General features: G+C 65.4%; 113 protein-coding genes, 3 tRNA genes and 2 pseudogenes (2 of these 118 running past the window's edge). 57 read left to right on the top strand and 61 right to left on the bottom strand.

All coding sequences use genetic code 11. From position 1 onward, the window contains the following. The 3 genes in view from leuS to holA are tightly spaced (each overlapping or abutting the next) and all read left to right on the top strand, a layout consistent with a single transcriptional unit that may run on beyond the window. On the top strand, positions 1-216 hold the 3' portion of the coding sequence (gene leuS, locus BSL82_RS12925; protein WP_072597879.1) for a leucine--tRNA ligase. The gene continues 2,301 nt to the left of window position 1, outside the view; the window shows 216 of its 2,517 coding nt (coding positions 2,302-2,517); the start codon falls outside the window, past its left edge; its stop codon occupies positions 214-216. Beyond that, positions 213-707, top strand: a complete 495-nt coding sequence (gene lptE, locus BSL82_RS12920; protein ID WP_072597878.1) for an LPS assembly lipoprotein LptE — start codon at positions 213-215, stop codon at positions 705-707. The genes leuS and lptE overlap by 4 nt, the downstream gene beginning before the upstream one ends. Next, on the top strand, positions 704-1,729 hold the full coding sequence (gene holA, locus BSL82_RS12915; protein WP_072597877.1) for a DNA polymerase III subunit delta: 1,026 nt from the start codon (positions 704-706) through the stop codon (positions 1,727-1,729). The genes lptE and holA overlap by 4 nt, the downstream gene beginning before the upstream one ends. Positions 1,730-1,735: 6 nt before the next feature. Here the strand turns inward: holA and BSL82_RS12910 are convergent, their stop codons facing one another. The 7 genes from BSL82_RS12910 to BSL82_RS12880 all read right to left on the bottom strand — a co-directional run bounded on the left by BSL82_RS12910 (position 1,736) and on the right by BSL82_RS12880 (position 8,365). Next, positions 1,736-2,614, bottom strand: coding sequence for a ParB/RepB/Spo0J family partition protein (locus BSL82_RS12910; protein WP_226998461.1), 879 nt, complete (start codon positions 2,612-2,614; stop codon positions 1,736-1,738). Positions 2,615-2,643: 29 nt separating this feature from the next. Next, positions 2,644-3,426: a ParA family protein gene (locus BSL82_RS12905; protein WP_072597875.1), complete on the bottom strand. Its 783-nt coding sequence runs from the start codon at positions 3,424-3,426 to the stop codon at positions 2,644-2,646. Then, a complete protein-coding gene (gene rsmG, locus BSL82_RS12900) occupies positions 3,423-4,091 on the bottom strand; it encodes a 16S rRNA (guanine(527)-N(7))-methyltransferase RsmG (protein WP_226998460.1) in 669 nt (222 codons plus the stop codon). Before rsmG ends, BSL82_RS12905 begins: the two co-directional genes overlap by 4 nt. Further along, entirely contained in the window at positions 4,081-5,940 is a 1,860-nt protein-coding gene (mnmG, locus tag BSL82_RS12895) for a tRNA uridine-5-carboxymethylaminomethyl(34) synthesis enzyme MnmG (protein WP_072597874.1), read from the bottom strand. Before mnmG ends, rsmG begins: the two co-directional genes overlap by 11 nt. A gap of 93 nt (positions 5,941-6,033) precedes the next feature. Beyond that, positions 6,034-6,693: a hypothetical protein gene (locus BSL82_RS12890; RefSeq protein WP_158010891.1), complete on the bottom strand. Its 660-nt coding sequence runs from the start codon at positions 6,691-6,693 to the stop codon at positions 6,034-6,036. Positions 6,694-6,773: 80 nt separating this feature from the next. Further along, positions 6,774-8,090 carry a tRNA uridine-5-carboxymethylaminomethyl(34) synthesis GTPase MnmE gene (mnmE, locus tag BSL82_RS12885; protein WP_072597872.1) on the bottom strand — a complete coding sequence of 439 codons (1,317 nt, stop codon included), beginning with the start codon at positions 8,088-8,090 and terminating at the stop codon, positions 6,774-6,776. Positions 8,091-8,107: 17 nt separating this feature from the next. Further along, positions 8,108-8,365: a DUF6489 family protein gene (locus BSL82_RS12880; protein ID WP_072597871.1), complete on the bottom strand. Its 258-nt coding sequence runs from the start codon at positions 8,363-8,365 to the stop codon at positions 8,108-8,110. Positions 8,366-8,428: 63 nt separating this feature from the next. Here BSL82_RS12880 and BSL82_RS12875 point away from each other — a divergent pair, with 63 nt between their 5' ends. From BSL82_RS12875 to BSL82_RS12865, 3 genes are read left to right on the top strand one after another with little or no spacing between them, the layout of a single operon-like run. Next, on the top strand, positions 8,429-8,908 hold the full coding sequence (locus BSL82_RS12875) for a methylated-DNA--[protein]-cysteine S-methyltransferase (protein ID WP_072597870.1): 480 nt from the start codon (positions 8,429-8,431) through the stop codon (positions 8,906-8,908). Between the two features lie 15 nt (positions 8,909-8,923). Next, a complete protein-coding gene (locus tag BSL82_RS12870; protein ID WP_072597869.1) occupies positions 8,924-9,619 on the top strand; it encodes a dienelactone hydrolase family protein in 696 nt (231 codons plus the stop codon). Position 9,620: 1 nt separating this feature from the next. Then, positions 9,621-10,601, top strand: coding sequence for a quinone oxidoreductase family protein (locus BSL82_RS12865; RefSeq protein ID WP_072598783.1), 981 nt, complete (start codon positions 9,621-9,623; stop codon positions 10,599-10,601). Between the two features lie 6 nt (positions 10,602-10,607). Here BSL82_RS12865 and BSL82_RS12860 read toward each other — a convergent pair whose 3' ends face one another. Both BSL82_RS12860 and rho read right to left on the bottom strand, forming a co-directional pair. Then, entirely contained in the window at positions 10,608-11,321 is a 714-nt protein-coding gene (locus BSL82_RS12860; RefSeq protein ID WP_072597868.1) for a YjbE family putative metal transport protein, read from the bottom strand. Between the two features lie 15 nt (positions 11,322-11,336). Next, positions 11,337-12,593, bottom strand: a complete 1,257-nt coding sequence (gene rho / locus BSL82_RS12855; RefSeq protein WP_072597867.1) for a transcription termination factor Rho — start codon at positions 12,591-12,593, stop codon at positions 11,337-11,339. A gap of 213 nt (positions 12,594-12,806) precedes the next feature. Here rho and BSL82_RS21820 point away from each other — a divergent pair. After that, positions 12,807-13,564, top strand: a pseudogene (locus BSL82_RS21820) (IS5 family transposase). Positions 13,565-13,577: 13 nt separating this feature from the next. Here the strand turns inward: BSL82_RS21820 and BSL82_RS12840 are convergent. Next, a complete protein-coding gene (locus BSL82_RS12840) occupies positions 13,578-14,015 on the bottom strand; it encodes a CopD family protein (RefSeq protein WP_072598782.1) in 438 nt (145 codons plus the stop codon). After that, entirely contained in the window at positions 14,015-15,049 is a 1,035-nt protein-coding gene (hemE, locus tag BSL82_RS12835; protein ID WP_418361256.1) for a uroporphyrinogen decarboxylase, read from the bottom strand. The genes BSL82_RS12840 and hemE overlap by 1 nt, the downstream gene beginning before the upstream one ends. Before the next feature lie 312 nt (positions 15,050-15,361). On the opposite strand from hemE, the gene BSL82_RS12830 reads away from it, so the two are divergent. The 12 genes from BSL82_RS12830 (at position 15,362) to BSL82_RS12775 (ending at position 22,665) form a co-directional block, all read left to right on the top strand. After that, the gene (locus BSL82_RS12830) at positions 15,362-16,189 is read left to right on the top strand and encodes a pyruvate, water dikinase regulatory protein (protein ID WP_072597865.1); all 828 of its coding nucleotides are present in this window, start codon (positions 15,362-15,364) and stop codon (positions 16,187-16,189) included. Further along, positions 16,189-16,782 carry a Maf family protein gene (locus tag BSL82_RS12825; RefSeq protein WP_072597864.1) on the top strand — a complete coding sequence of 198 codons (594 nt, stop codon included), beginning with the start codon at positions 16,189-16,191 and terminating at the stop codon, positions 16,780-16,782. The genes BSL82_RS12830 and BSL82_RS12825 overlap by 1 nt, the downstream gene beginning before the upstream one ends. After that, the gene (locus tag BSL82_RS12820; protein WP_072597863.1) at positions 16,779-17,636 is read left to right on the top strand and encodes a shikimate dehydrogenase family protein; all 858 of its coding nucleotides are present in this window, start codon (positions 16,779-16,781) and stop codon (positions 17,634-17,636) included. Before BSL82_RS12825 ends, BSL82_RS12820 begins: the two co-directional genes overlap by 4 nt. Then, on the top strand, positions 17,633-18,214 hold the full coding sequence (gene coaE, locus BSL82_RS12815) for a dephospho-CoA kinase (protein WP_072597862.1): 582 nt from the start codon (positions 17,633-17,635) through the stop codon (positions 18,212-18,214). The genes BSL82_RS12820 and coaE overlap by 4 nt, the downstream gene beginning before the upstream one ends. A 76-nt stretch (positions 18,215-18,290) precedes the next feature. Continuing rightward, positions 18,291-19,016: a DNA polymerase III subunit epsilon gene (dnaQ, locus tag BSL82_RS12810; protein ID WP_072597861.1), complete on the top strand. Its 726-nt coding sequence runs from the start codon at positions 18,291-18,293 to the stop codon at positions 19,014-19,016. Between the two features lie 48 nt (positions 19,017-19,064). Next, positions 19,065-19,646: a ribosome hibernation-promoting factor, HPF/YfiA family gene (hpf, locus tag BSL82_RS12805; RefSeq protein ID WP_072597860.1), complete on the top strand. Its 582-nt coding sequence runs from the start codon at positions 19,065-19,067 to the stop codon at positions 19,644-19,646. Between the two features lie 86 nt (positions 19,647-19,732). Continuing rightward, positions 19,733-20,203, top strand: a complete 471-nt coding sequence (locus BSL82_RS12800) for a PTS sugar transporter subunit IIA (protein ID WP_072597859.1) — start codon at positions 19,733-19,735, stop codon at positions 20,201-20,203. Further along, on the top strand, positions 20,193-20,534 hold the full coding sequence (locus BSL82_RS12795; RefSeq protein WP_072597858.1) for a PilZ domain-containing protein: 342 nt from the start codon (positions 20,193-20,195) through the stop codon (positions 20,532-20,534). The genes BSL82_RS12800 and BSL82_RS12795 overlap by 11 nt, the downstream gene beginning before the upstream one ends. Then, on the top strand, positions 20,524-20,982 hold the full coding sequence (locus tag BSL82_RS12790) for a PaaI family thioesterase (RefSeq protein ID WP_072597857.1): 459 nt from the start codon (positions 20,524-20,526) through the stop codon (positions 20,980-20,982). Before BSL82_RS12795 ends, BSL82_RS12790 begins: the two co-directional genes overlap by 11 nt. Further along, positions 20,979-21,323, top strand: coding sequence for a DUF1491 family protein (locus tag BSL82_RS12785; protein ID WP_072597856.1), 345 nt, complete (start codon positions 20,979-20,981; stop codon positions 21,321-21,323). Before BSL82_RS12790 ends, BSL82_RS12785 begins: the two co-directional genes overlap by 4 nt. Before the next feature lie 155 nt (positions 21,324-21,478). Further along, entirely contained in the window at positions 21,479-22,132 is a 654-nt protein-coding gene (locus BSL82_RS12780) for a cell wall hydrolase (RefSeq protein WP_072597855.1), read from the top strand. Between the two features lie 47 nt (positions 22,133-22,179). Next, a complete protein-coding gene (locus BSL82_RS12775) occupies positions 22,180-22,665 on the top strand; it encodes an MmcB family DNA repair protein (RefSeq protein WP_072597854.1) in 486 nt (161 codons plus the stop codon). Here BSL82_RS12775 and BSL82_RS12770 read toward each other — a convergent pair. Together BSL82_RS12770 and BSL82_RS12765 are read right to left on the bottom strand one after the other, a co-directional pair. Next, the gene (locus tag BSL82_RS12770; protein ID WP_072597853.1) at positions 22,662-22,886 is read right to left on the bottom strand and encodes a hypothetical protein; all 225 of its coding nucleotides are present in this window, start codon (positions 22,884-22,886) and stop codon (positions 22,662-22,664) included. The genes BSL82_RS12775 and BSL82_RS12770 overlap by 4 nt on opposite strands. A 169-nt stretch (positions 22,887-23,055) precedes the next feature. Then, positions 23,056-23,871, bottom strand: coding sequence for a patatin-like phospholipase family protein (locus BSL82_RS12765; RefSeq protein WP_072597852.1), 816 nt, complete (start codon positions 23,869-23,871; stop codon positions 23,056-23,058). A 107-nt stretch (positions 23,872-23,978) separates the two neighbouring features. Here BSL82_RS12765 and BSL82_RS12760 point away from each other — a divergent pair, with 107 nt between their 5' ends. Continuing rightward, positions 23,979-24,281: a hypothetical protein gene (locus BSL82_RS12760; protein WP_072597851.1), complete on the top strand. Its 303-nt coding sequence runs from the start codon at positions 23,979-23,981 to the stop codon at positions 24,279-24,281. Positions 24,282-24,289: 8 nt separating this feature from the next. Here the strand turns inward: BSL82_RS12760 and tldD are convergent, their stop codons facing one another. Then, the gene (gene tldD, locus BSL82_RS12755; protein WP_072597850.1) at positions 24,290-25,720 is read right to left on the bottom strand and encodes a metalloprotease TldD; all 1,431 of its coding nucleotides are present in this window, start codon (positions 25,718-25,720) and stop codon (positions 24,290-24,292) included. A gap of 50 nt (positions 25,721-25,770) precedes the next feature. After that, entirely contained in the window at positions 25,771-27,084 is a 1,314-nt protein-coding gene (gene purB, locus BSL82_RS12750) for an adenylosuccinate lyase (protein ID WP_072597849.1), read from the bottom strand. 191 nt (positions 27,085-27,275) lie between these two features. Between purB and BSL82_RS12745 the strand changes: the two genes are divergently transcribed. Then, complete coding sequence (locus tag BSL82_RS12745; RefSeq protein WP_072597848.1) at positions 27,276-27,887, top strand: EF-hand domain-containing protein; 612 nt, start codon at positions 27,276-27,278, stop codon at positions 27,885-27,887. Positions 27,888-27,894: 7 nt separating this feature from the next. On the opposite strand, the gene radC is transcribed toward BSL82_RS12745, so the two are convergent. Continuing rightward, positions 27,895-28,578: a RadC family protein gene (gene radC / locus BSL82_RS12740; protein WP_072597847.1), complete on the bottom strand. Its 684-nt coding sequence runs from the start codon at positions 28,576-28,578 to the stop codon at positions 27,895-27,897. Between the two features lie 115 nt (positions 28,579-28,693). Between radC and BSL82_RS12735 the strand changes: the two genes are divergently transcribed. Then, positions 28,694-31,714, top strand: a complete 3,021-nt coding sequence (locus BSL82_RS12735) for an intermembrane phospholipid transport YdbH family protein (RefSeq protein ID WP_072597846.1) — start codon at positions 28,694-28,696, stop codon at positions 31,712-31,714. On the opposite strand, the gene BSL82_RS12730 is transcribed toward BSL82_RS12735, so the two are convergent. Then, a complete protein-coding gene (locus tag BSL82_RS12730) occupies positions 31,667-32,689 on the bottom strand; it encodes an IS1595 family transposase (protein ID WP_048575010.1) in 1,023 nt (340 codons plus the stop codon). The two genes, BSL82_RS12735 and BSL82_RS12730, sit on opposite strands and share 48 nt — an antisense overlap. A gap of 257 nt (positions 32,690-32,946) precedes the next feature. Here BSL82_RS12730 and BSL82_RS12725 point away from each other — a divergent pair, with 257 nt between their 5' ends. Next, positions 32,947-33,129 (top strand): YnbE family lipoprotein, encoded by a 183-nt coding sequence (locus tag BSL82_RS12725; protein ID WP_072597845.1) that lies wholly within the window; start codon positions 32,947-32,949, stop codon positions 33,127-33,129. Beyond that, positions 33,129-33,512, top strand: a complete 384-nt coding sequence (locus BSL82_RS12720) for a YdbL family probable chaperone protein (RefSeq protein ID WP_072597844.1) — start codon at positions 33,129-33,131, stop codon at positions 33,510-33,512. Before BSL82_RS12725 ends, BSL82_RS12720 begins: the two co-directional genes overlap by 1 nt. 1 nt (position 33,513) lies before the next feature. Here BSL82_RS12720 and BSL82_RS12715 read toward each other — a convergent pair whose 3' ends face one another. The 5 genes from BSL82_RS12715 to BSL82_RS12695 form a co-directional block, all read right to left on the bottom strand. Beyond that, positions 33,514-35,040, bottom strand: coding sequence for an ATP-binding cassette domain-containing protein (locus tag BSL82_RS12715; RefSeq protein WP_072597843.1), 1,527 nt, complete (start codon positions 35,038-35,040; stop codon positions 33,514-33,516). Next, positions 35,037-35,819: an ABC transporter permease gene (locus BSL82_RS12710; RefSeq protein ID WP_072597842.1), complete on the bottom strand. Its 783-nt coding sequence runs from the start codon at positions 35,817-35,819 to the stop codon at positions 35,037-35,039. Before BSL82_RS12710 ends, BSL82_RS12715 begins: the two co-directional genes overlap by 4 nt. After that, a complete protein-coding gene (locus BSL82_RS12705) occupies positions 35,816-36,739 on the bottom strand; it encodes an ABC transporter permease (protein WP_072597841.1) in 924 nt (307 codons plus the stop codon). The genes BSL82_RS12710 and BSL82_RS12705 overlap by 4 nt, the downstream gene beginning before the upstream one ends. A 70-nt stretch (positions 36,740-36,809) precedes the next feature. Continuing rightward, the gene (locus BSL82_RS12700) at positions 36,810-37,856 is read right to left on the bottom strand and encodes a Leu/Phe/Val dehydrogenase (RefSeq protein WP_072597840.1); all 1,047 of its coding nucleotides are present in this window, start codon (positions 37,854-37,856) and stop codon (positions 36,810-36,812) included. Positions 37,857-37,874: 18 nt separating this feature from the next. After that, positions 37,875-37,951, bottom strand: a tRNA-His gene (locus BSL82_RS12695). Positions 37,952-38,288: 337 nt separating this feature from the next. Between BSL82_RS12695 and BSL82_RS12690 the strand changes: the two genes are divergently transcribed. After that, complete coding sequence (locus tag BSL82_RS12690; RefSeq protein ID WP_072597839.1) at positions 38,289-38,627, top strand: P-II family nitrogen regulator; 339 nt, start codon at positions 38,289-38,291, stop codon at positions 38,625-38,627. Positions 38,628-38,688: 61 nt separating this feature from the next. After that, positions 38,689-40,101: a type I glutamate--ammonia ligase gene (gene glnA, locus BSL82_RS12685; RefSeq protein ID WP_072597838.1), complete on the top strand. Its 1,413-nt coding sequence runs from the start codon at positions 38,689-38,691 to the stop codon at positions 40,099-40,101. A gap of 108 nt (positions 40,102-40,209) precedes the next feature. Here glnA and BSL82_RS12680 read toward each other — a convergent pair whose 3' ends face one another. Both BSL82_RS12680 and BSL82_RS12675 read right to left on the bottom strand, forming a co-directional pair. Then, complete coding sequence (locus BSL82_RS12680; RefSeq protein WP_072597837.1) at positions 40,210-40,479, bottom strand: hypothetical protein; 270 nt, start codon at positions 40,477-40,479, stop codon at positions 40,210-40,212. Positions 40,480-40,629: 150 nt separating this feature from the next. After that, entirely contained in the window at positions 40,630-41,370 is a 741-nt protein-coding gene (locus tag BSL82_RS12675) for a TorF family putative porin (protein ID WP_072598781.1), read from the bottom strand. 393 nt (positions 41,371-41,763) lie between these two features. Between BSL82_RS12675 and BSL82_RS12670 the strand changes: the two genes are divergently transcribed. Further along, positions 41,764-42,156 carry a hypothetical protein gene (locus BSL82_RS12670; protein ID WP_158010887.1) on the top strand — a complete coding sequence of 131 codons (393 nt, stop codon included), beginning with the start codon at positions 41,764-41,766 and terminating at the stop codon, positions 42,154-42,156. Here the strand turns inward: BSL82_RS12670 and BSL82_RS12665 are convergent. Both BSL82_RS12665 and BSL82_RS12660 read right to left on the bottom strand, forming a co-directional pair. After that, positions 42,137-43,672: a phospholipase D-like domain-containing protein gene (locus BSL82_RS12665; protein WP_335743893.1), complete on the bottom strand. Its 1,536-nt coding sequence runs from the start codon at positions 43,670-43,672 to the stop codon at positions 42,137-42,139. The genes BSL82_RS12670 and BSL82_RS12665 overlap by 20 nt on opposite strands. A 61-nt stretch (positions 43,673-43,733) precedes the next feature. Next, positions 43,734-43,819: transfer RNA gene (locus BSL82_RS12660), tRNA-Tyr, on the bottom strand. Between the two features lie 80 nt (positions 43,820-43,899). On the opposite strand from BSL82_RS12660, the gene BSL82_RS12655 reads away from it, so the two are divergent. Together BSL82_RS12655 and BSL82_RS12650 are read left to right on the top strand one after the other, a co-directional pair. Continuing rightward, complete coding sequence (locus BSL82_RS12655) at positions 43,900-44,652, top strand: TrmH family RNA methyltransferase (protein WP_072598780.1); 753 nt, start codon at positions 43,900-43,902, stop codon at positions 44,650-44,652. Positions 44,653-44,691: 39 nt separating this feature from the next. Beyond that, entirely contained in the window at positions 44,692-45,384 is a 693-nt protein-coding gene (locus tag BSL82_RS12650; RefSeq protein ID WP_072597834.1) for a hypothetical protein, read from the top strand. Positions 45,385-45,397: 13 nt separating this feature from the next. Here BSL82_RS12650 and BSL82_RS12645 read toward each other — a convergent pair whose 3' ends face one another. Together BSL82_RS12645 and BSL82_RS12640 are read right to left on the bottom strand one after the other, a co-directional pair. After that, positions 45,398-46,771, bottom strand: a complete 1,374-nt coding sequence (locus tag BSL82_RS12645) for a glutamate--cysteine ligase (protein WP_072597833.1) — start codon at positions 46,769-46,771, stop codon at positions 45,398-45,400. Between the two features lie 50 nt (positions 46,772-46,821). After that, the gene (locus tag BSL82_RS12640) at positions 46,822-47,565 is read right to left on the bottom strand and encodes a 16S rRNA (uracil(1498)-N(3))-methyltransferase (protein ID WP_072598779.1); all 744 of its coding nucleotides are present in this window, start codon (positions 47,563-47,565) and stop codon (positions 46,822-46,824) included. On the opposite strand from BSL82_RS12640, the gene ubiA reads away from it, so the two are divergent. Genes ubiA through BSL82_RS12625 form a run of 3 tightly spaced genes read left to right on the top strand, consistent with a single transcriptional unit; the run spans position 47,559 to position 50,667 of the window. Then, entirely contained in the window at positions 47,559-48,500 is a 942-nt protein-coding gene (gene ubiA, locus BSL82_RS12635) for a 4-hydroxybenzoate octaprenyltransferase (protein ID WP_072597832.1), read from the top strand. The genes BSL82_RS12640 and ubiA overlap by 7 nt on opposite strands. A 15-nt stretch (positions 48,501-48,515) precedes the next feature. Further along, the gene (locus BSL82_RS12630) at positions 48,516-49,862 is read left to right on the top strand and encodes a TldD/PmbA family protein (protein WP_072597831.1); all 1,347 of its coding nucleotides are present in this window, start codon (positions 48,516-48,518) and stop codon (positions 49,860-49,862) included. Then, positions 49,855-50,667, top strand: a complete 813-nt coding sequence (locus BSL82_RS12625; RefSeq protein ID WP_072597830.1) for a 3'(2'),5'-bisphosphate nucleotidase CysQ — start codon at positions 49,855-49,857, stop codon at positions 50,665-50,667. The genes BSL82_RS12630 and BSL82_RS12625 overlap by 8 nt, the downstream gene beginning before the upstream one ends. On the opposite strand, the gene BSL82_RS12620 is transcribed toward BSL82_RS12625, so the two are convergent. Together BSL82_RS12620 and BSL82_RS12615 are read right to left on the bottom strand one after the other, a co-directional pair. Further along, positions 50,591-51,028 carry a CoA-binding protein gene (locus tag BSL82_RS12620; protein ID WP_072597829.1) on the bottom strand — a complete coding sequence of 146 codons (438 nt, stop codon included), beginning with the start codon at positions 51,026-51,028 and terminating at the stop codon, positions 50,591-50,593. The genes BSL82_RS12625 and BSL82_RS12620 overlap by 77 nt on opposite strands. 10 nt (positions 51,029-51,038) lie before the next feature. Continuing rightward, a complete protein-coding gene (locus BSL82_RS12615; RefSeq protein WP_072597828.1) occupies positions 51,039-52,022 on the bottom strand; it encodes an Mrp/NBP35 family ATP-binding protein in 984 nt (327 codons plus the stop codon). A gap of 81 nt (positions 52,023-52,103) precedes the next feature. Between BSL82_RS12615 and hflK the strand changes: the two genes are divergently transcribed. The 4 genes from hflK (at position 52,104) to BSL82_RS12595 (ending at position 57,347) form a co-directional block, all read left to right on the top strand. After that, on the top strand, positions 52,104-53,141 hold the full coding sequence (gene hflK, locus BSL82_RS12610; protein WP_072597827.1) for an FtsH protease activity modulator HflK: 1,038 nt from the start codon (positions 52,104-52,106) through the stop codon (positions 53,139-53,141). Then, positions 53,138-53,998, top strand: a complete 861-nt coding sequence (gene hflC / locus BSL82_RS12605; RefSeq protein ID WP_072597826.1) for a protease modulator HflC — start codon at positions 53,138-53,140, stop codon at positions 53,996-53,998. The genes hflK and hflC overlap by 4 nt, the downstream gene beginning before the upstream one ends. Before the next feature lie 97 nt (positions 53,999-54,095). Beyond that, the gene (locus BSL82_RS12600) at positions 54,096-55,634 is read left to right on the top strand and encodes a DegQ family serine endoprotease (RefSeq protein WP_072597825.1); all 1,539 of its coding nucleotides are present in this window, start codon (positions 54,096-54,098) and stop codon (positions 55,632-55,634) included. Between the two features lie 72 nt (positions 55,635-55,706). Further along, positions 55,707-57,347 carry a helicase HerA-like domain-containing protein gene (locus BSL82_RS12595; RefSeq protein ID WP_072597824.1) on the top strand — a complete coding sequence of 547 codons (1,641 nt, stop codon included), beginning with the start codon at positions 55,707-55,709 and terminating at the stop codon, positions 57,345-57,347. A 7-nt stretch (positions 57,348-57,354) separates the two neighbouring features. On the opposite strand, the gene BSL82_RS12590 is transcribed toward BSL82_RS12595, so the two are convergent. The 11 genes from BSL82_RS12590 to radA form a co-directional block, all read right to left on the bottom strand. Then, positions 57,355-57,786 (bottom strand): DUF3035 domain-containing protein, encoded by a 432-nt coding sequence (locus BSL82_RS12590; RefSeq protein WP_158010885.1) that lies wholly within the window; start codon positions 57,784-57,786, stop codon positions 57,355-57,357. Beyond that, on the bottom strand, positions 57,786-58,406 hold the full coding sequence (gene lspA, locus BSL82_RS12585; protein ID WP_226998459.1) for a signal peptidase II: 621 nt from the start codon (positions 58,404-58,406) through the stop codon (positions 57,786-57,788). The genes BSL82_RS12590 and lspA overlap by 1 nt, the downstream gene beginning before the upstream one ends. 74 nt (positions 58,407-58,480) lie before the next feature. After that, the gene (gene ileS / locus BSL82_RS12580; RefSeq protein WP_072597823.1) at positions 58,481-61,330 is read right to left on the bottom strand and encodes an isoleucine--tRNA ligase; all 2,850 of its coding nucleotides are present in this window, start codon (positions 61,328-61,330) and stop codon (positions 58,481-58,483) included. A gap of 26 nt (positions 61,331-61,356) precedes the next feature. After that, positions 61,357-62,283: a bifunctional riboflavin kinase/FAD synthetase gene (locus BSL82_RS12575; protein WP_072597822.1), complete on the bottom strand. Its 927-nt coding sequence runs from the start codon at positions 62,281-62,283 to the stop codon at positions 61,357-61,359. A 43-nt stretch (positions 62,284-62,326) separates the two neighbouring features. Beyond that, a complete protein-coding gene (locus tag BSL82_RS12570) occupies positions 62,327-62,821 on the bottom strand; it encodes a dihydrofolate reductase (protein WP_072597821.1) in 495 nt (164 codons plus the stop codon). Beyond that, on the bottom strand, positions 62,822-63,616 hold the full coding sequence (locus BSL82_RS12565; RefSeq protein ID WP_072597820.1) for a thymidylate synthase: 795 nt from the start codon (positions 63,614-63,616) through the stop codon (positions 62,822-62,824). 41 nt (positions 63,617-63,657) lie between these two features. Continuing rightward, positions 63,658-64,950: a dicarboxylate/amino acid:cation symporter gene (locus BSL82_RS12560; protein ID WP_072597819.1), complete on the bottom strand. Its 1,293-nt coding sequence runs from the start codon at positions 64,948-64,950 to the stop codon at positions 63,658-63,660. 660 nt (positions 64,951-65,610) lie between these two features. After that, positions 65,611-65,916: a GIY-YIG nuclease family protein gene (locus BSL82_RS12545; protein ID WP_072597817.1), complete on the bottom strand. Its 306-nt coding sequence runs from the start codon at positions 65,914-65,916 to the stop codon at positions 65,611-65,613. A gap of 129 nt (positions 65,917-66,045) precedes the next feature. Next, positions 66,046-67,485 carry a cysteine--tRNA ligase gene (gene cysS, locus BSL82_RS12540; protein ID WP_072597816.1) on the bottom strand — a complete coding sequence of 480 codons (1,440 nt, stop codon included), beginning with the start codon at positions 67,483-67,485 and terminating at the stop codon, positions 66,046-66,048. A 12-nt stretch (positions 67,486-67,497) separates the two neighbouring features. Beyond that, a complete protein-coding gene (locus BSL82_RS12535) occupies positions 67,498-68,166 on the bottom strand; it encodes a CvpA family protein (protein WP_072597815.1) in 669 nt (222 codons plus the stop codon). 9 nt (positions 68,167-68,175) lie between these two features. Next, positions 68,176-69,549, bottom strand: a complete 1,374-nt coding sequence (radA, locus tag BSL82_RS12530; protein ID WP_072597814.1) for a DNA repair protein RadA — start codon at positions 69,547-69,549, stop codon at positions 68,176-68,178. An 89-nt stretch (positions 69,550-69,638) separates the two neighbouring features. Between radA and BSL82_RS12525 the strand changes: the two genes are divergently transcribed. Beyond that, complete coding sequence (locus BSL82_RS12525) at positions 69,639-71,945, top strand: patatin-like protein (protein ID WP_072597813.1); 2,307 nt, start codon at positions 69,639-69,641, stop codon at positions 71,943-71,945. Positions 71,946-71,958: 13 nt separating this feature from the next. On the opposite strand, the gene BSL82_RS12520 is transcribed toward BSL82_RS12525, so the two are convergent. Beyond that, a complete protein-coding gene (locus tag BSL82_RS12520) occupies positions 71,959-72,459 on the bottom strand; it encodes a hypothetical protein (RefSeq protein ID WP_226998458.1) in 501 nt (166 codons plus the stop codon). A gap of 174 nt (positions 72,460-72,633) precedes the next feature. Here BSL82_RS12520 and dnaN point away from each other — a divergent pair, with 174 nt between their 5' ends. Next, positions 72,634-73,764, top strand: a complete 1,131-nt coding sequence (gene dnaN, locus BSL82_RS12515) for a DNA polymerase III subunit beta (protein WP_072597812.1) — start codon at positions 72,634-72,636, stop codon at positions 73,762-73,764. Positions 73,765-73,861: 97 nt separating this feature from the next. Then, positions 73,862-74,956, top strand: a complete 1,095-nt coding sequence (recF, locus tag BSL82_RS12510) for a DNA replication/repair protein RecF (protein WP_072597811.1) — start codon at positions 73,862-73,864, stop codon at positions 74,954-74,956. On the opposite strand, the gene BSL82_RS21095 is transcribed toward recF, so the two are convergent. Beyond that, positions 74,928-75,539, bottom strand: coding sequence for a PEPxxWA-CTERM sorting domain-containing protein (locus BSL82_RS21095; protein WP_072597810.1), 612 nt, complete (start codon positions 75,537-75,539; stop codon positions 74,928-74,930). The two genes, recF and BSL82_RS21095, sit on opposite strands and share 29 nt — an antisense overlap. A gap of 171 nt (positions 75,540-75,710) precedes the next feature. Here BSL82_RS21095 and gyrB point away from each other — a divergent pair, with 171 nt between their 5' ends. Beyond that, positions 75,711-78,185, top strand: coding sequence for a DNA topoisomerase (ATP-hydrolyzing) subunit B (gene gyrB, locus BSL82_RS12500; protein ID WP_158010883.1), 2,475 nt, complete (start codon positions 75,711-75,713; stop codon positions 78,183-78,185). Positions 78,186-78,200: 15 nt separating this feature from the next. Here the strand turns inward: gyrB and ybaL are convergent, their stop codons facing one another. Next, positions 78,201-79,838: a YbaL family putative K(+) efflux transporter gene (gene ybaL / locus BSL82_RS12495; protein WP_072597809.1), complete on the bottom strand. Its 1,638-nt coding sequence runs from the start codon at positions 79,836-79,838 to the stop codon at positions 78,201-78,203. Positions 79,839-80,220: 382 nt separating this feature from the next. Between ybaL and BSL82_RS12490 the strand changes: the two genes are divergently transcribed. The 5 genes from BSL82_RS12490 (at position 80,221) to BSL82_RS12470 (ending at position 87,024) form a co-directional block, all read left to right on the top strand. After that, positions 80,221-81,039: a DUF2189 domain-containing protein gene (locus BSL82_RS12490; protein ID WP_072597808.1), complete on the top strand. Its 819-nt coding sequence runs from the start codon at positions 80,221-80,223 to the stop codon at positions 81,037-81,039. A 362-nt stretch (positions 81,040-81,401) separates the two neighbouring features. After that, entirely contained in the window at positions 81,402-83,501 is a 2,100-nt protein-coding gene (locus BSL82_RS12485) for a TonB-dependent receptor (RefSeq protein WP_226998457.1), read from the top strand. A gap of 56 nt (positions 83,502-83,557) precedes the next feature. Beyond that, a complete protein-coding gene (locus BSL82_RS12480) occupies positions 83,558-85,039 on the top strand; it encodes an AMP nucleosidase (RefSeq protein ID WP_072597806.1) in 1,482 nt (493 codons plus the stop codon). A 2-nt stretch (positions 85,040-85,041) separates the two neighbouring features. Continuing rightward, positions 85,042-86,535 carry a glycerol kinase GlpK gene (gene glpK, locus BSL82_RS12475; RefSeq protein WP_072597805.1) on the top strand — a complete coding sequence of 498 codons (1,494 nt, stop codon included), beginning with the start codon at positions 85,042-85,044 and terminating at the stop codon, positions 86,533-86,535. Positions 86,536-86,595: 60 nt separating this feature from the next. After that, on the top strand, positions 86,596-87,024 hold the full coding sequence (locus BSL82_RS12470; protein ID WP_072597804.1) for an Rrf2 family transcriptional regulator: 429 nt from the start codon (positions 86,596-86,598) through the stop codon (positions 87,022-87,024). 18 nt (positions 87,025-87,042) lie between these two features. On the opposite strand, the gene galU is transcribed toward BSL82_RS12470, so the two are convergent. The 4 genes from galU to argH are packed head-to-tail and all read right to left on the bottom strand — an operon-like array spanning position 87,043 to position 90,810. Beyond that, entirely contained in the window at positions 87,043-87,906 is an 864-nt protein-coding gene (gene galU / locus BSL82_RS12465) for a UTP--glucose-1-phosphate uridylyltransferase GalU (RefSeq protein WP_072597803.1), read from the bottom strand. Positions 87,907-87,909: 3 nt separating this feature from the next. Continuing rightward, complete coding sequence (gene lysA / locus BSL82_RS12460) at positions 87,910-89,187, bottom strand: diaminopimelate decarboxylase (protein ID WP_072597802.1); 1,278 nt, start codon at positions 89,185-89,187, stop codon at positions 87,910-87,912. Positions 89,188-89,194: 7 nt separating this feature from the next. Next, complete coding sequence (locus tag BSL82_RS12455; protein ID WP_072597801.1) at positions 89,195-89,437, bottom strand: hypothetical protein; 243 nt, start codon at positions 89,435-89,437, stop codon at positions 89,195-89,197. Further along, entirely contained in the window at positions 89,437-90,810 is a 1,374-nt protein-coding gene (gene argH / locus BSL82_RS12450) for an argininosuccinate lyase (protein WP_072598774.1), read from the bottom strand. The genes BSL82_RS12455 and argH overlap by 1 nt, the downstream gene beginning before the upstream one ends. Before the next feature lie 16 nt (positions 90,811-90,826). Here argH and BSL82_RS12445 point away from each other — a divergent pair, with 16 nt between their 5' ends. Both BSL82_RS12445 and BSL82_RS12440 read left to right on the top strand, forming a co-directional pair. Continuing rightward, a complete protein-coding gene (locus BSL82_RS12445) occupies positions 90,827-91,384 on the top strand; it encodes a TlpA family protein disulfide reductase (RefSeq protein ID WP_072598773.1) in 558 nt (185 codons plus the stop codon). Further along, positions 91,368-91,796, top strand: coding sequence for a VOC family protein (locus tag BSL82_RS12440; RefSeq protein WP_072597800.1), 429 nt, complete (start codon positions 91,368-91,370; stop codon positions 91,794-91,796). Before BSL82_RS12445 ends, BSL82_RS12440 begins: the two co-directional genes overlap by 17 nt. Here the strand turns inward: BSL82_RS12440 and dapD are convergent. Beyond that, complete coding sequence (dapD, locus tag BSL82_RS12435) at positions 91,793-92,635, bottom strand: 2,3,4,5-tetrahydropyridine-2,6-dicarboxylate N-succinyltransferase (RefSeq protein ID WP_072597799.1); 843 nt, start codon at positions 92,633-92,635, stop codon at positions 91,793-91,795. The two genes, BSL82_RS12440 and dapD, sit on opposite strands and share 4 nt — an antisense overlap. After that, positions 92,632-93,318 carry a pyrimidine 5'-nucleotidase gene (locus tag BSL82_RS12430; protein ID WP_072597798.1) on the bottom strand — a complete coding sequence of 229 codons (687 nt, stop codon included), beginning with the start codon at positions 93,316-93,318 and terminating at the stop codon, positions 92,632-92,634. Before BSL82_RS12430 ends, dapD begins: the two co-directional genes overlap by 4 nt. Positions 93,319-93,428: 110 nt before the next feature. Between BSL82_RS12430 and BSL82_RS12425 the strand changes: the two genes are divergently transcribed. Continuing rightward, positions 93,429-95,711 (top strand): S8 family peptidase, encoded by a 2,283-nt coding sequence (locus tag BSL82_RS12425; RefSeq protein ID WP_083579203.1) that lies wholly within the window; start codon positions 93,429-93,431, stop codon positions 95,709-95,711. Between the two features lie 4 nt (positions 95,712-95,715). On the opposite strand, the gene hisD is transcribed toward BSL82_RS12425, so the two are convergent. Together hisD and hisG are read right to left on the bottom strand one after the other, a co-directional pair. Further along, on the bottom strand, positions 95,716-97,002 hold the full coding sequence (gene hisD, locus BSL82_RS12420; RefSeq protein WP_072597797.1) for a histidinol dehydrogenase: 1,287 nt from the start codon (positions 97,000-97,002) through the stop codon (positions 95,716-95,718). Then, positions 96,992-97,660, bottom strand: coding sequence for an ATP phosphoribosyltransferase (hisG, locus tag BSL82_RS12415; protein ID WP_072597796.1), 669 nt, complete (start codon positions 97,658-97,660; stop codon positions 96,992-96,994). The genes hisD and hisG overlap by 11 nt, the downstream gene beginning before the upstream one ends. A 151-nt stretch (positions 97,661-97,811) precedes the next feature. Between hisG and infA the strand changes: the two genes are divergently transcribed. From infA to BSL82_RS12385, 6 genes are all read left to right on the top strand, one after another. Further along, positions 97,812-98,030: a translation initiation factor IF-1 gene (infA, locus tag BSL82_RS12410; protein ID WP_003049127.1), complete on the top strand. Its 219-nt coding sequence runs from the start codon at positions 97,812-97,814 to the stop codon at positions 98,028-98,030. Between the two features lie 7 nt (positions 98,031-98,037). Beyond that, positions 98,038-98,610: a Maf family protein gene (locus tag BSL82_RS12405; RefSeq protein WP_072597795.1), complete on the top strand. Its 573-nt coding sequence runs from the start codon at positions 98,038-98,040 to the stop codon at positions 98,608-98,610. Further along, positions 98,603-99,598, top strand: coding sequence for a ribonuclease E/G family protein (locus BSL82_RS12400; RefSeq protein ID WP_072597794.1), 996 nt, complete (start codon positions 98,603-98,605; stop codon positions 99,596-99,598). The genes BSL82_RS12405 and BSL82_RS12400 overlap by 8 nt, the downstream gene beginning before the upstream one ends. Continuing rightward, positions 99,576-99,782 carry a DNA gyrase inhibitor YacG gene (locus BSL82_RS12395; protein WP_072597793.1) on the top strand — a complete coding sequence of 69 codons (207 nt, stop codon included), beginning with the start codon at positions 99,576-99,578 and terminating at the stop codon, positions 99,780-99,782. Before BSL82_RS12400 ends, BSL82_RS12395 begins: the two co-directional genes overlap by 23 nt. A 36-nt stretch (positions 99,783-99,818) precedes the next feature. Continuing rightward, positions 99,819-99,894, top strand: a tRNA-Phe gene (locus BSL82_RS12390). Positions 99,895-100,051: 157 nt separating this feature from the next. Continuing rightward, positions 100,052-100,921, top strand: coding sequence for an ROK family protein (locus tag BSL82_RS12385; RefSeq protein ID WP_072597792.1), 870 nt, complete (start codon positions 100,052-100,054; stop codon positions 100,919-100,921). A 6-nt stretch (positions 100,922-100,927) separates the two neighbouring features. Here the strand turns inward: BSL82_RS12385 and BSL82_RS12380 are convergent, their stop codons facing one another. From BSL82_RS12380 to BSL82_RS12370, 3 genes are all read right to left on the bottom strand, one after another. Beyond that, entirely contained in the window at positions 100,928-102,535 is a 1,608-nt protein-coding gene (locus BSL82_RS12380; protein ID WP_072597791.1) for a GNAT family N-acetyltransferase, read from the bottom strand. An 87-nt stretch (positions 102,536-102,622) separates the two neighbouring features. Next, positions 102,623-103,249 carry a TetR/AcrR family transcriptional regulator gene (locus tag BSL82_RS12375; protein WP_072597790.1) on the bottom strand — a complete coding sequence of 209 codons (627 nt, stop codon included), beginning with the start codon at positions 103,247-103,249 and terminating at the stop codon, positions 102,623-102,625. Beyond that, complete coding sequence (locus tag BSL82_RS12370; protein ID WP_072598771.1) at positions 103,246-103,881, bottom strand: TetR/AcrR family transcriptional regulator; 636 nt, start codon at positions 103,879-103,881, stop codon at positions 103,246-103,248. Before BSL82_RS12370 ends, BSL82_RS12375 begins: the two co-directional genes overlap by 4 nt. Positions 103,882-104,102: 221 nt before the next feature. Between BSL82_RS12370 and BSL82_RS12365 the strand changes: the two genes are divergently transcribed. After that, positions 104,103-105,440, top strand: coding sequence for a tetratricopeptide repeat protein (locus BSL82_RS12365; RefSeq protein WP_072598770.1), 1,338 nt, complete (start codon positions 104,103-104,105; stop codon positions 105,438-105,440). Positions 105,441-105,456: 16 nt separating this feature from the next. On the opposite strand, the pseudogene BSL82_RS12360 reads toward BSL82_RS12365, so the two are convergent. Further along, positions 105,457-106,083 (bottom strand): annotated as a pseudogene (locus BSL82_RS12360) (UdgX family uracil-DNA binding protein); the annotation flags it as partial. Positions 106,084-106,187: 104 nt separating this feature from the next. Between BSL82_RS12360 and BSL82_RS12355 the strand changes: the two are divergent. Beyond that, positions 106,188-106,418, top strand: a complete 231-nt coding sequence (locus BSL82_RS12355; RefSeq protein ID WP_072597789.1) for a hypothetical protein — start codon at positions 106,188-106,190, stop codon at positions 106,416-106,418. A gap of 121 nt (positions 106,419-106,539) precedes the next feature. Further along, positions 106,540-106,971, top strand: a complete 432-nt coding sequence (locus BSL82_RS12350; RefSeq protein WP_072598768.1) for a CBS domain-containing protein — start codon at positions 106,540-106,542, stop codon at positions 106,969-106,971. Between the two features lie 3 nt (positions 106,972-106,974). On the opposite strand, the gene BSL82_RS12345 is transcribed toward BSL82_RS12350, so the two are convergent. The 5 genes from BSL82_RS12345 to BSL82_RS12325 all read right to left on the bottom strand — a co-directional run. Then, a complete protein-coding gene (locus BSL82_RS12345) occupies positions 106,975-107,502 on the bottom strand; it encodes an acyloxyacyl hydrolase (protein ID WP_072597788.1) in 528 nt (175 codons plus the stop codon). Next, a complete protein-coding gene (locus BSL82_RS12340; RefSeq protein WP_072597787.1) occupies positions 107,502-107,639 on the bottom strand; it encodes a DUF2474 domain-containing protein in 138 nt (45 codons plus the stop codon). The genes BSL82_RS12345 and BSL82_RS12340 overlap by 1 nt, the downstream gene beginning before the upstream one ends. Next, complete coding sequence (cydB, locus tag BSL82_RS12335; RefSeq protein WP_072597786.1) at positions 107,620-108,630, bottom strand: cytochrome d ubiquinol oxidase subunit II; 1,011 nt, start codon at positions 108,628-108,630, stop codon at positions 107,620-107,622. The genes BSL82_RS12340 and cydB overlap by 20 nt, the downstream gene beginning before the upstream one ends. Continuing rightward, a complete protein-coding gene (locus tag BSL82_RS12330) occupies positions 108,630-110,018 on the bottom strand; it encodes a cytochrome ubiquinol oxidase subunit I (RefSeq protein WP_072598767.1) in 1,389 nt (462 codons plus the stop codon). Before BSL82_RS12330 ends, cydB begins: the two co-directional genes overlap by 1 nt. Positions 110,019-110,127: 109 nt before the next feature. Further along, positions 110,128-110,249, bottom strand: the 3' portion of a protein-coding gene (locus tag BSL82_RS12325) for an outer membrane protein (protein ID WP_072597785.1). 439 nt of this gene lie beyond the right edge of the window; only the last 122 of its 561 coding nucleotides appear in the window; its start codon lies beyond the right edge, outside the window; it ends in the stop codon at positions 110,128-110,130.

The raw sequence follows: 110,249 nt of genomic DNA, 5'->3' as shown, positions 1-110,249 counted from the left end.
GAGGCGGACCCCGCGCTGCTCGTGGATGACAGCGTCACCATCGCCATTCAGGTCAACGGCAAGCTGCGCGACACGCTGATCGCGCCTAAGGGCGCGCCGAAGGCCGATATAGAGGCGCTCGCGCTTTCGTCGGAAAAGATCCAGGGCGTGCTTGCCGGGGCGTCTCCGAAAAAGATCATCGTCGTTCCCGACCGGCTGGTGAACCTCGTCGCATGATCGGGCGCGCCGTCCTTGCCCTTGCCGCCCTCTGCGCGCTTTCGGGTTGCCAGCTGAGCCCCATCTATGCCGGCGGCGGTTCCGGCGCGGTCGCGGCCGCACTCCGCAACGTGGACGTCGCGCCGATCGAGAACCGCTCCGGCTGGCTGGTGCGCCAGGCCCTGATCGACAGGCTCGGCACGCCGGAGGGTACGGCCAGCTATCGCATCGAGGTGGAGCTGGATGACCAGATCGAGGGTTTCGGCATTCGGCTGGACGATGCGATCACGCGCGAGCGCCGCACGCTGCGCGCGCGCTATCGGCTGGTTTCGGCCGACAATGGCCAGGTGCTGCTCGATGCGGCCGCCGCCAGCGATGCAGGCATAGACGTCACCACCTCCGAATATGCCACGATCGCCGCCGAGCAGACGGCGCTGGAACGGCTGTCGGAGGACATCGCCGACCAGATCTCCACCCGCGTCGCGCTCTACATCCGCAACCGCAAGCCATGAAAGCCGGCCGCGCCGAGATTGCCCGCGCGGTCGACAAGCCAGATCCCGCCCTCCGGCTGCTCCTTCTGCACGGCCCGGACGAGGCGGGCTCCCGCGCGCTCGGCGCACGCTATGAAAAGGCGCTTGGGGCCGATCATGAGCATATCGACATCGCACCGGCCGAGCTGAAGTCGGACCCCGCCCGGCTCGCGGACGAGGCGGCCGCCACCTCGATGTTCGGCGCTGCTTCGCTGATCCGCGTCACAAACATCGGCGACGAATCCGTCGATGCGGTGTCGGCGCTGCTCGAGTCCGCCGCTGCGGGAAACCCGGTCCTCGCCTATGCGGGTGCGCTTCGGAAAGACTCAAAGCTGCTGAAGCTGGTGGAGGGGTCGCCGCTCGCGCTTCACTTCGCCAGCTATCCGCTGGAAGGCCGCGATGCCGAGACGGAGGCGCAGGCGCTGCTGAAGGCCGAGGGGCTGCGCGCCTCGCGCGACGCGATCCGGGCGCTGACCGACGCTGCGGCCGGCGACCGCGCGATCCTGGCGGGCGAAATCGCCAAGCTTGCGCTCTATCTCGACGCCTCGCCCGAGCATCCCAAGTCCGTGGAGCCGCCGGTTGTGACAGCCCTCGTCTCCGGCCATAGCGAGAGCGACCTTGGCGCGCTGGTCAACGCCGTTCTTGGCGGCCAGCCCGGCGAGGCGGAGCGGCAGATCGCCAATGCCGCGCTGGACGGGATCGCTGGCATCCCCCTGATCCGGGGCGGGCTTCGCCGCCTTCACCTGCTGGCTGAGCTTCGCGCCGAGGTGGAAACCGGACAATCGGTCGAAAGCGCTATCGCCGCCAAGGGCAAGTCCGTCTTCTGGAAGGACCGGTCCGCCCTTTCCGGACAGCTCACAAGATGGCGCGGCCCGGCCCTCGCCCGCGCCATTTCGGCGCTCAACGACGCCGAGCGGCGCATCAAGCAAAGCGGCTCGGCAGGCGATATATTGGCGGCCGAAACGCTGATCGCCCTGTCGCGCCACGCCGCGCGCGGGCGCTGACCCTCGTCAGAAGCGCTCGCCCGACAGGCGCTGGCACAGCATATCGAGTTGATCGAGCGTCGAATAGTTCACGCTCAGCCGTCCGCCTGCGCCGTCATGCGCGATCTGCACCTTCAGGCCGAGGCTGTCCGACAGCTGCCGCTCCAGCGCCATGACATCGGCATCCGCCGTGCCGCCGTCGTCCCCGTTACCGGTGGAACGCCGCGCCTTGCCGCCCTGCTTCTCGTCGCGCGCCAACGCTTCGGTCTGCCGCACCGAAAGCCCCAGCCGCACCACTTCTTCAGCCAGCTTTTCCGGGTCCCTGGCGGTCACCAGCGCGCGCGCATGGCCCATGCTCAGCCGCTCGTCCAGCACCATGTTCCGGACGGACTGAGGTAAATCTAGTAATCTCAACAGGTTAGCTATATGGCTGCGGCTCTTGTGAACCAGCTTGCCAAGCGCCTCCTGGCTGTGCCCGAACTCGGCGATCAGCCGCTGAAATCCTTCGGCTTCTTCGATCGGGTTCAGGTCGGCGCGCTGGATATTCTCCACCAGCGCCAGTTCGAATCCGGTGGCGTCGTCCAGTTGCCGGATAACGGCCGGAATCTCGTGCAGCCCCGCCGCCTGTGCCGCCCGCCAGCGCCGTTCGCCGGCGACGATTTCATAGCGACTGCGGCTGAGCGGGCGGACGAGAATCGGCTGAAGCAGGCCCTGCGCCTTGATCGATTCGGCCAGCTCGTCCAGCTTGGTCGCATCGAACTTGCGGCGGGGTTGGCGCTGGTTGGGTATGATGGCCGAAATGGCGATCGCCTCCACCCCCTGCCCCGTCGACTGCGCCGTCTCGATGGCCTCCATCTCGCCCAGCAGCGCCGAAAGCCCCCGTCCCAGTCCAGCGGACCGCTTCATTCCCGATGCTCCTGCCACGTCTTCCCTTCTCATGCCGCCCGGGCTTTGCCGTCCAGCCGCCCGATGATTTCACGTGCAAGACCGATATAGGCCTCCGACCCGGCGCAGCGATGATCGTAGATCAGCGCTGGCAGGCCGTGGCTCGGCGCTTCGGAAAGGCGCACGTTCCGCGGGATGACGGTGTCGAAGACCACTTGGCCCAGCACGGCGCGCACGTCCTTTGCGACCTGGTCCGACAGGCGATTGCGCCGGTCGAACATTGTCAGCGCAACGCCAAGCACGGTCAGTCCATTGTTGAACCGCGCCCTCACCCGCTCCACCGTCTTCAACAGCTGGCTGAGCCCTTCCAGCGCAAAGAATTCGCACTGCAACGGCACGAGGATCGAATGCGCCGCCACCAGCGCGTTCACGGTCAGAAGCCCGAGCGATGGCGGGCAATCGGTCAACACCACATCATAGCGCCCGGCCGGAATGGCGTTGAGCGCACCGTCCAGCCGGTGCATCCGCTGATCGACGTCCACCAGCTCCACCTCCGCACCCGACAGGTCCTGGGTGGCGGGGACGATGTCGAGCCGCGGAAGCTTGGTCGAAACCACCGCCTGATCGACAGTGGCATTGCCCATCATCACATCATAGCTGGTGATCTCGCGCTGCTTCTGGTCGACGCCAAGGCCGGTCGATGCATTGCCCTGCGGGTCGAGGTCCACCAGCAGCACGCGCCAGCCGACCGCCGACAGCGCCGTTGCAATGTTGATTGCAGTGGTCGTCTTGCCGACGCCGCCCTTCTGGTTTGCGACCGCGATCCGATTCATTTCCGGCTCCTCCGCTGCACCCCATGGGCAAGGACGATGCGCGCCGCCGGATCGGTAATGCTGGGTCTCAACTGCGCGGAGAAGCCAAATGTCTTCCGCGCATCCGCCAGTTCAGATTCCACTGACGCCCCCTTTGGCAACAACCACAGGGTGTCACTCTCTGCGAAGCGAAGGCCCCAGTCAAACAGTTGCGACAGGCTGGCGAGCGCGCGGGCGGAAATTACGTCGAACCGGGCGGAGGGAAGCGCCTCGGCCCGTTCGGCAAGCACCGTCACCCGGTCCGCCACGCCGCAATGCTTCGCAACCTCCTTCAGGAACGCGCATTTTTTCGCCCGCGATTCGACCAGCGTCATCGTCACGTGGGGCCGCATGATCGCGATCACCAGTCCCGGAAAGCCCGCACCGGAGCCAAGGTCAAGCCAATCGAGCGGGCGGCCCGGCGCATGGTCCAGAAGCTGTGCGGAATCGAGGAAATGGCGGGCCCACAGATGCGGCAGCGTGGCGGGACCCACAAGGTTCATCCGCGCCTGCCATTCCACGAGAAGCGTAGCATAGTCGGAGAGCCGCCCCATTGTTTCACGTGGAACAGAAAAATGCTCGGCCAGATAGCGGCGATCTTCGTCGTCGTCCGCCCCGACCTCAGGCGGCACGACTTCAGGCGGCACGGCGGATGTGCAAGAAGAGCGCAGCGACGGCCGCAGGGGTGATCCCCGCGATCCGCGACGCAGCGCCGATGGTCGCCGGGCGGGTCGCCTCCAGCCGCTCGACCATCTCACGCGAAAGGCCGCGCACATCGGCGAAATCGAGGCCAGCCGGAAGTGCGAGTTGCTCATCCCGGCGGAGCGCAAGCAACTGCTCTTCCTGCCGCTCGACATAGGTGGCGTAGCGCGCGTCGCAGACCAAGCGCTCGGCCACGTCTGGCGCGACACCGCCAAGCTCCGGCGCAAGCGCGGAGAGCGCCTCCCACGACACCTGCGGAAAGCGGAGCCATTCGAACAGCGAGCGCGCGACCCCGTCCTGCCGCACCTCCATTCCGGCGCGCAGCAGTTGCGCCGGAGTCAGCTTCGCATCCAGCATCGCCCGGCCATCCGCATGTGCCGCCTCTCGACGGGCGAAGGCCTCAGCACGTTCGCTCCCAACGAGGCCCCATTGCTCGCCCAACGCCGTCAACCGCTCCCCGGCATTGTCAGCGCGAAGCCGCAGGCGGAACTCGGCGCGCGACGTGAACATGCGATAGGGCTCGGACACGCCCTGGGTCGTCAGATCGTCGATCATCACCCCGAGATAGGCTTGCGCCCGGTCGATCGTGACGGGCGCCTGCTCGCCCGCGCGCCGGGCCGCGTTCAGCCCCGCGACCAGCCCCTGGGCCGCCGCCTCCTCATAGCCGGTCGTCCCGTTGATCTGCCCGGCGAGGAAGAGCCCGCGCACCGTCCCCACCTCAAGCGTGGCCGACAGTTCACGCGGGTCGACATGGTCATACTCCACCGCATAGCCCGGCTGCAGAATCACGGCGCGCTCCAGCCCCGGAATGGAGGCGATCAGCGCGGCCTGCGCATCGGCGGGCAACGAGGTCGAAATGCCATTGGGGTAGATGACATGATCGTCCGCGCCCTCCGGCTCCAGAAAGATCTGGTGCCCGTCGCGGTCGCCGAAGCGGACGATCTTGTCCTCGATGGAGGGGCAATAGCGCGGCCCCCTGCCCCCGATCATGCCGGTGTAAAGCGGCGAGCGATCCAGGCTTTCGCGGATCACGCGATGCGTCGCTTCCGTCGTGCGGGTGATGGCGCATGATAGCTGGGGCGCCGCCGCCCGTGTCGTCATTGCCGAAAGGAAGGATGGAGCCTCGTCCCCCGGCTGCCATTCGACGCTCGCCCAGTCGATCGTCCGTCCGTCAAGCCGGGGCGGAGTCCCGGTCTTCAGCCGCGCCATGCGGAGACCAAGCGCTGCGAGCGAGCGGGAAAGGCTGAGCGCTGGCGGTTCCCCCACGCGACCGCCCGGCCGAGTTTCCAACCCGGTAAAGAGCTTGCCGCCAAGGAAGGTGCCGGTTGTGACGACAATCGCCGGTGCAGACAGCAGCCGTCCGTCGGCCAGCATCACGCCGGTGATCGCGTCGCCTTGCGAGTTGCGTTCGATGGACGCGGCCTCGCCCTCCACAATCTCCAGATTGTCATAGCCGCCGAGCAGCGTCTGGATGGCGGAGCGATAGAGCCTGCGGTCGGCTTGCGCGCGCGGCCCCTGCACCGCCGGACCCTTGCGCCGGTTGAGCAGGCGATAATGGATTCCGGCCGCATCGGCGGCGCGGCCCATGATTCCGTCGAGCGCGTCGATCTCGCGCACCAGATGGCCCTTGCCCAGTCCGCCGATCGCCGGGTTGCACGACATCTCGCCGATCTTGCGTGCATCCTGCGTGATCAGTCCGACGCGCGCGCCGACCCGCGCAGCGGCCGCCGCCGCCTCGCTCCCGGCGTGCCCGCCGCCGATCACCAGCACATCGAAGACCGCCCGATTCGTCATGGCAGAGCCAATGTCAGAACCCCGCCGCTCCGTCAAAACTGTTTCACGTGGAACGTTCGGCCGGGGAGTCGCGAAGCCAACGGAGGTTTGCGGCTATTCCTCCGTGTTAAAGCCTCGGTTATCAATCTCTGCAAATCCGGTGAGGCCAACATAACTGAGGGCACCGGGAGGAAAGCCAGCTTCTAGTACGGGCACAATGCGTCTAGGGAATAGTATGTTAGCGTCCATTATCTGGGACTCGATGATCTCGCAACCGACCATGGTATAGATCGGAGCCATCGGAACGTTGTCTTTCAATGGGATCATGTTGACGCGAAAGAAATGTGATTTCCTAAACGAATTTGTTGGTCCCAAGAGGATCGTAACTGGGCCGATCAGTTCACAGCCGATAAATCGCTTGCCCTCAATTATTTTGCTAATAGGGTTTGCAAGGTCGGCTAGGTTGAGCCTTTGATTGCGAAACTCCCTTTCCATAGGATTCACCGCATCGACGTTCCTAGCCCATTTATCGATCGACCTCGCCTGGATGAACTTCCACCGCCCCCACGCTATGGCTAGGAACGTAAAGGCGAACAGGGCACCTCCGAGCAATGCCGCAAACCACCATGTGATCGCTCCATATGCCGATAACCAAGCTGTCTTAGCGGCTATCCAGCCCGATATGGCACTTATGGTACCCCCAACCCCAAGAAGGGAATAGAGTGCCCATCGAGACTCCAATCGATCAAGAACTTGCTGAATCTTCTTCCACATAATGCGTTCATGCACCGACTTGAATTCGTTGTGGAGTCGAAACAGGCCTGCCCACTTCGTTTGAGCACCCAGCAACCGCTCTACTTCCCGATGCAGAAGCGGCCGAACAGCGCGTCCAGCATATCCTCCACACCCACGCGGCCGGTCAGCCGTCCAAGCGCGTTGAGTGCGGCGCGCAGATGCTCGGCGACCAGCACCGGGTCATGCGCCGCCGCCCCCGCCTCCAGCAGCGCGGCATGGCAATCGCTCACCACGCGGCGCTGGCGGTCGTTGGCCAGCGCCAGAATCTCGCCATGGCCCACCAGCCTTCCTGCTTCCTCCACCAGCCGGTCGGCCAGCGCCGCAAGCCCGTCACCGGTGACGGCGGAGAGGTGATGGAGTCCATCCGCGTCCGGCCCGGCGGGCGCGCCGCTCAGGTCGGACCGCGACATCACCCGGATGACAGGCGCCTCTGTCTCCACCGGCTCGAACCGGCCGTCCTCGCCCGCCATCGCAAGCACGATGTCGGCGGTTGCGACTGCAGCGCGCGCGCGGGCGATCCCTTCCCGCTCCACCACATCCCCCGTCTCGCGAAGGCCCGCCGTGTCGATCGCCACAAAGGGCACGCCCTTTATCGCCAGATGCGCCTCTATCCGGTCGCGCGTGGTGCCGGGGATGGCGGTCACGATCGCCACGTCCCGTTCCGTTAACTTATTGACCAGGCTCGATTTTCCTGCATTCGGAGGCCCGGTCACCGCCAACCGCACGCCGTCGCGCAGCCGCTCTCCGCTGGGCGCTTCAAGCACCTGGTCAAGCTCGGCCGCCAGCGCAGCGATTGCGTCATTGGCGCAACTTTCGTCACTTTCGCCGACGTCGCCCTCATCGGCAAAGTCGAGTCCGGCCTCCACCTGTGCCAACGCATCGAGCAGCCGCTCACGCCAGCCCTCGGCCATACGGGTCAGATGCCCGTCGGCATGGGCCATCGCCTGCCGCCGCTGCATCTCGGTCTCGGCGGCGAGCAGATCGGCAAGCCCTTCCACCTGCGGCAGGTCGAGCACGCCGTTGTGGAAGGCGCGGCGGGTGAAGTCGCCCGGCCCCGCTGCCTTCAGCCCCTCTATCCCATCCAGCGCCTTCAACACGGCCGCGACCACCGCCACCCCGCCATGCAGGTGAAGCTCGGCGATGTCGTCGCCGGTTGCGCTGTCCGGCCCCGGAAAGAGGAGGAGCAGCGCCTTGTCCAGCGCTTCGCCGCCGGCCGGATCGCGCAGGGTCCGCAGCCGGGCGGTTCGCGGCGGGGGCAGCGCCTTGCCACTCAGCCGACGCGCCGCCTCGAACGCGGCCGCGCCCGATATGCGGATGACGGAGATCGCCGCCGGCGGTCGTCCGCTCGACAGCGCGAAGAGGGTCGGCGCGGGCATCGGCGGTGCTTCCGGCGTCAATCCTTGCCGGACGACGAGGACGGCGACGACCCGCCGGTCATCTGCTGCATCGCATTGGCCCACATCTCCAACCCGCCGCCAAGCAGCGGCGACCAGCTCTTCATCACCCGCTCGAAATCCGCGCCGGTCAGCCCATCGCGGATCAGCGCCTGCATGCGGTCCACATAAATGTCATGAACCGGCTTCAGATCAGGCAGGCCAAGGAACGTCCGTGCTTCCTCGGGGGTGCATTCGATGTCGAAGTGAACTTTCATCTGGCGTTCCCGCACTTGAGGGCATGTCCATGACATTGCTAGACCGAGGCAAGGGAGATGCCAATGCTTCGAACGACAATCGCCACGCCGATGGGCGCGCTCGCTATTTCCGGCGATGGCGAAAGGCTGACGCGCCTCGCCTGGGCGATGGACGAAACGCCGGGTGCCGAAGCGGTCGCCCATGATCCGTTGCTGCGCGAGGCGCGCCAGCAGATCGAGGCATGGTTTGCAGGCAAGCTGACCCGGTTCGACCTGCCGCTCACGCCCGCCGCCAGCCCGCGTGGCGAGGTGCTTCGCGCCGCCATCGTCGCCATTCCCCATGGCGAGACCGCAAGCTACGGCCAGGTCGCGAGGGCTGTTGAGTCCGGTCCGCGCGCCGTCGGCCAGGCCTGCGCGCGCAATCCCTTCCCCATCATCGTTCCCTGCCACCGGGTGCTTGGCAACGGCGGCAGCCTCGGCCACTATTCGGGCGGACATGGCGTGGAAACGAAACTGGCGCTTCTGCGTCTGGAATCACCGGGCTTCCAGCACATCCGCAACTGAATGGAGAGAAACGACATGGCTCATATGACCGATATCGCCCCGCTAGACGGATCAGGCAGCTTTCAGGCCTATGTCGCCGAACCTGCGGGCAAGCCCAGGGGTGCCATCGTCGTCATTCAGGAGATTTTCGGCGTCAATCCTGGCATTCGCCAGATGTGCGACGGATGGGCAGCCGAAGGCTATCTCGCGCTTGCGCCCGATCTTTTCTGGCGCATGGAGCCGGGCGTGCAGCTGGACGCCGACAATGAACAGGAGATGGCGCGCGGGTTCGATTTCTACGGCAAGTTCGATCGCGACAAGGGCATTGCCGACATAGAAGCGACGATCAAGACAGCGCGCGCGATGAGCGGCGGCAAGGTGGGCGTGGTGGGCTATTGCCTGGGCGGTCTGCTCGCCTTTCTCACCGCCACGCGGACGGATGCGGATGCGATCGTCAGCTATTATGGCGCCGGGATCGACCAGCAGCTTCATGAAAGCCACGCCATCGGCAAGCCGTTGATGATGCATCTGGCGAAGGCGGATAAGTATATCGGCCCCGACGCGCAAAAGGCCATTCACGAGGCGCTGGACGGCAACCGCCACGTCACCATCCATGATTATGAAGGGCAGGACCACGCCTTTGCCCGCGCCATCGGCTCGGCGCGCAACGAGGAAGCGGCCAACAAGGCGGATGGCCGCACGCGCGCCTTCTTCGCCGAACATCTCGGCTGAAATGGCGGAGGATTATCGCATCGTCTTCCGCGCCAATGGCGGACCGGAAGTTCTTGAGGTGGAGAAAATAGAGCCGGTCGTACCCGGTCCGGGTGAAATCCGGATACGGCAGACGGCGATCGGCCTCAACTTCATCGACATCTATCACCGCACCGGGCTTTATCCCGGCCCGCTGCCGAGCGGCATCGGCAGCGAAGCGGTGGGTGTGGTCGAGGCAGCGGCTCCCGACGTCACCAACTTCGGGATCGGCGACCGCGTGGGCTATGTGATGGGCCCGCCCGGTGCCTATGCAAGCGTCAGGACCGTTTGCGCGGCCACCGCCGTCCCAATCCCGCAAAACATCCCGGACGAGCTTGCCGCCGCCGTTTTGCTGAAGGGCATGACCACCGAGTTTCTGGTGGAACGGTGCGCACGCATCACCCAGGGCCAATCAGCCCTTGTCCATGCGGCGGCGGGGGGTGTCGGCTCGCTTCTGGTCCAGTGGCTGAAAGCGGCGGGCGTTCAGGTCTTCGCCCATGCCGGAAGCGAGGCAAAGGCCGATGCGGTGCGCGCGCTCGGGATCGAGCGGGTGTCCTCCTGCGCGCTCGATGAGGTGGCCGGCTGGGTGCGGCAGGGCACGGGCGGCAGGGGTGTCGATGTCGTGTTCGACGGCGTCGGGGCTGCAAGCTGGCAATGTTCGCTCGCCGCCGTCGCAAGGCGCGGGCTGATCGTATCCTATGGCAATGCGTCGGGTCCGGTGCCGCCGGTACCGCCATTGGACCTGACTAGGGCGGGCTCCATCTTCATGACGCGCCCTACCCTTGCCGATTATTGCTCGACTTCGGCAGAGCGACGTCATTCGGCTGAACGGCTGTTCCAGATGATCGCATCGGGTGCGATCAGAGCCGATGCCGGCCGAAGAATTGCCCTCAGAGACGCCGCCAGTGCGCATCGGGCGCTCGCCAGCCGCGCGACCACCGGCTCGACCGTGTTGGTGCCCTGAGCGGCCTCAGGAGGCCGTCAGCGTCATCAGTCCCACCTGCGGATCGATCAGGCCGTCATAAATCATCTTGCCGGCGACATAGAGGATCACAAGCAGGCCGACATAGGCGATCCAGCGATACCGCTCGATATATTTGGCCAAAATGTTGGCGGCCAGGCCCATCAGCGCCACCGACAGCACCAGGCCGATGATGAGAATGCCCGGATGATCGCGCGCCGCGCCCGCCACGGCCAGCACATTGTCCAGGCTCATGCTGACGTCGGCGACCGCAACCGCCCAGGCCGCCGAGGCAAAGCTCTTCGCGGGCGCAAGGCCGGAATGCTCGTCGCCGGAAATCTCCGGCGAGCCCGCGCTTTCGCCCGCGCCCGCTGGATGCAGCTCGCGGTACATCTTCCATGACACCCACAGCAGCAGCAGGCCGCCCGCGAACACCAGTCCGACGATCTGCATCAGCTGGGTGACCAGCAGCGCGAAGATGACGCGCAGCACGAGCGCGGCCATGATGCCGATGAGGATCACCTGCCGGCGCTGCTGCGGCGGGAGTCCGGCCGCAAGCGCGCCCACGACGATCGCATTGTCGCCCGCAAGCATGATGTCGATCATCAGCACCTGCCCGAAGGCAGCGAGCGTCGATGGCGAGCCGATGTTCGTGATGTCCGCGACGATGTGACGCCAGATGGCTTCCAGCGAGCCAAGCTGGATCAGAATGACCTCTAACATGGTTGGCCTGCCCGCTTACTGGTTCATCGACTCGAAGAAGTCCTCGTTGGACTTGGAATCCTTCATCTTGTCGAGCAGGAACTCCATCGCGTCGATGGTGCCCATCTGCATCAGGATGCGGCGCAGCACCCACATCTTCGACAATTTGCTCTTGTCGACGAGCAGTTCTTCCTTGCGGGTGCCGGACTTGCCGACATCCATCGCCGGGAAGATGCGCTTGTCGGCGACCTTGCGGTCCAGCACGATCTCGGAGTTGCCGGTGCCCTTGAATTCTTCGAAGATCACCTCGTCCATGCGGCTGCCGGTGTCGATCAGCGCGGTCGCGATGATGGAAAGCGATCCGCCCTCTTCGATGTTGCGGGCCGCGCCGAAGAAGCGCTTGGGCCGCTGAAGGGCGTTGGCGTCGACGCCGCCGGTCAGAACCTTGCCCGAAGACGGAACGACGGTGTTGTAGGCGCGGCCGAGGCGCGTGATCGAATCCAGCAGGATCACCACGTCCTTCTTGTGCTCGACCAGGCGCTTGGCCTTTTCGATCACCATCTCGGCCACCTGCACATGGCGGCTTGCCGGCTCGTCGAAGGTGGAGCTGATCACCTCGCCCTTCACCGAGCGCTGCATGTCGGTCACTTCCTCCGGTCGCTCGTCGATCAGCAGCACGATCAGAAAGACCTCGGGGTGATTGTCGGTGATCGCCTTGGCGATGTTCTGGAGCAGCACGGTCTTGCCGACCCGCGGCGGCGCGACGATCAGCGCGCGCTGGCCCTTGCCCTGCGGCGCGACAATATCGATGACGCGGGCGGACTTGTCCTTCACGGTCGGATCGAGCGTGTCCAGACGCAGCTTCTCGTCCGGATAGAGCGGCGTCAGATTGTCGAAGTTGACGCGGTGGCGAACCTGTTCGGGATCGTCGAAGTTGATCGCGGTCAGCCTGGTCAGCGCGAAATAGCGCTCGCCGTCCTTGGGCGCGCGGATTTCCCCTTCCACCGTGTCGCCGGTGCGCAGGCCGAACTTGCGGACCTGGGCGGGGCTTACGTAGATGTCGTCCGGACCGGCCAGATAATTGGCCTCAGGGCTGCGCAGGAAGCCGAAACCGTCGGACAGCACCTCGATCGTGCCGGACCCCATGATCTGCTCGCCGTCTTCGGCCATCGCCTTCAGGATAGAGAACATCAGGTCCTGCTTGCGCAGAGTGGATGCGCCCTCAACGCCCTGTTCCTCGGCCATCGCGACGAGTTCGGCCGGCGGTTTCCGCTTGAGATCGTGAAGATGCATGTATCAATCCATGAAACAGGAAGGAGTCCGGCTTGGGAGTGGAGAATTCGACACTAGCCAGGAAGGGATACGGCCCGGACGGGCGACTGATTTCGCCGCTTACTCGCAGCGGCCACGGCCGTCAAGCGGCTTAGGGTCCAAACTCAATCAGCCTCTTGAAAATCGTTGGTCTCATTGATTCAAGGCGTTTTCGCTGAAGAGGAGGCCTTGGGGATGTCGCGTTCGTTGTTCTGGCTATCGGATGAAGCGTGGACAGCAATCGAGCTCCACTTGCCCAAGAACCAGCCAGGAGCACGACGTGTTGATGACCGGCGGGTGATCTCCGGCATCGTTCACATGCTCAAGTGCGGCGGTCGCTGGGCAGATTGCCCCGCCGAATACGGGCCGGCGACGACGGTCTACAACCGATGGAACAGGTGGAGCCGGCGGGGCATCTGGACACGCATCCTGGCTGCACTGACCGAAGAAGGCTGGATCGCCGAGACCGGGCAGATCGATAGCAGCTACATCAAGGCTCACCGTAGCGCCGGTGGGGCAAAGGGGGGGCGCGAGCCAATGCCATTGGGATCTCGCGTGGCGGCCGGACAACAAAGATCCACGCCCTTGTCGACGTCCTCGGACGGCCGCTTCGTCTCGTCCTGACGCCCGGCAACACATCGGACGTGAAGGGCGCCGACCTGCTCATCAACGAAACAGCGGGAATGAAGCGGGTGATCGCCGACCGCGGCTACGACGCCAATCGCATTAGGACCATCCTGCGCGAACAGGACACGACCCCGGTGATCCCCGGCCGCCGCAACCGCAAGCGCCCGATCCAATATGACAAACGCCGCTACAAAGATCGCTGGCGGGTCGAGGCTATGTTCTGCCGCCTCAAGGATTTCCGCCGGATCGCTACTCGCTACGACAAGCTTGCACGAAACTTCCTCTCAGCCGTAAGCCTCGCTGCCGCTGTGGCTTTCTGGCTCTGATTGAGTCTCAACCCTAGAAGGGCCGCACGACGACCAGAATGACAATGGCGATGATCGCGACGCCGGGCACTTCATTGGCCAGGCGCAGTGCCTTTTCGCCGATCCGCCGCTCACCCCGGGCGAAGGATCTTCTGAGGCCCGACAGCCAGCCGTGATAACCGCTCAGCAGCAGCACCAGGAACAGCTTGGCGTGCAGCCAGCCCTCGCTCCAGCCATAGTTGAACGCCAGCATCAGCCCCAATATCCATGTGGCGGCCATCGCCGGGTTGATGATGATGCGCAGCAGGCGGCGCTCGCGTTCAATCCACAGGCCGTCCTCCGCCGATCCGGGCGCGACTCCATGATGATATACGAAAAAGCGCGGCAACATGAACATGCCCGCCATCCAGAAGATGACGAAGATCAGATGCGCGGCCTTGACCCAGAGATAGGTTTCACCAAGCCATCCGATCATCTTGCGCCTCCCCGCACCAGTTCCAGCATCCGCTCGACATGAGCGATCGGCGTGTCCGGCAATATGCCATGTCCCAGGTTGAAGATGTGCGGCCTTCCGGCAAGCGCATGCATGACGTGACGGACAGCCTCGTCCAGCGCCGCTCCGCCCGCGTTCAGGACAAGCGGATCGAGATTGCCCTGCACCGGCAAGCCTTCGGGCAATGTCGCGTGTGCCCAAATGGGGTCTATGGTTTCATCCAGCCCCAACGCGTCGACGCTGGTCTCCCGCGCATAGGCTGCAAGCTTTGCGCCTGCGCCCTTTGGAAAGCCGATGATCGGGGTATCCGGATGAAGCGCCTTCAGCCGGGCGACGATTTCGGCCGTCGGAGCGATCACCCATTTTTCGAACTGGGCGGGCGCCAGGCTGCCGGCCCAGCTGTCGAACAACTGCACCGCATGAACCCCCGCCTCGATCTGGCTCGACAGATAGGCGACGGTCGCCTCGACGATCCGGTCGATCAGTTGCTGAAAGCCGGCCGGATCGCGATAAGCCAGCCTGCGGGCATCGGCATGGTCGCGGCTCCCGTGGCCGGTGACCATATAGGTCGCAATCGTCCAGGGACTGCCGGCAAAGCCCAAAAAGGTGACCTGTGGCGGCAGGGCGCCCGCCACCCGGCGCACGGTCTCGATGATCGGATCGAGACGTTCCGGACGCGGCACGAGACTCTCGATACCGACGCCGGTCAGTGGCGGCGAAAGCCGGGGTCCCTCGCCCGGCCCGAAGCTCAGCTCCTGCCCAAGCGCATGGGGGATCACCAATATGTCGGAAAACAGGATGGCGCCGTCAAAGGCAAAACGTCCGAGCGGTTGAAGCGTCACCTCGGCAGCGGCGGCGCTGTCGTGCACAAGCTCCAGAAATCCGCCCTTCTCCGCCCTCAGCGCGCGATATTCCGGTAAATAGCGGCCCGCCTGCCGCATCATCCATATGGGTGGCGGATCGAGCCGTTCGCCCCTCAGCACGGCAAGCAGCGGACGGCCTTCACCGGGCATGGAGGGCACAACTCATCTTCATAAGAGTCTTTCTAATAAAAGGATGATGATAGTTGTTGGAGGGGCAGAAGGCGGGGTTTAATCGCCAGGCCCGGGATTGCCAACAGATTGACTCGGATCGCGTCCCACCCGCCTTGCCGAGTCGCAAAATCCATCCACATGATTCACAGCAGCCTCGTTTTCCCGTCCCCATGTGGACAAGTATCCGGGCCGATTCCGGATGCCTCGGGGTGAATCGCCCGCTTGATGCCGTCCCCTGCTTTCCGCTAGCGCTATCCGGATGGTTTTCCACAGGGGACGTCAAGTCAGCTCATGATCAGGCTTCATGTCCACCTCGTGTCGGATTCGACCGGCGAAACGCTGGAGTCGGTCGCCAAGGCGTGCCTCGCGCAGTTTCAGGATGTCGAGGCGATCAAGCATTACTGGCCGATGGTTCGGTCGGTCGGCCATCTCGACCGGGTAATGCGCGAAATCGCCGAACGTCCCGGCCTTATCGTCTATACGCTGGTCAATGGCGATGTGCGCCGCAAGCTGGAGAATCGGGCGCACGCAATGGGTCTGCCGCTGGTTTCGGCGCTCGATCCGGTGCTGGATGCATTGTCCCAGCTTTTGGGTCAGGAGGCTCAGAACCGGCCGGGCGGACAGCACAAGATGGACGCCGCCTATTTCGAGCGGGTGGAAGCGATCCACTACACCATCGCGCATGATGACGGTGCGCTGTGGGAGGAATGGGAAGAAGCCGACATCGTTCTTGCCGGCGTCTCGCGATCATCCAAGACTCCGACGTCGATCTATCTCGCAAATCGGGGTTACAAGGTCGCAAATATCCCGCTGGTGCCGGAATCGCCGCCGCCCGCCATATTGTTCAACCTCTCCCATCCCCTGATCGTGGGCCTGACCACCAGCCCGGACCGGCTGGTCCAGGTGCGCCGGAACCGTCTTCTGGCGCTGAAGCAGGCGCCGGAGACCGCATATGTCGATCCGGAAAAGGTGACGGCCGAACTCGCTTTCGCAAGGCGGTTGTTTGCCGACAATGGCTGGCCGGTGATCGACGTGACCCGGCGCTCGATCGAGGAGACGGCGGCTGCCATCATGAACCTTCTTCTGGATTGGCGCGAGCAGCAGGAAAGCAGGGGCTGATGCTGGTGCTTGCATCCGGAAGCGCTGCGAGAACGGCGCTGCTCACCGCCGCTGGCGTTGCGCATGACGTCATGGTGGCGCAGGTCGACGAGGATTCGGCCAAGCAGGCGTTCAAGGAACGGGGGCTTCAGCCGCGCGACATTGCCGACGGGCTCGCCGAACTGAAGGCGGTGAAGGTGTCGCAGCGGCGACCCGAGGCACTTGTGCTTGGCGCGGATCAGATACTTGCGGCGGAAGATGGCGGCCTGCTCGACAAGCCCGGATCGAGGGAGGAAGCGGCAGACCAGTTGAGGTCGCTTCGGGGAAAAGACCATGTCCTCATTTCGTCGGCGGTCATCGCGCTTGGCGGGCAGCCGATCTGGCGTGCGGTGGACGAAGCGCGTCTGACGGTGCGGAATTTTTCCGATTCCTTCCTCAAGGCCTATCTCGACCATGAATGGCCGGCCATCTCGGGTTGCGTCGGCGGCTATCGGCTGGAGGCGATGGGCGCGCAGCTTTTCTCCCGCATTCGTGGCGATCATTTCACGATATTGGGATTGCCGCTTTTGCCGGTGCTCGATTTCCTGCGCGTTCGCGGGGAGTTGACGTCATGAAGGCCTATGCCGAGGTCATCGGCGATCCGGTCGCGCACTCCCGATCGCCCTTTATCCACAATTTCTGGCTCGGCGAGCTTGGAATCGATGCCGAATACCGGACCTGCCGCGTCGAGGCCGGAAAGGTGGGGGCGTATCTTTCCGAACGCCGGGCCGATCCGTCATGGCGGGGCTGCAACATCACCATCCCGCATAAGGAAACGGCCTATCGCCTGATCGTGACCGAGGGAGCGGGCGGGCTTGGACCGGGCGAGGGCGATTTCGGGGCCATCAACACCATCGCGCACGATCCGCTGACGGGGGCGATGACCGGCTTTAACACCGATGTCGAAGGCGTCACCGGTCCGCTTGCACGCAGCCTTGCGCGGCGGGAGGCTGCACAGCGCCGAGCGCTTCGCATTGCGATTGTCGGCGCAGGCGGCGCTGCGCGCGCGGCGCTCTGGGGCTTAAGCCGCCTGTGTCCGGGCGCGGCCTTCACCGTTCTCGCCAGACGGGACGAACAGGCCCGAGCCCTGCTGGAAGCAATGGGAATACCGGGAACCGTTAAGTCGATCGCCGACGCCTCGCTGGAGGGTATGGACGTACTGCTCAACGCAAGCCCGCTCGGGATGACCGGAAAGCCGCCGCTCGCGCTTTCCCCGGCTGCGATGAACCGCAACGCCATTATATTCGACATGGTATATGCGCCGCTCGAAACCCCGCTTCTCCGCCAATCGCGCAGCCTCGGCTTCGAGGCTGTCGACGGCTTGCAGATGCTGGTCGCTCAGGCGGCGGGGGCCTTTCAGAAGTTCTTCGGCGTTCCCGTTCCCCAGCCGCTGGTCGACGAGGTGCATCAAAGGCTTGCCCGGCAATGATCGTCATCGGCCTCACCGGATCGATCGGCATGGGCAAGTCGACGGTCGCGAATATGTTTCGGCGACTGGGCGTGCCCGTCTTCGACGCTGACGCTGAAGTGCATCGCCTGCAGGGTCCGGGCGGCGAGCTTGTGGCCAGGATCGAAGCCGCCTTTCCCGGCACCACCGGTCCGGGCGGCGTCGACAGGCAGGCGCTCGGCAAGTGGGTGCTCGGTAACGACGTAGAACTGAAGCGGCTGGAAGCGCTGGTGCATCCGGCCGTCTATCGCGCTCGCCAGATGTTTCTGCGGCGACACAGGTTTCGTCCGCTGGTGGTGGTGGACGTGCCTTTGCTGTTCGAAACGGGCGGGGAAGGGGGTGTCGATCTGGTTGCGGTGGTGTCCGCTCCGCCTCATGTGCAGCGCGCGCGTGTGCTGGCGCGGCCGAACATGCCGCCGGAGAAGTTCGCCGCCATCCTCGCAAAACAGATGCCGGATGCCGAAAAGCGGCGACGCGCCGACGTGGTCATCCCGACAGGCGGCGGCAAGGCGCGCACCTTTGCTGAAGTAAAGGCGCTTGTGAGGGCGCTTTCCGGCTAGAAAGACTCGGCTTTCTAGGCCTATAATCGGGGTTCCAGACTCAAGGGCCGGGTCCGGCGGGAAATGCACGTCTGACATGTTGATCGACGCGACACGCACACCAGCACGCGAAATCGTCTTTGATACCGAAACAACCGGCATTGACCCGGGATCAGGTCACCGCCTGGTAGAGATCGGGCTGGTGGAGATGGTGGGCCGGGTCGAAACGGGGCGCGTCTGGCACGCCTATTTCAATCCGGAAAGGTCGATGCCGCCCGAAGCCCAGGCCATCCACGGGCTTTCGGCGCAGTTCCTGTCGGACAAACCGCTGTTTTCGGAACTGGTGGACCAGATTTTGGAGTTCATCGGGGATTCGATCCTGGTCGCGCACAATGCGCAGTTCGACATGGGCTTTCTCGATCACGAGCTTGGCCGGTGCGGCAGGGCCGTCCTGGGCAATGCCCGGGCTGTCGACACGCTGGCGCTCGCCCGGTCGCGTCATCCGGGATCGAAGCATTCGCTTGATGCATTGTGTACCCGATATGGCATCGATCGTACGCACCGCATCAAACATGGCGCTTTGCTTGACGCCCAGCTTCTTGCACAGGTCTATATCGAGCTTACCGGCGGGCGACAGATCGGCCTCGATCTCACGCAGGCGAGCTGCGCACAGCCCGAGGTGGCCGCGCAGGCGCGTTCCGGTCCGATCATCGTCCAACGCCCCGTGCGACCGGCAAGGCTCCATGCCGCCGACCCGCTGGAGCTGGAGCGCCATGCGGCTTTTGTCGCCCGGTTGACCGATCCGCTCTGGCAAGAGGCCTAGTGCCGTGCATGGTGGTACGATTCAGACATTCATTGAACGGAGGAAGATATGGATATTCGCGTTTCCGGTCACCAGGTCGAGGTCGGCGCCGCGTTCAAGAGCCATGTCCAAGGCCGGTTGAACGGATTAGCGGAGAAATATTTCTCACGGGCGATCAGCGCGCAGGTCACGCTGGCCAAGGGCCCGCACGATGCCGGCTTCGTCTGCGACATTGTGGCGCATGTGATGCAGGGCGTGGTGCTGAAGGGCTCGGGCAGCGGGCAGGAGGCGAATCTCGCATTCGACAGGGCCGCCGAGCGGGTCGACAAGCAGCTGAGGCGCTATACGCGCCGCCTGAAAGACCGGAAAACATCCGGCGCGAACGGGCATGTGGTTGATGATCTCGACGCCGCCTATACCGTCTTTAAGGCCGATGAGGAGGAGCCTTCCGCCGACAATCCGCTGGTCGTTGCGGAAACAAGGGTCGATATTCCCGAAGCCAGCGTATCCGATGCGGTGATGATGCTGGATTTGCGCAACACCACCGCACTTCTGTTCCGCAACTCGGGGACCGGCTCGTTCAACATGGTCTATCGGCGCGAGGACGGGAATATCGGCTGGGTCGAACCGCAGCGTGTACCGGCGGGGTAACAAATAGGTTGGAACAATTGGGCCACGGTCGTTAAGCGGCGTCGGCGAAGCCCGAATCAGATGCCGGGCAGGATGAGATACAGTCGATGACCACCCTGTTGCATGATCTGCTTGGCCCGCAGTCGATCGCCACCGACCTTATGTCCCGGAACAAGAAGCAACTGTTTCGCGATCTGGCGGAGCGTTTCGCGCCGATCGCCGGCTGCAATGCCGAGACGATCGTCGAAGTGCTTGCGGAGCGGGAACGCCTGGGCTCGACCGGCTTTGGCGGCGGGGTCGCGATTCCGCACGGCAAGCTGGAAGCGCTCGATTCGGTGCGGGCGTTCCTTGCCGTGCTCCCGGCGCCTGTCGATTATGGTGCGATCGACGACATGCCCGTGGACATAGTGGTGTTGCTGCTGTCGCCCCGCGACGCGGGCACCGATCATCTGAAGGCGCTTGCACGGGTCAGCCGCGCGCTCCGCGACCGGGAGTTCCTCGCCAAGCTCAGGGGGGCCGGATCTCCCGACGCCATCTATGCCCTGATCAGCACCTATCAAGCGCGGGATGCCGCGTAAGCGTTCCGTCAGGTTGCTGGAGCGCCGCGAAACGCCGCGCCGCTCCGTGCTCTATCCAGCCTATCTGCTGTTCATGCGGCGGCGGTTCCGCTGCCGGCTCGTGGAAATCGGGACCAGCGGCATTTGCCTCACCGGCGCACCCGTTCTGAAGCCCGGCACCCCCGTCATGGTGGAGACGATGCTGCTGGGGCGGCGCGCGGGCGTTGTGGCGCACCGGACGGGAAACCGGCTGGGGGTGGCGCTGTTCGGTCCGCCGATCAAGCTGGAGAGTGGCGAAAAGGCGCGCTCGGTTGACGAGCCGGAACAGGGAAACAGCGACCATGCCGTCTGACGCTGGCGCTCAGGCGCATCACCGGGCGCTGGAATCGCTCTATGCGGCGGCACCCGTCAATGAGCTGTTCCAGTCACGGCTCCGCATTCCCGAAAGCGGGTGCTCGGTCATCGATTTCGAGGTGGAAGAAGGCTTGTACCACGCAGCCGGCGCAGCCCATGGCACGATCTATTTCAAGATGCTGGACGATGCGGCCTTCTATGCCGCCAACAGCATGATCACCGACATGTTCCTGCTGACGACCGCGTTCAACCTGCTGCTCACCCGCCCGATGAAGGCCGGCAAGGCGCGCGCCGAAGGCAGGTGGATCAGCGGCCGCCGCCGCGTGCTGGTGGCTGATGCGCATATCGTCGATGCAAGCGGCGAGGAGGTTGCGCGCGGCACCGGCACCTTCATGCGGTCGCGCATATCCTTGTCGTCATTGCCGGGCTATGGCGCGGCCGGGTGACCGACGCCCGGCTGACGACGGCGATCCGGGTATCCGCCCTGATCAGGCGGGTCAATTCGGAAGGCGGTCATGCGACGGTTCTTTCCAAGGGAGACGCCACGGGCGGCGCGATATTGCTCATCCTGTGCGAAAGAGGCCGAAACCAGCGGTTTTTCGAGCGCACGCTCGATCAGAACGGGGCATATAGATGGGGCCGGACGGGGGGCGATCCGGGCGAGGACCATGGTGCCGTCGCAAGCTTTATTGAGCGGCGGCGGCGTATCGATCCCGACCTGTGGGTGGTTGAACTGGACGTCGCTCACCCGGAACGTTTCATCGATGAACCGTTTATGAAAGATTGACTTCGTTGTGCAGTGCGACGAAAGGCCTCGCACGTTGTGTAGGTCGCAGGCAGGCGAGGTTTGTTTTCCGCCCCTGCGATAAGTCGTGAAGTTAGGTTCGGGCCACGTTCATTCGCCCAGTGTTTGCCAGCGTCGCGCACTAGATGGAGTTATGAATGTTCGTAGGCTTGCGCGCCGCTTTCGTGGCGCTAGCTGGCATGGCGCTTGTTGCCGCGTCAAACGCCCTTCCGGGGGAAACCGTTGCTATAGCGGTTCCGGCAGCGCCTCAGCCAGATCAAAGCTACGCATTCAAGCTCGACGGCAGCCAGCCGATGCCCACCCAGGCTGTGGACGCTCAACTGGCCTATGATTTCTCCTCTCAGCTCGATGAAGAGTTCGAGCAGCCGAACGATTTCTCCGGCGCTTCGCTGAAGGAACTGGTCGCCGCCACGCCGGTCTCGACCGACCTCGATTCCGAACTGCGCTGCCTGGCCACGGCGGTCTATTTCGAATCCAAGGGCGAACCGCTCGAAGGTCAGCTTGCCGTCGCGCAGGTGATCCTCAATCGCATGGAATCGCGCCGGTTCGCCGACACGATCTGCGGCGTGGTCCACCAGCCCAGGCAGTTCTCCTATTCAAAGACCGCTGCTGTGCGGACGCAGTCGAAGAACTGGCGCACTGCGGTGGCGATCGCCAGCATCGCCCGTGAGGAGCGCTGGCAGGAAATCGCTCCCGACGCGCTCTTTTTCCACGCGAACTACGTTGCGCCAAGCTGGCGCCAGAGCCGCGTAAAGGTGAGCCAGGTCGGCGCGCACATTTTCTACCGCTGATTTCCGAAGGGGTTTCTGTTCCCACTTCGTTCTGGTAGATGAGGCGGATGAATGCCGCCCATCGCCAGGATCTGTCCGATGCGCCGCTCGTTGCAGGCGATGTGGCGCGCGGCGTCTGTCGGCTGCTGTTCCACCAGGATTTGATGTCGATGTGCGAGGTGCCGCTCGGCAACGGCCGTCGCGCGGATGTCGTTGCGCTCGGCCCGGATGGCGGAGTCACTCTGGTCGAGATTAAGGTTTCCATCGCCGACCTGCGCGGCGATCTCAAATGGCCGGAATATCTAGATTATTGCGACCGCTATTTCTGGGCGGTCCCCGCCGGTTTCCGTATCGACGATTTGGAGCAGGACTGCTTCCTGCCCGCCCGCACCGGGATCATCGTTGCCGATCGCTATGGCGCCGCCATCATCCGCGAGGCAGCCGTCAATCCGTTGAATGCATCCCGGCGCAAGACGGAACAGTTGCGCTTTGCGCGACACGCCGCGCGCCGCCTGCTGGGGGTTCGTGACCCTGGATTCGAAGGGTTGCTCTAGGGTCGATTCTGGGGCTGCGCGGCAGCCGACCCGCCCTGATGGTCGCGATCCACGCCGTAGCGCCAGACAAAGCGGCCGTCGTTGCGAAGTTCCATCCCCTGCTTGCTCACAAGGGGTCGTGCGAGGCTGATCGCCTCTATGTCGTCCCCGCAGTCCAGTTGTGTAATGCGATCGAAATGCCCGGTGATCAGATCACGACGGTAAAGCTGGTAAGAAGCCATTGCGGTCTCCTTGGTTGCCTGAGGCAGCACCTCGTTAACCACTCGTCTCGGAATGGGGCGGATAGTTGCACAGATCGAGCGGGATTCATAATTTCGCTCGATTCCGCCATTTTCCATAAACGTTACTTGGGCGACTCGCCTCAGGCGCAAGCCCTGTCCGCCGTGTGTGTCAGTCCGAGGCTTCGGAAAGCGCGCGGATGGCGGGCATCGCCTCGTCGATCGCATGGCTGCCGATCTCGATAAGTTCGTTGGCGCGGGTGAAATGGCGCACATCGATATGCCCGACCTGCAAGGGCAGCTCCAGCTCGGGCGGATGCAGCGCAAGCGACTGGCGGGCAAGGCGCGACAGCATCAGGCCGGTCGCCGATCGGAGCACGCTGAGCGAAGTGAGCGCGGGCTTCGGGTCCATCCTGAGACCGACGGCGAGCGCACGGCGCGCATAATCGTTCTGGAGATTGATCGCGACCACCGGCAGTCGTGGCGCGAGCGACCGCACCGCTTCCACCGGCACCGGCATGATGACACCCCCATCCACCAGCACCCGGCCGTCGCGGATGACCGGGTGAAAGATGCCGGGAAGCGCCATGGACGCCCTGACAGCCTCCGCGACATTGCCGGTGTTGAGCACCACGGCGTCGCCGGTCACCAGATCGGCGGCCACCACCGCGCAGGGCAGCGCCAGTTGTTCAAAGCTGGCGTGGCCCAGATGGCGGTCCAGCTGCCGGGCGATTGTGCGGCCCCCAAGCATCGCGCCCCTACGGAAATGGGGGTCCAGATAGCGCAGCACGGTCCGCAGCCTTGCCGATCGCGCGATATCTTCCAGCACGTCCAGACGGTCGGCCGCCTGGCAGACAGCCGCGAGCGCGCCGATCGAGGTTCCGGCAACCGCGCCGATCGGCACGCCATGACGATGAAGCGCCCTCAGCACGCCGATATGCGCCCAGCCCAGCGCGGCGCCGCCGCCCAGCGCAAGCGCGATCGTCATTGCCCTGCCCTTGTCAAACGTCTTGCCAAAGCTCGCTCCGGGGCCGATCTTTGCAGTTCCGGGCCGGGATGTCGACGAGTCCCGGTCGTTGCGAAAGAACCTGTGTCATGCGCATCCGGCTCCTCTTCCTGCCGCTTCTCGTCGTTGCAGTTAACCCCCTTGCGGCTGAAACGCGCGTGGAAAACGGCGTCCGGGTCCACCGGATGGATTCGGCGGCGTCGCTGGCCGGGCAGGACAGCGCGGAGGAAAGGTCGATCGGCCGTGTCTCCATCGGCCTGGACCGGACGTTCGGCGCGAGCCCCAGTTGCGCAAGCATGGATTGGCGGCGTTCGGTGTCGAAAGAAACATGGCAGGCGCGTTGCGGCGACCAGCGGCAGGACCTTTGGTACGATCGTTGGATTTACCGATAGTCCAGGCGTCAGGCGGCGGTGCCGCCCACCGTCAGCCCTTCGATCAGAAGCGTCGGCTGGCCAACGCCGGCGGGAACGGACTGGCCACCCTTGCCGCAAATCCCCACGCCTTCATCCAGCGCCATGTCGTTGCCGATGGCCGTGACCTTTTTCAGCACTTCCGGCCCGTCGCCGATCAGCGTCGCACCCTTGATCGGTGCGCCGAGGCGGCCGTTCTCGATCATATAGGCTTCGGTGCAGGAAAAGACGAACTTGCCGCTGGTGATGTCGACCTGCCCGCCGCCAAAGCTCTTCGCGAAGATGCCCTTTTTCGCGCGGCTCAGGATTTCGCCGGGGTCGTCACTGCCGCCAAGCATGAAGGTGTTGGTCATGCGCGGCATGGGCGCATGGGCATAGCTTTCCCGGCGGCCGTTGCCGGTGGGGGCCACGCCCATCAGCCGGGCGTTGAGCCTGTCCTGGATATAGCCCTTCAATATGCCGTCCTCGATCAGCACGTTGCGCTGCGTCGGCGTGCCCTCGTCATCGATGGTCAGCGATCCGCGCCGTCCTTCGATGGCGCCGTCGTCGATCACCGTCACGCCCGGTGCGGCCACGCGCTCGCCGATCAGCCCGGAGAAGGCCGATGAGCCCTTGCGGTTGAAATCGCCCTCCAGTCCATGGCCCACCGCCTCGTGCAGCAGCACGCCGGGCCAGCCGGGGCCGAGCACGACCGTCATCTCGCCCGCCGGGGCGGGGATCGATTCCAGATTGATGAGCGCCTGCTCAAGGGCGATATCGATGGCGCGATTCCATGTCGCGGGCTCGAACAGCCGGTCATAGAGCCAGCGGCCGCCCAGCCCGTGAAATCCGGATTCCCGGCGGCCGTTCTGTTCGGCGACGATCGACACGTTGAGCCGCACCAGAGGGCGGATGTCGCGCGCGACGAACCCGTCCGGCCGCACGATCTCGATCACTTGCCAGGAGCCGGACAGGCCGACCGAGACCTGCGCCACCCTGGGGTCGCGCGCCCGCGCCGCCGCGTCGATCTGCTGGCAAAGTGCGACTTTGCGAGCAAATGGCACCAGCTCCAGCGGGTTTTCGTCGGTGTAGAGCCGGGCATTGGTGCGTGGCGGTGCAAGCGCGATCTCGCCGCCATGCCCCTGCGCCACCAGCTTCACGGTTTCGGCTGCACGCCGGATGGCGCTTTCCGACAGTTCATTGGCGTGGGCAAAGCCGGTGGTTTCGCCGTTCAGGCCGCGCAGGCCAAAACCCTGCTGCGTGTCGAAACTGGCGTTCTTCAGCCGTCCGTCATCAAAGCCGAAGCTTTCCGACACGCCATATTGCAGATACAGCTCGCCGTCGTCGCACCCCGCCAGCGCGGAGCCGACGAGGCCCCCGATGCGCGCGGAATCAAGGTCGCTGTTGCGATAGAAGAAGCTTGAAGGATCGGGAGAGGTCATGCCTTAAGATATAGGCGCTTCAATCTGCCTGTCCACCTGCCGGCCCGGCCTCAATCTCCAAAGACGCGCGCGAAAATCGTGTCGACGTGCTTCAGATGATAGCCAAGGTCGAACTTCTCCTCCAGCTCCTGCGGCGACAGGGCGGCCGTGACCTCGGGGTCCGCTTTCAGCAGGTCGAGCAGCGAGAGCGCGCCGTCCGATTCCCAGACCTTCATCGCATTGCGCTGGACAAGCCGGTAGGAGTCCTCGCGGCTGACGCCCGCCTGGGTCAACGCCAGCAGAACCCGCTGCGAGTGGACAAGGCCGCCCATGCGGTCGAGGTTTTTGCCCATCCGCTCCGGGTAGACGAGCAGCTTGTCGATAACGCCCGTGAGCCGCTGGAGCGCGAAATCAAGCGTGATGGTTGCGTCCGGGCCGATATAGCGCTCCACCGACGAATGGCTGATGTCGCGCTCGTGCCACAGCGCCACATTCTCCAGCGCCGGGGTGACATAGCCCCGCACCATGCGGGCGAGGCCGGTGAGATTTTCCGTCAGCACCGGATTGCGCTTGTGCGGCATCGCCGACGAGCCTTTCTGGCCCGGCGAGAAATATTCCTCGGCCTCCAGCACTTCGGTTCGCTGGAGGTGTCGGACCTCGGTCGCCAGCCGTTCGATCGACGAGGCGATCACCCCAAGCGTAGCGAAGAACATCGCGTGCCGGTCGCGCGGGATCACCTGGGTGGAGACGGGCTCTACGGCGAGGCCCAGCTTCCCGGCGACATGCGCCTCGACGCGCGGGTCGATGTTGGCGAAGGTGCCGACCGCGCCGGAGATTGCGCAGGTGGCGATTTCCTCCCGCGCGGCCGCCATCCGCTTCCGGCAGCGGGCGAATTCGGCATAAGCTTCGACCAGCTTCAGGCCGAAGGTCACCGGTTCGGCATGGATGCCGTGGCTGCGGCCGATGGTAGGCGTCAGCTTGTGCTCAAGGGCGCGGCGCTTCAGCACGTCCAGCAGCCGGTCCAGATCGGCAAGCAATATGTCCGATGCGCGGGCGAGCTGCACCGCAAGGCAGGTATCCAGCACGTCCGAACTGGTCATGCCCTGATGCATGAAGCGCGCTTCATCCCCGACATTCTCGGACACCCAGGTGAGGAAGGCGATGACGTCATGCTTGGTGACTGCTTCGATCGCATCGATCGCCGCCACGTCGATCGCCGGGTTCGTCGCCCACCAGTCCCACAGCGCCTTGGCCGCGCTTTTCGGCACCACGCCCAGTTCGGCCAGCGCATCGGTCGCATGCGCCTCGATCTCGAACCAGATGCGGAAACGTGTTTCCGGCTCCCAGATCGCGGCCATCTCAGGGCGGGAATAGCGGGGAATCATCAGAGCCTCCGGAAACTGCTTGAAGTGCAGGGAAATGACGCGAGGAGCGCGTAGCACCGCCGCCAGACGTGCGCAACGCGCGGTAGCATTAAGGAACCTTAACGGGGTGAGGCCGTTCAGTTCGTTCGGAACGTCCACGTAAGGAAACAGGGGGTTATTGCGCCGCGTTCCGGGAACAGCAGGAGAGAGTAATGACCCGCACGCTATTATCCGCCAGCGCCCTTGCGCTCATGATCGCCGCCCCTGTCCATGCGCAGGAAGTCCCGGCCGATCCGACCATGCCGCCCGCAACCGCCGATCCCACATCGCCCGGTGCGCCCATGCCGCAGGATCCGCCGACGATGCCGGCCGATCCTGCCATGCCCGCACCAGAGGCAGCACCGGCGGGTCCGGCCGCGCCGGGCGAGTCCGCCTTGCCTGCCGATCCGGCAACACCGGCCGGTCCCGCCATGCCCGCGCCCGAAGCAACGCCGCCCACCACCGGCGAAGCCATGCCGCCTGCGGCTTCACCCGAAGCGTCCGCGCCCGGGATGTCGCCGGAAGCCGCGCAGACGCCCGCGGACTGGGCGACGTTCGACAAGGACAGCAAGGGCTATCTCACGCCGCTGGAGTTCGGCACCTGGGTGATGGCCAAGCAGGGCAATGACATGAGCGCCGAAGTCGAGAAGACGAAGTCCAGCAAGCGCGCCAACATTCCCGCCGTGAAGGTATTGAACGCCACCGGGACCATGTTCCTGAAGGCCGATACGAACGGCGATCGGCGGATCACGCCGGACGAGCTTGCATCGGCCGTCGCCGGCTGACCGGGGGCTACAGCAGCCCCAGCGACTTGAAACTGGCATGGCCGCTGCGGCCTATGATGACATGGTCGTGGACGGCGATGCCCAGCAGCCTTGCGGCATCCAGAATGGTTCGCGTCATCTGGATGTCGTCCCGGCTGGGCTTGGGATCGCCGCTCGGGTGGTTGTGGACAAGGATCAGCGCCGAGGCGTGATGTTCGAGCGCACGCCTGATGATTTCGCGCGCATAGACGGCCGCCTGATCGACTGAGCCTTCCGACACGACCTCGTCGCGGATCAGCACGTTGCGCGCGTTGAGCAGCAGCAGCCGCACCGCCTCCGTCTGGCGGTGGGCAAGGTCGGCGTGAAGATAGTCGAGCAGCGCCTGCCAGCTTGCAAGCACGGGGCGCTTGTCGACCCCCGCCTTCAGCAGGCGCAGCGCCGATGCCTGCGCGATCTTGATCGCCGCGATCAGCCCCTCCGTCAGTTCGCCCGCGCCCGCCAGTTCTTCCGGAGAGGCGGAGACGACGGCCGCATAGCTTCCGAAACGCGCGATCAGCCTTTTCGCCAGCGGCTTGGTGTCCCGCCGGGGAAGCGCGAGCGCAAGCAGATATTCCAGAAGCTCATGCTCGAGCAGCGCCTCGCCGCCGCCGTCGAGCAACCGTTTGCGCAGGCGCGCCCGGTGTCCCGAATGTTCAGCCGTTTCCTGCCCCATAGGCAAGCCGGTCTACCCAAATGATCTGGGGCCGCAACGACAATTTCCTTGCCGGGTCTTGGGCTTTCACTAGTTTGATCAGGAAACTGCGGCGGCGCAACAATTTGAGTCTACAATGACATTCCGGGAAACGCAGCGACGTCTTGCAGGAAGGCGGCGTGGCCGTGGTCTTGCCCTCGGCGTTGCCCTGACCGCGCTCGGGGTCGGCGCGCTGTGGTGGCAGCGTGCACCGCTCGCCACGCAATTGATCGACCGGGAGCTGGCGCGACGGGGCGTGCCCGCATCCTATGCGATAGCAAGGCTGAGCACCGGGGGGGCGACGCTGGCCGGCGTGGTGATCGGTGATCCGGCCACGCCCGATCTGGTCGCCTCGCGGGTGCAGGTGGATCTGGCCTGGGGTCTTGGCGGCGCAAGGATCGGCGCGGTCGCGCTGGAAGACACGCTGGTTCGCGGACGGCTGGATTCAAAGGGATTGAGCCTCGGCACGCTGGACCTTCTGCGTCCCGCGCCCAGTGGCGGTCCCTTCAGCCTGCCCGACTTGGATCTGAGGCTGCGCAACGTCCGGATGATGCTGGCGACACCGGGGGGTGTCGTGGGGCTCGCAGCCGAAGGCAGCGGCAATCTTGCCGACGGGTTCAACGGGCGCGCGGCATTGTCCGCTCCCCGCTTCCAGATGGCCGATTGCCGGGTGGCGGGCACCCGCGGCCTGTTCAACCTGATGGCGGTGGATCGGGTTGTGGAGCTTGACGGGCGCGTCCGGACGATCGCCGCATCGTGCGGCGAGGTTCAGGCCGGGCGCGGCGCAATGCTGCTGTCCACCTCTATCCCCGAAACCATGGACGCGGTGGAAGGCCGGATCGACGCTGCCGTGCGTCGCCTCGCGTACAAGGGCGGCAGCATCGCGCGGACAAGGCTGAACGGGGGATTCAATCTCGCTCCGGCAAAAAAGCGATTCGGCTTCGACGGCGCATTAGCCTGGTCAGACCTCGTCGCTCCCGGAGCCTGGGGTGCGGCTTTGAAGGAAGGCGCGGGGGCGCTTGCCGGTTTGCCGCCCGGCCCGGTCGCCGCCCGGATCGCGGCGGCGGGCGGCGGTGCGATGCGGCGATCCCGGGGCTCGGCGCAGATGGCGCTGTCCATGCAGGGCGCCACCGGCCGGGCCAGCCTTTCAAATCTGCGCATGCGATCGGCAAGCGGTGCTGCCCTCACCGCCACCGGCAGGGCCTTTTCGTTCAACTGGCCGGAGGGAACACCCCGGCTGGATGGGCGCGCGGTTCTGTCGGGCGGTGGACTGCCGGACATGCGGCTGGACGTGGGGCCCGCCCCCGATGGGTGGCGAATGCTTGGCAGCGTCGCACCCTATTCGGCCGGCACGGCGCGGCTGGTCGTCGGCCCCTGGCGGCTCGACTGGCGGGACAATAGCGGGCGGCTGCTGACCGAACTGAAGATGGACGGGCCGCTTGGCCATGGGTTCGTCAAAGCCCTGGCGGTTCCGGTCGATCTGCGGTTCGGGCCAGCGGGCGCGGTGCGGCTCATGGCATCGGGCGGCTGCACAACGGCCGGGTTCGACCGGCTGGAGCTTGCAGGCGTGCTGCTGGGGCAGGAGCGTCTGCGCATCTGCGCACAGCATGGCGAGACGCTTTTTGCCGCCGATGCCGGTGGACGGCTTTCGGGCGGGATGAAGACCCGGCTGGCGTTTGGCGGGCGGCTCGGCGACGCGCCGCTCTCGGTCGATGCGGAGGCTGTGCGAATCGGCTTTGGCGGCAGCACGGCCGCGCCCCGCGTCGGGTTGGCGCTTGGGCCGGCGGCGCTGGCGCTGAAGCAGCCCGATGGCGAAACCCGGCTGGACTTGACGGAACTGACCGCCGAGGCCGGTCGGGACGGCCTTCGGGGCAGCTTCGGCGGGGCAAGCGGCCGGATCGTCAATGTCCCGCTGCGCCTGGACCAGGCGGAGGGGCGATGGACCTATGGCGGTGGCGTTCTCGGCATAAGCGCGCCCTCAGCCCGCATCCGGGACGCGGCGGACGAACGGCGGTTCGAGCCGGTATCGGCGCGCGACGTGAAACTTGCGCTGGAAGATGGCGTGATCCGGGGCGATGCCATTATCGCCCGCCCGAAAAACGACCGGCGACTGGCGCTTGTCAGCCTCACCCACAATCTGTCGGAAGGAAGCGGCAAGGCCGATCTCGACGTGCCGCGCCTCGTCTTCGGCGACGACCTCCAGCCCGAGGAGCTTACCCCCCTGACGCTGGGCGTGATCGCCAATGTGGGCGGTGCAATAGAGGGCGGCGGGCAGATCCGCTGGTCACCGGAGGGCGTCACCAGCGACGGTGCGTTCGAAAGCGACGGCATCGGCCTGTCGGCGGCGTTCGGGCAGGTCCACAACATCAAGGGCCGCATCGTCTTTGACGATCTGCTGGGCATGTCGACGCCGCCGGGCCAGGTCGCCACCATCGGCGAGATGAACCCGGGCGTCAGCGTCAAGGATGGAGTCATCCGCTACGAGCTTCTGCCCGACCAGCATGTGAAGGTGGAGGAAGGCCGCTGGCCGTTCGCAGGCGGCGAGCTGGTGCTGGAGCCGACCTTGCTCGATTTCTCAAAGCCGTCGGACAGGATTTTCACGCTCAGGGTGGAAGGGCTGGATGCGGCGCAATTCATCCAGCAGTTCGATTTCAGGAACTTTGCGGTGACCGGCCTGTTCGACGGCAGGCTGCCGCTGCTGTTCAACGCCGACGGCGGGCGGATCGTGGGCGGGCGGTTGATCGCCCGGTCTCCCGGCGGGACGCTCGCCTATGTCGGCGAAGTATCGGAAGCCGATATCGGTGGTGCGGGCAAGCTCGCCTTCGACGCGCTCAAATCGCTGAAATACAATGCGCTGATCATAGAGATGGACGGCCAGCTGGATGGCGAGATCATCAGCACCGTGCTTTTCAACGGATCGAACCAGCAGCCGGTCAACCCGACCGGCTCCTCGCTGCCGGTGAAGGCGACCGGGCTGCCGTTCAAGTTCAACATCACCATACGCGCGCCGTTCCGGGCGCTGCTGAACACCGCGGAATCGTTTACGGACGTTCGAACCGTGCCTATCCGCTTAAGGCATACACCCACTAGATATGGTATGGTGGGTCCATTGGCCTGAGTAGAGTTCGGCAAAGGTCGGCGCCTCGATATCACTGGCGATCCCGAGGAGGGATCGGAAGGCGTTGAACGGGTAGAAGCGGCGATTGAAGCGGAAAGTGAACTCGTTGAGGTAGGCTTGCAGATGCTTGGTGCTGACGCCGTGGTGGATGCCGTTGAGCCACGCTTTGAGGTTTGAGAACACCAGATGGACGATGGGCAGGAACTCTTCGGACACCTCCGGGTCGCCACACTGGGCGATGGCGTGATGGTCGTAACCGCCGCCCTGCAACCCGCTATAGCCGCTCCAATCATCGGTGATGACCAGCGTTCCCGGCTCGACCGCGCTCTGTACAAAGCCACCAAGGGCACCGGCACTGCGGTCTGCACCGATGGCCAATCGAACCCTTCCGGCATAGCGTCCGTTCCGGCGGCGGTCCTGGCCAGTGCCAGGCTCCCGGTGACGAACTTCGACGGCGGCGACCACCAGCGTTTTGTGGTGGGTTCCCCGGCCTTCGCCGCGCGTTCGCCCGCCGATCCAGGTCTCATCGACCTCGACATGCTGACCGCTCTGCCCGCCGATCCGATCCTGATCGGGGCGCACCATCGCGGCGCGCAGTTTATGGAGCAGGCCAAAGGCCGTCTCGTACCGGGTCAGGCCAAGCTGGCGCTGCAACTGGACGGCAGATATGCCGGTCGTCTGACTCGCAACCAGGTAAGCGGCCCAGAACCACACGCTGAGCGGGATGTGGCTTCGTTCCATGGCCGTGCCGACCATCAGGCCGGTCTGACGGCGACACGAGCGGCACATCAGGATGACAGGCCGAGTGGTGAAACGAAACGGATCGCCGACGACGCCACAGCGTGGGCACGCAAATCCATCAGGCCAGCGAGCTTTTTCAAGCCAGGACGCGCAAGCGCCATCATCCGGGAAAAGCCGCTGGAACTCGGGGAGGGATTTCGGGAACGGCAGCTTGTCGCGGTCAAGAACGTCCACAATCCCCACCCTTTACAACCGCTTTGGGTGGCACCAAGCCGCAGGAAAAGTCAGGCGCGCGCCACAAGGCAGCCACTAGATGTAGTGGGTGTATGCGTCAAGCGGATAGGCACGGTTCGAACCACTGTCCGCCAGGCGGCGCCGGTGGCGGAGGATGCGGAGCAAGGCGGCGCTCCGGTTCAGCCGCCAGACAGCCAGTAGCTGCGATGAAACGAGCGAGATTGACGATGGAGCAAAGGGATGCGAGTCAGCGGCTTATGAAAAAACGCCTTCTCCTGCCGCCGGTTGCGGCTGCCGTGCTGCTTTCGGGATGTGTGCAGGTGCGCGCGCCGGACAAGCCGATCGAGATCAATCTCAACGTCAACATCCGCCAGGAAGTGATCGTCCGGCTCGAAAAGGACGTGCAGGACCTGATCCAGTCCAATCCGGGAGTATTCTGATGAAACGCCCTGTCAAATTACTGATGGCGCTGATGATCGCGGCCGCTGCCGGCGGCAGTGCGCTGGCCCAGGCGGCGGACCCGGTGGTGGAGCAGGCTCGCGCACAAGGCGTGGTCGGCGAGCAGGCGGACGGCTATCTGGGCTTTGCCAAATCCCCTGCGGGGGATCTCAAATCGCGCGTGGACGCCATCAACATCAAGCGCCGGGCATTTTATACCGATCTTGCCGCCAAGCGCGGCGTGACGGTGCAGGAAGTGGCGGCGGCGACGGCGTGCGAACTTTTCCAGACCCGCGTCGTGCCGGGAGAGGCCTATCGCAGTGAAAACGGCGCATGGCTCGTTCGCGGCAGCGCGCCGGCCCAGCTGCCCAGCTACTGCAAGTAGGTCAGGCCGACGCGGCGATCAGTCGTTGCGTGATGTCGGATCGGGGCTTGGCCAGCAGCTCGCCCGTTGGCCCCGCCTCCACCACCCGGCCCTGATCGAGCACGACGATGCGATGGCAGAGCTGCCGGACCAGCGCCAGATCGTGGCTGATGAACAGCATCGACAGCCTCCGCTCGCGCCGCAGCCGTGAAAGCAGCGCCATCACCTCCGCCTGGACGGTGACGTCGAGCGCGCTTGTCGCTTCGTCGCAAACCAGCAGTAGCGGCCCTGCCGCAAGCGCGCGGGCAATGGCGACACGCTGCGCCTGACCTCCGGACAATCCGGCGGGACGGCGCGAGGCGAGTTCCGGGTCCAGGCTGACCTCGGCCAGCAGTTCCTTTATTGCAGGGTCGGTCTCGCGCGGCGGGTGAAGCGGGTTCAGGCCTTCGGCGACAGACCGGGCGGCGTTCCAGCGGGGGTCGAGGCTATCGACCGGGTCCTGCGCCACAAGCTGAATCCCGCGCCTGTCGGCAAAGGCGATTTGCCCGCGCTGCCCGAGCAGGCGGCCTTGCCATTGCACCTCGCCAGCCTGCATCGGCCCAAGGCCCCCGATTGCGCGCGCCAGCGTCGATTTGCCGGAGCCGGACCCGCCGACCAGCGCCACCGCCTCCCCAATGCGAATATCGAGCGCTGCGTCGCTCACTGCGTCGAACCATCCGCCGCGCCAGCAGGGGCGGCGAAAGGAAACGCGGACGCCCCTTGCCTCCAGCAACGCCTCGCCCACCGGCGGCAGATCGGGCGCGGGCGAATCCATGCGCGGCGCGGCGTTCGCAAGCGCGCGGGCGTAATCGGTGGACGGCGCGGTGAGCAGCCTTGCGGCCGGCCCCTCCTCCACCATGCCGCCACGGCGCATCACCAGCATCCTGTCGGCATGGTCGGCGACAAGGCCAAGGTCATGGCTGACGAGGATGACCGCAAGCCCCTTTTCCGCCCGCAGCCGGTCGATGAGGCGCAGGATTTCGCGCCGGACCATTGCGTCAAGCGCGGTCGTCGGCTCATCGGCAATCAAGAGCCTTGGATCATGCGCAACCGCCATTGCGATCATCACCCGCTGGCGCTGGCCGCCCGAAAGCTGGTGGGGGTATTGGCGCAGCCGCTCTTCCGGCCGGTCGATGCCGACATCGTCAAGCGCCCCGGCAAGGCGCTGCCTGTCGTGCGTGCCCATGGATTCGGCAAGCTGCGCGCTGATGCGAAGATGCGGGGTCAGCGCCGACAATGGCTGCTGGAAGACGAAGCCCGCGCCTTTCCCCCGCAGGGGCCGCAGCCGCGCCTCCGGCAGGCCGATGAGCTGCTCTCCCATGAGCACCGCCGATCCTTCGGCCGTGCCGCGCGACAGGCCGAAGGGGGCAAGGCACGCCTGGCTCTTGCCCGATCCGGATTCGCCCACCAGCGCAAGGCATTCCCCGGCCGCGACGGAAAAGCTCAACCCCTCCACCACCCGGCGTTCGTCGAAGCGCACCGAAAGCCCGTCGACTGCATAGACCGTCATGCGGCGAAGCGTTCGCGCAGCCGCTCGCCCAGCAGCATCAGGCAGATCAGGATGGCGACCAGCACCGCTCCCGGCACCAGCAGCGTGTGCGGCCTGAACTCCATCTGGTCCGCCCCTTCCTTCACCAGAATGCCAAGCGAGGTCAGCGGCTCCTGAACGCCAAGGCCAAGGAAGGAAAGAAAGCTCTCCACCATCACCACCTGTGGCACGGTGAGCATCAGATAGGCAAAGGCCACGCCCGCCAGATTGGGCAGGATATGGCGGGCGACGATCAGACGACCCGGCGCTCCGGCCGCCTCCGCCGCCGTGACGAAGCCGCGTTGCTTAAGCGCCATCGTCTGGCCCCGCACGATCCGGGCCATGGTCAGCCATTCCACCGCGCCGATGCCGATGAACACCAGCAGGATGGATCGCCCGAACAGCACCATCAGCACGATGACGATGAACATGAACGGCAAGGCGTAGAGCGCATCGACGAAACGCATCATCGCCTCGTCCGTGCGGCCGCCGATCCATCCGGCCGTGGCCCCCCACAAGCCGCCGATCAGAAGGCTGACGAGCGCGGCGGCAAGCGCGACGCCAAGGGTGACGCGGGTGCCGATCAGCGTCCTGGCGAGCAGGTCGCGTCCTACATTGTCGGTGCCCAGCAGGTGTCCCGGCGCGCCCATGCCGGCGCTGATCGCGTTCCAGTCGATGACGTCATGCGGCCAGGCGAGAAACAGCGGCCCCACAAGCGCCGCCAGCAGCATGCCGCCAAGGACCAGCGCCGCACCCCTCATCCCGTCCGCACCCGGGGATCGAGCCAGCCGTAGATCAGGTCGGCGATGAGGTTGAACAGGATGATGAGCGCGGCGTAGAGCACCACCACGCCCAGCACGAGCGGATAGTCGCGGTTGAGTGCGCCCTGCACGAAATAACGGCCCAGCCCCGGCAGAGAGAACACCGTCTCGATCACCACCGCGCCGGTGAGCAGCCCCGCCGCCGCCGGGCCGAGATAGCTGACCACCGGCATCAGCGCCGGCCTCAGCGCATGGCGGCGAAGGATGACGGCGGGCGACAGCCCCTTGGCGCGGGCGGTGCGGATGAAATCCTGGTCAAGAACATCGGCCAGCCCCGACCGGGTGAGCTTCATTACGGCCCCAAGCGTCGGCAGGGCGAGCGCGACCGACGGCAGGATCAGCGCCGCAGGACCATTGTCCCGCCATCCGGACACGGGCAGCCACCCCAGCGCCAGACCGAAGACCAGCACCAGCAGGGGCGCAGTGACGAAAGTGGGAACGGCGTTGAGCAGCGTCGCCGTCACCAGAACGCTGCGATCCGCGCCGCCGGTCCGCCGCCAGGCCGCCCAGCACCCGAGCGGAATCCCGATGGACAAGGCCAGTGCCAGCGCAAGCGCGCCCAATGTGAGGCTGACGGGAAGCCCATGCGCCACCAGCGAGGTGACGGAGAAGTCGCGATAGACCATCGACGGCCCGAAATCGCCCCGGAGCAGCCCGCCAATATAGGATAGGAACTGCTCGCCCAGCGGCTTGTCCAGCCCATAGCGGCTCGCCAGCGCGGCGCGGGTCGCAGGGTCCAGCGCCCGTTCGCCGTCGAACGGACCACCCGGGGCGATCCTCATCAGCATGAACGACAGCGCGACCACCAGCAGCAATGTTGGCAGCCCGGTCAAAAGCCGTCGAAGGATCAGCCCGCCCATCGCCCAAGCTCTAGCGCGCTTTGGAAGCCAGAGGAATCCGGGAAAATTCGCCCGGTGCTGCCAGTAGCGATCAGTCCCTGCCGATCAGACGCCGGGCCATGTCGTCGGCGATGCGGTCGGTGGGAAGCCCGCGCCGCTCGCTCTGCTCGAAGATCGCGGTCAGCCTTTCGGGGATCTGCGCCAGCTTGCCGCGAACGGATTCTGCGTCGCCTTGCCCCAGATATTCGGTGGCGACGTTGATGATGCCGCCTGCGTTGATGACATAGTCGGGGGCATAGAGAATGCCCTTGGAAAGCAGCCTTTCGCCGTCTGCGGGGGTCGCAAGCTGGTTGTTGGCGGCGCCCGCCACCACCGCCGCATCCAGCTCGGCGATGCTTTGTTCATCGAGGATCGCGCCGAGCGCACACGGGCTGAACACATCGGCTGCAACCCGCATGATCTCCCGGGCGGGAACGGACTTGCAGCCAAGCTCCGCCGCCAGTCCGGCAGCGCGGGCTTCGTCTGCGTCGGCGACGGTCAGCACCGCCCCTTCGGCCGCAAGATGGCGCGCAAGGGCTGCGCCGACGCTTCCGACGCCCTGGATGGCGACATGAACCCCCTCCACGTCCAGCCGTCCCAGCTTGTAGCGAACGGCCGCCTTCAGGCCCAGAAACACGCCCAGCGCGGTCGCCGGGCCGGGATTGCCGCCTGCGGCGCCTTCGGCCACCGGAAGGCCCGACACATGGCGTGTCCGGCGCGCGATCACCCGCATGTCTTCGTCGGTCATGCCGACATCCTCGGCCGTCACATAGCGCCCGCCGAGCGACTCGATCATGCGGCCGAACGCCTCGAGCCGCGCTTCGCCCTTGCCGTCGTCGTCCCGCAGGATAACGGCCTTGCCGCCCCCCATGGGCAGTCCGGCCATCGCGTTCTTGTAGCTCATGCCGCGCGACAGGCGCAGCGCGTCGATCAGCGGTTCGTCATCCCCGGCATAGCGCCAATAGCGCGCCCCGCCCGCCGCGGGGCCGAGATGCGTCGAATGGATGGCGATGATGGCCCGTAGCCCCGTGGAACGATCGTGAAAGAAGTGCACATCCTCGTGCGCGTCGAAATCGGCGAGGTTCCATGGAATCGTCAAAGGGCACCTTAGCAGGAATGGGGCGACCGACGGGACTTGAACCCGCAACCCCTGGTACCACAAACCAGTGCTCTAACCGGTTGAGCTACGGTCGCCATGCACATCAGGCCGAGCGCACATACGTACCGCTATCACAAGCGTCAAGAACGGCCCCTGCGAATCCTGTTTCGGAGGCGGTTTTCGACGGAAGCCGCGTGGTGATTCGCGCCTCGTCGCGCTGGATGCGAAGGCAGGCGGGTGGCCTGCCTAATTGTTAGGCAGAGGCAGCCGAACTGCCCAAAGGTTAAGCTCCAAAACCGCCTGAAAATCGGCTTTTCTGGCGATATGCGGGTAAGAGTCGACTTGGCACGCTTGCTGCGTTACGCGCGGCAGGGGAAGGCGGTTTCCGTTTGTACGGAAGTCGCCCAGCGACAAACCGGAAGGAAGAGCGCCGTGAAAAAAATCGAGGCGATCATCAAGCCGTTCAAGCTGGATGAAGTGAAGGAGGCCCTTCACGAAGTCGGCGTGTCCGGCATCACCGTCACCGAGGCCAAGGGCTTCGGTCGGCAAAAGGGGCATACCGAGCTTTATCGCGGCGCTGAATATATCGTCGATTTTCTCCCCAAGGTGAAACTTGAGGCGGTGGTCGACGACGATCTGGCGCCGCGCGTGGTCGAAGCCATCCAGAATGCCGCCCATACCGGACGGATCGGGGACGGCAAAATCTTCGTGATGCCGGTGGAGGAGGCGATCCGCATCCGCACGGGCGAACGTGGATCCGACGCGATCTGATTATCCTGACCTAACCAACCCGCGCGGATGCAAGGCCGCGTATCAATAGAGCGAGGGCACCATGGCGAACGACGCCGCAAAGATTCTGAAGATGATCGAAGAAAATGAGGTCGAATGGGTCGATCTCCGCTTCACCGACCCGCGCGGCAAGTGGCAGCATCTGACGATGGCCAAGCGCGCCGTCACCGACGACATGCTGGAAGACGGCTTCATGTTCGACGGTTCGTCGATCGCCGGCTGGAAGGCCATCAACGAATCCGACATGATCCTGAAGGCCGATCTGGACGCGGTCTATATGGACCCGTTCTCGGCGACCCCGATGATGATCCTGATCTGCGATATCGTCGAACCGTCGACCGGCGAACTCTATGCACGCGACCCGCGCTCGACCGCCAAGCGCGCCGAAGCCTATCTGAAGGCAAGCGGCATCGGCGACACCGCCTATGTCGGTCCGGAAGCCGAGTTCTTCGTGTTCGACGACGTGAAGTTCGGCCTCAGCTACAACGGCGGCTTCTACTCGCTCGACGACGTCGAACTGCCGGTCAACAGCGGTCGCGATTATGAAGGCGGCAACATGGCGCACCGTCCGCGCGCCAAGGGCGGCTACTTCCCCGTCGCCCCCGTCGACAGCTGCGTCGACCTGCGCGGCGAGATGGTTTCCACCATGCTCGAAATGGGCCTGCCCTGCGACAAGCATCACCATGAAGTCGCCGCCGCCCAGCACGAGCTGGGTCTGGAGTTCGGCACGCTGGTGACGACGGCAGATCGCATGCAGATCTACAAATATGTCGTGCACCAGGTCGCCCATGCCTATGGCAAGACCGCGACCTTCATGCCCAAGCCGATCAAGGAAGATAACGGCTCCGGCATGCACACGCACATTTCGATCTGGGACAAGGGCAATCCGCTGTTTGCCGGCAACGGCTATGCGGGCCTGTCGGAGACTGCACTCTACTTCATCGGCGGCATCATCAAGCACGCCAAGGCAGTGAACGCCTTCACCAACCCGTCGACCAACAGCTACAAGCGGCTGGTTCCGGGTTATGAAGCGCCGGTGTTGCTGGCCTATTCTAGCCGCAACCGTTCGGCTTCCTGCCGTATTCCTTATGGCACCGGCTCCAAGTCGCGCCGCGTGGAAGTGCGCTTCCCCGATGCGACCGCGAACCCGTATCTCGCCTATTCGGCGCTGCTGATGGCCGGGCTCGACGGCATTCAGAACAAGATCCATCCCGGCGACGCGATGGACAAGAACCTCTATGACCTGCCGCCGGCCGAACTGGCCGAGGTGCCGACCGTCTGCGCCTCTCTTCGCGAGGCGCTGGAATCGCTTGCCGCTTCCAAGGAAGTCTTCACCAAGGGCGATGTGTTCACGTCCGACCAGATCGACAGCTACATCGAACTGAAGATGGAAGAGGTCGCCCGTTGGGAGATGACCCCGGCTCCGGTCGAGTTCGACATGTACTATTCGGCCTGATCTCCCCTAGGCCTTTCGATACGGAAACGCCCCGGCATTGCCGGGGCGTTTTCTTTTGAGCGGGACTGACCCGCCGGATTGTCGCCGCTGCTTGGGGGCGTTTGCGTGTCAGCCCACGCCCTGTCCCGGCGGATCGCTGGCCGGGAAGGATTCGTCCGAGGCCTCATCCTCCTTCGTCCATTTGGCGGGCTCCGTGCGCATGCCGGTCGGCCCCGCCGACCTCACGCTGCCTTCGCCGCTGCGAACGGCCGCGCCGTCGCCGGGCTGGTGGATATTCCGTTTGTTGCTGAGCATCTTGCCCGCCAGCATCGCAATGCCGCCCAGCACCGCCCCGCCGATGGCGGGCCCCAACACGCTTCTGCCAAGAGCAAATGCCATTTCAAACCCTTCCATTGTCGCAATATTGGAAGAACCCGCGCCGGCCTTGAATGTTCCTCGCGCCTGCCGCGTCGCCCCCCCCCGTGCGACCAAAGAAAAAGGCCCCGGCGGTCGCCCGCCGAGGCCTTTCCCAAGTCTCTGTGTCTGCGCTTAGAAAGAAGCGCCGATCGAGAACACGACGCCGTCCTGCGCAATCTTGCGGGTCGGGTCCATGAACAGGTCGTCACCCTTGCTGATGCTGGTGTCGACATAGGACACGCCGAAGTTAAGCGCCTTCCAGCTTGCCGAAGCGCCGATCGACCAGTCGCTGTAGCTGCCGTTCAGGCCGCCGAGCGAACCGTCGGTGTAGCCATAATGCGCCTTCAGCGTGAGGGGCGTTTCCGGAATGGCGGCCGACACATCGGTGAAGACATAGAGGTTGTCGTCGCTGCCGATTGCGTCCTGATCAGGCGCATAGGCAACGCCCACCTTCGCTTCCAGCGGGCCGAAAGCGCCGCTGACCGAGGCATAGGGCTCCGCATAGTCGGTGCCGGTGGTGCCCGGGTACAGATACCACAGCAGGCCGACGTCAACGGTCATGCCGCCGAGGTCGGTCGTGTAACCGCCGTAAACGTCGATTTCGGTGTTCGATCCGCCGAAGCTGCCGAAGCCGGAGAGGCCCGAGCCCCAGGTGCCAACGTAGAAGCCGGAATCATGCGAAACGCCGAAGCCGCCCTGGATCGTCGCGTCACGATCGGACAGCGAAATACCGCGGAAGCGATAGTCGGAAACGATGGTGGCGCTGCCGGTTACGGTCAGGCCATCGGCGGGAGCGTCCTGCGCAAGAGCAGGCGTGGCAACCAGTGCGCTGGCGGCAAGCGCCGCAGCGAGCGTGATCTTGGAGATAGTCATCAAATTCCCCTTCAGTAACAGCACAGGCAAAATCTTGTTCGATCCTGCGAGCCCGCGTGTCCGGCGCTTCATTGAAAGCTACAAAAGAGCGCCGTGACCCATCGGGTACGACGAACATGGCTACCCGCCTTGCGGCGCACAAGAAAAATATGCGGCGATCGCGAAGGGTGACACGGAGTTGTTGCAGGAATGCAACAAACTGATTCCACAAGAAGATTCGTGCATCGCCAGAAAAAACCGCTTCATCGCTGGAACAGGCGCGTGCCCTCCGCGTTGCAACGCACCACAATCTCTTCGACGTAAGAGATTTGTTACCGCTGGGTGCTAGTCAAAGCTGCAATGTCCGGGGAATCGCATCTTGAAACGTCAGGCCATCGTCCCGCGCCATCCGGCGTGAGCGGCGTCAACCCGGCTACCGGCCTCGCCAGCGATTACCTCAATCACTTCTACGAGCCGTTGATGCTGCTGGAGCATATCGATGCCGAGCCCGACCTTCTGGACGATCTGGCCGCCTGGTGCCCGAGCAGCTACGCGGGGCACATCGGGCAAAGCGGCCGACCCGATCGCGAGCTTCTGCTGACCGCCTACAGGGACGCGCAGCCGCGTGTCCGCCGCCGCTTCGACAGCGTTGCCGAAGAAGCCGGGCGCGCCACGGCCGCGGGGCTGGAAGGCCTTGTCCGCACGGCGCGCGGCGGGGGCAACGTCGCGCAGGTGGCGTCGTCGCTCACGGACATGCTGCGCCGCTACATCCGGCGGCTGGACGCGATCATCCACGGCCGCGCGTGAAGGAAGGCCGGCGCATGTGGCGGCTCCAGCGACGGAACAGGCCCCGCTGGGCATAGGGCTCGAACATCTCGTCCGGCGATTCCGGGTCCAGCACTTCGTTGTCGGCGAGCTTCTTCTCGATTTCGTTCAATGGTGGCGGCTCGAACGGAACCAGCGTCTTGCCCTTGCCGCGCACCTGTTCGATCACAGCGATGATCGAATCGCCGTTCTCCGTAATCAGTCGCACGATGGCTTCGGGTTCGACGCCGAGATGTTCGGCCATCAGGCGCGTGCGAATGGCGGCAATGGTCCGGCGGTTGGTCGCGTTAGTCGCTCCGGCTTCGATCGTAACGTCGCATTCGCTGTCCAGCCCCAGCGAGCGGTTGTTCATATTGGATGAGCCGACGCGCAATATCACGTCATCGACGATCATGATCTTGGCGTGGACATAGATCGGGTCGCCCGCCTCGGTGACGGGTGTGTAGATGCGAAACCGGCGGCGATGGTCCAGCTGCTCCAGCTTTTCCATCAGCCTCGCCCTCGCGCTTCCCATTGCTTCTTCCTGAAGCGGGCCGTCCGCCGTTTCCGGGTTGATCAGCACGATCTCCGGAGGATCGGGTTCGGCCAGCCGCGCGGCCATCGCCTCGGCGATCTTGCGGGACGCGAAATACTGGTTCTCGGCATAGATGAAGCGGCGCGCAGAGGCGATCATGTCGAGATAGAGCCGCTCGATCTCCCGCAGCCCATCCTCGCCTTCGTGGTTTGGGCGCGTGCGCGAAATCGCCACGGGAAGATCGCGGAAATCGGGCTTCAGCCACTCGGGCCAGATGTCATCGCCGGTCGCGGAAGGAACCGGCAGCGCGTCCCCGCATGCGCGTCGCCAGCGGTCGCGGCCGATTTCGCCAAGCGCCTTCGCCGCTTCGCTGTCCAAGGCGACGGTGGCGTCGTGCCACGCGCCATAGCACCTTCCTGAAGGCCGGCGGCGGCGCGGATCGTCGTCGAGATGCGCCGATGTATCCCAGCGGTCCGCCGTCATGTCGATCCCGCCGCAAAAGGCGAGCGCATCATCTATCACGACGATCTTCTGGTGGTGGGCCGCGCCGATGGGATGAGCGCTGTCGAACTTGAAGGTGATGTTGCGCCGCCTCGCCCAGCGCAACGATGTCAGCACGGCCCTGCCTCGACCAAGCAGCTTCACCGCTCCAATGTTCCACATCAGCACATGAATCTGAAGCTGGGGACGCCGCCGGGCCAGCCACAGGATGAAATCGCCAAGCCGGTTCGGGTGGTCACCGTCGTCGGCGTCCGGGTCCAGCTTGATGCGCGGGTCGAAATCCCAGCAGATCAGCAATATCTGCTCTTCTGCCCGCAGCATCGCGTCGCGCGCGGCGCGGAAATAGTCGGCGGCGTCGATCACGACCGCATGGCGCTGCGTAAGGGCGACGGTCGCGCAATTCCTGCCTGGTTCGAACAGCGCATTGCCGCGCATGAACAGCCTCTCCCCGATCAGAGCGCCGCGATCAGAACGGCGGTGCAATCAACCAAACGCACGGGGAGCGTTTTCGTTGTCGATCCGGAAGAGTGCCGATGGAAGGGGGTGGTGGACGGGGTTGGATTTGAACCAACGTAGGGAAAACCCGGCAGATTTACAGTCTGCTGCCATTGACCGCTCGGCCACCCGTCCATGGGGTCTCGCATCAAGAGGCGGCGTATTTGGCGAAAGGAGCCTTGCCTGTCAACGCGCTTGGCAACAAAAGGCGGCCCATGGCTCGCAAACATGTTTCCCAACGCTCCCATGCCGCAAATCGTCTTCGCTTCTGGGGGCGCCATGCCGTGGAGGCGGCGCTCGCCAATCCGCGGCGCGTTGCGCGGCGGCTGGTCGCGACGCGCGAGGCTGTCGCACGGCTGGAGCTTCCCTCCGGCCTCCAGGTCGATTTTGCGGACGCCGCCGGGCTGGGGCGGCTGGTTCCCGACGATGCGCCGCACCAGGGGCTGGTGCTGGAGGTGGAGCCGCTCGACGAGGTTTGGCTGGAGACGGTGCTGGAAGACGTCAGCCGACGGCCGCTGGTGGTTCTGGACCAGGTGACCGATCCGCACAATGTCGGCGCAATCCTGCGATCGGCGGCCGCCTTCGATGCGCTTGCCATCGTGACCCAGGACCGCCACGCGCCACCGGAATCGGGCGCATTGGCCAAGGCGGCGTCGGGCGCGCTGGAGCGGGTGCCATGGGTGCGGGTGGTGAACCTCGCCCGCGCGCTGGACGAGATCGCGGCGGCGGGCTTCTGGCGGATCGGGCTTTCGGGCCATGCCGAACGGTTGCTGGACAGCGCGCTGGGGGAAACGCGCCCGGCGCTGGTGCTGGGCGCAGAGGGTGAAGGCCTGCGTCAGAATACCGCCTCGCATTGCGACGAACTGGCTCGGCTGCCGATCTCGTCGGCGATAGAAAGCCTCAACGTGTCGAACGCCGCCGCCATAGCGTTATACGCCGCCGCGACCCGGCGGGGGATGACAGGTTAAGGCGCAGCGTCTAGTCTTTCGCACCCGGGGGAGACGAAGATGCGCTGCACGACCAGCCTGTTGATCGCAGCCGTTGCGCTGCTGCTTGCCGCCTGCGTCCTTTCGCCCGGCAAGTTCGAATCAGATCTGACGATCGGCAAGGATCGCAGCTTCACCTTCCGCTATCAGGGGGAAGTCATCGCCCTCGATCCGACCAGCGCGATCGAGAATATGCCGACCACGGGCGGTGAAAAGGATTCCGCCGCGCTTGCGGCCGAGAAAGCCGAGAAGGCGAAGAAGGAAGCCGAACGCGACGCCAAGTACAAGGCGATGGTCGAAGCGTTCTCGAAGGAAAAGGGCGTCCGCAAGATCAGCTATGCAGGCGACGGCCGGTTCATGCTGGATTACGAGATTTCCGGAACGCTGGACCACGGCTTCGTCTTTCCGTTCAACACCGATGCGGAAGTGGCCGTGCCCTTCATCGCAATCGAATTGCGCAAGGACGGCGTTGCGCGGGTGAAGGCGCCGGGCTTTGTCGGATCGGCGCGGGAATCACCGATTCCGGGCATGGGATCGCTCGGCGGACCGAACGGCACCGCCGAAGGCACGTTCACGATTCGCACCGACGCCAATGTGCTCATGCACAACAATGAAGCCGGGCTGAAATCGGAAGCCGGGCGCAATGTGGTGTCCTGGCGTGTCACTCCGCTCACCAAGGAAGCCCCGGTGATGACGGTGCAGTTCGCCAAATAGGCGGTGCCGTGAGCTAGAAGCTTTCTTCCAGATAGATGCGGGACAGGTCGCCTTTCCATTCGCCGTGATAACGGTCGAGCAGGCGCTCGGCGGGCGTCTTCCCGGTGGCGATGATCTCGCGCAGCGGATCAAGGAAGCCGACTTCATTGTCCCCGACGCTGTCAAGGCGCGCCCGGGCGGCAAGGCCGGATGCGGCGATGTCCAGAATGCGTCGTCCCAGCTCCAGGAAGCTTCGTCCGCGCGGCCCTGTTGCGCCGAGCCCCAACTTCGGCACTTCCTCGCGGATCCGGTGATGGTCCTCGATCGTCCAGTGCTTGACCTCGTCCCATGCGGCATCGAGCGCCGCATCGTCATAGAGCAGCCCCACCCACAGGGCGGGAAGCGCGCAGATGCGGTTCCACGGGCCCCCGTCGGCGCCCCGCATCTCCAGAAAGCTCTTCAGCCGCACTTCCGGAAAGGCGGTCGACAGATGGTCGATCCAGTCGCTCTCGCGCGGCTTTTCGCCCGGAAGCGCCGGAAGATCGCCCTTCAGGAAATCCCGGAAGGACTGGCCCGCCGCGTCGATGTACCGGCCGTCGCGGTAGACGAAGTACATCGGCACATCGAGCGCATAATCGGCATAGCGTTCAAAGCCGAAACCCTGCTCGAACACAAAGGGCAGCATGCCGGTCCGATGGGGATCGGTATCGGTCCAGATATGGCTGCGATAGGATAGAAAGCCGTTGGGCTTGCCTTCCAGAAAGGGCGAGTTGGCGAACAGCGCGGTGGCGAGCGGCTGAAGCGCAAGGCTGACGCGGAACTTCTTCACCATGTCCGCCTCGCTGCCATAGTCGAGGTTGGTCTGGATGGTGCAGGTCCTCAGCATCATGTCGAGGCCAAGGTCGCCGACGCGCGGCATGTGCCGCAGCATGATGCCGTAACGCCCCTTGGGCATGATGGGCAGGTCTTCGCGTTTCTTGTCGGGCCACATGCCCAGGCCAAGGAAGCCCAGGCCAAGTTTCTCCCCAACCTCGCGCACCTGCTTCAGATGCCGTCCGGTTTCCGCGCAGGTCTGATGCAGGTTGTCGAGCGGCGCGCCCGACAGTTCAAGCTGGCCCGCCGGCTCCAGGCTGACGGTGCCGTCCTCGCCGGAAAGCGCGATGACCTTCCCGCCTTCCTCCACCGGCTTCCAGCCATAGGCGGTGAGCGCCATCAGGAGATCGTATATGCCGCCCGGCTCGTCATAGGAGGGCGCGCGATGATCGGCGGTGCGGTAGACGAACTTTTCGTGTTCGGTCCCGATACGCCATTGTTCCGGGGGCTTGCTGCCCTGCTCGAAGACGCGGATCAGTTGCCCGCGATCCTCGATCGTGGGGTCTTCGCCTGCTGTGTCGGTTCTTGTGCTCATTGAGGCGGCCTGTATCGGGAGTTGGCTTCCGGCGCCAGCGGTAACAATGTTCAGCCTGTGCGCCAGTCGCCTTTGCCGGCCATCCACAAGCTGACGGCCGCCACCGCCGCCGTGTCCGCGCGAAGCACCCGTGGGCCAAGCGAGACGCGCTGAACCGTTGGAACAGCCAATATCCGGGTTCGTTCCGCCGGGTCGAAACCGCCTTCGGGGCCGATCAGGATCGCGGCGCTTGCGGCCGTGGCGGGCAGCGCGTCGAGAAGCGGTTCTCCGCCTTCCTCATCGGCGAAGATCAGCGTCCGGTCCTGGGGCCATTCGTCCAGCAGCCGTTCAAGCGGGGTCAGCCCGGCCAGTTCGGGCAGCGCCGTCCGTTCGCACTGTTCGGCCGCCTCCACCATATGCGCGCGCAGGCGTTCGGAATTGAGCCTGTCCACGACCGTCCGCCGGGTGAGCACGGGCACGAAGCGGCGGACGCCCAGCTCGCACGCCTTTTCCGCCACCCAATCCGCCCGGCCCTTTTTTATCGGGGCGGCGCAGAGCCAGAGGTCCGGGACGATCTCGCGTTCGGACAGCCGCTCCTCGACCTGAACCGTCGCCCGCTTGCGGCCGACATCGGCCATCCGGCCCAGCCATTCCCCGGTGCAGTCGTCGAACAGGCGCACGGGCTCTCCCGGCTGGCGTCGCATCACCTGCACCAGATAATGGGCGGCGGCCTGCGGCAGCTCCACCACGATTCCGGCGGCAAGCTGCGTCTCGACGAACAGGCGCGGCGTGGTAGAGAAGGCGGCCGATGACATCCCCGCCGACTAGCACCAGACCGCCCGATGCGGAAGCGCCGCTGACGCCCGACAGCCAGCAGCATGGCTGGCTGCGGCTGCTGCCTGCGGCGTGGACGGACTATGCGCTGCTCGCCCGGCTGGACCGGCCGATCGGCTCCTGGCTGCTGTTCTGGCCCTGCGCATGGAGCGTCGCGCTGGCGGGAACCTTGCCGGGCGACTGGGCGCTCTTGCTGTGGCTCGCGTTGGGGTCGGTCGCGATGCGCGGCGCGGGCTGCGTCTACAACGACATCGTCGATCGCGATCTCGACGCGCAGGTGGCGCGCACGCGACAGCGGCCCGTGGCGTCGGGCCGGGTGTCGGTGAAAAAGGCATGGGCGTGGCTTATTACGCTGTGTCTGGTCGGGCTTGTCGTGCTGCTGCAACTGCCGTTGCTCGCGCAGGCAATTGCTCTGGGATCGCTCGCGCTGGTCGCCGCCTATCCGTTCATGAAGCGAATCACCTGGTGGCCGCAGGCGTGGCTCGGGCTGGTCTTCACCTGGGGCGCGCTGGTCGGCTGGCCCGCTGCGACCGGCCGCTTCGACTGGCCCGCGCTTGCCCTTTACGCCGGGGCGTTCTGGTGGGTGATGGGGTACGACACCATCTATGCGCTGCAGGATGTGGAGGACGACGAGATCGTGGGCGTCAAATCGTCCGCGCTGAGGCTGGGCGCGCGGAGCGTGGCGGGGATCGCCTTTTTCTATGGCTTCGCGCTGGTCGGGCTTGGCGCGGCCTTGTGGCTGAAGCTGCCCGACCCGCTGGTTTTCGCAGGGCTGATCCCGGTTGCTCTCCATTTTCTGTGGCAGGTCGTGACGCTCGACCCCGCCGACGGCACCAGCGCGCTTCGCCGCTTCCGGTCCAATCGTTTTGCAGGGCTGCTGATTTTCATGGCGGCCCTTGCAGTGGGCAGCGCCTAAGCCCTACATCGGGGAATGCTTTCCGTACCCGAAGCGCTTGATCGCCTGAACACCGCCCTTGCCGCCGCCAGACAGGCGGGCGCAGATGCCGCCGACGCCGTCTATGTGGGCGATCTTTCAACAGGCGTGCAGGTTCGGCTCGGCGCGCTGGAAGATGTGGGTAGCTCGGAAGGGGAGGAAATCGGAGTCCGGCTCTTCTTCGGCACCCGGTCGGCCAGCGTGTCCACGTCCGATCTGGGCCCGGATGCGCTCATCGCGTCGGTGGAGCGGGCGGCCGCCATGGCGCGCGAGACGCCCGAAGATCCCTATGCCGGTCTTGCGCCTGAAGACATGCTGCTGCGCGCCGCGCCGCATGACCTGGAGCTTGACGACGGCGGCGTCGCCACGCCGGAAACATTGAAGGAGATGGCGCTTGCGGCCGAAGCCGCTGCGCGTGCGGTGCCGGGCGTGACCAACAGCGAGGGCGGCAGCGCCAGCATCGGCCGGGCGACCGTTGCGATCGCCACCTCGCACGGCTTCGAGGGCGGCTATTCGGGCACATCCTACGGCACGTCGGCCAGCGTGATCGCCGGGTCGGGCAATGGCATGCAACGCGACTATGCCTATCGTCAGGCCCGGCATCTGGCGGATCTGGAGGCGGCCGAATCAATCGGACGGCGCGCGGGCGAGCGCGCGGTCCGGCGGTTGAACCCGGTGAAGCTCAAAAGCGGGGCGATGCCGATCGTGTTCGATCCGCGCGTCGGGGCCGGCCTGCTGGGGCATCTGATCGGCGCGATCACCGGGTCCGCCATCGCCCGCAAGACCAGCTTCCTCCTTGACGCCAGGGGTGGCCAGGTGTTCGGCAAGGGCATCACCATCCGTGACGACCCGCACAGGCCGCGCGGGCTCAGGTCAAAGCCATTCGATGGCGAAGGCCTGCCCACCGCGCCGCTCGCGATCATTGACGACGGCGTGCTGACCGGCTGGCTGCTGGATTCTGCATCGGCGCGCCAGCTTGGCGAGCGGCCCACCGGACACGCCAGCCGGGGCGTCAGCGGCCCGCCGGGCGCGGGGGCCACCAATCTCTACATGGAGGCGGGCGACCTTACGCCAAAGGAGCTGATGGCGGGCATCGGACAGGGCCTCTATGTGACCGAGCTGATCGGCCACGGTGTCAATCCGGTCACCGGAGATTACAGCCGGGGGGCGTCGGGCTTTCTCATCGAAAATGGCGAGCTTGGCCCCGCCGTCGCCGAGATCACCATCGCGGGCAATCTGAAGGACATGTTCCTGAACCTGACGCCCGCGTCCGACCTTGAGTTCCGCCGCGCAGTGGACGTGCCGACGATCCGCGTCGACGGCATGACGGTGGCGGGTGCCTGACCGGCTGATCGACGCGCTTTCCACCATCGCCCGCGAGGCGGGGGAACTGGCGCTGCGGCGCTCCGGCGAAACCTATGGGCGCTGGGAAAAATCGCCCGGCAATCCGGTGTGCGAGATCGACCTGCAGGTCAATGAACTGCTGCACAAGCGTCTTTCCGCGCTGGACCCGGAAGCAGGATGGCTGTCGGAGGAAACCGCCGACAACCGCGACCGGCTGGACAAGGCGCGGGTCTGGGTGGTCGATCCCATCGACGGTACGCGCGATTATGTGCGTGGCCGCGCCGGCTGGGCCATATCGGTTGCGCTGGTGGAACACGGCCGCCCGGTGATTGGCGTACTGAACGCGCCGGCGCGCGGCGAGCATTGGGAGGCGGTGCTGGGCGGGGGAGCGAGGCGGAACGGCATCGCCCTGTCGGTCAGCGCGCATTCGGAACTGGCGGGCGCGCGGATACCGTCGGACAAGCTTGCTGCGAGGAACGCCCATCTCACCGCCGTGCATCGCCCCAATGGTATTGCGCTTCAGATGGCGATGGTTGCGGCCGACGAGGCGGATATGGCGGCGTCGCTGCGCTGGGGCAATGAATGGGACATCGCGGCCGCTGCGCTGATCGTGACGGAGGCGGGCGGCAAGGTTACCGACGCGCTTGGAAACGCCCTGTCATTCAATGCCGACCCGCCGCGCGCCTTCGGCGTGCTTGCGGCCGCGCCCGGCATCCATTCGGCAGCCGTCAGGCACTTGCAGGCACAGGCGGCAGAGCTAGCCGCGCGATCTCGATCTTCGGGCAGCGGTTCATCACGACCTTGAGCCCTGCGGCTTCGGCCCTTGCCGCCGCCTCATGATCGATCACGCCCAATTGCATCCATACGGCCTTTGCGCCGGCCGCGATGGCGGCGTCCACGGCCTCGCCCGCCGCCTCTGAACGGCGGAAGATGTCCACCATGTCGACAGCCACGCCCAGCTGCGACAGCTCGCGCCAGACATATTCGCCGTGAACATGCTCTCCGGTGATCTGCGGGTTGATCGGGATGACGCGATAGCCATGGTCCTGCAGCGCCTTCATGACTTCGTGGCTCGGTCGATCAGGCCGGTCCGATGCGCCTATCATCGCGATGGTGCGCACCGATTGCAGCAGCTCCCGGATTTCCTCGTCGGTCGCGAGTGGCATGTGTCTCTCCTCAGCCCAGCGCCGCCGACACCTGCCGGGCGATCGCCATGAACGCATCGGCCTGCGGGCCTTCGCCGGCGGCCGGCGGCGTCCCCGCATCGGACGCCGTGCGGATCGCGATGTCCAGCGGCACCCGGCCAAGGAAGGGAACGCCCAGCTGCGCGCAAGTTTCCTCCACGCCCCCGGATCCGAAGGGGTGCGACACCTCGCCGCAGCTTGGACAGGCATAGCCGGACATGTTCTCGATAAGCCCGATGATCGGCACGTTCGTCTGGCGGAAAAGGTCGATTCCGCGCCGTGCGTCGATGAGGGCGAGATCCTGCGGAGTCGAGACGATCACCGCGCCCACCGGCCTGTGCTTTTGCACCACGGTGAGCTGGATGTCGCCGGTGCCGGGCGGCATGTCGAGCACGATCGGATCGGTGTCGCCCCATTCCGCATCGGCGAGAAGCTGGTTGAGCGCGCCCGCCACCATCGGCCCCCGCCAGGCGATGGCACGGTCGGTATCGATCATCATGCCGACCGACAGCGCCCGGATGCCGTGCGCCTCCATCGGGATCAGCTTCTTGTCGACGGCCTGCGCCCGCTCCTTCGTGCCAAGCAGCGTCGGCACCGACGGCCCATGAATGTCGGCGTCGATAAGCCCCGCCTTCATCCCCAGCCGGGCGAGGCCGACCGCGAGATTGGCGGCGACGGTGGATTTGCCGACCCCGCCCTTGCCGCTTGCAACGGCGATGAGCCGCCGCTGGCGACGTTCGGCGGTACGCACGATGCGGATGTCACGAACTCCCACAACACCGGTTCCAGCCTCGCGGATCCGCGTTTCGAGCTGGCTGACCGCGTCGCCGGAAAGCCCGTCCACGGCGAGGACCAGGGTCGCTACGCCATCGCGTATCACCGGCGGGGGCAGCCGGTTCGCAGCCAACAGGCCCTTGCCCGTCAACGGATCGGCGATGCCGTCCAAGGCGGAGGCAAGGTCATTTTCCATCGTCATTGGCGCAACACTCGCAATTCAAGGATAGCGTTCGTATATAGGCAGTCATCAAGATCGGAAGTGCCGATTTCCAGGAGCGTAATGGCATTGAACAATGAAGGCGGTTCCCAGGGCCCCTGGGGTGGAAGCGGTGGCGGCGACGGGGGCGGCCCGCGCAACCCTTGGGGCAATGAGCCTCCGCGGGGGCCGGGCCGGGGCAACCGCCCGTCCAATGTGGATTTCGAAAGCCTGATCCGCAAGGGGCAGGAGCGCCTGCGTTCCTCCATCCCGGGCGGCGGCGGCGATCCCCGGCGCATGTGGCTGATGATCGCCGGCGGGTTGATCGCCCTCTGGATCGTATTCGGCAGCTTCTATCGCGTCGATCCGCAGGAACGCGGCGTCGTGATGCGCTTCGGCAAATATGTGGAGACGACGGGCCCGGGCATGCACATGAAGCTGCCGACGCCGATCGACACGGTGCAGAAGGTGCCGGTTGAAACCGTCTCGTCCATCGACATCGGCTCGACCAGCTCCGACACGCAGAACCTGATGCTGACCGGCGATCAGAACATCATCGACATCGCCTATGCCGTGCGCTGGAAGATCCGCGATCCCGAACGTTTCCTGTTCGTGCTGGCGGAGCCGGAGGACACCATCCGCGAAGTGACCGAAAGCGCGATGCGGGCGGCGATCAGCAGCGTCACGCTGAATGCGGCCATCGGTCCGCAGCGGACGCAGATCGCCGACCTTGTCCGCGAAAGGGCGCAGGAAGTGCTCGACAGCTATAACGCCGGCGTCGACGTTCTCGGCGTCGACATCAAGCAGGCCGATCCGCCCAAGGAAGTGGACGAAGCCTTCAAGGACGTGTCCGCCTCGCAGCAGGACGCGCAGAAATATCTGAACGACGCCAACGCCTATGCGCAGCAGCTCACCGCGCAGGCGCAGGGGGAGGCGGCGTCCTTCGACCGGGTCTATGCCGAATACAGGCTGGCGCCCGAGGTGACACGGAAACGCATGTATTTTGAAACCATGGAGAATGTCCTGTCCAACGTCGACAAGACCATTGTCGAGGTGCCCGGCGTGCAGACCTATCTGCCGCTGTCCGAAGTGCAGCGCCGGACGAAGGAGGCGCAGCAATGATCGAATCGATCATGCGTCGCCCGTTCCTGTGGCTGGGCGGACTCTTCGCGCTGTTGCTGGTGCTCAGCTCGACCTTGTTCGTGGTTCCGGAAACCAAGCAGGCCATTGTCGTCCGGCTCGGCAAGCCGAACCGGATCGTCAACGCCTATGACGAGCGCCAGGCCTTTGGCCTGACCGGCGCCGGGCTTGTCCCCCGCATCCCGTTCATCGAGACGGTGCTGATGATCGACAAGCGCGTGCTCGATCTCGACATGGCCCCGCAGACGGTGCTTTCGACCGACCAGTTGCGGCTGGTGGTGGATGCCTTCGCCCGGTTCCGGATCGTCGATCCGCTGCGCATGTACCAGACCGTCGGCACCGAGGAGCGGGTCGCAGACCAGCTTTCGCGCATTCTCAGTTCAAGGCTCAGGAACGAACTGGGCAAGCAGCCGTTCGCCGCGCTGCTCAGCCCGGAACGCGGCGTGCTGATGGACCAGATTCAGACGTCGGTGAACCAGGCCGCGCGGCGCTATGGCGCGGAGGTGGTCGACGTCCGCATCAAGCGCGCCGATCTTCCCGCCGGGACGCCGCTCGACAGCGCGTTCGAGCGGATGCGGACGGCCAGAAGGCTGGAAGCCGCCTCGATCCGCGCCCAGGGCTACAAGCAGGCGCAGATCATCCGGGCCGACGCCGATGCGAAGGCGGCCGGCATCTATGCCGAAAGTTTCGGCAAGGACGCGGAGTTCTATTCTTTCTACCGGGCGATGCAGTCCTATCGCCGGACCTTTGTCGAAAAGAACGGAAAGGGCGAAGCCAGCGTCGTTCTTTCGCCAAGCAACGAATATCTTCAGGAGTTCAAGGGGCGTTCGATCCGGTAGCGTTTGTCCGAAGGCGCAGCGCATTCAACGTGCGTTAAGCCGGAGCCTTTGATTGATTGCCTGGCATCAGGCGGAATTGACCAGGAGAGACAGTCTCGTGCGTTACGCATATGGAATAACTGCAGCGCTTCTTGCCGGCGGCGCTGCCGCCACCCTGGCGCTCCAGCAGCCGGTGGGCGCCCAGGCCCCCCAGAATCAGCCGGGCGCGATCAGCGCCGCAACGCCCCGGCCCGGCGCGCCCATGAGCTTTGCCGATCTGGCGACTCGGCTTCAGCCTGCGGTGGTGAACATATCCACCACGCAGAAAATACAGGTGAACCGCTTTCCCGGCTTCCCTTCCGGCACGCCGTTTGACGAGTTTTTCCGCCAGTTCGGGGGCGGGGGAGAGCCGGTCACCCGTGAGGCGACGTCGCTTGGCTCGGGCTTCATCATCTCGCCCGATGGCTATGTGGTAACCAACAACCACGTCATTTCCGGCGGTCAGCCCGGACCCGGCGGCGCGGCTTCACCGGTTGAAAGCATCACCGTCACCCTCGCCGACCGGAAGGAATACAAGGCGCGCATCGTCGGACGCGATCCGCTTTCGGACCTGGCGCTGCTGAAGATCGACGCAAAGGACCTGCCGTTCGTGCGGTTCGGCGATTCGACGAACACGCGCGTGGGCGATTGGGTGGTGGCGATCGGCAACCCCTTTGGCCTTGGCGGCACCGTGACTGCGGGGATCGTGTCGGCGCTTCACCGCAATATCGGCGCGGGCGCTTACGACCGCTATATCCAGACCGACGCTTCGATCAACCAGGGCAACTCCGGCGGTCCGATGTTCGATCTGTCGGGCAATGTCATCGGCATCAACACCGCCATCTATTCGCCCACCGGCGGCAATGTCGGCATCGGCTTTGCAATCCCGGCCGAACAGGCAAAGCCGGTCATCGACGCGCTCCGGAGCGGCGGATCGGTGAAGCGCGGCTATCTGGGCGTCGGCATCCAGCCGATGACGGAAGACATCGCCGCCAGCCTCGGGCTGCAGAAGGACCGGGGCGAGATCGTCGCGCGCGTCGAGCCGGGCGAGGCGGCCGCCCGCGCGGGCATTCGCCAGGGCGACGTGATCGTGAAGGTCAACGGGCAGGAAGTGACGCCCGAGAACACGCTTTCCTATCTGGTGGCCAATCTGCCGATCGGGACGCGGGTGCCGATCGAGCTGATCCGCAACGGCAAGCGCATGACGGTGACCGCTGTCGTGGGCGAGCGGCCATCCGAACAGAAGCTGGCCGAAAGCCTGGGCGGCGACTTTTCCGAGGAAGGCGCGCCGGCCGACAACGAACAGGCCGCGCAGGCGGGTCTCGGCATCTCGCTCCAGACGCTGACGCCGCAGATCGCCAGCCAGCTTCGCGTGCCGGAGACGACCAAGGGCGTGGTGATCGCGGCGGTCAATCCGTCAAGCGACGCCGCGCAGAAGGGCCTGCAGCGCGGCGACATCATCCTGTCGGTCAATCAGCAGCCGGTGACCACGCCGCAGGAGGCCGCCAAGGCTGTCGCCGCGACGCGGCAGGCGGGCCGCGACAGCGTGCTCCTTCTGGTCCAGCGCGGCCCCACGCCCGGCCGCTACGTCGGCGTACAGCTGAGCAACGGCGGCTAAATCTTCGCTTCCTGTGACAAGGGACCTCGCGCTACACAGTGCGGGGTCCTTTTTCATTGAGGGAGCGGGGGCATGGCGGACGGCGGCATCTTCATCGGCCAGGGCGGTGGAACGCCGCAAGTGCTCAATCTCAAACGCGCCAATCGCCACGGCCTGATCGCGGGCGCGACCGGCACCGGCAAGACCGTGACGCTACAGGGACTGGCGGAGGGCTTTTCCAATGCCGGCGTCCCGGTTTTCGTCGCCGATGTGAAGGGCGATCTGTCGGGCCTCGCCATGGCAGGGTCGCCGCTCGCAAAGGCGCATGACGCCTTCACCACCCGGGCACGGGAGATCGGCCTTGCCGATTACGCCTACGCGGACACGCCCGTCCAGTTCTGGGATCTGTTCGGCGAGCAGGGGCACCCGATCCGCACCACCATTTCCGAAATGGGGCCGGTGCTGCTTGCCCGGCTGATGGGCCTGAACGACACGCAGGAAGGGGTGCTGACCATCGCCTTCCGTTTCGCGGACGAACAGGGCCTGCTGCTGCTGGACCTGGCTGATCTGCAGGCGATGCTCGCTCATTGCGCGGAGAATGCCCAGGCGCTTTCCGCGCAATACGGCAATGTCACCAAGGCCAGCGTCGGCGCGATCCAGCGTCAGTTGCTGCAGCTCGAATCCCAGGGCGGGGCGAAGTTCTTCGGGGAGCCGGCGCTCGACATATCCGATTTCATCGGCACCGACGACAAGGGGCGCGGCTATGTGAACGTGCTTGCGGCTGACAGGCTGATGTCATCGCCCAGGCTCTACAGCACCTTCCTGCTCTGGCTGCTGTCGGAGCTGTTCGAGACCCTTCCCGAGGTGGGCGATCCCGACAAGCCGAAACTGGTCTTCTTCTTCGACGAGGCGCATCTGCTGTTCGAGGATGCACCAAAGGCCTTGCTGGACAAGGTGGAACAGGTGGTGCGCCTGATCCGGTCCAAGGGCGTCGGCGTCTATTTCGTCACGCAAAATCCGGTGGACGTGCCGGAAGATGTCGCAGGCCAGCTTGGCAACCGGGTGCAGCATGCGCTGCGCGCCTTCACGCCGCGCGACCAGAAGGCGATCAGGGCGGCGGCGGAGACATTCCGCGCCAATCCAGGTGTCGATGTCGCGACCGCGATCACCGAGCTGAAGGTCGGCGAGGCGCTGGTGTCGCTGCTGCAGGCCGATGGCGCGCCGACCCCGGTGGAGCGGACGCTTATCCGCCCGCCTTCGTCGCGGTTGGGGCCGCTGAGCCCGGCGGAGCGGGCGGCCGTTATCCAGAGTTCGGCAGTGGCAGGAAAATATGAGGCGGCCGTCAATCGCGAGTCCGCGCACGAGATGCTGGCGGAGCGCGCCGGGGAGGCGGTCGTCGCCGATGATGCGGCGCCTGCCCAGCGCAGCGGCGGCGCTGCCGGTGGGGGCGGTTGGATCGGGCGTGTCGGCAAGAAGCTGGTGATGGCCGTCGCGGGCGCTTTCCTTGCCTCAAAGGCGCGCGACATTGGCGATCAACTTTCCGGCAGAAGCCCCCGCCGCCGTTCAGCCAACGCCACCCGCACCGCCGCTGGAACCGCGGGCAGCACATTGGGCTATGAAATCGGCAAGGCCTTCGCCGGAGAGATGGGCGGCCGCATCGGCAGGGGCGTGCTCGGCAGCTTTTCGCGCAACATGGCGGACAATCTGTCCCCCAGAAGCCGGAAGGCCCGTTAGCCGGTTGCTATCCGCCGATCCGGACCGATGCCGTTTCGCCGCCTTGCGTTTCCGGCTGGTTGACCAGTTCTGCGGTGAAAGCACCCTTGTTGACCACATTGGTGCCGGGATCGCCCACTGTCGACCGCGCGCCGATGGTGGCGTCGGGAGTCGCCCCGGACTGATCGAGCAGCTTCTGTTCCGAATCGCTCTTGGGCGCGGCGCGCATGGTATCGCCGAACAGCGCCCGCAGCGCCTGACCCTGCGAATCAACCTCCAGCGGGCGCGGCGCGCCTGGCTTTGGCGGGGTAAGCGCGAAATCGGGCGGAATCACCAGCGGCGTCGCGCGGGACACGGCAAACTCGTCCGGCCTTTCCCGGTTCAGAAAGCCGCCGCCCCCGCAGGCGGAAAGCGCCAGCGCGAGCGCCGGAACGGCCAGTGCGTAATTCACCTTCAGCATCAATAGAACTCCCCATCCGGGCGTCTGTCCGAACGTGAGAACAACGCGCGGAGCAACAGGATCACGACACCGATGCTAATCGCCGCATCGGCAAGGTTAAAGACAAGAAATGGACGCCACTCGCCAAAATGCAGGTCGAGGAAATCCACCACATAGCCGAAGCGCACCCGATCGGTGATGTTGCCGAGCGCGCCGCCCAGCACCAGGCCCAGCGCCAGCGTATCGCCCATGCGCCGCTCGCGCCACAGCCAGACGGCGACCACGGTTGCAATGGTGGCCGTGAAACCGACCAGCAGCCAGCGCTCCATGTCGCTGCCCGCCGTCAGGAAACCCATGGATACGCCGCGGTTTTCCGTCCAGGTCAGGTCGAAGATCGGCAGCAGGTGGATATTGCCGACCGCGCGCAGGTTGAGCGGTCCGATGATGAACCATTTGAGCGCCTGATCGGCGGCGAAAACGAAAAGCGCGAAGGAAAGGCCGAATACGCGGTGCGGCCGGTCGGTTGCGAACGGGCGTGCCTGCTCGTCCGCCTGCCCGGAGGGCGGAGGCAGCGGACCATCGCTCAGCGGCTCGAACTGCGGTCGCCGCCTGTCATGCATCGGATGGCCTGATTCAGCCATGAGCCGCGCTTTCCACCTTATTGCATCCCCTCCACATCATCCCGGCTTTCGCGGGCCTGCCGAACAAAACAAGGTCAACCATTTACGACCTCGTCGCAGCGCTGGCAAAGATCGCCATCTTGCCCGACCTCGGGCAGATGCCGCCAGCAGCGCCCGCATTTGTGGCGGGTCGTGCGCCGGATGGCGACATGCTCGCCGTCATCCGCCGATTGCTCTATCCGCGCTGTCGCCGTGATGAACAGCTCAGCGAAATCGACACCGCCCAGCACGTCGCCGGAAACGGCCGGCAGCGCGATGCTGACCTCGGCCTCAAGGCTGGAGCCGAGCGTCTTGTCGCGGCGGAAAGGCTCGATGGCAAGCGTGGCGATCTTGCGAAGATCGCGCAGGCTGGACCATTTCTCGTCAAGCGCTTCGTCCGTCCAGTCACCGATCTCCGGCCATTCCAGCAGGTGCACCGAGCCTTCATCATCGGGGAATCGGGTCTGCCAGACCTCCTCTGCCGTGAAGCAGAGGATGGGCGACGCCCAGCGGACGAGCGCGTGGAACAGCGTGTCCAGCACCGTGCGATAGGCCCGCCGCGTCTGCGAAGAAGGCGCGTCGCAATACAGACTGTCCTTGCGAATGTCGAAGAAGAAGGCCGACAGATCGTTGTTCGCGAAATCGGTGATCGCACGGATATAGCGGTTGAACTCGAACCCGTTCGCCGCATCGCGCAGTTCCGTGTCCAGCTCGGCCAGGAGGTGCAGCATATAGCGCTCAAGCTCGGGCATCTCGTTTACACCGAGACGCTCTGCATCGGTGAACCCGTCGAGCGCGCCCAGCAGATAGCGGAACGTGTTCCTGAGCTTGCGATAGGCATCGGTCGTGCCGGCCAGCACTTCCTTGCCGATCCGCACATCGTCGAAATAGTCGGTCGACGCCACCCACATGCGAAGAATGTCGGCCCCGCTTTCGCCCATCACCTTCAGCGGGTCGACGACGTTGCCCAGCGATTTGGACATTTTGCGGCCATGCCCGTCCAGCGCAAAGCCGTGCGTCAGCACCGCGTCATAGGGCGCGCGGCCGCGCGTGCCGCAGCTTTCCAGCAGCGACGACTGAAACCAGCCGCGATGCTGGTCCGACCCTTCCAGATAGAGGCTGGCGCGCACGCCCTCGCCATAGCGCGCCTCCACCACAAATGCGTGGGTCGAGCCGCTGTCGAACCAGACGTCGAGGATGTCGTTCACCACCTCATAGTCGGCCGCGTCATGGCCCGGCCCAAGCAGCGCCTGATGATCGGCTGTGAACCAGGCGTCCGCGCCGCCCTGGCGGAAAGCGTCGAGGATGCGGGCGTTGACGGCCGGATCGCGCAGATAGTTGCCGGTCTTGCGGTTGACATAAAGCGCGATCGGCACGCCCCATGCGCGCTGGCGCGAGATCACCCAGTCGGGCCGCCCTTCCACCATGGATAGGATGCGGTTCTTCGATCGTTCGGGCACCCAGCGGGTGTCGTCGATGGCGGTGAGGGCTGTGCTTCTCAAACTGCGCTCACCCTGAGCGCTCTGATCAAGCGGCCTGTCCATTCCGATGAACCACTGCGGCGTGCAGCGGAAGATGACCTTGGCCTTGGACCGCCAGCTATGCGGATAGCTGTGCCGGAACTCGCCGGCCGATAGCAGCGCGCCCGCTTCGCGCAGATCGGTGCAGATCGGCCCTTCCGGCGCATTCAGCTTCGGCGCGATGACCGATCCCTGCCCGCCCATCCACGCCCAGTCGGCGCGGTAGAAGCCGCCCGGTTCCACCGCGAACACGGGATCGATGCCGTGCGCCTTGCACAGCGTGAAATCGTCCTCACCATGGTCCGGGGCCATATGGACAAGCCCGGTGCCCGCATCGGTGGTGACGAAATCGCCGGGCAGGAACGGGCGCGGCCTGGCGAAAAACCCGCCGCGTTCATGCATCGGGTGGCGGGCAATGGCTCCGGCGAGGTCGGAGCCTTTCCCACGCCACTTTTCTTCAACTTTCGAAGTACCTGTGCGAGATGAGAAACTAGCGACAAGTTCCGACGCGATCAGAATTGTGCGGCCCACGGCCAACGGCGGTCGATCGCCATTTGGTCCGTAAGAGCCTATCCCCGCTTCGACGAAAAGAACGACATAATCAACGTCCGGCCCATAGGCCAACGCCTGGTTGACCGGGATCGTCCACGGCGTCGTCGTCCATATGACGGCATAGGCACCGACCAGTTCCGGCGCGTTCGGCGCTTCGACAATCTCGAACGCCACGTCGATCTGGGTGGAGGTGATGTCCTCATATTCCACCTCCGCCTCGGCGAGCGCGGTCTTTTCAACCGGCGACCACATGACCGGCTTCGATCCGCGATAAAGCTGTCCGCTCTCGGCGAACTTCAGCAGTTCGCCCGCGATCACGGCCTCGGCGTCATAGGTCATGGTGAGATAGGGGTTCGCCCAATCGCCCATCACGCCCAGCCGCTGGAACTGCTCCCTTTGGGTGCCCACCCATTTGTCGGCATATGCCCGGCATTCCGCGCGGAACTGGACTGGATCGACCTCGTCCTTGTTCAGCTTCTTCGCGCGATAGGCTTCCTCAACCTTCCATTCGATGGGTAGGCCGTGACAGTCCCAGCCGGGCACATAGGGCGCGTCCTTGCCCATCAGGCTCTGCGAACGCACGATCACGTCCTTCAGCACCTTGTTCATGGCATGGCCCATGTGGATGTCGCCATTGGCATAGGGCGGGCCGTCGTGAAGGATGAAGCGCTCGCGCCCGGCGCGCTCCTTGCGCAGCCTGTCGTACAGGCCGATCCGCGCCCAGCGTTCCAGAATGGCGGGTTCCTTCTGCGCAAGGCCCGCCTTCATCGGAAAGTCGGTCTTCGGCAGGAACACGGTGTTCCGGTAATCGGGCTTTTCAGGCGTATCGGTCATGCCCGCCGCGATTAAGGCCTGCTACCTCACCCGGCAAGCAGTTCCTTGGCCCGCGCGCAATCGGTCTTTATGTGTTCGGTCAGCGCCTCAAGCCCATCGAACTCCGCTTCGGGCCTCAGATAATGGTGCAGCTCGACTGCGATCTTCTGGCCGTAAAGGTCGCCGGAAAAATCGAACAGATGCACCTCCAGCAGTTCCTTCGGCGGATTGAACATCGGGCGTATGCCGATGTTCGCGGCCCCGTCGAACATCCGCCCGTCGGCCAGGCGGCAGCGCACCGCATAAACGCCATAGGCCGGGCGCGCATAGTCGCCCAGACTCACATTGGCGGTGGGAAAGCCGATGGTGCGGCCCAGCTTGTCGCCATGGCCGACCTCGCCCTCGATCGTGAAGGGCCGCGTCAAAAGCCGGGTGGCGGTCGCAATGTCGCCCGCCTTCAGCGCCGCGCGGATGCGGGAGGATGAAATCACGCCGCCGCCGTCGGCCAGCGCGGGCACGGCCTCCGCCTCGATCCCCATATCGGCGCAGAGCCTGTCGAGAAGGGCGATGTCGCCGCGCCTGTCGTGGCCGAAGGTGAAATCATGGCCCGTCACCACGCCGCCGACGCCAAGCCCGCTTGCCAGCCAGTCGGTGACGAACGCCGCGGGCGACGCTTCGGCAAGACCTTCGTCGAAGTGGAAGATGACGGCCGCGTCGATGCCGAACGCCTCCAGCAGCGCAAGCCGCTGGTCCATGTTCGTCAGCTCGAACGGCGGACCGGAGGGGTTGAAATATTGGGCGGGATGCGGGTCGAACGTGCCGATCAGGGCCGATACGCCCTGTCGGCGGGCAAGCTCTAGCGCGCGCCCAACCACGGCTTGATGGCCCTGATGGAATCCGTCGAAATTGCCCAGCGCAATCACGCCGCCGCGATGCTTGCCGACAATGTTCGCGCTGCCGTTCAGACGTTCCATGGGCGGGGTCTATAGGAACAGAGCGGCGGGAGAACAATCGCCGTCACGCGCCGCGTCTCGCCAGGGTGACGAAGCTGTAGCCGGGGCGGCCGTCCTCGGGCGCATGTGCCTCGCGCGCCGTTTCCCGCCACATCGCGGGGCTGAACGGCGGCATCACCGTATCGCCGGCGGCCTCGACCTGCACTTCGGTCAGTTCGATGCGGGTCGCGAGCGGCAGAAACAGCGCGAATATCTCCGCGCCGCCGATCACCGATATGGCCGGCACATCGCCTGCAAGCGCGATAGCGCTTTCGACATCCGCCGCCGTTTCGGCACCCTCGGCCCGCCAGCCGGGTTCGCGCGTCAGCACGATGTGCCGCCGTCCGGGCAGTGGTGCTGGAAAGCTGTCGAAGGTCTTGCGGCCCATGATCATCGCCGTGCCCATGGTCAGCGCCTTGAACCGTCGGAGATCGGCGGGCAGCCGCCACGGAAGCCCGCCCTCGCGGCCGATCACGCCATTGTCGGCGCGCGCGACGATGAAGACGATCTCAGGCGTCACCTAGACCGCCACCTCTCCGGCGATGTGCGGATGCGCTTCATAGCCGATGATCTCGAAATCCTCATATCGATAGGCGTCGATAGCGGGGGGGCGGCGTTTCAGTTCCAGCCGCGGCAGCGGCAGCGGTTCGCGCGTCAGTTGCAGCCGCACCTGCTCCATGTGGTTGCTGTAGATATGCGTGTCGCCGCCCGTCCAGATGAACTCGCCCGGTTCCAGATCGCATTGCTGCGCCAGCATGTGCAGCAGCAGCGCATAGCTCGCGATGTTGAAGGGCAGGCCAAGGAAGACGTCGCACGAACGCTGGTACAGCTGCAGGCTCAGCCTGCCCTCCATCACCGATGTCTGAAACAGGCAATGGCAGGGCGCGAGCGCCATCTGCGGCATGTCCGCGACGTTCCACGCGCTCACGATCTGGCGGCGCGAGGCGGGCCTTGCCCTGATTTCATCCACCAGCGCCTGGATCTGATCGACGCTGCCGCCGCCCGGCGTTTCCCAGCGCCGCCACTGCTTGCCGTAGACGGGGCCAAGCTCGCCGTCGCTGGCGGCCCATTCATCCCAGATGCGGACCTTGTTTTCCTGAAGATAGCGCACGTTGGTGTCGCCGTTCAGGAACCAGAGCAGCTCATGGATGATTGAGCGCAGGTGCAGCTTCTTGGTGGTGACGAGCGGAAAGCCGTCGGCCATGGAAAAGCGCATCTGATAGCCGAACACCGCGCGCGTGCCCACGCCCGTGCGGTCGTGCTGCTCGACGCCGTTCTCGAGGATGTGGCGGACAAGGTCGAGATACTGCTTCATAGCATAGGCTCTAGCATGGTTGGGGTGCAGGTCGAGAGCGCTCAGACGATGCCGTCGTCCGGGGTGTCCACCTCGCCGCGCGACACCACCACGGCCGCCGCCAGATCGCCCGTGACGTTCAGCGTCGTCCGGCACATGTCGAGGAAGCGGTCGACTCCGAGCACCAGCCCGATGCCTTCGGGCGGCACGCCGACCATGCCCAGGATCAAGGCGATCACCGGAAGCGATCCCGCGGGCACGCCCGCCGTGCCGATGCCGCCCAGTATGCAGATGAGAAGGACCGTCACCTGCTGCCCAAGGCCAAGCTCGACGCCGAAGAACTGGGCGAGGAACAGCACCGTGATCCCTTCGAATATGGCGGTGCCGTTCTGGTTGGCGGTCGCCCCGATGGTGAGGACGAAGCGCGCAACCTTGCGCGGCAGGCCCAGATTGTGCTCGGCCACGCGAAGCGCGGTGGGGAGCGTTGCGTTGGACGATGCGGTGGCGAACGCCATCACCATCGCCTCCTGGCTGCCCCGGAAGAAATTGACGGGCGACATGCGGCCGAGGAAGCGCACCGCCAGCGAATAGACCACGATCATGTGCAGGCTGAGCGCAAGCAGCACGACGCCCACATAGGCGCTCAGGCGGCCGATCAACTCCCAGCCGAAAAGTGCGGCGAGATTGAACATGAAGCAGGCGATGGCAAGGGGCGCGAGGCGGATGACAAGGCCGATCAGTCTCATCATCACCTCGAACAGGCCGCCGATCATCAATTGCAGCGTCCGCGTCTCGGGCGTGTCGACCATCACCAGCCCGATGCCGAAGAGGAGGGCGAAGAACATGACGGCAAGAATGTCGTTGCTGCCGGCAGCTCCTATGATGTTGGTCGGCACGATATTGAGCAGCGCATCCAGCCCGGTGGGCGCCTCGCGCGAGGTGGAGACGATCGCCTTCGCCCCGTCTCCCGCACTCGCAAGCATCGTCCGCGCGAACTCCGGGTCGATGCCGTCGCCCGGCCGCAGCAGATTGACGAGCGTCAGCGCGATCACCACGCCGATGCCGGATACAAGCACCGTATAGGCGAGCGTCTTCCAGCCGACGCGGCCCAGCGAGCCGATGTCCCCCATTTCCGCCACGCCGATGACCAAGGCAGAGAACAGCAGCGGCAGCACCAGCATGAACAGCAGCCGAAGGAAGATCTGCCCGATCGGCTGGGTGACATAGGTGGTGAGCGTCTCCACCCAGGGCGCGCCGGGTGCGGTGACATGGACGATCAGCCCCGCGACAAGCCCGACGGCAAAGCCGACCGCCATTTGCGTGTGGAGCGGAATCCTGCGACGCGTCGTCTTCATCGGGCCTCCCTCAGTTCGGCTCGAACCCCCACTCCGGCGCAAGATCGTTCCAGTCCGGTCCATCCTGTTCGATCAGGTCGATCTTCCAGCCCCGATGCCATAGCTTCAACTGTTTTTCTCGTTTTACCGCAGGTTGGCGTTCTATTTGCCGCCTTATCGTCGTCCTGAACTTGTTTCAGGACCCATGAACGCGGTGGGTAGCCGATATAATATCTGGGGGGCCCATGCCCGTCTGCCCAGATTCCCGCTCGCGGCGGCGGGCTTCACTCTCCCCTCGCAGCCGGGCGGCGCGTTCCGCATCCTCTCGAAGTATAGCTTTGCGCTTCGCCCTTCGTTTTGCCCGGCGCTTGCTTTCTTCGGCTTTGAGCGCTGCCCTTAGAGTGGCGCGCTTTGCTTCGATTTTGGCAACGGATCGCCGCTCCCTTGCGCTCAAGTCCTCGATCTTAGTCATTATCTCGTCGGGCGCGAGAATATCGTTTGTTTGTTGCGCGCGCGCTGGATCTCGCATTCTCAGCGAAACCTTGTCCCAGTTGAGTTTAGTCATGGATTGCCCTTCCGCACGTGACGGCTAGGGGTATCACGAAAACCTTTCAGATAGCGAAGCCCTCCGGCAGTGTTCATGGATGCTGAAACAAGTCCAGCATGACAAGTTCGGTGATGCTAGCGAAGAGACCGGAACCCCAGTTCAATCGCAAGGTCGCGCCACTCGGGATTGTCCCGCTCGATAAGGTTGATCTTCCAGTCGCGGTGCCAGCGTTTCAACTGTTTCTCGCGCGCAATGGCGAGGCTCATGTCGTCGAACATCTCGAAGTGGACGAGGTGATGAACCTCATATCGTTTCGTGAAGCCAACCAGCGTGCCCGTTCGGTGCTGGTACAGCCGCTGCATGAGGTTCGATGTCACGCCGATATAAAGCGTGCCGTGCTTGCCGCTGGCGAGGATGTAGACGGCGGGTTGGCGCTCCATTTGTCGGCTCATCGTCGTCCTGAACTTGTTTCAGGACCCATGAACGCCGTGGGATGAGAACCGGCAAACGCCGTGATCATGGATGCTGAAACAAGTTCAGCATGACGGAAAGGGGACGGACGCGGCGCGTCACGCCCGGCGCCAGCTTGTGCCTTCAGGGCCGTCCTCCAGCTCGATCCCTTGCGCCTTCAGCTCGTCGCGGATGCGGTCGGCCTCGGCAAAGTTCCTCGCCTTGCGCGCTTCATTGCGGGCGGCAATGGCGGCGCCGATGGCGCTGTCGTCGCCGTCGCCGTGGAACCATCGATTTGGGTCGCTTGTAAGCAAACCGACTAATTCAGCTGCTCTTACTAGATCTCGTCGATTATGTGCTACCGCAGCTGAATACATCTGCGCCTGTCCGGGCGAACATTTCTTTTTAGATTCAATGGTTTGTGCAAGGGATGAGCCCAGATCGTAGAGATATGCGATTGCTGCGGGCGTGTTCAAGTCATCACTGAGTGCCAGCTCAAATCCGATGTGGATTTCAGCATTGATCTCATCATCTCCCGCTAAGGGATCAAATAACTCCGCGTCCGAAGCAGAGTCCCGAAGCAGTCGGTAAAAGTAATCCAGCGTCGCCTTCGATTGCTCCAGCAGCGCATCATTCCAGTCCAGCGGCTGGCGGTAATGGGCGGAAAGCAGGGCCAGCCGCAGCGTTTCGCCCTTGTGGCCGGCCGCCAGCAGATCGGCGACGGTGACGACGTTGCCGAGCGACTTCGACATCTTCTCGGTGTCCATCGAGACAAAGCCGTTGTGCATCCAGTAGCGGGCGAGCGGCGCGCCATGGTGGGCGCAGCGGCTCTGCGCGATCTCGTTCTCATGGTGCGGGAAGATCAGGTCCTGCCCGCCCGCGTGGATGTCGATCGTCTCGCCCAGATGCTTCTCGATCATCGCCGAGCATTCGATATGCCAGCCCGGCCGCCCGCGTCCCCAGGGCGACTCCCAGCCGGGAAGATCGTCCGGCGACGGCTTCCACAGCACGAAATCCGCCGCGTCGCGCTTGAACGGGGCAATTTCCACCCGCGCGCCCGCCTGCATCGCCTCGCGCGTGCGGCGCGAAAGCTGGCCATAGTCGGGGTCCGACGGCACATGGAACAGCACATGGCCCTCGGCCGCATAGGCATGGCCGCTCTCGATCAGCCGCGCGATCATGGCGATCATCTCGTCAATGTGCGCGGTGGCGCGCGGCGCGACATCGGGCGGCGCGACGCCAAGCGCCGCCATGTCGTCCAGATAATGCTTTTCATAGCGCGCCGTCACGACCGAGATGTCGACGCCCTCGGCGGCGGCGGCGGCGTTGATCTTGTCGTCCACGTCGGTGACGTTGCGCGCATAGACCAGCGCATCCTCGCCATATCGGTGCCTCAGCAGCCGGGCGAGCACGTCGAACACCACGGCGGGCCTTGCATTGCCGATATGCGCGCGATTGTAGACGGTCGGCCCGCACACATACATGGTCACGCGCGAAGGATCGGCAGGCTCGAAGGCCCGCTTCTCGCGCGCCATTGTGTCGTAGAGGCGAATCGTCATGCGCGGCCTATATCAGGTGTCGAGCGCGTTGGCGGCATCCAGCAGCTCTTCCAGCCGCTGCCGCTCGCCGGGCGTATAGCCCCGGTCTTCCTTGCTGCGGTCCGGCGATGTGCGCGGTTTTTTCTCCGGGCGCTTCTCCTCCTTGGCGGGAGAATCATCGTCCGTCCGCGCGGCTTCCCGCCGTTCCTCGACGAAATCGACGATCAGCCGCGAACTGATCTTCAGCAGCGGCGAGGTGCGGCTGGCCTCCAGCCATTCGGGCGGATCGTCGCTGCCCCAAAGCATTTCATGGCCGAGATGCGCGGCGAGAAACAGCAGGCTCGCGCCGATCAGGCCTTTCAGCGCCCCGAAACCACCCCCCAGCAGCCGGTCGATCGGCCCGACCACAGACTGGCGCGTCCGGCTGCCGAGCTGGTTGGCGATGATGCGAAAGACGATGAACGCGCCGAAGAACAGCCCGGCGAAAGCCAGAACCGCCCCACCCGCTTCGGTGCCCGTGGCTTCGGCGGCCCATGCGCTTGCGGGCGTGTAGAACAGGCGCAGCGCCATGACGGCGGCGACCCATGCCATCAGCGACAGCACTTCGGTGACGAAGCCCCGGACCACGCCGAAGACGATGCCGCCGCCCACCAGCAGCAGCACGATGATATCCATTGCGGTCAGCGATCCGGCGTCGGTCATCGCCTGCTGCTAGCCGCGCCCCAGCAGATGGTCAACGAGCTGGCCCAGCGTGCGAAAGCGGGAGAGCGACAGGCCTTCCGCCTTCACCTCTCCGTTGGTGGGCATAAGGGCGCGTCCGAAGCCCAGCTTCGCCGCCTCCTTCAGCCGCAGCCCCGCATGGCCGACGGGTCGCAGTTCGCCCGACAGCGCCAGTTCGCCGAACGCCACGGCGTCTGTCGCCAGCGGCCTTTCGGCAAGGGCGGATACGAGCGCCGCCGCAACCGCCAGATCGGCCGCCGGATCGGAGACGCGAAGCCCGCCTGCGACGTTGAGATAGACCTCGCATGATGAAAAGCTCAGCCCGCAGCGCGCCTCAAGCACTGCAAGCACCATCGCCAGCCGTCCCGAATCCCAGCCGACGACCGCGCGCCTGGGGGTCGCGCCGCTTGCAAGCCGCACGACCAGCGCCTGTATTTCCACCAGCACCGGCCGGGTGCCTTCCAGCGCGGGGAAGACGACGGCCCCGGAGACCGCCTCGTCGCGATGGGTGAGGAAAAGCGAGGAAGGATTGGAGACTTCGGTCAGCCCTTCGGCCGCCATCGCGAAGACGCCGATCTCGTCGGTGCCGCCGAAACGGTTCTTCACCGCCCGCAGCACGCGATACTGGTGGCTGCGCTCGCCCTCGAAATAGAGAACGGTGTCGACCATGTGCTCCAGCACGCGCGGGCCTGCGATCTGTCCGTCCTTGGTGACATGGCCGACCAGCACCAGCGCTGTGCCCGTTTCCTTGGCATAGCGGATCAGCTCCTGAGCGGCGGCGCGCACCTGCGACACGGTGCCCGGCGCGCCTTCCAGCAGATCGGAATGCATGGTCTGGATCGAATCGATGATGAGCAGCGCGGGTGCCGCGCCGTCGCCGAGCGTCGTCAATATGTCGCGCACCGAAGTCGCCGCCGCAAGCCGCACCGGCGCATTGCCCAGCCCAAGCCTGTGGGCGCGCAGCCGCACCTGGTCGGCCGCTTCCTCGCCCGAGACATAGACCACGGCCGGTCCCGCACGCGCGATCAGCCCTGCGGCCTGCAGCAGCAGGGTCGATTTGCCGATGCCCGGATCGCCGCCGATCAGCGTCGCCGAACCGGCCACCAGCCCTCCGCCAAGCGCGCGGTCAAGCTCGCCTATGCCGGTGGAAAGCCGTTTTGGAAGGGCCGTCTCGACGTTCAGCGCCTCTAGGGAAAGCCTGCGGCCGCCCTTTTGCAGATGATGCTTTTGGGCAAAGGGTGAGGCTGCGGGGGCGCTCTCCTCCACCATCGTGTTCCATGATCCGCAATCGGCGCACTGTCCCTGCCATTTGGAACTGGCCGCACCGCAGGACTGGCAGACATAGGTCTTCAACAGCTTTGCCATGGGGCGTCTTATAGCGAAGAACGTATGGGGAACAAGCGCCGCCCGATATTTCTCGCATCCGCGCTGCCGCGCGGCTATGCTGCCGGGCAATGCGCACCAAGGAAGTCAGGCTGGCGCTGATCTGCTATGGCGGGGTCAGCCTTGCGGTCTACATGCACGGTATCGTCAAGGAGATTTGGAAGCTCCTCCAGGCGAGCCAGGCGGCGCACGCCTCCGAAGCCGTCGCCGAACTGACCGACACCGCCGCCGTCTATGCCGCCCTGCTGGAGGAGGTTGCCCCCAATCTCCGGCTGCGCGTGCTGAGCGACATCATCGCCGGAGCATCTGCTGGAGGCATCAACGGCATTTTCCTCGCCCATGCGATCACGACCGGCGCGGACATGGAGCCGTTGCGCGATCTGTGGCTGAACAACGCCGACATCGAGACGCTGCTGGACCCGGAGGCGCGGCCGGCGACGGCGCTGACGAAGCTCTGGGCCACGCCCATCGCCTGGGCGGCGGGGCGGCGGCGGGACGAAACCGTCGACACGCTGGTGGAGCCGGCGGCGCGCGAGGAGGTGCGGGCAAAGCTTTCGCGCTTCATCCGCTCGCGTTGGTTCGAGCCGCCATTTGGCGGCGAGGTGTTCACCGGCCTGCTGCTCGAAGCCTTTCTTGCGATGGAAAAGGGCAAGCGCGGCCCCCGACTGATTCCGGACGAACAGCCGCTGGACCTGTTCGTCACCGTCACCGATCTGGCCGGGCACCCTGAACAGCTGTCGCTCAATTCCCCGCCCCGGGTGATGGAGACCGAGCACCGGCTGGTCATTTCCTTTTCGGGCTATGGCGATCAGGCCCGGCCGCTGGGCGACATCCCGGGGCTGCTGTTCGCGGCGCGGGCGACGTCCAGCTTTCCCGGAGCCTTTCCGCCCTTTCAGGTGAAGGAGCTGGACCGGGTGCTGGCGGCCGCCGGGATAAAATGGCCGGGGCGCGACGCCTTCCTCCAGCGTGTGTTTCCGCGCCGCAAGGCGGCGGGGCTTACGGCCGAGGACGCTTCGCTGATCGACGGATCGGTTCTCGCCAATGCTCCGTTCCGCCCCGCGATCGGCGCGCTGCGCAATCGCCCCGCGCACCGCGAGGTGGACCGCCGCTTTGTCTACATCGACCCGAAGCCGGGCCGCCGCTCCGTATCGCTGGGGAGCCGCGACGGCCAGCCGGGCTTTTTCACCACCATATTGAAGGCGCTGTCCGACCTGCCGCGCGAACAGCCGATCCGCGACAATCTGGAGGCGATCGAAGGCATGTCCCGCCGCATCCGCGAAATGCGCAGGATCGTGGTGGGTATGCAGCCCGAGGTGGACGCGGCGATCGAGCGCGAGCTGGGCGGCACCTTCTTCATCGACCGGCCCACGCCGCAACGGCTGGCGAACTGGCGCTCAAAGGCGCAGTCCGCAGCCGCGCGCGAGGCGGGCTTTGCCTATTCCGCCTATGGCCATCAAAAGCTGTCGGGCATTCTGGACGAGCTGGCGAACGCGCTGCTGCTGGGCGCGGGCGAGGACGTGCGGCCCAATATGGAGCGCGTGAGGACGATCCTGTGGCTGTGGGCGCGCGACCGCAGGCTCGATCACATTGCCGACAGCCGCTCGGGCGCGACGGCCGAAGCGGTCGATTTCTTCCGCCGTTATGACGTCGGCTTCAGGATCAGGCGGCTGCGGTTGCTCGCCCGGCGTCTGGTCGAGATGGCCGAAGCGCCGGAAGCCGATCTCTCCGCCATCGATACCGCGCGCGCTGCCGTTTACGACAGCCTTGCGCCCTTTCTGGAGCTGCGGCGGCCGGATGCGCTTTCGGAACGGCTGACCGAGGTCAGGCTCGACACGTCCGAAGCGGTTGCATTGGCGCTTGAACGGGCGGCCGAGGTGTTCGACCTGCGCGAGCTTGACGCCGCCGCCGACGAGCGTCTGTCGGAGGCCTTCCACGCCTTTCAGGACAAGGCGGACAGGCGGCAGCTGCTTCACGCCTATCTGGGTTTTCCCTTTTACGACCTGGCCACCTTGCCACTGCTCCAGGGCGAGGGACTGGACGAGTTCGACCCGGTGAAGGTCGACAGGATCGCTCCCGATGACGCCGCGACCATTCGCGGCGGCGGCGCGGAGGCGACGCTCAAGGGCATTCAGTTCAACAGCTTCGGCGCGTTCTTCAGCCGCACCTATCGCGAGAACGACTATCTGTGGGGCAGGCTGCACGGCGCGGAGCGGCTGATCGACATCCTCGTCTCCACCCTGCCGCAAAAGCTGGCCCTGCCGCCCGACCGGGTGCTTGCCTTCAAGCGGCGGGCCTTCCGCGCCATATTGGCGGCCGAGCGGCCGCACCTGACCAGCATCGGCGAACTGCTCGACAGCCTGGAACGGGAGATCGGCTGAACCCGGCCTGCCTTCAACCGCGCGCGCAGGCGAGCCGCGCGGCGTCGATCGCGGTTGCCGCGCCATCCAGCAGATAACCGTCGCGGATCGCGGTTCCATCCCGCGCGACGCCGCTGACGGTAGCCCGGCGGCTTTCCCGCAGGGCGGCCAGAATGGCGCTGTCCGTCGCCGCGTCCGGAGCCCAGGCTTCGGCTCCCGCCGATACCAGCCCGAAGCGCGCATTGCCCACCGTCAGCCGCAGCGGCTTGCCGGGCCTGCGCGGCTTCGACAGGCGAAAATGCACTTGGCTGCTGATCTTCTTGTCCGGCCAGTGGCTGATCGAGAAATATGGCCGCCATTGCGGATCTGTCGGGGAGATCGCCCTGTCAGGCTCGCTGATCGCAAAGCACCGCCGGGGCTTGTCGTCGCTAAAGGCGGCCCATGCGCCATGCACGCCGAGCGCGTCGCGCGCCTCGGCCGCCGTCGCCGGATGGCAGGCCGCCACAACCCCCCCGGCAAGCATCAGAACCCGCATCCAGCCCATGCCGTCTTGTGCGGCGGATGCGGCGCTGGCGCAACATCCCCTTCGTTCAAAAGATGGGGCCGGAGCGCATGTGCCTGCCCTTTTCCTGCGCTTACCCACTGGCGGGCGGCGCGAAGGCCGCTATAGTCGCGCCGAAGACTTCTCTTGTGGGGCAAGAAGACGGAAATGAAGGCAACGATCGAGCGGGCGACTTTGCTCAAGAGCCTGGGCCATGTGCAGTCCGTGGTTGAACGCAGGAACACCATCCCGATCCTGTCGAACGTGCTGATCGAAGCCAGCGGCGATCCGGTGTCCGGCGCAAGCGGGCTGAGGCTGATGGCGACCGATCTCGATCTCCAGATCGTGGAGTCGGCCACGGCCCATGTCGATCAGCCGGGCGCGACCACGGTTTCCGCCCACACGCTGTTCGACATCGTCCGCAAGCTGCCGGAAGGCGCGCAGGTGGAACTGACCGTGGCCGAGGGCAAGATGACGGTGGTCGCGGGGCGCGCGCGCTTCAACCTCGCAACGCTGCCGCGCGATGATTTTCCGGTGATCGCGGAAGGGGAGCTGCCCACCCACTTCACCCTGCCGGTGGCGGTGCTGCGCCAGATCATCGACAAGACGCGCTTTGCGATTTCCAGCGAGGAAACGCGCTATTATCTGAACGGCATCTTCGTGCACGTGTCGGAAGAAGGGGGACAGCCGGTCCTGAGGGCGGCCGCCACCGATGGTCACCGCCTCGCCCGCGTCACCGTGCCGCAGCCGCAGGGCGCGGCCGGAATGCCCGACGTCATCGTGCCGCGCAAATGCGTGGCCGAACTGAGGAAGCTGGTGGACGAGGCGGACGGCGACGTCGAAATCTCCCTTTCATCGTCGAAGATCCGGTTCTCGCTTGGCGGCGCGGTGCTGACCTCGAAGCTGATCGACGGCACCTTCCCCGATTATTCGCGCGTCATCCCCACCGCGAACGACCGGCTGCTCAGGATCGATTCGAAAAGCCTGTCGAACGGCGTCGATCGCGTGTCGACCATCGCCAGCGAAAAGACGCGGGCGGTGAAGCTGGCGCTGGATCGCGACAAGGTGACGCTGTCGGTGACGTCGCCCGAAAACGGCCGCGCGGAGGAAGAGGTCGCCGCCGTCTATGCGTCCGAGCCGTTCGAGATCGGCTTCAACGCCCGTTATCTGATGGACATATTGGGCCAGATCGAAAGCGAGGAGGTGGAAGTCCACCTTGCCGATGCGGCCGCGCCGACGCTGATCCGCGAAGGCGAGAAAAGCCCGGCGCTCTATGTGCTTATGCCGATGCGGGTGTGATTCGGCCGCTCTCGCTGCGGCCGGTTCCGGCTGGCGCTCGCGCTGACTGAAGCGCTGCCGGGGTTTTCCTCAGCCGATTTCGTGTAGGAAGGCGGCGATGGTTCATGTCGCCCGCCTCTCGCTTTCCAATTTCCGGTCCTATGCCGATGCGGTGATCGTGCCGGGCGCGGGCCTGAACGTGCTCACCGGAGAGAACGGCGCGGGCAAGACCAATGTGCTGGAGGCGGTTTCGCTCCTTGCGCCCGGTCGCGGCCTTCGCCAGGCGACGCTTGGCGAAATGGCCCGGTCGCCCGGCCCCGGCGGATTCGCGGTGGCGGCCTCGCTTGCGGCGGAAGGCGGCACAGTGGAGATCGGCACCGGCACCTCAGCCGGCGCGGCGGAGCGCCGCCAGCTTCGCATCAACGGTGCGGCGGCCGCGCTGACCTCGCTTGGCGAATGGCTTTCGGTGCTGTGGCTGACGCCCGCCATGGACCGGCTGTTCACCGAGGGGGCGTCCGCCCGCCGCCGTTTCCTGGACCGGCTGACGCTTGCGCTGGAGCCCGGCCATGCGACGCACAGCGCGCGCTATGAGGCCGCAATGCGCGCGCGAAATCGCCTTCTCGCAGGCGACGAGCCCGCCGATGCGGCATGGCTGTCGGCGCTTGAGGCGCAGATGGCCGAACATGGCGCTACGGTTGCGGCCGCGCGCGAACGCACCGTCAGCGCGCTCGCTGTCCGGCTCGCCGATCAGCCCGAGGGCCCCTTCGCCCGCGCCGGCGTGGCGCTTGCCGGATGGCGGCCCGACACGGACGACATGGAAATGGCGCTCAAAAGGGCGCTTGCGGCGTCGCGTCCCGCCGATATCGCCGCCGGGCGCACCACCATAGGCCCGCACCGCACCGATCTGGACGTCACGCATCTGGACAAGGATCAGCCGGCCGCCCGCTGCTCCACGGGTGAACAGAAGGCGCTGCTGCTCGGGATGGTGCTGGCGCACGCCGATCTCGTAGCCGAGCTGGCCGGGCGTCGCCCCGTGCTGCTGCTGGACGAAGTGGCCGCCCATCTGGACCCGCGCCGTCGCTCCGCCCTGTTCGAAAGGCTGGCCGCCGGTGGCGGGCAGGTGTGGATGACGGGGACCGAGGCGGCGTTGTTCGAAGCCGCCCCGGATGCCCGGGCCTGGGCGGTCAGCGGCGGCCGGATAGAAGCTGGCTGAAGGGCCGCCGCGCCCGGCGGCGGAGCGCAAGCCCGGTCATTCCGAAGCCCGCGATCATCATCGCCCAGCTCGCCGGTTCCGGAATGGCGGCGGCGGGCGGCGCGATGGACTGCACCGACACATCGTCCAGATAGTAAAAGGACGGATCGTGCCTGAAGCTGAACACCAGCGTCGTCAGATCGGACACCGCGGTTCCGGTGAACGACAATCTCGTCCACGGCATTGCGAGCGCATCGACATAGCTGATCTGCGCCGCCCCGCCGCCGAAGAACACGTCGAAGCTGTTCGTGCCCGCACCGCTGTTCTGGAGGTAGAAGGACACGTCATAGCTTTGCCCCGCGACGGTGTTCAGCACCTGGCTGATCGATGCGGTGGCTCCGACCGGCCCGAAATAGGCGGCGTTTGCGCCGCTGTTCACCATGCCGCCGCCGACGCCCGCATAATCGGCGCTGCCGCTCAGCAGCCAGCCGGTGAAATCGCTTTCAAAGCCACCGTTGGTGACAAGTTCGTTCGCGCTCGCGGGCGTTGCGGTCACCAGCAGGGCGGCCGTCGCTGCAATCCAGGCGCTTAATGGACGCGTCATATCAAAAACCCCGAAAAGGAATGTTCGACCCCGGGGCTGGTAATAATGGTTAACTCATAGCAAATGGTTAATTTTAAGGGATTTTCGCCCTTTGTTCCATTGTGGAACACCGACTCTGCCGCACGGCGGGCGATGCTTCTAATGCTTTGGTTTTGGTGAACGTCCGGCTATATGCTGGGCATGGCAAGCGAAGCACCCCAGAACAACGATTATGGCGCCGATTCCATCAAGGTCCTGAAGGGCCTGGATGCCGTGCGCAAACGCCCCGGCATGTACATCGGCGACACCGACGACGGATCGGGCCTCCACCATATGGTGTTCGAGGTTTCCGACAACGCCATCGACGAGGCGCTGGCCGGGCATTGCGACCGCATCCTCATCATCCTCAACCCCGATGGGTCGGTGACGGTCGAGGACAACGGGCGCGGCATTCCTACCGGCATCCACGCCGGGGAAGGCGTGTCGGCGGCCGAAGTCATCATGACCCAGCTCCACGCGGGCGGTAAGTTCGAGAACACGTCCGACAGCAACGCCTACAAGGTGTCGGGCGGCCTCCACGGCGTTGGCGTCTCGGTGGTGAACGCGCTGTCCGACTGGCTGGACCTGCGCATCTGGCGCGACGGCGAGGAGCATTACATGCGCTTCCGCCGGGGCGACGCCGAAGCGCCGCTGAAGGTGGTCGGCCCTGCAAACGACAAGCGCGGCACGCAGGTGACGTTCTTTCCCAGTCCCGCCACCTTCAAGATCACCGAGTTCGATTTCGAAAAGCTGGAGCACCGCTATCGCGAGCTGGCGTTCCTCAATTCGGGCGTGCGGCTGTTCCTGATCGACGCGCGCCACGCCGAGCGGAAGGAAGTGGAGCTGTACTACGAGGGCGGCATCGCGGCCTTCGTGAAATACCTCGACCGCGCCAAGACGCCGCTGATGCCGGAGCCGGTCGCCATTCACGGTCACCGCGACGAGGTGGGCATCGATGTCGCGCTGGAATGGAACGACAGCTATTACGAGCAGGTCCTCTGCTTCACCAACAACATCCCGCAGCGCGACGGCGGCACCCATCTGGCGGCCTTTCGCGCGGCGCTGACCCGCACGCTCAACAACTATGCCGAAAAATCGGGGGCGTTGAAGAAGGAAAAGGTTTCCCTCACCGGCGACGACATGCGCGAAGGGCTGACCGCCATCGTCTCGGTCAAGCTGCCCGACCCCAAGTTCAGCAGCCAGACCAAGGACAAGCTGGTATCCTCGGAGGTGCGCCAGCCGCTGGAAAGCCTGATGGCGGACAAGCTTGCCGAATGGCTTGAGGAAAACCCGGGCCACGCGCGTTCGATCATCCACAAGGTGATCGACGCCGCCGCCGCGCGCGAAGCCGCCCGCAAGGCGCGCGAACTGACCCGGCGCAAGGGCGTGATGGACATCGCCTCCCTGCCGGGCAAGCTCGCCGATTGCCAGGAGCGCGATCCCAGCAAGTGCGAGCTTTTCCTGGTGGAGGGCGATTCCGCAGGCGGTTCCGCCAAGCAGGGCCGCGACCGCAAGACGCAGGCGATCCTGCCGCTGAAGGGCAAGATCCTGAACGTGGAGCGTGCCCGGTTCGACCGGATGCTGTCATCCAAGGAAATCGGGACGCTGATCCAGGCGCTTGGCACCGGAATCGGCCGGGACGATTTCAACCTGGAAAAGCTGCGCTATCACAAGGTCATCATCATGACCGACGCCGACGTCGACGGGGCGCATATCCGCACGCTGCTGCTGACCTTCTTTTACCGGCAGATGCCCGAGCTGATCCGCGCGGGCCATATCTATATCGCGCAGCCGCCGCTCTACAAGGTCGCGCGCGGGCGATCGGAGGTCTATCTCAAGGACAATGCCGCGCTGGACCAGTATCTGGTGGATGCGGGCATCGGCGGGCTGGTGCTGGAGACGGCCGAGGGCAGCCGGTCGGGCGCGGATCTGCGCACGCTTGTCGATCATGCGCGCCGCTTCCGCACGCTGATGACCTATGCGCCGCGCCGCTATGACGCGCGGCTGCTGGAAGCGCTGGCGCTGACCGGCGGGCTCGATCCCGCGATCACGGCCGAGGACGCGCGCCGCGCCGCCGCCGAACGGCTTGTGGCATGGTTTGGCGATGCTGCGGACTGGCAGATCGAATCAGTCGCGGACGGCTATCATTTCAGCCGCGCCGACCGGGGCGTGACCGATCATTATGTGGTCGATCTGCCGTTCCTCGCTTCGGCCGAGGCGCGCAAGCTCCATGGTCTGGCGGCCGAGGAAGCCGCAAGCTACGCCCGGCCGTCGCGGCTGGTCACAGTCAAGCAGGCGGCGGCCAGGGAAGACGAGGACGGCGAGGGCCAGCCGCCGCAGCAGTCTGCCGGACGCACGATTCGGCTTCCGTCGGAACTGCTGGAGGCGATTTTCGAGGCAGGGCGCAAGGGCTTGTCGATCCAGCGCTACAAGGGACTGGGCGAAATGAACGCCGAGCAGCTTTGGGAAACCACGCTCGATCAGTCGAACCGCTCGATGCTGCAGGTGGAGATCGGTCAGGCCGATCTCGCGGACGAGATTTTCACCAAGCTGATGGGCGATGTGGTGGAGCCGCGCCGCGAGTTCATTCAGGAAAATGCGCTGTCGGTCGCCAATCTCGACGTCTAGCCAGATCGCGCCGTCTCAACGCGCGCCGAGATAGCTGACCATCTTCGTTGCGATCTCGCGCTCGCCCATGATGACGTTGTGCGCGCCCAGCCGGTTCAGGTGTTCCACCTCTTCCTCCGAGTGAGCGCGCGCGACGATGGTCAGGTCCGGATGGCTGGCGCGCGCCTTCTGCACGATCTGTCCCGCGTCATATCCTTCGGGTATCGCGACAAGCAGCTTGGCGGCGGTCGCAAGCCTCGCCGATTGCAGGACCTTGTCGTCGACGGCGTTGCCCACGATCACGTCCGCGCCGTCGTTGCGCGCAGCATCGGCAAAGTCGCCGCGTTCCTCGATCACGGTGAACGGACGTCCGCGCGCCTTCAGTTCCGCGCCGACAAGGCTCCCGACGCGGCCGTAGCCCACCAGCACGATCCGGGGATTGGGCGCCTCTTCCGCCGAAGACGCCGGAGCGGGCGCTTCGGATAGTCCTCCGGCCTCCTTCCTTTCCCTTTCGATCACCGAAACGATGAACGGGTGCAGCAGGATGGACAGGATCGCGCCGGCCAGAATCAGGTCGCGTCCATCCTCGGGCATCACGCCAAGCCCGACGCCAAGCCCGGCCAGAATGAAGGAGAACTCGCCGATCTGGGCGAGGCTTGCAGCGACGGTCAGCGCCGTGCGGTGCGGATGGGCGAAGAGGCGGACGATCGCATAGGCGGCAATCGACTTGCCCACCACGATGATGAGCACGGTGGTGAGCACCGACCATGGCCGTTCGATCAGGATCGTGGGGTTGAAGAGCATGCCCACCGAAACGAAGAACAGCACGGCGAATGCATCGCGCAGCGGCAGCGTCTCTTCGGCCGCGCGCTGGCTGAGGCGCGTCTCGCCAAGGATCATCCCGGCAAAGAAAGCGCCGAGCGCGAACGACACGTTGAAAAGCTTTGCAGCGCCGAAGGCGACGCCAAGGGCGATTGCCAGCACCGCGAGGCGAAACAGTTCGCGCGATCCGGTGTGCGCGACCCAGTGCAGCACCCAGGGGATCACCCGACGTCCGACAATCAGCACGAAGGCGATGAAGCCCGCCACCTTGCCTGCGGTCAGCAGGAACGGCCAGAGCAGGGCGGCAGGCGATCCGTCGCCATCGTTCGCCATTTGCGCGATGGCGGGCAGAAGCACCAGCGCAAGCACCATCACCAGGTCTTCCACGATCAGCCAGCCGGTGGCGATGCGTCCGCGCTCGGTCTCGATCAGGTTATGGGCCTGAAGCGCGCGCAGCAGAACCACGGTGCTCGCCACCGACAGCGACAGGCCGAAGAAGAATCCGGCGAGCATGCTCCAGTCCAGCACCCAGGCAAGACCCATGCCCATCAGCGTCGCCGCGGTGATCTGAACGATGGCCCCAGGCACCGCGATCTTGCGGACCGACAGGAGGTCGCGCAGCGAAAAGTGAAGGCCGACGCCGAACATCAGCAGGATGACGCCAAGCTCGGCCAGTTCCAGCGCCAGTTCGCGGTCCGCGACAAAGCCGGGGGTGAACGGGCCGACCGCAACACCGGCGAACAGATAGCCCGCGACCGGAGAGACGCGCAGCCGTTGCGCCAGCGCGCCGAAAATGAACGCCACGACCAGTCCCACGACGATGGTTCCGATCAATGGCGTTTCATGGTGCATGCGATGTTCCGGTTTAGAGAGCGCAAGCCAGCGGACGCCGCCTTGAGGTCCAACATCCGAAAAATTGCTGCGATGCGCAATGGCTTTGCCGAAAAAACGTCAGGAACCCGCCATTCGCGACGTCTCGATGGGCGATTGCGGCCTTGGCCGTCAGCGCATATAGTCGGAAAACCGGCCACTAAGGGCTTGCCGCAGCGCCTGTCCGTCAATGGGGCCGTTTGCGGCGTATGGTGCCTGCAAGATGATGGAAGCGCCGCAGGCGGTTTCGAGTGCCAATGCACGGCGGATTTGATTGCCGCGATCCAGCCCGTTCGTTCGAGGAAAGGCCGGCGCTTTGCGTAACAAGGGGCCTGTCGGCCCCATGGCAGAGGAGGCCGCCTGAATGACACCAGCACAACATGTCCAGCCCGCGCTCGCAAGCGCGCAGATACACATACGCGACATCACGGGAAGCGATCTGCGCGGCGCGTTGGCCGATGGATGGGACGACTTCAAGGACAAAAGGGGCGACATCATCATCATAGGCTTTGCCTATCCGGTGATCGGGCTGATGCTCGCCGTCCTGGCGCTTGGCTATTCGCTGCTGCCGGTGGTGTTTCCGCTGGCGGCGGGCATTTCCATCCTGGGTCCAGCGGTGGCGGCCGGCTTCTACGAGCTTGCCCGGCGTCGCGAGCGGGGCCTCGATTCAAGCTGGCGGCATTTTTTCGACGTGTTTTCGGGCCCCAGCTTTGTGCCGCTCGTCACGCTGACAGTGTTCCTCGCCGTGCTGTTCCTGCTGTGGCTGGGTGCGGCATGGACGATCTATCAGATGACGCTCGGGTCGCTCGACCCGCAGGGCATCGGCAGTTTCATGAGCCTGCTGTTCACCACGCCTGAAGGCTGGACGATGATCGTCGGGGGCAATCTGGTGGGCCTCGCCTTTGCGGCGCTGGTCCTCACCGTCAGCGCCATGTCCTTTCCGATGCTGGTCGACCGGCCGGTCGATGTCGGCACGGCGGTGGCGACATCGGTGCGCGCCGTCGCGCACAATCCGGTCAACATGCTGAAATGGGGATTGATCGTCGCGGTGCTTCTGCTTCTGGGCAGCATTCCCGTGTTCATCGGCCTTGCGGTCGTCCTTCCGTGGCTGGGCTACGCGACCTGGCATCTTTACACGCGGGTGGTGGAGATTGAGGGCGAGCCGCGCCGTCCGGCGGCCTGAAAAGACGCGGCCGGAGACGCTTGCGCGCCTCCGGCCCTCCTCCCCTTGCCCAAGGGTAAGCCCGGCCGCCCCCAAGGGGGCGCCAGCGGCCAATCAGTTTATGATGCAGAGGATAAGCTTGTAGCCGAGCCAGAACGGCGCCAGCAGTACGCCGGTCGCGCAGACGGTTTCAACGATCATATCGATCTTGTCCATCGCCATCCTCTCTATGTCGACGCCAGGACCTTATGCTCGGTCTATTTGCGCCCTTCCGTTCATCTTACCGCAATATCGCCGCAACCACAAACGCGAACAAGTCCCTACGCAGTTGACATGATACAACATTACATCTAGGCCCGCCGAAACTTATGGAGGGCCAGACGATGGCGGCGTTTCTTGTGTCCATGGCGGCTGCGGCTGCTGCAGCTTCCCCGGCGCAACCTTCGGGCGCGGCAAGGGATGTGCATGGCCATTCCGTGCAGTCGGAGACGATCATCGTCACCGCGCCCTTCGTTCGCGACCGGATCGATTCCCTGACGCCGGTCAGCGTGCTGACTCGCGAAACGCTCGCGCGCGAAATGCGGTCGACCATCGGGGAGACGCTGGCGCGCCAGCCGGGCGTCTCGGCGACTTCCTTCGGGCCCAATGCCTCGCGTCCGATTTTGCGCGGCTTTCAGGGGGAGCGGGTGCGCGTGCTGACCGACGGGATCGGCGCGTTCGACGTGTCGAACACCAGCGTCGACCATGCCGTCGCCATCAACCCGCTGCTGGCGGAGCGGATCGAGGTGGTGCGCGGTCCCTCTGCGCTGCTCTTCGGTTCGTCGGCGATCGGCGGCGTTGTGAATGTGCTGGACGCGCGGATTCCCCGTGTCGTGCCAGACGAGGTCGTACACGTCGAGGCGATCGGAAGCTATGGCTCGGCGGCCGACGAACGGACGGCAAGCGGCGCGGTGGACCTGCCTGTAGGTGACAAGCTGGTGCTTCATGCCGACGGCAGCTATTCCAAATCCGGGGATCTCGACACGGGCGGCTATATCCTGTCGCCCGCGCTTCGGGCGGAGGCGCTGGCGAGCGGCGACCCCGAGATCGAGGAACTGGCCGATCTGAAAGGAAAGCTCCCCAATTCGGCCAGCCGCACCTGGACGGCGGGCGCAGGCGCGTCGCTGATCACCGACGGCGGAAATCTGGGTGTTTCCGTCAGCCGCTATGACAGCCTTTACGGCGTCCCCAACCGCTATTCGGTGGAGCCGGAGGGTCACGACCACGAAGAGGAGGGGGAAGAGGAACACCACGAGCACGGCAATGTGCGAATCGACATGCGCCAGACACGCGTGGATGTGCGCGGCGAGGTGCGGATGGGCGGCTTTCTCGACAGCCTCAGGGTGCGCGCCGGCTTTGCCGATTACCGGCACGATGAGCTTGAGGAGACGGGCGAGATCGGAACGACTTTCAGGGCGGAAGGCTGGGAGGGCCGCGCCGAACTGGTGCAGGCCGACCGGGGCGGATGGAAGGGGGCGCTTGGTGCACAGCTGATGCTGCGCAGCATGAGCATCGTCGGCGAGGAAAAGTTTCTGCCGCGCAACGAGACGCAGCAATATGGGCTGTTCACGGTGCAGGACTATCAGAGCGGCCCGCTGAAGGTGGAAGCGGGCGCGCGGATCGAACGCAGCAGCCTGAGCGCCGCCGCGGACGCCGACATCGGCAATCCCGACCTTGAGCGCCGCTTCACCACTTTTTCAGGGTCCGCCGGGGCAAGCTATGCGGTGTTGCCGCAATGGCGGCTAGGGGTGAACATCAGCCGTTCCGCCCGCGCCCCTTCGGCCGAGGAGCTGTTCGCCAACGGGCCGCATGCCGGAACACAGTCGTTCGAGGTCGGCGATCCGTCGCTGAAGAGCGAGCGGAGCTGGGGCGCGGAGCTGTTCGTCCGGCATCAGGGCGAAAACGCATCGCTGGAGCTGTCCGCCTTCAAGAGCTGGTTCAGCAACTATATCGATCAGATCGCGACCGGCGCGGTGGAGGACGAGCTTCCGGTCTATCAATATGTGCAGGGCAGGGCGCGCTACTGGGGCGTGGAAGCGCAGGGGTCCGCCACGCTTGCAAGCTTAGGCGACTGGGCGCTGTCGGCCGACGCGCTTGCCGATTATGTCCGCGCGACGTTGAGCGATGTCGGGCCTGCGCCGCGCATCCCGCCGCTGCGCCTCTTGGGCGGGCTGGAGCTGAAGCAGGGCGACGTCTGGGCGCTGCGCGGGGAAGTGGAGCACGCGACCCGGCAAGATCGCGTGGCGGCGAACGAGACACCGACCGCAGCCTACACGCTCGCCAATCTCGCCGTGCAATGGATGCCGCTGGGCGACCGGATCACCCTGACGGTTGCCGCCAACAACCTGTTCGATGTCGCCGCGCGCCGCCATGCTTCCTTCCTGAAGGACCATGCACCGCTTGCCGGACGCGACATCCGGCTATCGGTGCGTACGAGGTTTTGAGGGGGCATGAGGCCGAGGCTTGATCTCCGCCGCGCCGGGGTAGATGATCGGCGTAGATGCCGAGCGACGCGAAAATCCTGGTCCCCGACCCTGTTCCCACCCAGTCGTTCACCGATGCCGCCGCCGCCGTTGCCCGGCTGCGAGCGATCCATGACAGCGGCACGTCCTTTCTCCGGGAACGGTTCGAGGCGCATCTGCGCGGGCAGCCGCTGGAGGGCCGGGTTCGCGCCTGCTATCCGTTCGTCAGGATCGGCACTGCCACCCATGCGCGGGTCGATTCCCGCCTGTCCTACGGTTTCGTCTCCGGGCCGGGCAGCTACCAGACCACGGTGACGCGGCCCGACCTTTTCGAGAATTACCTGACCGAGCAGATCGGCCTTCTGATCGAAAATCACAATGTGCCGGTGGAGATCGGCGTTTCGGACGAACCGATCCCGGTCCATTTCGCCTATGCCCATGACATCAACGTCGAGACGGTGTCGCTGCGCGCGTCGATGACGGATGACGGCCCGCCGATGCGGGACCTGTTCGATGTGCCCGACCTTGCTGCGATGGACGATACGATCGTCAACGGCACCTATGCGCCGCCGCCGGGCGCGCCGCAGCCGCTCGCCATGTTCAAGGCGGCGCGGGTGGATTATTCGCTGCACCGGCTGATCCACTATACCGGCACCGATCCGGCGCATTTCCAGAACTTCGTGATCTTCACCAACTACCAGTTCTACATCGACGCCTTTATCCGCATGGCGAAGGACCGCGTGGCTGCCGGTGACATCGAGTGCTTCGTGGAGCCGGGCAACGTCATCACCCGCAAGCATGGCACGGAAGGAAGCGTGCCCGAACGGCTGCCGCAGATGCCCGCCTATCATCTGGTGGAACCCGGCCTTGGCGGCATCACCATGATCAACATCGGCACGGGACCGTCGAACGCGCGCAACATCACCGATCATGTCGCCGTGCTGCGTCCGCACGCCTGGCTGATGCTTGGGCATTGCGCCGGGCTCCGGAACACGCAGAAGCTCGGCGATTATGTGCTGGCGCACGGTTATGTGCGCGAGGACCATGTGCTGGACGACGACCTGCCGCTGTGGGCGCCGATCCCGGCGCTGGCCGAGGTGCAGGTCGCACTTGAGCAGGCGGTGGGCGAGGTGAGCGGACTTCAGGGCTATGAGCTGAAGCGGGTGATGCGGACCGGCACGGTCGCAAGCGTCGACAACCGCAACTGGGAATTGTCTGATCACGCTGCTATCATCCGGCGGCTGTCGCAGTCGCGCGCCGTAGCGCTTGACATGGAATCGGCCGCCATCGCCGCCAATGGATTCCGCTTCCGCGTGCCCTATGGCACCCTGCTGTGCATTTCCGACAAGCCGCTTCACGGGGAAATCAAGCTGGCCGGCATGGCGGGCGAGTTCTACCGGCAGCGCGTGGGCCAGCATCTGGATATCGGGCTGAAGGCGCTGGAAAAGCTCAAGACTCTGGAGCGGGAAAGGCTCCATTCGCGCAAGCTCAGAAGTTTTGCTGAAGTGGCTTTCCAATAGCCATGGCGGCCGCCCGTCGCCTTGTCGCGGCGATCGACCAGGGCACCACCTCGTCGCGCTGCATATTGTTCGACGAAAAGGCGGCGATCGTCGCCGTCGCCCAGAAGGAGCACCGGCAGATCTTCCCCCGACCGGGCTGGGTGGAGCATGACGCGGCCGAAATCTGGGAGAATGTGCGCGACTGCGTGCATGTCGCGCTTGCCCGCGCGGGGATCAGCCGCCACGGGCTGGCTGCGATCGGAATCACCAACCAGCGCGAGACCTGCGTGCTGTGGGATCGCGCGACCGGCAGGCCGATCCATAACGCCATCGTCTGGCAGGACACGCGGACCGAGCCGATCATGGCGGCGCTGGCCGAAGAGAACGCGCTGGGCCGCGACCGCTTCCGCCAAAAGACGGGACTGCCGCTCGCCAGCTATTTCTCCGCCGCCAAGATCGCGCTGATCCTCGACGGCGTGCCGGGGGCGCGGGAGGCTGCCAGGGCAGGCCGGATCGCCGCCGGCACCATGGATTCCTGGCTGATCTGGAAGCTGACCGGCCGTCACCTGACCGATATCACCAATGCGCACCGCACGCAGCTTGTCAGCCTCGACACGCTGGACTGGGACGAGGAACTGCTCGACGCCTTTCATGTGCCGCGCGCCATGCTTCCGGAAATCCGGTCCTCGTCCGAAGTATATGGTCATGCGCAGGACACGCTCTGGGGCGTGCCCGTCGCCGCCGCGCTTGGGGATCAGCAGGCGGCGCTCGTCGGGCAGGGCTGTCTGTCGCCGGGTCAGGCGAAATGCACCTATGGGACCGGCAATTTCCTGCTTTTGAATACGGGCGAGGCCCCGGTCCATTCGCGGCACGGGTTGGTGACCACCATCGCGTACAGGCTGGGCGACGAACCGGCGGCCTTCGCGCTGGAGGGATCGATCGCCGTCACCGGGGCGCTGATCCAGTGGCTGCGCGACAATCTGGGGATCATCGACACGGCCGCCGAAGTGGAATCGCTGGCTGAATCGGTGGAGGATTCGGGCGGTGCGGTGGTCGTGCCCGCCTTTTCAGGGCTGTTCGCTCCCCATTGGCGCCCCGATGCCCGTGGAATCATCGCCGGCCTGACCGGCTATGTCACCAAGGCACATCTCGCCCGCGCGGCGCTGGAGGCGGTCGCCTGCCAGACGGCCGAGCTGGTGGAGGCCATGGCCGCCGACACGGGCCAGCCCTTCACCGAACTGAAGGTGGATGGCGGCATGACGGCAAATGCGCTGTTGATGCAGATCCAGGCCGATTTGATCGAACTGCCCGTCGTCCGTCCCTCGGTGATCGAGACGAGCTGCTTCGGGGCGGCCTGGGCGGCGGGCGTCGCCACCGGATTCTGGCATCGCGCGACGCTGCCCGACAGCCTTTTGGGCGTGGACCGTCAGTGGCGGCCGGTGCGGACCGACGACTGGCGTGTGTCCATGATGCAACAATGGGACAAGGCAGTTTCACGCGCGTCCGGCTGGATTTAAACGGCATCGCTTGAATCGCTTGCGGCGAATCGGCCACAGGCGTAGGCGAAAATCTGCACCATGCTTACCCAGCGTTCCCGATATGCCCTGCGCGCCCTCATGGTGATGGCGAAGGCGGGCGATTCCGCCCCGGTTTCGATGAACTTCATCGCCGCCGAAGCCAATGTGCCGCGCAAGTTCCTGGAACTGATCCTCACCGATCTGCGGCAGGCGGGGCTGGTCGTGAGCTTTCGCGGCAAGATGGGCGGTTTCCGGCTGGCGCGGCCGCCGCATCTGATTTCCTTTGGCGACATCATCCGCACGATCGAAGGGCCACTGGCGCTGGTGCCCTGCGTCAGCCGCACCGCCTATCGCCCCTGCAATGACTGCGAGGATGAAGCGACGTGCGCGATCCGCCGTGCGATGATGGTCGTCCGCGACGACACCGCCCGAATCCTCGACGGCACGAGCCTTGCCGATGCGATGGCGGAGGATCGCGAGGCGGCCTGAAGCCAGTAATCGCGCTCGTTACAGCCGCGCGATGAACGACCGGACCGAAGGCGCGATGTCGGGCCGCGCAAGCGCAAGCGCGATATTCGCCTGGATGAAGCCGGCCTTGTCGCCACAGTCATGCCGCTGGCCGTCGAAGGTGAAGCCGTGAAAGGGCTGCCTGCCGATCAGCTGGGCCATTGCGTCGGTAAGCTGGATTTCGCCGCCCGCGCCCTTTTCCTGCCGCTCCAATACGCGCATCACCTCGGGCTGGAGGATGTAGCGGCCCGGGATCATCAGATTTGAAGGCGCGGTGCCGCGCGCTGGTTTTTCGACCAGCGCGGTCACTTCCACCAGCCTGCCGTGGCGCTCGCCCGGCGAGATGATGCCATATTTGTCGGTTTCGTCCGGGGCCACTTCCAGCGCGCCAATGACGTTGCCGCCGACCTGCGCATAGGCATCGCACATCTGCTTCATGAAGCCCGGCGTCCCGACCATCAACTCGTCGGGCAGGAAGACGGCGAAAGGCTCGTCGCCCACGATCTCGCGCGCGCACCAGACGGCGTGGCCAAGGCCAAGCGGCTCCTGCTGGCGGACATAGACGGGCGATCCGGGCTTCTGCCGGATGCTCTCGATCGCCTCCAGCGACTTTCCGCGCTCCTTCATCGTCGATTCAAGCTCGTAGGAGATGTCGAAGTGATCCTCGAGCGCCGACTTGCCGCGTCCGGTGACGAAGATGATCTGCTCGATGCCGGCTTCGATCGCTTCTTCCACCGCATATTGGATGAGCGGCTTGTCGACCACGGTCAGCATTTCCTTCGGAATGGCCTTTGTGGCTGGAAGAAAACGGGTGCCAAGGCCACCCACCGGGAATACGGCCTTGCGAACCGGCTTGAAGTCCATGAATTACCCCTTGTCAGCGAGCCAGGGCGCCAGCAGATCGGCGTCGATCATCGACTCGACCGGCGGGCGCGGACGGACAATCGCCCATTTCTCTTTCGAAACAACGACCTCAGGGACGAGCGGCCTTGAATTATAGGTGGACGCCATGGTTGCCCCATAGGCCCCGGCCGTCATGAACGCGATCAGGTCGCCCGCGTCCACGGGCGAAATCGGCCTGTCCTCGGCAAAGGTGTCGCCCGTCTCGCAGACCGGGCCGACGATGGTTGCGGCGATCCGTCCCTCCCGGGGCTCCACCGCCAGTATGTCGTGCCACGCCTCGTAGAGCGTGGGGCGGATCAGGTCGTTCATCGCCGCATCAACGATGATGAAGCTGGATGTTTCCCCCTGCTTCACCCGAATGACGCGCGAAACGAGCACGCCCGCATTGCCCACGATGAGGCGGCCCGGCTCGAAGGTGAGGCGGACGCCCCAGTCCCGCGTCACGCGCGCCACCATCTCGCCATAGGCGGAAGGAAGCGGTGGAACCGCCTTCGACCGGTCATAGGGAATGCCAAGCCCGCCGCCCAGATCGGCGCGGCGTATGTCGTGCCCGGCGGCGCGAAGCTCGGCGATCAGCTCGCCGACGCGCGCGAAGGCGGCTTCCATCGGGCCAAGCTGGGTAAGCTGGCTTCCGATGTGGACCGCCACCCCCAGCGGGTCCAGCCCCGGAAGCCGGGCGGCGAGCGCATAGGCATCCAGCGCGCGGCTGATCGGAACGCCGAACTTGTTCTCGGCCTTGCCGGTGGAAATCTTCCTGTGCGTGCCCGCGTCGACATCGGGGTTGACGCGAAAGGAGACGGGCGCGGTCTTGCCCAGCGCCACCGCCACTTCGGAAAGCATTTCGGCCTCGGGCTCCGATTCCAGGTTGAACTGGAAGATGCCCAGCGACAGCGCCTCGGTCAGCTCCTCGCGGGTCTTGCCGACGCCCGAAAAGACGATGCGATCGGCCGGAACGCCGCCCGCCATCGCGCGGCGCAATTCGCCGATCGACACCACATCCGCGCCTGCCCCCAATGCCGCCAGCGTCGCGATCACCGACTTGTTCGGATTGGCCTTTACCGCATAGGCGATCAGCGGAGGCTCCACGCCGACACCCGCCAGCGCCTCGCTGAACACCCTGAAATGGCGCTCGATCGTGGCGGTGGAATAGCAATAGAAGGGCGTGCCCACCGCCTCCGCCAGGTCCGGGAGCGGCACGTCTTCGGCATGGAGAACGCCGTCGCGGTAATCGAAATGGTCCATCTGGTCCTCAGCCCGGCGGGGGCAGGTCGAAACGGTCGTCGGGGCGCGGCTGCGACCTGGGCAGGGGGTCGTTCACCCGGTCCGGAGCTGCCTGCGGCGGTGGTGTGGTCATTTCCTCGAAAGTCGGCTGCGCCTTCGCTGCGACCGGAAGGGGCGGCTCCTCGCCGCCGGGCGGTTGCAGGCCGCGCTTTGCGCCACATCCGGCCAGCGTCGCCGCAAGCACCGCGACCAGAAGCCAGCGAGACTGCATCAGCGCTTCTCCCACTGTTGTTTCGCCTCGGCGATGCGTGCGCGCACCTGATCGGGCGCGGTGCCGCCGTGGCTCTTGCGGCTCGCCACCGATGCTTCGACGGAAAGCACGTCATAGACGCGCCGGTCGATGCGCGCGTCGATGGCGGCCAGCGTCTCTAGCGGAAGGTCGGGCAGCATGACGCCTGCGTCCTCGGCGGCCTTCACGGCGCGGCCGGTGATGTGATGCGCTTCCCGGAAGGGCACGCCCGCCTCGCGCGCCAGCCAGTCGGCAAGGTCCGTCGCGGTGGAAAAGCCGCCTGCCGCCGCCGCCCGCATCCGCTCCGGCACGAAGGCGATCTCGTCGATCATGCCGGTCATTGCGGCGATGGAGAGCGCCAGCAGGTCATAGGCCTCGAACACCGGCGGCTTGTCGTCCTGCATGTCCTTCGAATAGGCGAGCGGCAGGCCCTTCATCGTCACCATCAATGACGTCATGCAGCCAAGGATGCGGCCTGCATGGCCGCGCACCAGCTCGGCCGCGTCGGGGTTGCGCTTCTGCGGCATGATCGACGAGCCGGTCGAATAGCTGTCGGGCAGCTTGACGAAGCCATAGGGCTGCGACGCCCAGATGATGATCTCCTCGGCCAGCCGCGACAGGTGGAGCGAGGCCTGCACGGCGCTGGTCAGAAACTCGATGGCGAAATCGCGATCCGACACGCTGTCGAGCGAATTGGCGGTCGGCCGGTCGAAGCCAAGCGCCTTTGCCGTCATGAAGCGGTCGGTCGGAAAGCCGGTTCCGGCAAGCGCCGCCGCGCCAAGCGGGCATTCGTTCAGCCGCGCCCGCGCATCGGCAAAGCGGCCAAGGTCGCGGCGCGCCATTTCATGATAGGCCATCAGATGATGGCCCAGCGTCACCGGCTGCGCCACCTGCAGATGGGTAAAGCCCGGAATGACGGTATCCGCATGCTCCTCCGCCCGCCGCAGCAATGCCTGCGCATAGGCTTCCAGCCCGCCCGTGATCGCGTCGATCGAATCGCGCACCCACAGGCGAAAGTCGGTCGCCACCTGATCGTTGCGCGAGCGCGCGGTGTGCAGCCTGCCCGCCGCCGGGCCGATCAGCTCGGCCAGCCGCGACTCGACGTGCATGTGAATGTCTTCAAGCGCGAGATTTTCGACCAGCCCGCCCGCCTCATATTCGGCCTCGATCTTCGCAAGGCCGTCAAGAATAATGTCGGCGTCGGCGGCGTCGATGATGCCTTTTGCCTTCAGCATTTGGCAGTGCGCGACGGAGCCGCGCAAATCCTGCTTCCACAAGCGCTTGTCGAACGGGATCGAGGCGTTAATCTCACGCATGACAGCGGACGGCCCTTCGGCGAACCGGCCGCCCCACAGCTTGTTGGATGTTTCAATGCGCTTGATAATCGCGGCTCTCCTTACGCTCGCTCTGGCTGGATGCGATAAGGGCAAACAGGATCAGCCGCAAGAACAGGCGTCGATCGCTCGCATCGATCGCAGCCTGGCCGGGCAGGAAGCGCCCGCGACGCCCTTCCTCGGGCCGCAGGATCAGCCGGTGACGCTGGCCGCCTTCCGGGGCAAGCCGCTGATCGTCAATCTCTGGGCGACATGGTGCGCCCCCTGCCTCACCGAAATGCCTTCGCTGGACCGGCTGGCGGGCCGGCTTGGGGGCAAGGCGCAGCTCATCGTGCTTTCGGTGGACCTGGAAGGGCGCAAGGCGGTGACTCCCTATTTCCAGAAGATGGAGTTCCGGCACCTCAAGCCCTATCTCGACAAGGAAAATGTGATCCCGCTGGCGGTGAAGGCGGCCGGGCTGCCGGTGACGCTGATCTACGACGCCCAAGGCAAGGAAGTGCTGCGTGTCAACGGGCCGTTGGAATGGGATGGCCCCAAGGGCAAGGCGCTGGTGGAAGAGGCGGTGAAGGGAACATCCGATGGAGCAACGACTTAGCCTCGTCACGCTGGGCGTCGCCGATCTGGCCGACAGCATCCGCTTTTACGAGGCGCTGGGCTGGACCCGCGCGATGAAGGCGGCGGAAGGGGTCGCCTTCTTCCAGATGGGCGGGATCGGCCTGTCGCTTTATCCGGTGCAGGATTTGTGCGCCGAGGCGGGCGTCCACTGGCGCGGCCATGGAGGCTTTGGCGGGATCGCTTTGTCGCACAATGTCCGCACCCGCGCGGAGGTGGACGAGGCGGTGGCCGCGTGGACCAGGGCGGGTGGCGCAGTCACCCATGCGGCGCGCGACATGGCATGGGGCGGCTATTGCGCCCATGTCGCAGATCCGGACGGCAATATCTGGGAAATCGCGTGGAACCCCGGCTTCCCGATCGATGAAGCCGGGGCCATCGCAATTCCGCTCTAATCCCGCAGCAGCTCGTTGATGCCGGTCTTGGAGCGGGTCTGCGCGTCCACCCGCTTGACGATGACGGCGCAGTAGAGGCCCGGTCCGGGCGTGCCGTCGGGAAGCGGCTTGCCGGGAAGCGTGCCCGGAACCACCACTGCATAGCTCGGCACGCGGCCGGTGAAGACCTCGCCCGTCGCCCGGTCGACGATCTTGGTGGAAGCGCCCAGATAGACGCCCATCGAAAGCACCGCGCCCTCTTCGATCACCACGCCTTCGGCCACTTCCGACCGCGCGCCGATGAAGCAATTGTCCTCGATGATGACCGGCCCCGCCTGCAACGGCTCCAGCACGCCGCCGATGCCGACGCCGCCCGACAGGTGCACATTCATGCCGATCTGGGCGCAGGAACCGACCGTCGCCCATGTGTCCACCATCGTGCCTTCGCCGACATGGGCGCCCAGGTTGACGAAGCTGGGCATTAGCACCGCGCCCGGCGCGACATAGGCGCCGCGCCGCACGATCGAGCCGGGAACGGCGCGAAAACCCGCCTGCCTGAAATCGGCCTCGCTCCAGCCCTCGAACTTCGACGGCACCTTGTCCCACCAATGGGTGGTGAGGCCCGGCCCGCCTGCGATGAGCCCCATGTCGTTGAGCCTGAAGGAAAGCAGCACCGCCTTTTTGAGCCACTGGTTGACCGTCCACCCGCCAGCGCCCTTTTCGGCCACGCGGAAGCTGCCGTTGTCGAGGCCCGACAGCGCGGCGTCCACCGCCTCGCGCACTTCGCCGCGCGTGGCCGCGCTCACCTGATCGCGCGCTTCCCACGCGGCCTCGATGACGGATTTCAGTTGTTCGCTCATGATGTCCTCCGCTGTATCGACCCGAGCCACTGGCCCAGATCGGTGATTTCGATGTCGATGAAGTCCGGGTCGGCCTCGTGCGCGCCGCGCTCCGAGCCGTTATTTATCCAAACCGTCGTCATGCCCAACGCCTTGGCCGGTTTCAGGTTGCGGGCCATGTCCTCGACGAACAGCGACCGCGCCGGATCGATGCCGAAACTGTCGATCATGCCGTGATAGGCGCTGAGTGTTGGCTTGGGCGCATAGCCGCAGGCGTGGATGTCGTGGATCGCCTCGAAGCTCTGCCCCAGGCCCAGCCGGTCAAGCACCCGCACCGCATAGGGCGCGTCGCCGTTGGTGAAGATGAACTTGCGGCCGGGAAGCCCGGCGATCGCCGCCACCAGCAGCGGATCGGCGTCGAGAACGGTCAGGTCCACGTCATGGACGAAATCCAGAAAGTCGTGCGGCGCGACTTTGTGGTGCGTCATCAGCCCCGAAAGCGTGGTGCCGTGCGTGTGGAAATAATCCTTCTGTATGCGCCGCGCCTCCACCCTGTCGCAGTCCAGAAGATCGGCGATGAACCGGCCCATGCGCTCGTCGATCTGCGCGAAGATATCGGCCTCGGGCGGATAGAGCGTGTTGTCGAGGTCGAATATCCACGCATCGACATGGTCGAGCGGAAGCGAGGCGGGAGCGGCTGGCATGGCGGGCGTCCTAGTGCGTGCGCGGCACGCAGGCAATCGCGCATCTATTTAGCTGGCGTTAACCAATTTCGGCGAGAGCTTGTTTCCATAGGTTAACCGGAGTTCGGCTCATGGCTTTGAGGGTCAACACATCGGCAATGCGGCTGGGCTTTGCGCTATGCCTGTTCGCATCGCTCGGCTCCTGCGGCGGTGGCGGAGGAAGCGGGGGCGGCGTCAGTTCCACGCCCACTCCCCCGAGCGGCGGATCGCCCGCCCCGACCATCGAATACGACACGGCAGAATATCAGCGATCCACTGGCTCTGTCGCGATGGACGCGATCGCCGCCTATGACGCGGGCGCGACCGGCAGCGGCATCACCGTCGCGGTGATCGACAGCGGAATCGACACGGGCAGCGCCGAGTTTTCGGGCCGAATTTCCGCGGCGTCGCGCGACATGATCAGCTCGCGCAACAGCCTGAAGGACGAGAACGGCCACGGCACGGCCGTCAGCGGCATCATCGGCGCGGCGCGCAACGACAGCCAGATCATGGGCGTGGCGTTCAACTCCACCCTGCTTGCCCTGCGCACCGATTCGCCCGGCACCTGCACGCCGACCGGCTGCAGTCATTATGACAGCGACATCGGGGCGGCAGTCGACGTCGCTGTCCAGAACGGCGCGAAGGTCATCAACCTGTCGCTTGGCGGCGGTGCTCCCGGCTCGGTGCTCGTAAATGCCATTGCCCGCGCAGCCGATGCAGGCGTGATCGTCGTAGTCGCGGCCGGGAATGGTGGTAGCGACAATATCGGCGATGCCAATCCCGACGATTTCGCATTGGTTGCCAATATGGGCAGTTCGAAGAATATGGTGATCATCGCCGGTTCCCATAATGAAGCGGGAACGGCTCTTTCCGGCTTCAGCAATGCAGCAGGCAGCGGACAGCAGCATTATCTGGTCGCGCTGGGGGAAAGTGTCCGCTCGATCAACCATGAAGGAACGGCCGTTGCGGGCGACGGCACATCCTTCGCCACGCCCCAGATCGCGGGCGCGGCGGCGCTGCTGGCGCAGGCCTTTCCCCATCTGAGCGGCGCGCAGATCGTCGACATTCTCTTTGACAGCGCGATCGATCTGGGCGCGACGGGCACCGATAATGTGTTCGGGCGCGGCAAGCTGTCGCTGACCAAGGCGTTCGCTCCGCAGGGGCAGACGTCGCTTGCGGCCTCCTCCACCCCTGTCTCGCTCACCGACAACGGCAGCCTTGGCGCGCCGATGGGCGATGCCGGACGCACCGGCGCGGCGCTTGGCGGTGCGATCATCCTCGACGGCTATTCGCGGGCCTATGCGGTCAATCTCGCGGCAACGCTCTCGCGCACGCCGGTCAGCCAGAGCCTGACCGGCCGCCTTGGCGACGTGAGCCGCTCCTTTTCGGGCGGCAGCGGCGATGTGATGGTCTCGATCTCCTTCAGGAAGGATGCGTCCAGCGCCCAGCCCTGGGTTGGCCTTGCACAGGCGGGCCTGTCGGCCGAGGATGCGCGGATCGCCCGTACGACGGCGGGTGCGGTCGTCAGCCGCATCGCGCCGGGATCGACCGTCGCCTTCGGTTTTTCCGAAACCGGGCTTGGCCTGTTCGACCGCATTTCCGGCCGGATCACGCCCGCCTTCCTCATTGCCAACGATCCGCAGGCAACCCCGGGCTTCGAGCATCGCCGGGGTGACGCCATGGCGTTTCGTCAGGCGCTGGGCGCGTTCAACGTAACGGCGGCTCTCGAGCGCGGCGATGCAATCACCTGGCAGGCAAAGCGCGAGGAGCGTCGCCCCTATTCGCTCGCCAGCGTCCGGCTGGACCGCAGCTTTGGTCCGCTCTCGCTCAACCTGGGGCTTGGCGTTCTGGATGAGGAGCAAACGCTGCTCGGCGCAAGCCTTGGCCCTGTGTTCGGCGTTTCCGGCGCGACCACCCGGCTTGCCGATGCCGCCGTCTCGCTGGATCTGACCGGCAAGTGGACGCTTTCTGCCAGCGTCCGTCAGGGCTGGACCGATCCGCGCGCCACCGGCGGGCTTGTGACCGGCGGCGACATCCGCACGCGCGGCTTTGCGGTCGATCTTTCCGGATATGACGTGCTTGCCGCTGGGGACAGCTTCGGTCTGCGCGTCTCACAGCCGCTCCGCGTCGAAGGCGGTGGGCTGAAGCTCGCCGTGCCGGTCGCCTATGACTATCTGACCGGCAGCGTCTCGACCGAGGCGCGCCAGATGGCGCTGTCGTCGTCCGGGCGCGAGATCGACGTCGAGGCGAGCTATGGCTTTTCGCTTGGCGGCGGCCGGATGGACGCCAACGCCTATTGGCGCAAGGACCCGGGCCATATCGCGGGCGCACCGAACGACACCGGCGTGGCGCTGCGCTATCGGCTCGATTTCTGAGCGGTCAGAGCCCCAGCCGGATCGCCACCGATCTGGCGTGGGCGGGAAGGCCTTCGGCTTGCGCAAGGCTGACCGCGGCCGGGCCGATCTTGCCGAGCGATTCGGGCGAACAGGCGAGAAAGCTCGTCCGCTTCATGAAATCGGTGACGGACAGGCCCGATGAAAAGCGGGCGCGGCGGCCGGTGGGCAGCACATGGTTCGGCCCGCCGACATAATCGCCCACCGCTTCCGGCGTATGGCGGCCCATGAACACCGATCCGGCATGGCGCACGTGCCCGAAGATCGCTTCGGGGTCATCGACCGCAAGCTCCAGATGCTCGGGCGCAAGCCGGTCGATATAGGGCGGGGTCCGCGCCAGATCGTCGAACAGGACGATCGCGCCGAAATTGGCCCAGCTTGGGCGCGCGGTGTTCTCGGTCGAAAGCCCTGCCAATTGCCGTTCGACGGCCGCCGACACCGCATCGGCGAAAGCCGCGTCATCGGTGAACAAGATGGACTGGGCGGTCGCGTCATGCTCCGCCTGGCTCAGCAGGTCGGCTGCGATCCAATCGGGGTCGTTCCGGCCGTCGGCGACGACGAGGATTTCCGAAGGCCCGGCCACCATGTCGATTCCGACCGTGCCGTAAAGCTGGCGCTTGGCCTCCGCCACCCAGGCATTGCCGGGGCCCACCACGACATCGACGGACCTGATCCGGCCCGTGCCATAGGCAAGGGCGGCAATCGCCTGCGCGCCGCCCGCCCGCCAGACCTCGTCCACGCCCGCGATCTCGGCGGCGGCCAGCACCAGCGGGTTGAGCCGCCCGTCGGGCGTCGGCGTCACCATCGTCAGCCGGTCCACGCCTGCGACCTTCGCCGGAATCGCGTTCATCAGGACGGAAGAGGGATAGCTCGCCAGCCCGCCCGGCACATAGAGCCCGGCCGATTCAACCGCCGTCCAGCGCGCGCCCATACGGACGCCCGCCGCGTCGGTTTCGTCGCGATCTTCGGGCTTCTGCCCGGCGTGATAGGCGCGGATCCGTTCCGCCGCCAGTTCCAGCGCGGCGCGCAGATCGGGCTCAAGCCCCTGCAGTGCTGCCTGACGCGCTTCGCGAGGCACGCTCCAGCCCGCCTGGTCCAGGTCGATGCGGTCAAACCTGAGCGTCAGCTCATGAAGCGCAGCGTCGCCGCGCGCCCGGACATCGGCAAGAATGGCGGCCACGCCCGATGCGACATCGGTCGCGGGCTCACGCCGTGCTGAGACCAGCGCTTCGAAAGCATCGGCAAAGCCCGGATCGCTGGAATCAAGCCGCATCCGGCAGGCCTCCGGCCGCCTTGCGGAAGGAGTCGATCATCGCCGTGACTTCGGGCGCGCGGGTCTTGAAGGCGGCGCGGTTGACGATGAGGCGCGAGGTCACCTCTGCGATCACCTCGACTTCCACAAGGCCGTTTTCCTTCAGCGTGCGGCCCGACGACACCAGATCGACGATGCGGCTGGAAAGGCCCAGCGCCGGGGCAAGCTCCATCGCGCCGTTCAGCTTCACGCATTCCGCCTGCACGCCGCGCGCCTCAAAGAAACGGCGCGTGACATAGGGATATTTCGTCGCCACGCGAACATGGCTCCAGCTTGCCGGGTTGTCGGACGCTGCAAGCTCGGCCGGTTCGGCCACCGACAGGCGGCAGTGGCCGATGTTGAGGTCGACTGGCGCGTAGATCTCCGAATAGGCGAACTCCATCAGTACGTCGTTGCCGCAGACGCCAAGCTGCGCCGCGCCATGGGCTACAAAGGTCGCGACGTCGAACGAACGGACGCGAATCAGCTCCACATCGGGCCTGTTGGTGGAAAAACGCAGCGCGCGGGAGGATTCATCGCTGAACGCGGGTTCGGGTTCGATGCCGGCGGCCGAAAGCAGCGGCAGCGCCTCCTTCAGGATGCGGCCCTTGGGCAGTGCGATGACGAGCGGCTTGACCATGATCCCGGCGCTTTAGCCCCCCGCGCGGGCGCGAGCAACACGCCCGTGGGGAACGGCGCGGCCGCATGCCCGTTTTTGATATGCCGAATGCTTGCATTTCGGCCCGTTTCAGAGCAAAGGCGGCGGCCAGACAGAACAAGACGGACGCTGAATGGCGAAGGAAGAACTTTTGGAAATGCGGGGGCAGGTGGTTGAGCTGCTGCCCAACGCCATGTTCCGGGTGCGGCTGGAAAACGACCATGAAATACTGGGTCACACCGCCGGTAAGATGCGCAAGAACCGCATTCGCGTGCTCGTGGGTGACGAGGTGCTGGTCGAACTGACGCCCTACGACCTGACCAAGGGTCGCATAACCTATCGTTTCAAATAAGCTTTCGATGCCGGGGCTTGTCCTCGCCTCGTCCAGTCCGCGCCGCAGGGATCTGCTCGGCCAGATCGGCGTAATCCCCTCGCGGATCGCCGAACCCCTTGTCGATGAAGCGCCGCTGAAAGGCGAGCTGCCGCGCGATCATGCGCTGCGGCTTGCCGTCGCAAAGGCGCAGGCCGTGGCGCGCGGGCCGGACGAGATCGTGCTTGCGGGCGATACCTGCGTCGGCGCGGGACGCCGCATCCTTCCCAAGGCCGACACGCCGGATGTGGTGAGGCAATGCCTGGAATTGCTGGGGGGGCGACGTCACGACGTCTGGTCGGCGGTGGCGGTGATCGACGGCTCGGGACGGTTGCGCAGCCGCAATGTGCGGTCGGTGGTCGCGTTCAAGCAGCTGGATTCGGCAGAGATCGAGGCCTATCTGGAGTCCGGCGAAGGCGTCGGCAAGGCGGGCGGCTATGCCATACAGGGCTCTGCCGCCGCACTTATTCGCGCCATGTCGGGCAGCTATAGCGGGGTGGTGGGCTTGCCGCTGTTCGAGACGCGGGCGCTGCTCAGGACCGCCGGATACCCGCTTGGCTGAGTGGCTGATCGAGCATGGCATTGGCGAGACGCGCGCCGTCCTGATCGAGCATGGGCAAATCGTCGAAGCAATCGTTGAGCGTGACGACACGGGTCTTCGGGCCGGTGCTGTCTCCGAAGGGCGGCTGACGGCCATCCTCGTGCCGGGCAAGCGCGGCATCGTCACCCTTGCGGACGGGACCGAGACGCTGATCGAGCCGTTTCCACCCGCAGTGACGGAGGGCGCGCGGCTGACGGTCGAAGTGGTGCGCGAGGCGATCCCCGAACCGGGCCGCGCGAAGATGGCCCGCGTGGCTGCAAGCGATGACGCCCCCCGGCCCGCGCCAACGGTCGAGCAACGGGTCACGGCGATGGGCGGCAGGCCGCGCCTGCTGCCGCCGACAGGGCCTGATCTTCTGGAGCAGGCGGGCTGGTCCGAACTGCTCGACGAGGCGGCAAGGGGCGACATCGCCTTTCCAGGCGGCGGGCTCCGGATCAGCCTCACGCCTGCGATGACCCTGATCGACGTCGACGGCGATCTTCCGCCCGCCGAGCTTGCGCGCGCGGGCGCTGCGGCGGCGGGTGCGGCGATCCGGCGGCTGGGCATCACCGGCTCGATCGGGATCGACCTGCCGACGATGAACGGCAAGGCGGAGCGCATGGCGGCGGCCGAGGCGCTGGACCGGGCGCTGCCGCAGCCGTTCGAGCGGACGGCGGTGAACGGCTTCGGCTTCATGCAGATCATCCGGCGGCGGACGAGACCTTCCCTGCCAGAGCTTGTGCAGGCGGACCCGGCGCTCGCAGCGGCGCTGGCCCTGCTGCGCCGCGCCGAGCGGCAGGGCGGGGCGGGGGCCGTCACCATTGCCGCGTCACCGGCGGTCGTGGCGCGGATCGAGGCGAACGGCGCATGGGTGCGCGAGCTGGAACGGCGCATCGGCGCACGGCTGCTGTTGCGTACGGAGGCGAGCCGTCCCATATGGTCGGGCGATGTCAGCCGCGAACACCCCTGAAGCCAAGACGCGCGCCCGCTGTCCCGTCTGCCGCAAGCCGACTGCCGCCGCGCATTCCCCCTTTTGCAGCCAGGGTTGCCGCGATCGCGACCTCCTGAAATGGCTGGGCGAGGGCTATCGGATAGCCGGTCCGCCCGCCGACCCCGAAAGCATGGACATGATGCTGGACAAAGACGGCGGCTGACCGTTATAGCGCCCCGTCGACCGCGTTCGCGGTCGTGCCCAGGTAGCTCAGTTGGTAGAGCAGGGGATTGAAAATCCCCGTGTCGGCGGTTCGATTCCGTCCCTGGGCACCATTTTCTCCCTCCATTCTTCATCCTCTGCAATTTCGCCGTCGACGGCGAAACGCCGATGAGTCACGCTGTGCGTATACGGACGCTCACCTGGAAAGGCGCATTGGATCATGGACTGCGGGCTGCCGGACAAGAACGCGCTCTCGGGAGCCAAGGAGCAATGACGCTTCTGGCCGGCGTAGAGCTTGGCGGCACCAAATGCGTGTGCATCTCGGGAACCGAGCCGGACGACATCCGGGCGATGGTGGAACTGCCCACCACCACGCCCGACGAGACGCTGGCCGCAATTCGCGCGGTTCTCGGCCAATGGGATCATGAGGCGCTTGGCATAGCGAGCTTCGGCCCGCTCGATCTCGATCCCTCCTCGCCCCGCTATGGGCGGATCGTCCACACGCCCAAGCCCGGCTGGAACCAAGCCTTCCTTGCCGATCTGGCCGGGGGAAAGCCGTTCGCGCTCGACACGGACACCAATGGCGCGGCCATTGCCGAAGGGCTGTGGGGCGGCGCGCAGGGGCTGTCGAGCTGGGCCTATGTCACCATCGGCACGGGGATCGGCGTCGGCAGCATCGTCGCCGGAAAGCCGGTGCGCGGTCTTGGCCACAGCGAGGCGGGCCATATGCGAATCCCGCGCGGGCGCGGCGACAGCTTTCCGGGCATCTGCCCCTATCATGGCGATTGCGTGGAGGGTCTGGCGAGCGGTCCGGCCATTGCGGCGCGGGCCGGCATGTCCGGGCGCGACATACCGGCCGATCATCCCGTCTGGCCGCAAGCCGCCGATGCACTGGCCGCGCTCTGCCACAATCTGATGCTCACCACCTTGCCGCAGCGAATTCTCATCGGCGGCGGCGTTGCCGCGGGCCAGCCGCAGCTCTTCCCTCTTCTCCGGGCAAGGCTCGCCGAAAGCATCGCGGATTACGGCGGCGTGCTTCGGCTCGCCGGGCCGCTCTCCGCCTATGTCGCGCCGCCCGCCCTTGGCAAAAAAGCGGGGCCGCTGGGTGCGCTTGCGCTGGCCGCCAGGGCGATCGCCTGACCTTGGTCAGCCGCCGCCCGGCCCCTTCGGCCCGGCGGGTTGAGCGTCCGGAGCAGGGCGTTGCGACGCGCCGCCCTTGCTCCAGTCGATCCGGTAAAGATCGAAGCGGCGGTCGGTGAGGTTGCGCACGGTCCCTTCGGCCCTGGCCCAGGTGAGGTCGGAAAGGTTCACGTCGGCGATGGTCAGAGTCTCGATATTCTCGCTTGCCTCCGCCGCGATGCCGTCGCGCGCAAATGGAAAGTCGCAGGGCGTCAGGATGCACGACTGGGCATATTGAACGTCCATGTTCTCCACGCCGGGCAGATTGCCGACATTGCCCGACATCACGACGAAGCACTGATTCTCCACCGCGCGGGCCTGGGCGCAATAGCGCACGCGCATATAGCCCTGGCGATTGTCGGTGCAGAAGGGAACGAAGATGATGCGCGCGCCCTCGTCCACCAGCCGCCGCGCCAGTTCGGGGAACTCGCTGTCATAGCAGATGAGCACGCCGATGGGGCCGACGTCGGTCTGGATCACGTTCAGTCCGTCGCCGCCCTTGATCTTCCACCAATAGGCTTCGTTTGGCGTGGGATGGATCTTCTCCTGCTCATGGACGGAACCGTCGCGCAGGCAGACATAGGCCACGTTCTGGATGTCGCCGTCGTCGGTGCGGGTGGGGTGCGATCCGCCGACGATATTGACGTTGTAGCGAAGCGCCATCCGCGAGAGTTCCTTCACCAGCGGACCGCGATGCGCCGTCAGCCGGTCGATCGCTTCGGTCGCCGAGAGCTGCTCAGGCTCGAACGACAGCAGTGAGAGGGTGAAAAGCTCGGGAAAGACGACGAAATCGGCGCTGTAGTTGGACGCGACATCGACGAAATACTCGATGTTGTGGATGAACTCGGCGAAGTCCTTCACCGGGCGCGCCTGCAATTGCACCGTCGCAAGCCGCACGCTTTCCACGTCGCGCGGCACCCTGAACGACGGCGGCTCGTTGGGATCGACATAGGGATTGCGCCAGACCATGTGCGCTGCAAAGCCGCACGATGCCTGATCGTCGGGCAGATAGTCCGCCAGCACGCCGATGGGCGCGAAGCCGTTGGCGAACTGGAAGCCGATCACCGGATCGCGCAGCTTCCCCTCGCGGACCTTCTCGATATAGTCCTCCGGCCCGTCCGCGCGGCGTCTGGCGCGACGGAAGCCGGGCATGCGTCCGCCGAAGACGATGCCCTTCAGCTCAAGCCGTTCGGCCAGCGTCCGGCGCGCCTCATAGAGCCGCTTGCCGATGCGCAGCCCCCGCCTGCGCTCGTCGACTGCCATTTCAATTCCATAGAGCCAGTCGCCGGTCGGGTCGTGGCGGCTGCCGAAGCCGTTGCCGCTGATAGTCTCCCAGTCATGCGGGCTCAGCGCCACATTCTCGTCGATGCGCGAGGAGGCGCAATAGCCGACGATCTTGTCCTCGAACACGGCGACGAACTGGCCTTCGGGAAAGTTGTTGATCTGGCCCCGGATCATGCCGGTGCTGTAATTGCCCATGTGCGGATAGACGCGCGCTATCAGCGCCCGGATTCCGGCGATGTCGCCGGTCACCGCGTTCCGCACCAGAAGCCTCGCCTCGCTTGCCTTCGCCAATCAACGTCTCCCGGATAATGGCGCCATACGACAGAAAATCGGGTTGCGGCGCAACCCGGAGAAGAATGGATCAAGATGGAGGAAGGTTCAGACCGGCTGGAACAGACGTCGGATGAACGCGCCGTAAAGATCGACCTGCTGCGCCAATATGCCCGGCTCTCCGCGTACCCGCTCCAGCACGATCGCGCCCTGGATGACGGCGATGCCCATGTCGGCCAGGTCATCAAGGCCAACGGCCACGCGCGGGGAGGCCGATGCCGCCACCTTGTCCAGCCGCTTGCGGATCTGGCGGCGGCGCATCAGGAATCCTTCGCGCATCAGCGCATGGTGATCGTCGTCGAACTGCGCTTCCTGATAGGAAAAGGCGGCAGCGAGGCAGCCCGGATACGCGTTGGGGGACACCGCCGCCATCTCGCCCAGTTCGACAAGGCCGTCCAGCAGCGCGGCCAGCGGATCGGCATATCGGGCCGCCGCCATGCCGAAGATCGATTCGAAGGCGGCCTCCGTTCGCTGGTTGTCGCGCTGCATCAGCGCCTTGGCCAGCGCTGGCTTGCCGTCGAAGTGATAGAAGAAGCCGCTCTTCGTGATGCCGGCTGCTGCGATCAGCTCCTCTATCGAGGTGGCGGCATAGCCCTTTTCCAGCACCGCGCTTTCGGCGAGGTCGAGCAGCAGTTCGCGCGTCCGCTCGCCCCTGCTGAGCGTCGCCGCCTTCACGCCCGCGCCCGTTCGAACAGCAAGCCGATAAAGGTTCGTGCAAGCATCAGCTGCCGTGGCAGCACGCCCTTGCCCCTGTGGACCTTGTCCATGATGATCCCGCCTTCCACCAGCACCAGCACCATGTCCGCGAGCGCATCGAGATCGACGGGAAGACCGGGAGCATAGTGGCGTGCGATCATGTCCAGCCGGGCGCGGAAGTGGTTGCGCCAGCGGATCATGGTTTCGGCGCTGAGCGCCCTTATCTCGCGGCTGAAGACCTGATCCTGATAGCAGTAGGAAGCGACCAGGCATCCGGGATGCCGGTCGGGCAGGTCGGCCATCACCTCCGAAAACATTTTCAGAAAGGCGAGATATGCCTGAAGCGGATCGTCGACCAGTTCGTCGGCGCGGTCGAGAAGGCCTCCGATCAGCGCGTCGTCATGCGCGATGTAGCGGACCAGCAGGGCCTTGGCGAGCGCGTGCTTGTCGGGGAAATGATAGAAAAATCCGTTGCGCGTGATTCCGGCCGCCACGACGATCTCTTCGATCGACGTCGACTTGAACCCTTTTTGCAGCACAGCGCGCTCGGCCGCTTCCAGAATCCGCTCGCGCGTCTGCTGCCCCCTGGCAAGGACGGCGGTTGCTGACATGACGATAACCATACCATGAGTGCAGTTGGCGGGGCCATAACCACATCGGGCGGGGGGCTTTCGGCCAGATCTTGTTCACAAGGTACTGATTTTGAACGTTTTTATGGATATGTCCCGATGTGAACCATGGCTCCGCTATTTCCCGCCTCAACCTGGGTCTATTCATCGGGGCATTCGGACGCACCGCCGTCCACCCGAATCCGACAAGAGAGGACCCAACCATGCTGGCCGACCGCTATGGCAATGATGTTTCCACGTCTTCGCAGGCGGCGCTCGACCGCTACAACGAGGCGCTGCTGCTGATCCGGCTTTATGAGGGCGATCCGATCGCCGCGCTCGATGCGGCGCTGGACGACGACCCCGATTTCACCATGGCCTGGGCGGCAAGGGCGGCGGTGCTCGTGCAGCAGGCCGACAAGGCTTATGACGCGGAGGCCGAACGGTCGCTCCGGGCGGGGTTCGCCTCGGGCGGCAATGATGCAGAGCGCATGCATCTGGCGGCGGCGCGGGACTGGCTGGAAGGCAGGCTCCACAAGGCGGTCACCGGCTTTGCGCGGTTAGCGCTGGAAAACCCGCGCGACCTGCTGGCGCTGCAATCGGCGCATGTCGGCTGCTTCTTCGTCGGCCGACAGGCCGAATTGCGCGACTGGCCGCTTCAGGCGCTGCGGGCGTTCGGCCGCGAGGACGACGGCAGGCACGCGGTTCTCGGCATGGCCGCTTTCGGGCTGGAGGAGTGCGGCGATTTCGCGCGGGCCGAGGACATGGGGAGCGAGGCGGTTGCGCTTGAGCCGCGCGACGGATGGGCGGTCCATGCGGTGGCGCACGTCCATGAGATGCGCGGCGACACGGACCGCGGCATTCCCTGGCTGCGCGGCAATATTCAGGCGATGGGGCCGGAAAACGGCTTTTCCTATCACAACTGGTGGCATCTCGCGCTGCTGCACCTCGACCGCAACGACCATGCCGAGGCGCTGTCGCTGTACGACAGCCGGGTTCGTCCCGTCGCTGACGGAAAGGTGCTGATGGAGTGGATCGATGCATCGGCCCTGCTCTGGCGGCTCCATCTCGACGGAGTCGACACGGGCAACCGCTTTGCGGCGCTGGCGGACTGCTGGGCCGATGTGACCGCCGACGGCTATTACGCCTTCAACGATCTTCATGCACTGATGGCGTTCATCGGCGCGGGACGGATGGCGGACACCGAGCGTATCGTCGAGGCGGTGCGCCGTTCGGCTGCCGGGAGTGACGACAACGGCCATATGGCGCGGGAAGTCGGTCTGCCGCTCGCCGAGGGATTTCTTGCGTTCGCCAACGGGCGTCATGACGTCGCCGTGGACAATATCCTGGCGGTGCGGGGCATCGGCCAGCGCCTCGGCGGGTCACATGCGCAGCGGGACTTGCTCTCGCTGACCGCGCTTCACGCGGCGCGCCGGGGCGGGATGCGGCAGCTGGCGGAAGCGCTGGTGGCCGAACGGCTCGCCCACAAGCCCGCAAGTCCGTCGGCAAAGCGCCTGCAACGCGAGGTGGAGGCGTCGCCCGTCGTCCGCGCCGCAGCCTGAGCGGGAGGCGCGCCGTCTACACCAAGGCCTCGGCGGCGCGCAGATCCTCGACGAAGTGCTCATATTCGGCGGCCGCGCGGGCGTGGTCGTCGATGCGCAGCAGAAAGCTCGGGTGAATGGTGACGCGGGCCTCGCCGCCATCGGGCAGGGCGTGGGAGCGGCCGCGCGTGGCGGAGATCGTCACTGCCTTGCCGAGCACGGACCGCGCCGCCGTAGCACCCATCGCAACCGTCACGCGCGGGCGGATCAGCAGTCGCTCCTGCTCATACCACCAGCGGCAGGCGGCAATCTCCCCCGCGTTCGGCTTTTCATGGATGCGCCGCTTGCCGCGCGGCTTGAACTTGAAGTGCTTGACCGCATTGGTGACATAGGTCCGCGCCCGGTCGATACCGGCGTCGCCAAGTGCCTTGTCGAGAAGACGTCCGGCCGGGCCGACGAAAGGCCGTCCTTCCAGATCCTCGCTGTCGCCCGGCTGCTCGCCCACCAGCATCAGCGACGCGTCGACCGGCCCCTCGCCGAACACCGTCTGCGTCCCGCACAGGTGGAGGGAACAGCGCGTGCAGCCCCTTGCCTCTTCCCTGATCGCCGCCCAGGCGGACTGGCTGTTGCTCTTTTCCATTGCCGCCTCCGGCTTTGTGGCTCCCAGCGGATCAACGCAGCCGAGCACGGGTCTTTCCAGACGCTTGTCCATCGATGCGGCGCGGGAACGAATGCGGGCGCGTCGGGTTGTGATGGAAGGAGAGTGTCATGCCCGCAATCTGGATCGGGGCAATATTGATCGTGGCGGGCGTTGTCTGGGCGGCAATGACGACCACCAGGCGCGGCCGTCTGAGCGACCCCGAGCCCGCTCCCACCAAATCCGCCGATACGCTTGAACCCGCCGGTCGCGGCCGCAGGCTGAGCCTCAGCGCGGAGCTTCCGGCCTTTGCGCTGATCATCGTCGGGGCGGTCATCCTGTTTGCGGGTGCGTTTGTCTGACGACATTTCCGAGTGGCTCTGAAAACGCGGAACCTTGGTCCCCGGCAACCGTATGGGCTTAGCCTTGCGGGCATTGACGCCGAAGGCTGTTATCTCCCGAACGGAACGGATGGAGGTCATCATGAAGGTGAGCGAATGCATGACGCGCGAGGTGGAAATCGTCGATCCCGACACGACCTTGCAGAACACCGCCCGCATCATGGCGGAAATCGACGCCGGAATCCTGCCGGTGAGCGACGGCGAGCGGCTGATCGGCATCATCACCGATCGTGACATCGCGGTCAGGGGCGTTGCGCTGGGCCGGTCTCCCGACACCCGGGTCGGCGATGTGATGAGCCAGGAAGTGCTCTATTGCTTCGAGGATCAGGACGTCGAGGACGTGCTTATCAACATGGGCGAAATCCAGGTGCGCCGCCTGCCGGTGCTGGACCGCGACAAGCGCTTGTGCGGCATTGTATCGCTCAGCGATCTGGCCCCCGGCGAAGAGGATGAGGCCGGTGAGGCGCTGTGCGAGATCGCCCGGCCAAGCGGGCTTCACTCCCAGGCTGTCTGATCGTCAGGGCAGCCGCCAGACAAGGCGGGCGCCGATATTGTCCATTCCCCGGTTCTGCCGGCTGAACAGGGTCGCATGGCTCATGTGGACCCATGAAAGTTCGGCGGTGAGCCGGGGATTTATCTGAACCCCCACGGCAAGCTCCGGCTCGAACAGCACGCGCGATCCAAGATCGACCCGGCGGCCCTTGCGCACCGCATAGAGCGGGCCGTCATGTACGGCGATGCCGATGCCGGGACGCACATAGACGCTGCTTCCCCAGCGCCAGCTCAGCCCCGCCGCCGCGTAATCGGTGCCGCTGCCCGCATTCACGCCCACAAAGGCATAGGGTGCGGGCCGGCCGATGCTGCCAAGCGCCTCGAAAGCTTTGCCCCGCCAGCCGAGCTGAACGTCCACGCCCGATTCGAACTCGGTCGCCGAAATCGGAGTCACGTCATGCGCATAGACGCCGACCCACAATTCCTCGGCATGGGCGGGTGACGACATCACAAGTGCCGCAAGGGTGAAGGTGGCCGCGACCGGTCGGCGCATCAGTCTGCCCCGATCCACAGGCGGATCAGGAAGGCCACAAGACCGAGCGCGGCGACGCTGGCCGCCCAGATGCCGACAAACCAGGCCAGCCGCTTCCACCAGGGAGCGGGCGGCGGGTCAGTGATAGCCTGCCTCATCAACCTTTCCCCGGAACACCCAATAGGCCCAGATGGTATAGCCGAGGATGATCGGCACCAATATGCCCGCGCCGACCAGCATGAAGATCTGGCTGCGTTCAGGGGCCGCCGCTTCCCATATCGTCACCCGCCCCGGCACGACATCGGGCCAGATGGAGATGGCGAGGCCGATCATCGACAGGGCGAATATGATGAGGGTGAGGAGAAACGGCAGCCAGTCGCGGCCCCCGGCTTGCCCCGTGCGGCCGATGGACCGCCACAGCAGATAGCCCGCGCCCGCCACCAGCAGCGGCATCGGCACCGAAGCGAAGATGCCGGGCGAGGTGAACCAGCGCTCGTAATACTGGCCTTCCAGAAAGGGGGTATAGGCGCTGACCGCCGCAATCGCGACGAGAAGCGCTGGTGTCAGCGGGCGGGCGAGGCGCTGCGCATCCGCCTGCACCGCGCCAGACGTCTTCCAGATCAGCCAGCACGAGCCGAGCAGCGCATAGCCGATGGCGAGGCTGACGCCGGTCAGCAGAGAAAAGGGCGACAGCCACTCCCACCAGCCGCCCGCATAGGCGCGGCCTTCAACCGTGATGCCCTGAAGCAGCGCGCCGAGCGTGATCCCCTGGGCAAGCGTGGCGGCAAGCGAGCCCGCACAAAAGGCGGCGTCCCAGCCCGCGCGGTGCGCCGGGTCGCGCCAGCGGAACTCGAACGCGACGCCACGGAAGATGAGGCCGAGCAGCATCACGATGAGCGGCGCATAGAGCGCGGGCAGCACGATCGCATAGGCCAGCGGGAATGCGGCGAGCAGCCCACCGCCGCCAAGCACCAGCCACGTCTCGTTCCCGTCCCAGACGGGTGCGATGCTGTTCATCGCCATGTCGCGCTCGCCGCCCACGCGGAAGCCGGGGAAGAGGATGCCGATGCCCAGATCAAAGCCGTCCATCACCACATAAGCGGCAACCGCAAAGGCGATGATGGCGGCCCAGATGACGGTCAGATCCATCAGTGCGTCCCTCCGATCTGAGAGGCGGGGGTGATTCCGGCGGTGCGGACGGGGCCGGCCAATGTCGCGCTTTCATGCGGCTCGGGCGGTTTCGCCATCAGCCGCAATATGTACCATGTGCCCGCGCCGAACACCGCGAAATAGACGATGACGAAGGCGAGGAGCGATGCCGCGACGGCGGGCGCGTCGAGCGGCGAAACCGAATCGGCCGTCCTCAGCAGCCCGTAGACCGTCCATGGCTGGCGGCCGACCTCGGTCGTCACCCAGCCTGCGATCACCGCGACGAATCCGGAAGGCCCCATCAGCACGGCCGCCTTGTGAAGCCACGGCCAGTCGTACAGCGATCTGCGGGCGCGCGCGACGAGACTCCACAGGCCGACGCCAAGCATCGCAAAGCCGAGCGCGACCATGATGCGGAAAGACCAGAAGACGACTCCCACAGGCGGATGCTCGTCCTCCGGGATGGTGTCCAGCCCGGCAAGCGGGGCGTTTGCGTCGTGCTTCAGGATCAGCGAGGACGCCTTCGGGATCTGGACGGCGTGGTCCACCCGCTTTTCGGCGCTGTTCGGAATGCCGACCAGGATCAGCGGCGCGCCTTCGGGGTGGCTCTGGTAATGGCCTTCCATCGCCATGATCTTTGCGGGCTGATGCTCCAGCGTGTTGAGGCCGTGGAGATCGCCCGCGACGATCTGGACGGGCGCGACCAGCGCCGCCATCCACATCGCCATGGAGAACATCTTGCGCGCGCCGGGGTTTGCCCGGTCCTTCAGCAGGTGCCAGGCGCCCACGCCGCCCACGACGAAGGCGGTAGTGAGATAGGCGGCAGTGACGGTATGGAACAGCCGGTAGGGAAAGCTGGGGTTGAAGATGATGGCAGGCCAGCTTTCGCCCGGAAGGAACTGGCCGTTGGCCCCCATCTCGAAACCGGTCGGAGTCTGCATCCAGCTGTTGACGGACAATATCCAGAAGGCGGAGATGAAGGTGCCGATCGCCACCGCGCAGGTCGCGGCGAAATGCAGGCCCTTGCCCACCTTGTTGATGCCGAACAGCATGACGCCGAGAAAGCCCGCTTCCAGGAAGAAGGCCGTCAGCACCTCATAGGCCATCAGCGGGCCGATCACCGGGCCGGCCTTGTCTGAAAAGACGGACCAGTTGGTGCCGAACTGGTAGGACATGACGATGCCCGACACCACGCCCATCGCAAAGGTGATGGCGAAGATCTTCAGCCAATAGCGGTAGAGATTGGCGTAAACCCCTCGGCCGGTTTTCAGCCACAGGCCTTCCAGCACCATCAGATAGCTGGCGAGACCGATGGAAAAGGCTGGAAAAATGAAATGGAAGCTGACCGTGAAGGCGAACTGCACTCGAGCGAGGAGTAAGGCGTCCATGGGACCCATGTCCTATCGCGCCGGAGTGCAGGGGGCAAATGCGCCTGATGCAATCGCCGATGCGCAGTCTGCGGCCGCCAACGGTGCGGCGGCCGCAGACTGCGCAGCCCTAAAAGTGGAAGACCACGCCCGCCATCGGGCGGATGCTGTCGAAATCATAGGTCTGGGCCTGCAGGCGCAGCCGTGCGCCGCTGTTGCCAGTCAGGCCGCCAAGTCCGATGTCCTTGGGTC

This window comes from Tardibacter chloracetimidivorans, from assembly GCF_001890385.1.
GTDB lineage: Bacteria > Pseudomonadota > Alphaproteobacteria > Sphingomonadales > Sphingomonadaceae > Tardibacter > Tardibacter chloracetimidivorans.
This window is presented reverse-complemented; position numbering and strand designations above follow the sequence as displayed.

Coding starts and splice junctions, on each gene's coding strand:
- lptE (WP_072597878.1), top strand. CDS start 213: ATGATCGGGCGCGCCGTCCTTGCCCTTGCCGCCCTCTGCGCGCTTTCG.
- holA (WP_072597877.1), top strand. CDS start 704: ATGAAAGCCGGCCGCGCCGAGATTGCCCGCGCGGTCGACAAGCCAGAT.
- BSL82_RS12910 (WP_226998461.1), bottom strand. CDS start 2,614: ATGAAGCGGTCCGCTGGACTGGGACGGGGGCTTTCGGCGCTGCTGGGC.
- BSL82_RS12905 (WP_072597875.1), bottom strand. CDS start 3,426: ATGAATCGGATCGCGGTCGCAAACCAGAAGGGCGGCGTCGGCAAGACG.
- mnmG (WP_072597874.1), bottom strand. CDS start 5,940: ATGACGAATCGGGCGGTCTTCGATGTGCTGGTGATCGGCGGCGGGCAC.
- BSL82_RS12890 (WP_158010891.1), bottom strand. CDS start 6,693: ATGTGGAAGAAGATTCAGCAAGTTCTTGATCGATTGGAGTCTCGATGG.
- mnmE (WP_072597872.1), bottom strand. CDS start 8,090: ATGCCCGCGCCGACCCTCTTCGCGCTGTCGAGCGGACGACCGCCGGCG.
- BSL82_RS12880 (WP_072597871.1), bottom strand. CDS start 8,365: ATGAAAGTTCACTTCGACATCGAATGCACCCCCGAGGAAGCACGGACG.
- BSL82_RS12875 (WP_072597870.1), top strand. CDS start 8,429: ATGCTTCGAACGACAATCGCCACGCCGATGGGCGCGCTCGCTATTTCC.
- BSL82_RS12870 (WP_072597869.1), top strand. CDS start 8,924: ATGGCTCATATGACCGATATCGCCCCGCTAGACGGATCAGGCAGCTTT.
- BSL82_RS12865 (WP_072598783.1), top strand. CDS start 9,621: ATGGCGGAGGATTATCGCATCGTCTTCCGCGCCAATGGCGGACCGGAA.
- BSL82_RS12860 (WP_072597868.1), bottom strand. CDS start 11,321: ATGTTAGAGGTCATTCTGATCCAGCTTGGCTCGCTGGAAGCCATCTGG.
- rho (WP_072597867.1), bottom strand. CDS start 12,593: ATGCATCTTCACGATCTCAAGCGGAAACCGCCGGCCGAACTCGTCGCG.
- hemE (WP_418361256.1), bottom strand. CDS start 15,049: ATGCCCGGTGAAGGCCGTCCGCTGCTTGCCGTGCTGAGGGGCGAACGG.
- BSL82_RS12830 (WP_072597865.1), top strand. CDS start 15,362: ATGATCAGGCTTCATGTCCACCTCGTGTCGGATTCGACCGGCGAAACG.
- BSL82_RS12825 (WP_072597864.1), top strand. CDS start 16,189: ATGCTGGTGCTTGCATCCGGAAGCGCTGCGAGAACGGCGCTGCTCACC.
- BSL82_RS12820 (WP_072597863.1), top strand. CDS start 16,779: ATGAAGGCCTATGCCGAGGTCATCGGCGATCCGGTCGCGCACTCCCGA.
- coaE (WP_072597862.1), top strand. CDS start 17,633: ATGATCGTCATCGGCCTCACCGGATCGATCGGCATGGGCAAGTCGACG.
- dnaQ (WP_072597861.1), top strand. CDS start 18,291: ATGTTGATCGACGCGACACGCACACCAGCACGCGAAATCGTCTTTGAT.
- hpf (WP_072597860.1), top strand. CDS start 19,065: ATGGATATTCGCGTTTCCGGTCACCAGGTCGAGGTCGGCGCCGCGTTC.
- BSL82_RS12800 (WP_072597859.1), top strand. CDS start 19,733: ATGACCACCCTGTTGCATGATCTGCTTGGCCCGCAGTCGATCGCCACC.
- BSL82_RS12795 (WP_072597858.1), top strand. CDS start 20,193: ATGCCGCGTAAGCGTTCCGTCAGGTTGCTGGAGCGCCGCGAAACGCCG.
- BSL82_RS12790 (WP_072597857.1), top strand. CDS start 20,524: ATGCCGTCTGACGCTGGCGCTCAGGCGCATCACCGGGCGCTGGAATCG.
- BSL82_RS12780 (WP_072597855.1), top strand. CDS start 21,479: ATGTTCGTAGGCTTGCGCGCCGCTTTCGTGGCGCTAGCTGGCATGGCG.
- BSL82_RS12775 (WP_072597854.1), top strand. CDS start 22,180: ATGAATGCCGCCCATCGCCAGGATCTGTCCGATGCGCCGCTCGTTGCA.
- BSL82_RS12770 (WP_072597853.1), bottom strand. CDS start 22,886: ATGGCTTCTTACCAGCTTTACCGTCGTGATCTGATCACCGGGCATTTC.
- BSL82_RS12765 (WP_072597852.1), bottom strand. CDS start 23,871: ATGACGATCGCGCTTGCGCTGGGCGGCGGCGCCGCGCTGGGCTGGGCG.
- BSL82_RS12760 (WP_072597851.1), top strand. CDS start 23,979: ATGCGCATCCGGCTCCTCTTCCTGCCGCTTCTCGTCGTTGCAGTTAAC.
- tldD (WP_072597850.1), bottom strand. CDS start 25,720: ATGACCTCTCCCGATCCTTCAAGCTTCTTCTATCGCAACAGCGACCTT.
- purB (WP_072597849.1), bottom strand. CDS start 27,084: ATGATTCCCCGCTATTCCCGCCCTGAGATGGCCGCGATCTGGGAGCCG.
- BSL82_RS12745 (WP_072597848.1), top strand. CDS start 27,276: ATGACCCGCACGCTATTATCCGCCAGCGCCCTTGCGCTCATGATCGCC.
- radC (WP_072597847.1), bottom strand. CDS start 28,578: ATGGGGCAGGAAACGGCTGAACATTCGGGACACCGGGCGCGCCTGCGC.
- BSL82_RS12735 (WP_072597846.1), top strand. CDS start 28,694: ATGACATTCCGGGAAACGCAGCGACGTCTTGCAGGAAGGCGGCGTGGC.
- BSL82_RS12725 (WP_072597845.1), top strand. CDS start 32,947: ATGAAAAAACGCCTTCTCCTGCCGCCGGTTGCGGCTGCCGTGCTGCTT.
- BSL82_RS12720 (WP_072597844.1), top strand. CDS start 33,129: ATGAAACGCCCTGTCAAATTACTGATGGCGCTGATGATCGCGGCCGCT.
- BSL82_RS12715 (WP_072597843.1), bottom strand. CDS start 35,040: ATGACGGTCTATGCAGTCGACGGGCTTTCGGTGCGCTTCGACGAACGC.
- BSL82_RS12710 (WP_072597842.1), bottom strand. CDS start 35,819: ATGAGGGGTGCGGCGCTGGTCCTTGGCGGCATGCTGCTGGCGGCGCTT.
- BSL82_RS12705 (WP_072597841.1), bottom strand. CDS start 36,739: ATGGGCGGGCTGATCCTTCGACGGCTTTTGACCGGGCTGCCAACATTG.
- glnA (WP_072597838.1), top strand. CDS start 38,689: ATGGCGAACGACGCCGCAAAGATTCTGAAGATGATCGAAGAAAATGAG.
- BSL82_RS12680 (WP_072597837.1), bottom strand. CDS start 40,479: ATGGCATTTGCTCTTGGCAGAAGCGTGTTGGGGCCCGCCATCGGCGGG.
- BSL82_RS12675 (WP_072598781.1), bottom strand. CDS start 41,370: ATGACTATCTCCAAGATCACGCTCGCTGCGGCGCTTGCCGCCAGCGCA.
- BSL82_RS12655 (WP_072598780.1), top strand. CDS start 43,900: ATGGCTCGCAAACATGTTTCCCAACGCTCCCATGCCGCAAATCGTCTT.
- BSL82_RS12650 (WP_072597834.1), top strand. CDS start 44,692: ATGCGCTGCACGACCAGCCTGTTGATCGCAGCCGTTGCGCTGCTGCTT.
- BSL82_RS12645 (WP_072597833.1), bottom strand. CDS start 46,771: ATGAGCACAAGAACCGACACAGCAGGCGAAGACCCCACGATCGAGGAT.
- ubiA (WP_072597832.1), top strand. CDS start 47,559: ATGACATCCCCGCCGACTAGCACCAGACCGCCCGATGCGGAAGCGCCG.
- BSL82_RS12640 (WP_072598779.1), bottom strand. CDS start 47,565: ATGTCATCGGCCGCCTTCTCTACCACGCCGCGCCTGTTCGTCGAGACG.
- BSL82_RS12630 (WP_072597831.1), top strand. CDS start 48,516: ATGCTTTCCGTACCCGAAGCGCTTGATCGCCTGAACACCGCCCTTGCC.
- BSL82_RS12620 (WP_072597829.1), bottom strand. CDS start 51,028: ATGCCACTCGCGACCGACGAGGAAATCCGGGAGCTGCTGCAATCGGTG.
- BSL82_RS12615 (WP_072597828.1), bottom strand. CDS start 52,022: ATGACGATGGAAAATGACCTTGCCTCCGCCTTGGACGGCATCGCCGAT.
- hflK (WP_072597827.1), top strand. CDS start 52,104: ATGGCATTGAACAATGAAGGCGGTTCCCAGGGCCCCTGGGGTGGAAGC.
- hflC (WP_072597826.1), top strand. CDS start 53,138: ATGATCGAATCGATCATGCGTCGCCCGTTCCTGTGGCTGGGCGGACTC.
- BSL82_RS12595 (WP_072597824.1), top strand. CDS start 55,707: ATGGCGGACGGCGGCATCTTCATCGGCCAGGGCGGTGGAACGCCGCAA.
- BSL82_RS12590 (WP_158010885.1), bottom strand. CDS start 57,786: ATGCTGAAGGTGAATTACGCACTGGCCGTTCCGGCGCTCGCGCTGGCG.
- lspA (WP_226998459.1), bottom strand. CDS start 58,406: ATGGCTGAATCAGGCCATCCGATGCATGACAGGCGGCGACCGCAGTTC.
- ileS (WP_072597823.1), bottom strand. CDS start 61,330: ATGACCGATACGCCTGAAAAGCCCGATTACCGGAACACCGTGTTCCTG.
- BSL82_RS12575 (WP_072597822.1), bottom strand. CDS start 62,283: ATGGAACGTCTGAACGGCAGCGCGAACATTGTCGGCAAGCATCGCGGC.
- BSL82_RS12565 (WP_072597820.1), bottom strand. CDS start 63,616: ATGAAGCAGTATCTCGACCTTGTCCGCCACATCCTCGAGAACGGCGTC.
- BSL82_RS12560 (WP_072597819.1), bottom strand. CDS start 64,950: ATGAAGACGACGCGTCGCAGGATTCCGCTCCACACGCAAATGGCGGTC.
- BSL82_RS12545 (WP_072597817.1), bottom strand. CDS start 65,916: ATGGAGCGCCAACCCGCCGTCTACATCCTCGCCAGCGGCAAGCACGGC.
- cysS (WP_072597816.1), bottom strand. CDS start 67,485: ATGACGATTCGCCTCTACGACACAATGGCGCGCGAGAAGCGGGCCTTC.
- BSL82_RS12535 (WP_072597815.1), bottom strand. CDS start 68,166: ATGACCGACGCCGGATCGCTGACCGCAATGGATATCATCGTGCTGCTG.
- radA (WP_072597814.1), bottom strand. CDS start 69,549: ATGGCAAAGCTGTTGAAGACCTATGTCTGCCAGTCCTGCGGTGCGGCC.
- BSL82_RS12525 (WP_072597813.1), top strand. CDS start 69,639: ATGCGCACCAAGGAAGTCAGGCTGGCGCTGATCTGCTATGGCGGGGTC.
- BSL82_RS12520 (WP_226998458.1), bottom strand. CDS start 72,459: ATGCGGGTTCTGATGCTTGCCGGGGGGGTTGTGGCGGCCTGCCATCCG.
- dnaN (WP_072597812.1), top strand. CDS start 72,634: ATGAAGGCAACGATCGAGCGGGCGACTTTGCTCAAGAGCCTGGGCCAT.
- recF (WP_072597811.1), top strand. CDS start 73,862: ATGGTTCATGTCGCCCGCCTCTCGCTTTCCAATTTCCGGTCCTATGCC.
- BSL82_RS21095 (WP_072597810.1), bottom strand. CDS start 75,539: ATGACGCGTCCATTAAGCGCCTGGATTGCAGCGACGGCCGCCCTGCTG.
- gyrB (WP_158010883.1), top strand. CDS start 75,711: ATGCTGGGCATGGCAAGCGAAGCACCCCAGAACAACGATTATGGCGCC.
- ybaL (WP_072597809.1), bottom strand. CDS start 79,838: ATGCACCATGAAACGCCATTGATCGGAACCATCGTCGTGGGACTGGTC.
- BSL82_RS12490 (WP_072597808.1), top strand. CDS start 80,221: ATGACACCAGCACAACATGTCCAGCCCGCGCTCGCAAGCGCGCAGATA.
- BSL82_RS12485 (WP_226998457.1), top strand. CDS start 81,402: ATGGCGGCGTTTCTTGTGTCCATGGCGGCTGCGGCTGCTGCAGCTTCC.
- BSL82_RS12480 (WP_072597806.1), top strand. CDS start 83,558: ATGCCGAGCGACGCGAAAATCCTGGTCCCCGACCCTGTTCCCACCCAG.
- glpK (WP_072597805.1), top strand. CDS start 85,042: ATGGCGGCCGCCCGTCGCCTTGTCGCGGCGATCGACCAGGGCACCACC.
- BSL82_RS12470 (WP_072597804.1), top strand. CDS start 86,596: ATGCTTACCCAGCGTTCCCGATATGCCCTGCGCGCCCTCATGGTGATG.
- galU (WP_072597803.1), bottom strand. CDS start 87,906: ATGGACTTCAAGCCGGTTCGCAAGGCCGTATTCCCGGTGGGTGGCCTT.
- lysA (WP_072597802.1), bottom strand. CDS start 89,187: ATGGACCATTTCGATTACCGCGACGGCGTTCTCCATGCCGAAGACGTG.
- BSL82_RS12455 (WP_072597801.1), bottom strand. CDS start 89,437: ATGCAGTCTCGCTGGCTTCTGGTCGCGGTGCTTGCGGCGACGCTGGCC.
- BSL82_RS12445 (WP_072598773.1), top strand. CDS start 90,827: ATGCGCTTGATAATCGCGGCTCTCCTTACGCTCGCTCTGGCTGGATGC.
- BSL82_RS12440 (WP_072597800.1), top strand. CDS start 91,368: ATGGAGCAACGACTTAGCCTCGTCACGCTGGGCGTCGCCGATCTGGCC.
- dapD (WP_072597799.1), bottom strand. CDS start 92,635: ATGAGCGAACAACTGAAATCCGTCATCGAGGCCGCGTGGGAAGCGCGC.
- BSL82_RS12430 (WP_072597798.1), bottom strand. CDS start 93,318: ATGCCAGCCGCTCCCGCCTCGCTTCCGCTCGACCATGTCGATGCGTGG.
- BSL82_RS12425 (WP_083579203.1), top strand. CDS start 93,429: ATGGCTTTGAGGGTCAACACATCGGCAATGCGGCTGGGCTTTGCGCTA.
- hisD (WP_072597797.1), bottom strand. CDS start 97,002: ATGCGGCTTGATTCCAGCGATCCGGGCTTTGCCGATGCTTTCGAAGCG.
- hisG (WP_072597796.1), bottom strand. CDS start 97,660: ATGGTCAAGCCGCTCGTCATCGCACTGCCCAAGGGCCGCATCCTGAAG.
- infA (WP_003049127.1), top strand. CDS start 97,812: ATGGCGAAGGAAGAACTTTTGGAAATGCGGGGGCAGGTGGTTGAGCTG.
- BSL82_RS12405 (WP_072597795.1), top strand. CDS start 98,038: ATGCCGGGGCTTGTCCTCGCCTCGTCCAGTCCGCGCCGCAGGGATCTG.
- BSL82_RS12395 (WP_072597793.1), top strand. CDS start 99,576: ATGTCAGCCGCGAACACCCCTGAAGCCAAGACGCGCGCCCGCTGTCCC.
- BSL82_RS12385 (WP_072597792.1), top strand. CDS start 100,052: ATGACGCTTCTGGCCGGCGTAGAGCTTGGCGGCACCAAATGCGTGTGC.
- BSL82_RS12370 (WP_072598771.1), bottom strand. CDS start 103,881: ATGTCAGCAACCGCCGTCCTTGCCAGGGGGCAGCAGACGCGCGAGCGG.
- BSL82_RS12365 (WP_072598770.1), top strand. CDS start 104,103: ATGCTGGCCGACCGCTATGGCAATGATGTTTCCACGTCTTCGCAGGCG.
- BSL82_RS12355 (WP_072597789.1), top strand. CDS start 106,188: ATGCCCGCAATCTGGATCGGGGCAATATTGATCGTGGCGGGCGTTGTC.
- BSL82_RS12350 (WP_072598768.1), top strand. CDS start 106,540: ATGAAGGTGAGCGAATGCATGACGCGCGAGGTGGAAATCGTCGATCCC.
- BSL82_RS12345 (WP_072597788.1), bottom strand. CDS start 107,502: ATGCGCCGACCGGTCGCGGCCACCTTCACCCTTGCGGCACTTGTGATG.
- BSL82_RS12340 (WP_072597787.1), bottom strand. CDS start 107,639: ATGAGGCAGGCTATCACTGACCCGCCGCCCGCTCCCTGGTGGAAGCGG.
- cydB (WP_072597786.1), bottom strand. CDS start 108,630: ATGGATCTGACCGTCATCTGGGCCGCCATCATCGCCTTTGCGGTTGCC.
- BSL82_RS12330 (WP_072598767.1), bottom strand. CDS start 110,018: ATGGACGCCTTACTCCTCGCTCGAGTGCAGTTCGCCTTCACGGTCAGC.